The organism is Granulibacter bethesdensis (assembly GCF_001889525.1).
Taxonomy (GTDB): Bacteria; Pseudomonadota; Alphaproteobacteria; order Acetobacterales; family Acetobacteraceae; genus Granulibacter; species Granulibacter bethesdensis_C.
In genome coordinates, this window is the sequence record NZ_CP018192.1 from 1 (window position 1) to 112976 (window position 112976).

The 112976-nt window shown below is 58.0% G+C and carries 105 protein-coding genes, 2 tRNA genes and 1 riboswitch (1 of these 108 running past the window's edge); of the genes, 53 read left to right on the forward strand and 54 right to left on the reverse strand.

Features of this window, described 5'->3' with window-relative positions; translation table 11 throughout:
- Positions 1 to 153 precede the first annotated feature (153 nt).
- Entirely contained in the window at positions 154 to 1575 is a 1422-nt protein-coding gene (locus GbCGDNIH6_RS00005; protein WP_232449848.1) for an MFS transporter, read from the forward strand.
- A 16-nt stretch (positions 1576 to 1591) separates the two neighbouring features.
- Here GbCGDNIH6_RS00005 and hemE read toward each other — a convergent pair whose 3' ends face one another.
- A complete protein-coding gene (hemE, locus tag GbCGDNIH6_RS00010) occupies positions 1592 to 2623 on the reverse strand; it encodes a uroporphyrinogen decarboxylase (RefSeq protein WP_072562399.1) in 1032 nt (343 codons plus the stop codon).
- A gap of 371 nt (positions 2624 to 2994) precedes the next feature.
- On the opposite strand from hemE, the gene GbCGDNIH6_RS00015 reads away from it, so the two are divergent.
- The 5 genes from GbCGDNIH6_RS00015 (at position 2995) to holA (ending at position 8895) form a co-directional block, all read left to right on the forward strand.
- On the forward strand, positions 2995 to 3846 hold the full coding sequence (locus GbCGDNIH6_RS00015) for a pyruvate, water dikinase regulatory protein (RefSeq protein ID WP_072562400.1): 852 nt from the start codon (positions 2995 to 2997) through the stop codon (positions 3844 to 3846).
- A 45-nt stretch (positions 3847 to 3891) separates the two neighbouring features.
- Entirely contained in the window at positions 3892 to 4485 is a 594-nt protein-coding gene (locus tag GbCGDNIH6_RS00020; RefSeq protein ID WP_072562401.1) for a Maf family protein, read from the forward strand.
- A 66-nt stretch (positions 4486 to 4551) separates the two neighbouring features.
- Positions 4552 to 7179 (forward strand): leucine--tRNA ligase, encoded by a 2628-nt coding sequence (gene leuS, locus GbCGDNIH6_RS00025; protein WP_072562402.1) that lies wholly within the window; start codon positions 4552 to 4554, stop codon positions 7177 to 7179.
- Positions 7180 to 7296: 117 nt separating this feature from the next.
- Entirely contained in the window at positions 7297 to 7857 is a 561-nt protein-coding gene (lptE, locus tag GbCGDNIH6_RS00030; protein WP_072562403.1) for an LPS assembly lipoprotein LptE, read from the forward strand.
- Positions 7858 to 7869: 12 nt separating this feature from the next.
- Positions 7870 to 8895 carry a DNA polymerase III subunit delta gene (gene holA, locus GbCGDNIH6_RS00035; protein ID WP_072562404.1) on the forward strand — a complete coding sequence of 342 codons (1026 nt, stop codon included), beginning with the start codon at positions 7870 to 7872 and terminating at the stop codon, positions 8893 to 8895.
- Positions 8896 to 8905: 10 nt separating this feature from the next.
- Here the strand turns inward: holA and GbCGDNIH6_RS00040 are convergent, their stop codons facing one another.
- The 6 genes from GbCGDNIH6_RS00040 to GbCGDNIH6_RS00065 all read right to left on the reverse strand — a co-directional run bounded on the left by GbCGDNIH6_RS00040 (position 8906) and on the right by GbCGDNIH6_RS00065 (position 14955).
- Positions 8906 to 9772 carry a ParB/RepB/Spo0J family partition protein gene (locus GbCGDNIH6_RS00040; protein ID WP_072562405.1) on the reverse strand — a complete coding sequence of 289 codons (867 nt, stop codon included), beginning with the start codon at positions 9770 to 9772 and terminating at the stop codon, positions 8906 to 8908.
- Complete coding sequence (locus tag GbCGDNIH6_RS00045; RefSeq protein ID WP_072564177.1) at positions 9769 to 10611, reverse strand: ParA family protein; 843 nt, start codon at positions 10609 to 10611, stop codon at positions 9769 to 9771. The genes GbCGDNIH6_RS00040 and GbCGDNIH6_RS00045 overlap by 4 nt, the downstream gene beginning before the upstream one ends.
- A gap of 64 nt (positions 10612 to 10675) precedes the next feature.
- Positions 10676 to 11320 carry a 16S rRNA (guanine(527)-N(7))-methyltransferase RsmG gene (gene rsmG / locus GbCGDNIH6_RS00050; RefSeq protein WP_408874808.1) on the reverse strand — a complete coding sequence of 215 codons (645 nt, stop codon included), beginning with the start codon at positions 11318 to 11320 and terminating at the stop codon, positions 10676 to 10678.
- Complete coding sequence (mnmG, locus tag GbCGDNIH6_RS00055; protein WP_072562406.1) at positions 11308 to 13197, reverse strand: tRNA uridine-5-carboxymethylaminomethyl(34) synthesis enzyme MnmG; 1890 nt, start codon at positions 13195 to 13197, stop codon at positions 11308 to 11310. Before mnmG ends, rsmG begins: the two co-directional genes overlap by 13 nt.
- A 40-nt stretch (positions 13198 to 13237) precedes the next feature.
- On the reverse strand, positions 13238 to 14560 hold the full coding sequence (gene mnmE, locus GbCGDNIH6_RS00060) for a tRNA uridine-5-carboxymethylaminomethyl(34) synthesis GTPase MnmE (RefSeq protein ID WP_072562407.1): 1323 nt from the start codon (positions 14558 to 14560) through the stop codon (positions 13238 to 13240).
- Positions 14557 to 14955 carry a (2Fe-2S) ferredoxin domain-containing protein gene (locus tag GbCGDNIH6_RS00065; RefSeq protein ID WP_232449852.1) on the reverse strand — a complete coding sequence of 133 codons (399 nt, stop codon included), beginning with the start codon at positions 14953 to 14955 and terminating at the stop codon, positions 14557 to 14559. The genes mnmE and GbCGDNIH6_RS00065 overlap by 4 nt, the downstream gene beginning before the upstream one ends.
- 210 nt (positions 14956 to 15165) lie before the next feature.
- Here GbCGDNIH6_RS00065 and GbCGDNIH6_RS00070 point away from each other — a divergent pair, with 210 nt between their 5' ends.
- From GbCGDNIH6_RS00070 to GbCGDNIH6_RS00090, 5 genes are all read left to right on the forward strand, one after another.
- Positions 15166 to 17190, forward strand: coding sequence for a thioredoxin domain-containing protein (locus GbCGDNIH6_RS00070; protein ID WP_157692279.1), 2025 nt, complete (start codon positions 15166 to 15168; stop codon positions 17188 to 17190).
- Positions 17191 to 17291: 101 nt separating this feature from the next.
- Positions 17292 to 17795 (forward strand): methylated-DNA--[protein]-cysteine S-methyltransferase, encoded by a 504-nt coding sequence (locus GbCGDNIH6_RS00075; RefSeq protein ID WP_232449853.1) that lies wholly within the window; start codon positions 17292 to 17294, stop codon positions 17793 to 17795.
- Between the two features lie 12 nt (positions 17796 to 17807).
- Positions 17808 to 18794, forward strand: coding sequence for a quinone oxidoreductase family protein (locus GbCGDNIH6_RS00080; RefSeq protein WP_072562410.1), 987 nt, complete (start codon positions 17808 to 17810; stop codon positions 18792 to 18794).
- Between the two features lie 123 nt (positions 18795 to 18917).
- Positions 18918 to 19124 (forward strand): cold-shock protein, encoded by a 207-nt coding sequence (locus tag GbCGDNIH6_RS00085; RefSeq protein ID WP_025285611.1) that lies wholly within the window; start codon positions 18918 to 18920, stop codon positions 19122 to 19124.
- 241 nt (positions 19125 to 19365) lie between these two features.
- On the forward strand, positions 19366 to 19671 hold the full coding sequence (locus GbCGDNIH6_RS00090; RefSeq protein WP_072562411.1) for an HU family DNA-binding protein: 306 nt from the start codon (positions 19366 to 19368) through the stop codon (positions 19669 to 19671).
- A gap of 141 nt (positions 19672 to 19812) precedes the next feature.
- Here GbCGDNIH6_RS00090 and GbCGDNIH6_RS00095 read toward each other — a convergent pair whose 3' ends face one another.
- Positions 19813 to 21147: an Nramp family divalent metal transporter gene (locus GbCGDNIH6_RS00095; protein ID WP_072562412.1), complete on the reverse strand. Its 1335-nt coding sequence runs from the start codon at positions 21145 to 21147 to the stop codon at positions 19813 to 19815.
- A gap of 214 nt (positions 21148 to 21361) precedes the next feature.
- Here GbCGDNIH6_RS00095 and GbCGDNIH6_RS00100 point away from each other — a divergent pair, with 214 nt between their 5' ends.
- Positions 21362 to 22150, forward strand: coding sequence for an amino acid ABC transporter ATP-binding protein (locus GbCGDNIH6_RS00100; RefSeq protein ID WP_072562413.1), 789 nt, complete (start codon positions 21362 to 21364; stop codon positions 22148 to 22150).
- Between the two features lie 191 nt (positions 22151 to 22341).
- Here GbCGDNIH6_RS00100 and dnaJ read toward each other — a convergent pair whose 3' ends face one another.
- From dnaJ to hrcA, 4 genes are all read right to left on the reverse strand, one after another.
- Complete coding sequence (gene dnaJ, locus GbCGDNIH6_RS00105; RefSeq protein WP_072564180.1) at positions 22342 to 23466, reverse strand: molecular chaperone DnaJ; 1125 nt, start codon at positions 23464 to 23466, stop codon at positions 22342 to 22344.
- A gap of 175 nt (positions 23467 to 23641) precedes the next feature.
- Positions 23642 to 25540 (reverse strand): molecular chaperone DnaK, encoded by a 1899-nt coding sequence (gene dnaK, locus GbCGDNIH6_RS00110; RefSeq protein WP_072562414.1) that lies wholly within the window; start codon positions 25538 to 25540, stop codon positions 23642 to 23644.
- 189 nt (positions 25541 to 25729) lie between these two features.
- Complete coding sequence (locus GbCGDNIH6_RS00115) at positions 25730 to 26314, reverse strand: nucleotide exchange factor GrpE (RefSeq protein ID WP_072562415.1); 585 nt, start codon at positions 26312 to 26314, stop codon at positions 25730 to 25732.
- A gap of 143 nt (positions 26315 to 26457) precedes the next feature.
- Complete coding sequence (gene hrcA, locus GbCGDNIH6_RS00120; protein WP_072562416.1) at positions 26458 to 27513, reverse strand: heat-inducible transcriptional repressor HrcA; 1056 nt, start codon at positions 27511 to 27513, stop codon at positions 26458 to 26460.
- A gap of 308 nt (positions 27514 to 27821) precedes the next feature.
- Between hrcA and rph the strand changes: the two genes are divergently transcribed.
- Genes rph through hemW form a run of 4 tightly spaced genes read left to right on the forward strand, consistent with a single transcriptional unit; the run spans position 27822 to position 31057 of the window.
- The gene (gene rph / locus GbCGDNIH6_RS00125) at positions 27822 to 28574 is read left to right on the forward strand and encodes a ribonuclease PH (protein ID WP_072564181.1); all 753 of its coding nucleotides are present in this window, start codon (positions 27822 to 27824) and stop codon (positions 28572 to 28574) included.
- A gap of 41 nt (positions 28575 to 28615) precedes the next feature.
- Positions 28616 to 29233 (forward strand): RdgB/HAM1 family non-canonical purine NTP pyrophosphatase, encoded by a 618-nt coding sequence (gene rdgB / locus GbCGDNIH6_RS00130; protein WP_072562417.1) that lies wholly within the window; start codon positions 28616 to 28618, stop codon positions 29231 to 29233.
- Between the two features lie 43 nt (positions 29234 to 29276).
- Positions 29277 to 29876 carry a nitroreductase family protein gene (locus tag GbCGDNIH6_RS00135; protein WP_072562418.1) on the forward strand — a complete coding sequence of 200 codons (600 nt, stop codon included), beginning with the start codon at positions 29277 to 29279 and terminating at the stop codon, positions 29874 to 29876.
- Positions 29873 to 31057 (forward strand): radical SAM family heme chaperone HemW, encoded by a 1185-nt coding sequence (gene hemW / locus GbCGDNIH6_RS00140; protein ID WP_072562419.1) that lies wholly within the window; start codon positions 29873 to 29875, stop codon positions 31055 to 31057. Before GbCGDNIH6_RS00135 ends, hemW begins: the two co-directional genes overlap by 4 nt.
- Positions 31058 to 31069: 12 nt before the next feature.
- On the opposite strand, the gene GbCGDNIH6_RS00145 is transcribed toward hemW, so the two are convergent.
- From GbCGDNIH6_RS00145 to GbCGDNIH6_RS00185, 9 genes are all read right to left on the reverse strand, one after another.
- A complete protein-coding gene (locus tag GbCGDNIH6_RS00145) occupies positions 31070 to 31525 on the reverse strand; it encodes a hotdog family protein (RefSeq protein WP_072562420.1) in 456 nt (151 codons plus the stop codon).
- A complete protein-coding gene (locus GbCGDNIH6_RS00150; protein ID WP_232449854.1) occupies positions 31522 to 32358 on the reverse strand; it encodes a beta-ketoacyl synthase chain length factor in 837 nt (278 codons plus the stop codon). The genes GbCGDNIH6_RS00145 and GbCGDNIH6_RS00150 overlap by 4 nt, the downstream gene beginning before the upstream one ends.
- Positions 32359 to 32360: 2 nt before the next feature.
- Positions 32361 to 33530, reverse strand: a complete 1170-nt coding sequence (locus GbCGDNIH6_RS00155) for a beta-ketoacyl-[acyl-carrier-protein] synthase family protein (protein WP_072564183.1) — start codon at positions 33528 to 33530, stop codon at positions 32361 to 32363.
- Positions 33531 to 33540: 10 nt separating this feature from the next.
- Positions 33541 to 35940 (reverse strand): MMPL family transporter, encoded by a 2400-nt coding sequence (locus GbCGDNIH6_RS00160; RefSeq protein WP_072562421.1) that lies wholly within the window; start codon positions 35938 to 35940, stop codon positions 33541 to 33543.
- Positions 35941 to 36065: 125 nt separating this feature from the next.
- On the reverse strand, positions 36066 to 37409 hold the full coding sequence (locus GbCGDNIH6_RS00165) for a dicarboxylate/amino acid:cation symporter (RefSeq protein ID WP_072562422.1): 1344 nt from the start codon (positions 37407 to 37409) through the stop codon (positions 36066 to 36068).
- 136 nt (positions 37410 to 37545) lie between these two features.
- Entirely contained in the window at positions 37546 to 38031 is a 486-nt protein-coding gene (locus GbCGDNIH6_RS00170; RefSeq protein ID WP_157692280.1) for a LolA family protein, read from the reverse strand.
- Between the two features lie 16 nt (positions 38032 to 38047).
- Positions 38048 to 39082 carry an LpxL/LpxP family acyltransferase gene (locus GbCGDNIH6_RS00175; protein WP_072562424.1) on the reverse strand — a complete coding sequence of 345 codons (1035 nt, stop codon included), beginning with the start codon at positions 39080 to 39082 and terminating at the stop codon, positions 38048 to 38050.
- 110 nt (positions 39083 to 39192) lie between these two features.
- Positions 39193 to 39549: an ApeI family dehydratase gene (locus tag GbCGDNIH6_RS00180; protein ID WP_072562425.1), complete on the reverse strand. Its 357-nt coding sequence runs from the start codon at positions 39547 to 39549 to the stop codon at positions 39193 to 39195.
- A gap of 10 nt (positions 39550 to 39559) precedes the next feature.
- Complete coding sequence (locus GbCGDNIH6_RS00185; RefSeq protein ID WP_081369886.1) at positions 39560 to 41014, reverse strand: AMP-binding protein; 1455 nt, start codon at positions 41012 to 41014, stop codon at positions 39560 to 39562.
- A 201-nt stretch (positions 41015 to 41215) separates the two neighbouring features.
- On the opposite strand from GbCGDNIH6_RS00185, the gene GbCGDNIH6_RS00190 reads away from it, so the two are divergent.
- The 6 genes from GbCGDNIH6_RS00190 to GbCGDNIH6_RS00215 all read left to right on the forward strand — a co-directional run bounded on the left by GbCGDNIH6_RS00190 (position 41216) and on the right by GbCGDNIH6_RS00215 (position 45967).
- Complete coding sequence (locus GbCGDNIH6_RS00190) at positions 41216 to 42061, forward strand: polysaccharide deacetylase family protein (RefSeq protein ID WP_198355774.1); 846 nt, start codon at positions 41216 to 41218, stop codon at positions 42059 to 42061.
- A 151-nt stretch (positions 42062 to 42212) separates the two neighbouring features.
- Positions 42213 to 43151, forward strand: coding sequence for a tonB-system energizer ExbB (gene exbB, locus GbCGDNIH6_RS00195; RefSeq protein WP_072562427.1), 939 nt, complete (start codon positions 42213 to 42215; stop codon positions 43149 to 43151).
- Positions 43152 to 43184: 33 nt separating this feature from the next.
- Entirely contained in the window at positions 43185 to 43619 is a 435-nt protein-coding gene (exbD, locus tag GbCGDNIH6_RS00200; RefSeq protein WP_072562428.1) for a TonB system transport protein ExbD, read from the forward strand.
- Positions 43619 to 44509, forward strand: a complete 891-nt coding sequence (locus GbCGDNIH6_RS00205; protein WP_072562429.1) for an energy transducer TonB — start codon at positions 43619 to 43621, stop codon at positions 44507 to 44509. Before exbD ends, GbCGDNIH6_RS00205 begins: the two co-directional genes overlap by 1 nt.
- Positions 44510 to 44747: 238 nt before the next feature.
- Complete coding sequence (locus GbCGDNIH6_RS00210; RefSeq protein ID WP_072562430.1) at positions 44748 to 45371, forward strand: hypothetical protein; 624 nt, start codon at positions 44748 to 44750, stop codon at positions 45369 to 45371.
- Between the two features lie 14 nt (positions 45372 to 45385).
- Positions 45386 to 45967 carry a hypothetical protein gene (locus tag GbCGDNIH6_RS00215; RefSeq protein WP_072562431.1) on the forward strand — a complete coding sequence of 194 codons (582 nt, stop codon included), beginning with the start codon at positions 45386 to 45388 and terminating at the stop codon, positions 45965 to 45967.
- Positions 45968 to 46058: 91 nt separating this feature from the next.
- On the opposite strand, the gene GbCGDNIH6_RS00220 is transcribed toward GbCGDNIH6_RS00215, so the two are convergent.
- The 3 genes from GbCGDNIH6_RS00220 to GbCGDNIH6_RS00230 all read right to left on the reverse strand — a co-directional run bounded on the left by GbCGDNIH6_RS00220 (position 46059) and on the right by GbCGDNIH6_RS00230 (position 49100).
- Positions 46059 to 47711 carry a copper resistance D family protein gene (locus tag GbCGDNIH6_RS00220; RefSeq protein WP_072562432.1) on the reverse strand — a complete coding sequence of 551 codons (1653 nt, stop codon included), beginning with the start codon at positions 47709 to 47711 and terminating at the stop codon, positions 46059 to 46061.
- An 18-nt stretch (positions 47712 to 47729) separates the two neighbouring features.
- Positions 47730 to 48116: a copper resistance CopC family protein gene (locus GbCGDNIH6_RS00225; protein ID WP_198355775.1), complete on the reverse strand. Its 387-nt coding sequence runs from the start codon at positions 48114 to 48116 to the stop codon at positions 47730 to 47732.
- A 111-nt stretch (positions 48117 to 48227) separates the two neighbouring features.
- Positions 48228 to 49100 carry a L,D-transpeptidase family protein gene (locus tag GbCGDNIH6_RS00230; RefSeq protein ID WP_232449855.1) on the reverse strand — a complete coding sequence of 291 codons (873 nt, stop codon included), beginning with the start codon at positions 49098 to 49100 and terminating at the stop codon, positions 48228 to 48230.
- A 390-nt stretch (positions 49101 to 49490) separates the two neighbouring features.
- Here GbCGDNIH6_RS00230 and GbCGDNIH6_RS00235 point away from each other — a divergent pair, with 390 nt between their 5' ends.
- The 9 genes from GbCGDNIH6_RS00235 (at position 49491) to GbCGDNIH6_RS00275 (ending at position 61098) form a co-directional block, all read left to right on the forward strand.
- A complete protein-coding gene (locus tag GbCGDNIH6_RS00235) occupies positions 49491 to 51209 on the forward strand; it encodes a formate--tetrahydrofolate ligase (protein ID WP_072562433.1) in 1719 nt (572 codons plus the stop codon).
- Between the two features lie 91 nt (positions 51210 to 51300).
- Complete coding sequence (locus GbCGDNIH6_RS00240) at positions 51301 to 52485, forward strand: aminotransferase class V-fold PLP-dependent enzyme (RefSeq protein ID WP_011630756.1); 1185 nt, start codon at positions 51301 to 51303, stop codon at positions 52483 to 52485.
- A gap of 126 nt (positions 52486 to 52611) precedes the next feature.
- Entirely contained in the window at positions 52612 to 53550 is a 939-nt protein-coding gene (locus GbCGDNIH6_RS00245) for a D-2-hydroxyacid dehydrogenase (RefSeq protein WP_072564187.1), read from the forward strand.
- A gap of 48 nt (positions 53551 to 53598) precedes the next feature.
- A complete protein-coding gene (locus GbCGDNIH6_RS00250; protein ID WP_072562434.1) occupies positions 53599 to 54471 on the forward strand; it encodes an NADP-dependent methylenetetrahydromethanopterin/methylenetetrahydrofolate dehydrogenase in 873 nt (290 codons plus the stop codon).
- The gene (fchA, locus tag GbCGDNIH6_RS00255; protein WP_025285641.1) at positions 54471 to 55112 is read left to right on the forward strand and encodes a methenyltetrahydrofolate cyclohydrolase; all 642 of its coding nucleotides are present in this window, start codon (positions 54471 to 54473) and stop codon (positions 55110 to 55112) included. Before GbCGDNIH6_RS00250 ends, fchA begins: the two co-directional genes overlap by 1 nt.
- Positions 55113 to 55220: 108 nt before the next feature.
- On the forward strand, positions 55221 to 56390 hold the full coding sequence (locus GbCGDNIH6_RS00260; protein ID WP_011630760.1) for a malate--CoA ligase subunit beta: 1170 nt from the start codon (positions 55221 to 55223) through the stop codon (positions 56388 to 56390).
- Between the two features lie 15 nt (positions 56391 to 56405).
- A complete protein-coding gene (sucD, locus tag GbCGDNIH6_RS00265) occupies positions 56406 to 57302 on the forward strand; it encodes a succinate--CoA ligase subunit alpha (RefSeq protein WP_011630761.1) in 897 nt (298 codons plus the stop codon).
- A gap of 15 nt (positions 57303 to 57317) precedes the next feature.
- On the forward strand, positions 57318 to 60089 hold the full coding sequence (locus GbCGDNIH6_RS00270) for a phosphoenolpyruvate carboxylase (protein ID WP_232449856.1): 2772 nt from the start codon (positions 57318 to 57320) through the stop codon (positions 60087 to 60089).
- 37 nt (positions 60090 to 60126) lie between these two features.
- Positions 60127 to 61098, forward strand: a complete 972-nt coding sequence (locus GbCGDNIH6_RS00275; protein WP_072562436.1) for an HpcH/HpaI aldolase/citrate lyase family protein — start codon at positions 60127 to 60129, stop codon at positions 61096 to 61098.
- Positions 61099 to 61178: 80 nt separating this feature from the next.
- On the opposite strand, the gene GbCGDNIH6_RS00280 is transcribed toward GbCGDNIH6_RS00275, so the two are convergent.
- Positions 61179 to 61856: a carbonic anhydrase gene (locus tag GbCGDNIH6_RS00280; protein WP_072562437.1), complete on the reverse strand. Its 678-nt coding sequence runs from the start codon at positions 61854 to 61856 to the stop codon at positions 61179 to 61181.
- 76 nt (positions 61857 to 61932) lie between these two features.
- Between GbCGDNIH6_RS00280 and fabG the strand changes: the two genes are divergently transcribed.
- Positions 61933 to 62673 (forward strand): 3-oxoacyl-ACP reductase FabG, encoded by a 741-nt coding sequence (gene fabG / locus GbCGDNIH6_RS00285; RefSeq protein WP_232449859.1) that lies wholly within the window; start codon positions 61933 to 61935, stop codon positions 62671 to 62673.
- On the opposite strand, the gene GbCGDNIH6_RS00290 is transcribed toward fabG, so the two are convergent.
- Positions 62654 to 63892: a multidrug effflux MFS transporter gene (locus GbCGDNIH6_RS00290; RefSeq protein ID WP_072562438.1), complete on the reverse strand. Its 1239-nt coding sequence runs from the start codon at positions 63890 to 63892 to the stop codon at positions 62654 to 62656. The two genes, fabG and GbCGDNIH6_RS00290, sit on opposite strands and share 20 nt — an antisense overlap.
- A 283-nt stretch (positions 63893 to 64175) precedes the next feature.
- On the opposite strand from GbCGDNIH6_RS00290, the gene rho reads away from it, so the two are divergent.
- The 8 genes from rho (at position 64176) to GbCGDNIH6_RS00330 (ending at position 72914) form a co-directional block, all read left to right on the forward strand.
- Complete coding sequence (rho, locus tag GbCGDNIH6_RS00295; RefSeq protein WP_072562439.1) at positions 64176 to 65450, forward strand: transcription termination factor Rho; 1275 nt, start codon at positions 64176 to 64178, stop codon at positions 65448 to 65450.
- A gap of 4 nt (positions 65451 to 65454) precedes the next feature.
- Positions 65455 to 67392 (forward strand): glycosyltransferase family 2 protein, encoded by a 1938-nt coding sequence (locus GbCGDNIH6_RS00300; RefSeq protein ID WP_072562440.1) that lies wholly within the window; start codon positions 65455 to 65457, stop codon positions 67390 to 67392.
- 10 nt (positions 67393 to 67402) lie between these two features.
- On the forward strand, positions 67403 to 69025 hold the full coding sequence (locus GbCGDNIH6_RS00305) for a hypothetical protein (RefSeq protein ID WP_072562441.1): 1623 nt from the start codon (positions 67403 to 67405) through the stop codon (positions 69023 to 69025).
- A gap of 207 nt (positions 69026 to 69232) precedes the next feature.
- Positions 69233 to 70042: a glycosyltransferase family 2 protein gene (locus GbCGDNIH6_RS00310; protein WP_072562442.1), complete on the forward strand. Its 810-nt coding sequence runs from the start codon at positions 69233 to 69235 to the stop codon at positions 70040 to 70042.
- A gap of 103 nt (positions 70043 to 70145) precedes the next feature.
- Complete coding sequence (gene rraA, locus GbCGDNIH6_RS00315) at positions 70146 to 70634, forward strand: ribonuclease E activity regulator RraA (protein ID WP_072562443.1); 489 nt, start codon at positions 70146 to 70148, stop codon at positions 70632 to 70634.
- A 102-nt stretch (positions 70635 to 70736) separates the two neighbouring features.
- Positions 70737 to 72047 carry an adenosylhomocysteinase gene (ahcY, locus tag GbCGDNIH6_RS00320; RefSeq protein WP_025317967.1) on the forward strand — a complete coding sequence of 437 codons (1311 nt, stop codon included), beginning with the start codon at positions 70737 to 70739 and terminating at the stop codon, positions 72045 to 72047.
- Between the two features lie 376 nt (positions 72048 to 72423).
- On the forward strand, positions 72424 to 72774 hold the full coding sequence (locus tag GbCGDNIH6_RS00325; protein ID WP_157692281.1) for a cytochrome P450 family protein: 351 nt from the start codon (positions 72424 to 72426) through the stop codon (positions 72772 to 72774).
- 64 nt (positions 72775 to 72838) lie between these two features.
- Positions 72839 to 72914: transfer RNA gene (locus GbCGDNIH6_RS00330), tRNA-Ala, on the forward strand.
- 5 nt (positions 72915 to 72919) lie between these two features.
- Here the strand turns inward: GbCGDNIH6_RS00330 and GbCGDNIH6_RS00335 are convergent.
- Positions 72920 to 73627, reverse strand: coding sequence for a 4'-phosphopantetheinyl transferase family protein (locus GbCGDNIH6_RS00335; RefSeq protein WP_157692282.1), 708 nt, complete (start codon positions 73625 to 73627; stop codon positions 72920 to 72922).
- Positions 73628 to 73778: 151 nt separating this feature from the next.
- Between GbCGDNIH6_RS00335 and GbCGDNIH6_RS00340 the strand changes: the two genes are divergently transcribed.
- Together GbCGDNIH6_RS00340 and GbCGDNIH6_RS00345 are read left to right on the forward strand one after the other, a co-directional pair.
- Complete coding sequence (locus tag GbCGDNIH6_RS00340; RefSeq protein ID WP_072562446.1) at positions 73779 to 74204, forward strand: organic hydroperoxide resistance protein; 426 nt, start codon at positions 73779 to 73781, stop codon at positions 74202 to 74204.
- 27 nt (positions 74205 to 74231) lie between these two features.
- Positions 74232 to 74936, forward strand: coding sequence for a glutamine amidotransferase-related protein (locus GbCGDNIH6_RS00345; protein WP_072564189.1), 705 nt, complete (start codon positions 74232 to 74234; stop codon positions 74934 to 74936).
- Here GbCGDNIH6_RS00345 and GbCGDNIH6_RS00350 read toward each other — a convergent pair.
- The 14 genes from GbCGDNIH6_RS00350 to GbCGDNIH6_RS00415 all read right to left on the reverse strand — a co-directional run bounded on the left by GbCGDNIH6_RS00350 (position 74914) and on the right by GbCGDNIH6_RS00415 (position 92702).
- Positions 74914 to 75477 (reverse strand): histidine phosphatase family protein, encoded by a 564-nt coding sequence (locus tag GbCGDNIH6_RS00350; protein ID WP_072562447.1) that lies wholly within the window; start codon positions 75475 to 75477, stop codon positions 74914 to 74916. The genes GbCGDNIH6_RS00345 and GbCGDNIH6_RS00350 overlap by 23 nt on opposite strands.
- Positions 75478 to 75484: 7 nt before the next feature.
- Positions 75485 to 76306, reverse strand: coding sequence for an adenine nucleotide alpha hydrolase family protein (locus tag GbCGDNIH6_RS00355; protein ID WP_198355776.1), 822 nt, complete (start codon positions 76304 to 76306; stop codon positions 75485 to 75487).
- Entirely contained in the window at positions 76303 to 77577 is a 1275-nt protein-coding gene (locus tag GbCGDNIH6_RS00360; protein ID WP_072562448.1) for an electron transfer flavoprotein subunit alpha/FixB family protein, read from the reverse strand. Before GbCGDNIH6_RS00360 ends, GbCGDNIH6_RS00355 begins: the two co-directional genes overlap by 4 nt.
- Positions 77574 to 79538, reverse strand: a complete 1965-nt coding sequence (locus GbCGDNIH6_RS00365) for a (Fe-S)-binding protein (protein ID WP_072562449.1) — start codon at positions 79536 to 79538, stop codon at positions 77574 to 77576. Before GbCGDNIH6_RS00365 ends, GbCGDNIH6_RS00360 begins: the two co-directional genes overlap by 4 nt.
- Positions 79539 to 79562: 24 nt before the next feature.
- Positions 79563 to 81602 carry an oxidoreductase gene (locus tag GbCGDNIH6_RS00370; protein WP_072562450.1) on the reverse strand — a complete coding sequence of 680 codons (2040 nt, stop codon included), beginning with the start codon at positions 81600 to 81602 and terminating at the stop codon, positions 79563 to 79565.
- Positions 81603 to 81662: 60 nt separating this feature from the next.
- Positions 81663 to 82637: a GlxA family transcriptional regulator gene (locus GbCGDNIH6_RS00375; RefSeq protein ID WP_072562451.1), complete on the reverse strand. Its 975-nt coding sequence runs from the start codon at positions 82635 to 82637 to the stop codon at positions 81663 to 81665.
- Positions 82634 to 83722 carry an FAD-binding oxidoreductase gene (locus tag GbCGDNIH6_RS00380; RefSeq protein WP_072562452.1) on the reverse strand — a complete coding sequence of 363 codons (1089 nt, stop codon included), beginning with the start codon at positions 83720 to 83722 and terminating at the stop codon, positions 82634 to 82636. The genes GbCGDNIH6_RS00375 and GbCGDNIH6_RS00380 overlap by 4 nt, the downstream gene beginning before the upstream one ends.
- Positions 83719 to 84996, reverse strand: coding sequence for an aromatic ring-hydroxylating oxygenase subunit alpha (locus GbCGDNIH6_RS00385; RefSeq protein ID WP_072562453.1), 1278 nt, complete (start codon positions 84994 to 84996; stop codon positions 83719 to 83721). The genes GbCGDNIH6_RS00380 and GbCGDNIH6_RS00385 overlap by 4 nt, the downstream gene beginning before the upstream one ends.
- A 196-nt stretch (positions 84997 to 85192) precedes the next feature.
- Entirely contained in the window at positions 85193 to 86269 is a 1077-nt protein-coding gene (locus tag GbCGDNIH6_RS00390; protein WP_232449861.1) for a GlxA family transcriptional regulator, read from the reverse strand.
- Entirely contained in the window at positions 86238 to 87602 is a 1365-nt protein-coding gene (locus GbCGDNIH6_RS00395; protein ID WP_072562455.1) for an L-serine ammonia-lyase, read from the reverse strand. Before GbCGDNIH6_RS00395 ends, GbCGDNIH6_RS00390 begins: the two co-directional genes overlap by 32 nt.
- Positions 87603 to 87620: 18 nt before the next feature.
- Positions 87621 to 88169, reverse strand: coding sequence for a sarcosine oxidase subunit gamma (locus GbCGDNIH6_RS00400; protein ID WP_072562456.1), 549 nt, complete (start codon positions 88167 to 88169; stop codon positions 87621 to 87623).
- Positions 88162 to 91149, reverse strand: coding sequence for a sarcosine oxidase subunit alpha family protein (locus GbCGDNIH6_RS00405; protein WP_072562457.1), 2988 nt, complete (start codon positions 91147 to 91149; stop codon positions 88162 to 88164). Before GbCGDNIH6_RS00405 ends, GbCGDNIH6_RS00400 begins: the two co-directional genes overlap by 8 nt.
- The gene (locus tag GbCGDNIH6_RS00410) at positions 91146 to 91415 is read right to left on the reverse strand and encodes a sarcosine oxidase subunit delta (protein ID WP_025285666.1); all 270 of its coding nucleotides are present in this window, start codon (positions 91413 to 91415) and stop codon (positions 91146 to 91148) included. Before GbCGDNIH6_RS00410 ends, GbCGDNIH6_RS00405 begins: the two co-directional genes overlap by 4 nt.
- Before the next feature lie 33 nt (positions 91416 to 91448).
- Positions 91449 to 92702: a sarcosine oxidase subunit beta family protein gene (locus tag GbCGDNIH6_RS00415; RefSeq protein ID WP_072562458.1), complete on the reverse strand. Its 1254-nt coding sequence runs from the start codon at positions 92700 to 92702 to the stop codon at positions 91449 to 91451.
- A 526-nt stretch (positions 92703 to 93228) separates the two neighbouring features.
- Between GbCGDNIH6_RS00415 and choX the strand changes: the two genes are divergently transcribed.
- The 3 genes from choX to choV are packed head-to-tail and all read left to right on the forward strand — an operon-like array spanning position 93229 to position 96318.
- A complete protein-coding gene (choX, locus tag GbCGDNIH6_RS00420) occupies positions 93229 to 94182 on the forward strand; it encodes a choline ABC transporter substrate-binding protein (RefSeq protein ID WP_232449862.1) in 954 nt (317 codons plus the stop codon).
- A gap of 19 nt (positions 94183 to 94201) precedes the next feature.
- Positions 94202 to 95053 carry a choline ABC transporter permease subunit gene (gene choW / locus GbCGDNIH6_RS00425; protein ID WP_072562459.1) on the forward strand — a complete coding sequence of 284 codons (852 nt, stop codon included), beginning with the start codon at positions 94202 to 94204 and terminating at the stop codon, positions 95051 to 95053.
- Positions 95050 to 96318 carry a choline ABC transporter ATP-binding protein gene (choV, locus tag GbCGDNIH6_RS00430; protein WP_072562460.1) on the forward strand — a complete coding sequence of 423 codons (1269 nt, stop codon included), beginning with the start codon at positions 95050 to 95052 and terminating at the stop codon, positions 96316 to 96318. The genes choW and choV overlap by 4 nt, the downstream gene beginning before the upstream one ends.
- 90 nt (positions 96319 to 96408) lie before the next feature.
- On the opposite strand, the gene folE is transcribed toward choV, so the two are convergent.
- The 3 genes from folE to metZ all read right to left on the reverse strand — a co-directional run bounded on the left by folE (position 96409) and on the right by metZ (position 98945).
- Positions 96409 to 97011, reverse strand: coding sequence for a GTP cyclohydrolase I FolE (gene folE / locus GbCGDNIH6_RS00435; protein ID WP_038515735.1), 603 nt, complete (start codon positions 97009 to 97011; stop codon positions 96409 to 96411).
- Between the two features lie 187 nt (positions 97012 to 97198).
- The gene (apaG, locus tag GbCGDNIH6_RS00440; RefSeq protein ID WP_072562461.1) at positions 97199 to 97609 is read right to left on the reverse strand and encodes a Co2+/Mg2+ efflux protein ApaG; all 411 of its coding nucleotides are present in this window, start codon (positions 97607 to 97609) and stop codon (positions 97199 to 97201) included.
- A gap of 130 nt (positions 97610 to 97739) precedes the next feature.
- The gene (gene metZ / locus GbCGDNIH6_RS00445; protein ID WP_072564192.1) at positions 97740 to 98945 is read right to left on the reverse strand and encodes an O-succinylhomoserine sulfhydrylase; all 1206 of its coding nucleotides are present in this window, start codon (positions 98943 to 98945) and stop codon (positions 97740 to 97742) included.
- A gap of 51 nt (positions 98946 to 98996) precedes the next feature.
- Positions 98997 to 99076, reverse strand: a riboswitch (SAM riboswitch).
- 56 nt (positions 99077 to 99132) lie between these two features.
- Between metZ and GbCGDNIH6_RS00450 the strand changes: the two genes are divergently transcribed.
- Positions 99133 to 99206 (forward strand) — tRNA-Gly (locus GbCGDNIH6_RS00450).
- Positions 99207 to 99589: 383 nt separating this feature from the next.
- Here GbCGDNIH6_RS00450 and GbCGDNIH6_RS12740 read toward each other — a convergent pair.
- On the reverse strand, positions 99590 to 99949 hold the full coding sequence (locus tag GbCGDNIH6_RS12740) for a type 1 glutamine amidotransferase domain-containing protein (RefSeq protein WP_332455400.1): 360 nt from the start codon (positions 99947 to 99949) through the stop codon (positions 99590 to 99592).
- Between the two features lie 132 nt (positions 99950 to 100081).
- Here GbCGDNIH6_RS12740 and GbCGDNIH6_RS12535 point away from each other — a divergent pair, with 132 nt between their 5' ends.
- Complete coding sequence (locus GbCGDNIH6_RS12535) at positions 100082 to 100243, forward strand: hypothetical protein (RefSeq protein ID WP_198355843.1); 162 nt, start codon at positions 100082 to 100084, stop codon at positions 100241 to 100243.
- A gap of 95 nt (positions 100244 to 100338) precedes the next feature.
- Here GbCGDNIH6_RS12535 and GbCGDNIH6_RS00460 read toward each other — a convergent pair whose 3' ends face one another.
- A complete protein-coding gene (locus GbCGDNIH6_RS00460) occupies positions 100339 to 100854 on the reverse strand; it encodes a ferritin-like domain-containing protein (RefSeq protein ID WP_072562462.1) in 516 nt (171 codons plus the stop codon).
- Positions 100855 to 101253: 399 nt separating this feature from the next.
- On the opposite strand from GbCGDNIH6_RS00460, the gene GbCGDNIH6_RS00465 reads away from it, so the two are divergent.
- Positions 101254 to 101556 carry a DUF6496 domain-containing protein gene (locus GbCGDNIH6_RS00465; RefSeq protein ID WP_072562463.1) on the forward strand — a complete coding sequence of 101 codons (303 nt, stop codon included), beginning with the start codon at positions 101254 to 101256 and terminating at the stop codon, positions 101554 to 101556.
- Positions 101557 to 101913: 357 nt separating this feature from the next.
- Here GbCGDNIH6_RS00465 and GbCGDNIH6_RS00470 read toward each other — a convergent pair whose 3' ends face one another.
- The 3 genes from GbCGDNIH6_RS00470 to GbCGDNIH6_RS12695 form a co-directional block, all read right to left on the reverse strand.
- Positions 101914 to 102324 (reverse strand): con-10 family general stress protein, encoded by a 411-nt coding sequence (locus tag GbCGDNIH6_RS00470; RefSeq protein WP_081369890.1) that lies wholly within the window; start codon positions 102322 to 102324, stop codon positions 101914 to 101916.
- 516 nt (positions 102325 to 102840) lie between these two features.
- A complete protein-coding gene (locus GbCGDNIH6_RS12615) occupies positions 102841 to 103221 on the reverse strand; it encodes a DUF6328 family protein (protein ID WP_232449866.1) in 381 nt (126 codons plus the stop codon).
- The gene (locus tag GbCGDNIH6_RS12695; RefSeq protein WP_332455413.1) at positions 103157 to 103471 is read right to left on the reverse strand and encodes a DUF6328 family protein; all 315 of its coding nucleotides are present in this window, start codon (positions 103469 to 103471) and stop codon (positions 103157 to 103159) included. Before GbCGDNIH6_RS12695 ends, GbCGDNIH6_RS12615 begins: the two co-directional genes overlap by 65 nt.
- 257 nt (positions 103472 to 103728) lie before the next feature.
- Between GbCGDNIH6_RS12695 and GbCGDNIH6_RS00480 the strand changes: the two genes are divergently transcribed.
- A complete protein-coding gene (locus tag GbCGDNIH6_RS00480; RefSeq protein ID WP_232449867.1) occupies positions 103729 to 104463 on the forward strand; it encodes a YciE/YciF ferroxidase family protein in 735 nt (244 codons plus the stop codon).
- Between the two features lie 593 nt (positions 104464 to 105056).
- Here GbCGDNIH6_RS00480 and GbCGDNIH6_RS00485 read toward each other — a convergent pair.
- From GbCGDNIH6_RS00485 to GbCGDNIH6_RS00505, 5 genes are all read right to left on the reverse strand, one after another.
- The gene (locus tag GbCGDNIH6_RS00485) at positions 105057 to 105914 is read right to left on the reverse strand and encodes an SDR family oxidoreductase (protein ID WP_072564195.1); all 858 of its coding nucleotides are present in this window, start codon (positions 105912 to 105914) and stop codon (positions 105057 to 105059) included.
- A gap of 355 nt (positions 105915 to 106269) precedes the next feature.
- The gene (locus GbCGDNIH6_RS00490; RefSeq protein ID WP_072562465.1) at positions 106270 to 106842 is read right to left on the reverse strand and encodes a cob(I)yrinic acid a,c-diamide adenosyltransferase; all 573 of its coding nucleotides are present in this window, start codon (positions 106840 to 106842) and stop codon (positions 106270 to 106272) included.
- Between the two features lie 27 nt (positions 106843 to 106869).
- Entirely contained in the window at positions 106870 to 107694 is an 825-nt protein-coding gene (locus GbCGDNIH6_RS00495; protein ID WP_072562466.1) for an energy transducer TonB, read from the reverse strand.
- 13 nt (positions 107695 to 107707) lie between these two features.
- Positions 107708 to 108628 (reverse strand): cation diffusion facilitator family transporter, encoded by a 921-nt coding sequence (locus tag GbCGDNIH6_RS00500; RefSeq protein WP_072562467.1) that lies wholly within the window; start codon positions 108626 to 108628, stop codon positions 107708 to 107710.
- 118 nt (positions 108629 to 108746) lie between these two features.
- The gene (locus GbCGDNIH6_RS00505) at positions 108747 to 109778 is read right to left on the reverse strand and encodes a zinc-dependent alcohol dehydrogenase family protein (RefSeq protein ID WP_072562468.1); all 1032 of its coding nucleotides are present in this window, start codon (positions 109776 to 109778) and stop codon (positions 108747 to 108749) included.
- A gap of 88 nt (positions 109779 to 109866) precedes the next feature.
- On the opposite strand from GbCGDNIH6_RS00505, the gene GbCGDNIH6_RS00510 reads away from it, so the two are divergent.
- From GbCGDNIH6_RS00510 to rfbA, 4 genes are all read left to right on the forward strand, one after another.
- On the forward strand, positions 109867 to 110337 hold the full coding sequence (locus GbCGDNIH6_RS00510) for a PH domain-containing protein (protein WP_072562469.1): 471 nt from the start codon (positions 109867 to 109869) through the stop codon (positions 110335 to 110337).
- Positions 110334 to 111014 carry an RluA family pseudouridine synthase gene (locus GbCGDNIH6_RS00515; RefSeq protein ID WP_072562470.1) on the forward strand — a complete coding sequence of 227 codons (681 nt, stop codon included), beginning with the start codon at positions 110334 to 110336 and terminating at the stop codon, positions 111012 to 111014. Before GbCGDNIH6_RS00510 ends, GbCGDNIH6_RS00515 begins: the two co-directional genes overlap by 4 nt.
- 315 nt (positions 111015 to 111329) lie before the next feature.
- Positions 111330 to 112379 carry a dTDP-glucose 4,6-dehydratase gene (gene rfbB / locus GbCGDNIH6_RS00520; RefSeq protein WP_072562471.1) on the forward strand — a complete coding sequence of 350 codons (1050 nt, stop codon included), beginning with the start codon at positions 111330 to 111332 and terminating at the stop codon, positions 112377 to 112379.
- A gap of 3 nt (positions 112380 to 112382) precedes the next feature.
- Positions 112383 to 112976, forward strand: the 5' portion of a protein-coding gene (rfbA, locus tag GbCGDNIH6_RS00525; RefSeq protein ID WP_072562472.1) for a glucose-1-phosphate thymidylyltransferase RfbA. 282 nt of this gene lie beyond the right edge of the window; the window shows 594 of its 876 coding nt (coding positions 1-594); the start codon lies at positions 112383 to 112385; its stop codon lies beyond the right edge, outside the window.

The window sequence follows — 112976 nt, forward strand, 5'->3', positions numbered from 1 at the left end:
GATTCATCGACAATGGTGCGACAGGGCCGGCCATCACAAAGCCGGGAACAAGGAGATATAACAGAGCCGGGTACACAGGGCAGAGGCTGGATGCAAGCCCGCCATGTGCGCCACCGGCGTTTTCACCACAGCTGGGCAGTTCATAAAGACCCTATGACCCAGCCACGCTCTTCCCGGCCAGTATCATCGAGAATACTGGCGCTCATCGTCTCCGCTGCGCTGTTCATGGAGTTGATGGACGGAACCATTCTGGCCACAGCCCTGCCCCAGATGGCGCAGAGTTTTGACGTTGCCCCCCTGCAAATGAGCGTGGCGCTGACGGCTTATCTCCTCAGCCTGGCAGTGTTCATCCCTGCATCGGGCTGGATGGCGGATCGCTTCGGCAGTCGCCGGATTTTCATGGGAGCCATTGCCTTGTTCGTAACCGGCTCGATGGTCTGTGGCATGGCAAATGCCCTGCCGGAAATGGTCATCGCCCGGCTGGTGCAGGGTGCGGGCGGGGCCATGATGGTGCCGGTAGGACGGCTGTTACTGTTACGGAACGTGCCGCGCCATGAGCTGGTCTCCGCTATTGCGTGGATGACCATTCCGGCCACATTGGGGCCTATTCTGGGGCCGCCGGTCGGGGGGTTTTTCACGACATGGCTGTCATGGCGCTGGATTTTCTACATCAATCTGCCCATCGGATTGATTGGCATGGGTCTTGCGGCACGGTTTGTTCCCAATGTGACTGAGGCAGAGCTTCGTCCGCTTGATGTCAAGGGACTTTTGCTTTCAGGAACTGCCCTGGCCTGTCTGTTATGGGCCATGGAAACGCTCGGCAGAGGCCCGTCAGGCACAGATGGAAGGGCTCTGTCCAGCGCCGCCATTCTGACCCTGATCGGATTTGGCAGCGGATGGCTGTATCTGCGCCATAGCAGGACTATCCCTCATCCGATCCTCAACCCGATGCTGATGCGTATCCGTACCTTCCGATTATCGGTATTGGGAGGCGCGTGCAGCCGGGTGGTGGCAGGAGCCATGCCGTTCCTGCTGCCCATGACGATGCAGCTCGGCATGGGCATGAGTGCCGCTGAAAGCGGATCACTGACCTTTGTCGGCGCTGCCGGTTCACTGTTGATCAGGCCATGGGCCGCCAGAATTTTACGCCGTTTTGGATTCCGGCGCGTGATGATCTGGAATGGCGCCCTGTCCAGTATGGCCGTGTTGCTCTGTGCGACATTTCAGCCATCATGGCCGCATGGATGGTTTTTTCTGGTGCTGGCTCCAGCCGGGCTGTTTCAGGCGCTTCAGTTCATTGCCTACAATACCATCGCCTATGCTGATGTCCCGCGTGAACGGATGAGTGAGGCCACCAGCTTCTACACGACGTTTCAGCAGATGACGCTGTCGGCCGGTATCTGTATTGCCGGTATCTCCGTCAGCCTTTCCATGCTGGCAGGGCCACGTGCGCAGCCCGATATGACTGATTTCGCAACTGGCTTCGTTACCATTGCCGCCATTTCGGCGCTGGCCATTCTCTGCGCATCCCGTCTCAACACCACGGATGGGCAAGATCTGAGTAGAAAAGCCTGACCTTGCCCGGCCCGTTTCAGATTTTTCTGATCAGGTTCAACAATTCGGCCACATGCTCCGGCGGTGTCTGTGGCACAATGCCATGGCCAAGATTGAAGATATGCGGATGTCCCGCCATAGCCTGACGAATCGAGGATACTTCATGCCTCATGGCCTCTCCGCCCGCGAGTAGAGCCAAGGGATCGAGATTGCCTTGCAGCGCTATTTCCGCGGGCACCATTTTGCGCGCCATAGCCGGATCAACAGAAGTATCCATCCCAACCGCATTGACCCCGGTTTCTGAAGCATAATTCTGTAGCAATGTGCCAGCCAGCCTTGGAAAGCCGATCACCGGCACCGATGGATAGCGTGCTTTCAGCGCCGCAGTGATCTGGCGCGCCGGTGCAGTCACCCAACGGGCAAAACTGAGCGGAGACAGTAAACCGGCCCAGCTGTCGAACAGCATCAGCACTTCCGCCCCTGCTTTGACCTGCGCTGACAGATAAATGATGGTTGCTTCTGTCAGGCGGGCGATCAGACGGTCAAAAGCCTCGGGATTTGTGTAGGCGAAATGCCGGGTGCGGGGGAATTCTTTAGCACCCCCTCCATCGACCATGTAGCAGGAGACGGTAAACGGAGCGCCGGCAAACCCGATCAGTGTTGTTTCAGGATGCTGCTGCTGAAGCTGTTCCCGAACCCGTGTGACGGTTTCGATAATCGGTGCAATCCGCGGGATGAGCTGGCTGAAATCCAATCGGTCGATATCGGCTTCTTCAAGTTTCGGTAGTATGGGCCCTTCACCCTCGGCAAAATGCAGTCCGTAGCCCAAAGCCCATGGCAACATCAGAATATCGCTGAACAGAATGGCTGCATCCATTCCGAAACGGCGAATAGGTTGCAAGGTCACTTCCGCTGCCCATTCGGGATGGGTGGCAAGACCGAGAAAGCTGCCCGCTTTTGCTCTGACCTCCCGATATTCGGGCAGATACCGACCTGCCTGACGCATCAGCCAGACGGGAGGAACAGGGAGTACTTCACCACGGAGCACGCGCAGGATCGGTTTGTTCATAAGACCTGCTTAAAAAGGATAAAGAAGAAAAGGAAAAGAGAGGGGAGTAGATAGAACCCTGTGGATAACGTGGTACCCGGAATCCAGATTTTACTACGTACTTTATCCACACCGAAAGATGCGTTTAAGTAACTGATAGATAAAGTGAAATAGCATTTATCCAGAAAACTTTTCACATGGGTGTACGATTCATGCCCAGTACCTCTGATTCGTGAGCTTGTCCCCTTGTTTCGATACGCATGGTTTGCGACCTTGGCGGAAAGAGGGGTTATCCCCGTTACTACGGTAATTCACGACGGTCATTCAGGGCCGCACCTTCCGGACAGCACGCTGCTTGAGGATGGGCGGAGACAGGAAAATGGATTCGGGTCATGACCACACATCGCATGAATCTGCATCTGGTCTCCGATGCCACCGGAGAAACGCTTAATTCTATCGCCCGGGCCACTGTCTCTCAGTTTGAGCATGCACAGATCATCTATCATCGCTGGTCGCTGATCCGGACCCGTTTTCAGCTTCATCGTGTTCTGGAAGGGATTGAGGCTGAACCCGGCCCGGTCCTGTCAACGCTGATAGAGCCGGGCTTGCGTAGTGAGCTGGAGAATTTCTGTTCGCGGATCGGCATTGCGGTGGTGCATGTGCTGGACCCGGTTCTGTCCTTGCTGCAACACCATATCGGGGAACAGGCAATAGCCCGACCCGGTCGCCAGTATGTGCTGGATGCCGATTATTTTCGCCGGATCGATGCCATGCATTTTGTGTTGGCTCATGATGATGGCCAGGCTCAGGTCGGGATCAATGAGGCCGATCTGTGTCTGGTCGGGGTATCACGATCCTCTAAAACGCCGACCTCGTTCTATCTTGCCAATCGCGGGGTCAAGGCAGCCAATATTCCGCTGGTTCCCGGCTTGCCGGAACCGCCCGGTCTGGAAGCGCCCATTGTACCCGTGATTGGCTTGACCATCGATCCTGAAGCCCTGATCGAAATTCGCCGCCACCGGCTCAAACTGATCGGTGGCCAGCCGAATGTGCAGCAGAATACCGCTTATGTTGATCTGGAGTCCGTCAAGGCCGAATTGATCTGGGCGCGGCGTCTCTGTGCGCGGAAAGGCTGGCCAGTGATTGATGTCACCAGGCGTTCGATCGAGGAAACGGCGGCTACCGTGCTGCAACTGGTGGAGGCATGGCATGAACGGCGGCGGTCCTTGCCTCCTGGTGGCTAGCCGCGCCATAGCCGGATCCTTCATCTGTCAGGACGGAGCCATGTCATGAAGCTGATTCTTGCCAGCGCCTCTTCTGCCCGGCGGGCCATGCTCGCACAGGCGGGAATTGATGCGGACAGCATCCCGGCTGCTGTTGATGAAGATATGGTAAAGCAATCCATGCGGGCTGAAGGCGCTTCTGCCGCGGAGACGGCGACAGCTCTGGCCCATCTGAAGGCTGAGCGGATTTCGCGGCGCTATCCGGATTCTGTGGTCATCGGGTCCGATCAGCTGTTGGTCTGTGAAGACGCATGGTTCGACAAGGCCCCTGATCTGGAAAGTGCTCGCGCCCGGTTGCTGGATTTTCGGGGCAGGGCGCATCATCTCGTCACCTCGGTGGTCTGTGCCAAAGGGGGCAGCCGTATCTGGCATCACGTCGAGACGCCCTGCCTGCATATGCGCCGCTTCAGCGAGGATTTCCTGAACTGGTATCTGGCACACGAGGGGGAGGCACTGCTGGGCAGTGTCGGGTGCTATCGGCTGGAAGGACCGGGTATCCAGTTGTTCGATCGTATCGAGGGTGATTATTTTTCCATTCTTGGCATGCCTTTGCTGCCCTTGCTGGGCTTTCTGCGGCAGCATCAGGCTTTGACGGTATAGGAGGAAACCAGAGAGTCCTCAGGGTTTCCCTTGTCAAGAAAACGGCTGTGAGGAATACAGCCGTTTATGACCGACAGCATCACCGATCTCCAGAGCGATCAGCGCCCGGACCGTTCCTATGACTTTGCTGGCGCCGAACGGCGCTGGCAGTTGGCCTGGACCGAGCGGGCCTGCTTTACCGTTCCTGATGTGCCCGATCCGGGTACCAGAACCTATTATGTCCTTGAAATGTTCCCGTATCCCAGTGGGCAGATCCATATGGGGCATGTGCGTAATTATACGCTTGGGGATGTGGTGGCACGTTACAAGCGTGCTCAGGGCTATCAGGTGTTGCATCCCATGGGATGGGATGCGTTCGGATTGCCGGCCGAGAATGCGGCGCGGGAACGCGGTGTGCATCCGGGGGAGTGGACCTGGAACAATATCGCCGCCATGCGTGGTGAATTGCAGCGCATGGGTCTGTCCATCACCTGGGAACGCGAATTCGCCACCTGTGACCCTTCCTATTATGGCCATCAGCAGGCCCTGTTTCTCGATTTTTTGAAAAAAAATCTGGTGGAGCGCCGGGAGAGCTGGGTCAACTGGGATCCGGTCGATGAAACCGTGCTGGCCAATGAACAGGTCATCGACGGCAAAGGCTGGCGCTCTGGCGCGCCGGTAGAGCGGAAGAAGTTGTCGCAGTGGTTCCTGCGTATCACCGACTATGCTGAAGAATTGCTGGCAGGGCTGGATCAGCTCGATCGTTGGCCCGAGCGTGTCAGGGTCATGCAGTCGCGCTGGATCGGTCGCAGTGAAGGAGCCAGGCTCCGTTTTCCATTGGTCGAGCCGCTGGGTGATCAGCGTGAGATCGAAGTTTATACCACCCGCCCTGACACGCTGTATGGCATGTCATTCGTGGCTATTGCTGCGGATCATCCTGTTGCGGCAGCACTGGCGGCACATAATCCTGCTCTGGCTGCTTTCGTGGCTGAATGCCGCTCTCTTGGCACCAGTGAAGCTGCCATTGAAGCCGCCGAGAAACGCGGCTTCGATACTGGCTTAAGGGTCAGGCATCCTTTCTGTGACGAGACCTTCCCGGTCTGGATCGCAAATTTCGTGCTGATGGATTACGGCACCGGCGCAGTCTTCGGCTGCCCGGCACATGATCAGCGCGATCTGGATTTCGCCCGCAAGTATGATCTCTCTGTCACGCCGGTGGTTTTGCCATCTGATCAGGATGCGACCAGCTTCACGATCGGCAGGAAGGCTTATGACGGAGATGGCATTCTTTTTAACTCCGGACCTTTTGATGGGCTGACCCCGGATGCGGCCAGACGGGAAGCCATTATCCGGCTGGAAGCGATGGGTTGGGGGCAGGGTGTCACCAATTGGCGTCTGCGGGATTGGGGTGTCAGTCGACAGCGTTACTGGGGCTGCCCCATTCCTGTCATCCATTGCGATCATTGTGGTCCGGTTCCGGTGCCCGCCGATCAGCTGCCCGTTACTTTGCCCGAGGATGTGACCTTTGACCGTCCCGGCAACCCGCTGGATCATCATCCAAGCTGGAAGCATGTGACCTGCCCCTCCTGTGGTGCGGCAGCCGTGCGAGAGACCGATACTTTCGATACCTTTGTCGACAGCTCCTGGTATTTCGCACGGTTTGCCAGCCCTCATGCGAATGTGCCTGTCCTCAAGGAAGCGGCGCAAAACTGGTTGCCGGTTGATCAGTATATTGGCGGGATTGAGCATGCCATCCTGCATCTGCTCTATGCCCGGTTCTTCACCCGGGCCATGGCCGATACCGGCCATGTACCCGTCAGAGAGCCGTTTGCCGGGCTGTTCACGCAGGGCATGGTGACGCATGAAAGCTATCGTGCTGCCGATGGACGCTGGCTTTCGCCAGTCGAGGTTACTCGTCATGGCGAGACGGTGGTCGAGACGGCAACCGGGGAACCGGTTCAGGTCGGTCGCGGTGAGAAAATGTCCAAATCCAAGCGCAATACCGTGGCACCGGGAGAAATCTTCGATCGCTACGGAGCCGATGCGGCGCGTTGGTTTATTCTCTCTGACAACCCGCCGGAGCGGGATATGGAGTGGACCGATGCCGGGGCTGTCGGTGCGTACCGATTTGTCCAGCGCCTCTATCGTCTGGCCGAGGCGGTTGCACGCACCGCAAAGGAGGAAACAAACCGGGATGATGCCTCGTCCGATGCGGCGATGACGTTACGGCGTATGACCCACCGTACGGTGGCGGCCGTGACAGAGGCACTGGAGGGGTTCAACTTCAACGTTGCTGTGGCGCGGGTTTATGAATTCGCCAATGCTCTGACCGAAGCAGAAAAGAAGGCTGGCGAGCCGGGCATGACAGCGGCCCGGGTTGAGGCCATCACCCTGCTGTCACGAATCATCGCACCGATGATGCCGCATCTGGCAGAGGAAATGGCCGCACTGATCGAACAGGGGCCGAAGCTGGTTGCCGAGCAGGTCTGGCCATCTGCCGATCCTGCGCTGCTGGTGGTGCAGTCGGTCACCATAGCGATTCAGGTCATGGGCAAATTGCGCGCCACTCTGGACATTTCCCCCGATGCTGATCAGGACAGTGTCATTGCGCAGGCCGAAGCTGATCCGAATGTGATGCGGGCGCTGGAAGGAAAGCGCGTCGTCAAGCGCATCTATGTTCCCAACCGCATCGTCAATTTCGTCATTGCCGGATAGGGTTCACAGGGTTGGGTAGCGGTCCGTCTGCGCGGTTGGCCGCAAAGAGGGAAAAGCTTTGATCCACGGGCTTGTCTGACGCACACAGACAGGCCCGTGTGGGATAGGGAAAAGACCATGGACCTGAAACGCCGCACGCTACTGTCACTGGGTGGGTTGCTGCTGCTGCCTGGTTGTGGGTGGCATGCTGTCTATGCGCCGGGCAAGGACGGTGCCCTTTCCCCTGTTCAGGAGCAGCTCAGAGCTATCTCGGTGGCGCTGATCAGTGATCATAACGGCGTGCTGCTGCGTCAGGCATTGCAGAATCGCTTCGATTATACAGGCGGAAGCAAACTTCCTCGCTATGAGCTGTCGGTTTTTTATACCGTTAATAACGAGAGTGCCGGGATCATGCCCGATAACTCGACCACCCGGCTCAGGATGCATGGGATCGCCAACTGGACCCTGACGGCTGACGATCTGAAAAAAACGATTTTGACCAAAGGACGTGCTTACACACTCGATGGCATTGATCTGTCGAATGGTCAGTTCTTTGCCATGGATATCAATTCGGAAACGGTCCTGCGCCGTATGGCTGAGGAACTTGCCAACCAGATTACGCTTGATCTTGCCCAGTATTTCGAAAAAAAACAGGCAGATGAAGCAATAAAGCCCGTTGCTTCAGACAGCAAAGGCTGAGGTCCAGCCTGCATGAAATTTGATGCACGTCAGGCGGAAGCATTTTTGCGTCAGCCTGATCAGGCTGTGCGGGCTGTGCTGCTTTACGGGGATGATCATGGTTTGGTCCGTGAGCGCGGGACCAGCCTGACACGGCTGGTGGCAGGGCAGATTGATGATCCTTTTCGTGTTATCGAACTGGCCGCGGAACAGGCGGCCGATCTTCTCAATGAAATGGCGGGTCTGTCTCTGACGGGTGGCCGTCGTGTCATCAGAATCAGGGAAGCGGCCGACATTTTCGCTGCTCCCCTGCAGGCCGGTCTGGAGAGGCAGGGGGAAGCGCTGGTCATTCTGGAAGCAGGAACATTGACGCCACGTTCCAGGCTTCGTGTGCTGGCTGAGAAAATGGCCAGTGCGGCCTCTATTGCCTGCTATCCGGATGAAGGCAGAAGCCTGTCCCAGACCATTCAGGACTCTTTGGCCCGGGATCGTGTTTCCATTGAGGCTGATGCGCTGAAATGGCTCTGCGATCATCTGGGGGCTGATCGTGCCCTGACGCGGCGTGAAATCGACAAGCTTGCCCTGTATGTCGGTCAGGATGGAACCGCGACGATAGAGGCAGCACAGGCCTGTATTGGTGACCTCGCCGGATTATCACTGGAAGATGCACTGTATGCGTCTGTCATCGGTGACATTGCAGGCGCTGAACGAGCCCTGTCGCTGGCTCTGGCGGAGGGTACGACCTCGATTGCCGTGGTCAGAATGGCGCTTCAGCATATGCAGCGGCTTCGCAAGCTTCGTGCGGTGATGCAGGAAAACGGAACAAGCGCCGCTGAGGCTGTCAGGCAGGCAAAGCCTCCGGTTTTCTTCAAACGGGCCCCTGCTTTTACGAAGGCTCTGACGCTCTGGCGGGATGAGATGCTGGCCGCGATCTGCGACATGCTTTGGCAGGCCGAGAAAGCCTGTAAGCAGAGCGGTGCCCCTGATGAGATCATCTGTCGTCAGGCGGTGATGAGTATCGCTCTGCGGGCACGTCAGGCTGCTGCCAGAGGGGTTTAACAGGGGGGGGTTAACGGGTCAGCAGGGTGATCAGGCCATCCAATTGATCAAGTGATTTGTAGCGGATACGGACATCTCCAGTCTGCCCATCATAGGTGACGGTGACTTTCAGCCCCAGATGATTGCTGAGGTCGCGTTCCAGAACAGCAATTTCGGGATCACGACGGGCGGCTCTTTCCTGCGCCGTAGCAGGAGGAGCGTTTTTGCGTGCAACCAGTTGCTCTGTCTGCCGCACATTAAGGCCTTTTGCCAGCACCGTCAGCATGGCTGTTGCCGGATCGGCATGCGACAGCAAGGCTCTGGCATGGCCTGCGCTGAGAGCACCTTTTTTGACTTCATGCAGGACGGGGGAAGGTAAATTGAGCAGCCGCAGTGTATTGGCGATATGGCTGCGGGATTTGCCGACCGCATCGCCCAGTTTTTCCTGTGTCAGGCCGAATTCTTCGGACAGGCGGCGATAGCCTTCTGCTTCTTCAACGGCATTGAGATCCTGCCTTTGCAGGTTCTCAACCAGGGCTGCGGCCATGGCATCGCTGTCGGACAGGGCACGCACCAGCACAGGCACTTCATGAAGCCCGGCTGCCTGAGCGGCCCGCCAGCGGCGTTCACCGGCGATGATCTGGTAACGTCCGGCAAGATCGGGATCGGGTCTGGCCAGCAAGGGTTGCAGGATGCCTCTGGCACGAACGGATTCCGTCAACTCGGCCAAGGCAGCCGGTTCAATGGTTCCCCGTGGTTGAAAGGGGCTTGGGGCAAGCAGTTCCACCGCCAGCATGGCGATATCAGGATGACGGCGCTCCGTATCCTGTGTCGGTAGATCATCGCCCAACAAAGCTGCCAATCCACGGCCCAGCCGCGCTTGGGGGGATTTTGTCATACCGCTTTCGTCCCTGCCTTGCGTTCACGCTTCAGTAACTCGTCTGCCAGCTGAACATAAGCCTGCGCACCGGAGGATTTGCTGTCGTAGAGCAGCACCGGCTTGCCATGGCTCGGCGCTTCAGAGAGGCGGATATTGCGCGGAATCACGGTGTCATAGACTTTGGCACCGAAAAATCCTCTTGCATCCGCCGCGACCAGTTCTGACAGGTTATTACGCCGATCGAACATCGTCAGCACAATCCCTTCCAGCTCTAGAGCCGGATTGAGCGCTCGTCGCACAGCTTGAACCGTACGATTAAGCTGAGTGACGCCTTCCAGAGCGAAGAACTCGCATTGCAGGGGTACCAGCACCGAATCTGCTGCGACAAGCGCATTCAATGTGAGCAAACCAAGGCTGGGCGGGCAGTCAATCAACACGTGATCGAAAGAAAGTTCAGGGGCTTGGTCAGCATTTTTGAGAGCGTCCAGCGCCTCTTTCAACCTGTACTCACGGCGGTTCTGGGCGACCAGCTCCACTTCAGTGCCGGCCAGATCAGTTTCTGCCACGATCAGAAACAGGTTGGGGACAATGCTTGTGCGTATGACATCAGCCGCTTTGTGGCTACCCATCAACACGGCATAGGAACCATGGCCACGCTGATTGCGGGGGATGCCGAGACCGGTGGACGCATTGCCCTGAGAGTCGAGGTCGATCAACAGTACCCGCTCTCCGGTTTCAGCGAGCGCGGTGGCCAGATTGATCGCCGTCGTGGTTTTGCCGACCCCACCTTTCTGGTTGGCAATAGCGAGAATTTTCGGTCGCGTTTTGCTGTTGGTTATCACCGGAGAGGAAGGAATCTCTGTTGATTCGGAGACCTGCCCGGAGGGTTTTTTCAATGCCCGAAAGGGGCTTTTCGGTTTCTCAGACACGAGAAATTTCGTCTATCCGTAAAATGGAAGCCTCGGGATGAGTGCGGCTTGGGCTCAGTTGTACGCGCATGTGCCACTCTGTCGCGGCCTCCGTCAATTCTTGCTCTGCTGTTTTTCCCTTCATGAAAAGGGCAACGCCGTTTTTGCTGAGCAAGCGTGAGGCATAACCAAGCAGCAGGTTCAGGGGAGCAAGCGCCCGGGCGGTCAGAACCGGGGCGGGAGCAATATTACATTGTTCGATCCGGCAGGCATGAACGGTGACATTGGTTGACTCTGTGGCTCTGGCGGCTTCGCGCAGAAAAGCCGCCTTGCGCTGGTCTGCTTCCACCAGATGGGTTTCGCGGCCAGTAGCAATCGCCAGAACCAGGCCAGGCAATCCACCGCCGGAGCCAATATCGATCAGAGGTCCAGGTAATGGTTCCAGCAGAGGCAGTAGTTGAAGCGAGTCTGTGATGTGACGATCCCGAATATGCTCCACATCATTCCGGCTGACCAGATTAACTGTGCGGGTCCAGCGTGTCAGCAGCGACTCATACAGGGCAAGTTTTTCCTGTGTTTCACGTGAAACAACTGATCCGGCCGGTAGGAGAGTACGGATGATCTGACAGTGAGGATTGGGTTGTTTCACGTGAAACACTGCTTGCGACGAACGAAATGGCTGATGGCTGCGAGGGCAGCCGGGGTCATGCCTTCCATCCGGGAGGCTGCTCCCAATGAGGTGGGACGAAGGGATTGAAGTTTATCCCGAATTTCAGCGGATAAACCGCCAATAGCGCTGTAATCGATATGATCGCTCAGTAAAATCGTATCCTCCTGTTGCAGGACACGGCGTTCTTTATCCTGCCGGGACAGGTAGCCGGAATAGGCCCCCTCGATTTCCAGTTGTTCCCGCACGCGTGGATCAAGATCGTGCAGCCAGGGAAAGGCCTGCTTCAATTTTTGATCCTGTTCAGGATCAGAACCGATTAAAGAGAGCAGAGAACGGCGGCGGCCATCCTGTCGCACGGTAATCCCCATCTGCTGCAACTGGACAGGTGTCAGTGTATCCTGAGCAGCCAGCGTCAAAGCGTCGTTCATGGCCTGATCATAGGCAGCAAAGGCCTTCCATCGTTCGGCGCTGACACAGCCTGCTTGCCGACCCCAACGGGTCAGGCGACGATCGGCATTATCTGCCCGCAGGGTCAGGCGGAATTCTGAGCGCGATGTGAACATGCGATAAGGTTCAGTGACGCCATGCGTGGTGAGATCGTCAATCAGAACACCGATATAGGCCTGAGACCGGTCGAGCGTAACACTATCCAATCCCCGCGCTTTCCGGGCTGCGTTCAACCCGGCCATCAGCCCTTGTGCACCAGCCTCTTCATAGCCGGTCGTACCATTGATCTGCCCGGCCAGAAACAGCCCCGGTAATTCCTTCAGCTCCAGAGAGGGACGCAAGGAGCGAGGATCAACGAAATCATACTCCACTGCGTAACCGGGCCTGATAATTATGGCATTATGCAGGCCAGGCATGGAATGAAGCAGGGCTTCTTGCACCTTGGCTGGCAGGCTGGTGGAGATGCCGTTGGGATAGACGGTAAAATCATCCAGCCCCTCCGGTTCCAGAAACACCTGATGGCGGGTCTTATCGGGAAAGCGGACGACCTTGTCCTCAATAGAAGGGCAATAGCGAGGCCCTTTGCCACTCAGCATGCCACCATAGACCGCGGATCGGTGCAGATTGTCGCGGATGATCTGATGGGTATCTGCGGTGGTCTCCGAGATGCGGCAGGATATCTGTGGCAGATCAATGTGATGGTTCAGGGTACTGAACGGGGTCGGCGGATTTTCTCCACGATCTTCCGGGAGATCCTCCCATGCGATGCTGCGGCGGTCGATACGGGGCGGTGTGCCAGTTTTTAGCCGACCCATACGGAGATTAAGCTCATCCAGCCGTTTTGCCAGACCGATAGACGGTGCTTCCCCCACACGTCCGGCCTCGGATCGCTGTTCACCGCAATGGATCACGCCCCGCAGAAAGGTACCAGTTGTCAAAACCACGGCAGAGGCAGGCAGACGCCGCCCATCCTGCAAAATAACACCCTGCACGGTCTGTTGTGTGCCGGAGCTGGTGATCAGATCCTCAACCGATCCTTCAATAATGGACAGGTGGGGAGTGGCATGAAGAATAGTCTGAACGGCTTTTCTATAGAGCTTCCGATCCGCCTGGGCGCGAGGACCGCGTACGGCTGGTCCTTTGCTCCGGTTCAGCATTTTGAAATGAATGCAGGCCTGGTCGATCGCGCGTCCCATAATTCCGTCCAGCGCGTCGATTTCCCGCACGAGATGCCCCTTGCCTATACCGCCAATGGCAGGATTGCAGGACATTTCACCAATCGTTGCTGCCTGATGCGTGACCAGGGCCGTGATGGCTCCGGTACGGGCTGCCGCTGCTGCTGCTTCGCAGCCTGCATGTCCTCCTCCGACCACGATCACATCGTAGGCTGCCGGGGCGGGATGGTCAGAGCTATTCATAAGGCATCAATCCTGTCGGGCACGCTACAAAGGGTGGGCACTACTTTCCTATACAAAAACTGGAAAAGACGTGGTCCAGAATTTGTTCGACCCCGATCTGTCCAGTGATTCTGCCAACAGCCTGACGGGCGAGCCTGATCTCTTCGGCGCGTAATTCTTCCAGCGGGGCTGATTCGGCATCCTCCAGATGCTGGATCGCATCTTGCAGGGCAGCCCGATGGCGTGCCCGTGTCAAAGGTGCTCCGGTGGCATGGGATGTCAGCGCCCGTGCTTCCGCTTCCAGCATCGTTTTCAGCCTCTGCATCCCGTCCCCTGTCAGCGTGCTGACCAACACAATGTCTGGTGATGAAGGGAGTGTATATGGAAGATCAGATTTCGTGCCGATCATCAAGGATCGTGCCTCTGATAATCCCGGCCATTGATCCGCTGAGAAATCAGACTCGGTTGCTGTTGAGATATCGACGGTCCTTAGCACGAGATCGGCACTTTCAGCCCGGGCCAAAGCACGACGGACTCCCTCAGCCTCAATACTGTCGGCGCTGTCCCGTAAACCGGCTGTGTCTATCAGTGTAACCGGAACGCCTGCCAGAATCAGACGGACTTCGATCGTATCCCGCGTTGTGCCGGGCTGTGAGGAAACAATGGCCGCATCTCGTCTCACCAGACTGTTCAGCAGGCTGGATTTGCCGGCATTCGGTTTGCCGAGAATGGTAAAGGTCAGCCCCTCACGCAGTTTTTCCGCTTTTGCGCCTTCGCTGAGTGCCTGAGCCATTTCCTGACGAAGCAGGAGCAGGTCGGTCCGTAAGGCAGCATCCACTTCAGCCGGTAAATCCTCGTCTGGAAAGTCGATCAGCGTTTCCTGCCAGGCCAACAATTTTGTCAGCGTTGCGGTCCATGCCTCCAACTGACGGCTCAGACCACCATCCAATTGCTGCAGGGCCTGACGACGCTGGGCGCTGGTTTCTGCGTCGATCAGGTCAGCAACGGCTTCTGCTTCAGTCAGATCAAGCTTGCCATTGAGGAAGGCACGACGTGTAAATTCACCCGCTTCTGCCGGTCTTAATCCAAGATCGACCAGCGCGTCAGCTATCCCTTCAATCACGGCATTGCCGCCATGAAGATGCAGTTCAGCACAGTCTTCGCCGGTGAAGCTGCCGGGACCAGCAAACCAGATGACGATGCCCTGATCCAGTATCTCCCCACTCCGGTTTCTCAGTTTCCGCAGGCTGCTTCTTCGTTGCGGGGGCAGGGCTCCGCAGAGATGAAGTACCGTATCCTGTGTTGCGGGACCGCTGATCCGTATCACCGCGATGGCGGCGCGACCTGCACCGGAGGCCAGCGCGAAAATCGTCTCCTGACTCATTGGTGAGCCGTTTCGGCAGGCAGCATCAGCTCAGGTACTCGCTCTCCCTGACAAACATGGCGCATCAGGATTTGATCGATATCCTCGGTAGAGGAAATGGTATACCAGATACCTTCTGGATAGATGACCAGACAGGGGCCCTGTTCACATCGATCAAGGCATCCGGCTGTGTTTATACGCAGACTTGGCATTGTGAATCCTGTCAGACTCATCTCCTTTGCTCTGGCCTTCATATAATCCCGCAGTTTTTCAGATCCTTTTGCAGCGCAGGAGCCACGTGGATGATCGTCCGGGCGACGGTTGCAACAAACGAACAGATGGATATCGAAGTAAAGCGGTGGATCGGTTTCCATCCTGTGGCCTGTCATTCCAGCGGTCACAGATTGATCACTCATCGGAAACACCTTTTGTCAGCCATGGAGCAGCGACGGATATGACCGTTCTGACGGATTCTATAAAGCTGCTTGCGTACGAATATCAGTGTGCCAATCTCGCTATTGTAACGGCACTTGATGCATTCGCCCCTGTATGGTGTTTCACGTGAAACACCCGATCCTGCCTCGCCATAGACGATCTGCCGTGCAAGCCTCATGACAGTATATGGGATGATGATGACCGTCGCGCCAAACCGTAACCATCTCTCTGAAGCGCTGTCCCCCTATCTGTTGCAGCATGCGGATAATCCTGTTCACTGGTTACCTTGGGGTACACAAGCCCTGGAACATGCCCGAAAAACGGACAGGCCCATTCTGCTGTCCATTGGCTATGCGGCCTGTCACTGGTGTCATGTCATGGCGCATGAAAGCTTCGAAGATCAGGCAACCGCCGATGAGATGAATAACGCTTTCATCTGCATCAAGGTCGATCGGGAGGAGCGTCCGGATATTGACCATATCTACATGTCGGCGCTGCACGCGATGGGACAGCAGGGCGGCTGGCCATTGACCATGTTTCTAACCCCCGAGGGTCAACCTTTCTGGGGAGGTACGTATTTCCCCCCGGAGCCGCGTTTCGGCAGACCTTCATTCCGGCAGGTACTCGCGGCCATCAGGGATGCATGGGCCAACAGAAGATCGGCGATTGAACAGAATCTCGGGCAATTGACGCGCGCCATGAACCGCCTCTCGGAAACGGCAGCCGGGCCGGAGGTCGATGTATTATTGCTGAATGCGATCGATGCAGCCCTTCTACGCAACCTGGACCCGGAGAAAGGCGGTTTCACCGGGGCCCCCAAATTCCCGAATGCGCCGGTATTCCGTTTTTTCTGGCAGGAATTCCATCGCACTGGTCGCCCTGAACTGTCCGACGCTATGCACGCGGTTCTGAGCCATATGGCGCGCGGCGGCATATACGATCATCTGGGTGGCGGCTTTGCCCGCTATTCAACCGATGCTGAGTGGCTGGTGCCGCATTTCGAGAAAATGGCCTACGATAACGGCCAGATTCTGGAGCTGTTGTCTTTGGGATATGCGCAGAATCCCACACCACTTTATGTGCGCTGTATCGAGGAAACGATTGCTTGGCTGATCAGGGACATGTCCGTTCCGGTCGAGGGGAGCGGCACTGCCTTCGCGGCGTCCGAGGATGCGGATAGTGAGGGCGAGGAAGGCCGGTTCTATATATGGCGTGAGAATGAAATAGATGCCCTGTTGGGAGAGGCCGCAATCGGCTTTAAACAGGCCTTCGATGTCACCCGGGAAGGCAACTGGGAGGGCCACACGATTCTGCGACGCCTTACCATATCGCCGGAGGCTGATGCTGAAAGTTGGGCACAGGAGCGCAGAATTCTGTTCCAGTCACGGGAAAACCGTCCCCGCCCCGGTCGTGATGACAAGGTGCTGGCTGATTGGAACGGACTGGTCATCGTCGGATTGGTCAGGGCTGCCATTGCGCTGAACCGTGCAGACTGGTTATCCGCGGCGGAAAGCGCCTATGAAGCGGTCAGGGCTGCACTGGGGTCGGAGGATGGACGAATTGCACATGCATGGCGTCTGGGCCGGATCGCTGCGGCCGGCTTGCTGGATGATCAGGCCTCCATGATCCGCGCCGCCCTCTCCTTGTATGAGGCAACAGGGCAGGAGCGTTACCTGTCTGATGCTGTTACCCTCGCCCAGTCTGCCCGATCCTTTTTCAGCTCTGAAACCGGTGCGTTTTATACAACGGCCCATGATGCTGATGACGTTCCTCTGACCCGGCCCTGTACAGCGAGCGACAATGCCGTTCCGTCCGGCAATGGCATGATGGCTGATGCGCTGGCCCGGCTTTATCATCTCACCGGCGAGCAGAGATGGTATGAGGCTGCTTCCGGTCTGATCCGTGCCTTTACCGGACGACCGCAAAGTCTGGCATCTTCACCTTATCTGTTGATGGCGGCAGATCTGCTGACGCGCGGAACGCTGGTGAGCATTCATGGGCAGGCTGATGATCCACATCTTCAGTCCATGGTCAGGGAGGTGCTGGCGCTTGGCGATCCTTCCGTGCTGGTGTGCCGAAAGCCTCTGCATGCTGCTCCTGACAGGCAGACAGACCATGTCGCTCAAACGTTTTTCGTGCTGGTCTGTAGGCAGACTCTATGCAGCGCACCGCTGACAACGCTGGATGCGGTCAAAGCTGCCATCAGCGCCTCATGAATGACGTTATCCACGATACCGCGTATGAAAGATCTGATCGGATGTAATCAGACCGAATGCTCCTGTCTTTCATCTCACTCTCTTACGAGACCGGACCTCCCATGCCGCAGCTTTCCCTTCATTCACCTCTGGGTGTTCTGACCATCACGGAAGATCAGGGCTATATTGTTTCTCTCGACTGGGGCGAAGCAATGGGCAGCCGTGATCGAACGCCCCTGTTGAAAAAAGCCGCAGAGCAGGTGCAGGCCTATTTTGATGGTGATCTGAAAAACTTTGATCTTCCGCTGATGCCGGAGGGTACCGAATATCGCAGAAAAGTCTGGCAGGCTTTACAGGATATTCCTTATGGAAAAACAATGACATACGGGGCATTGGCCGCGAAAGTCGGGGGCTCGGCACGGTCCATCGGTCAGGCCAATCATTTCAATCCCATACCCATTATCATTCCCTGCCACCGTGTCATTGGCAGCAATGGCGCTCTTGGCGGATATAGCGGACTGGATGGCGTGGAAACGAAGCAGTACCTTCTGTCGCTTGAAAATCCTGATCCGGATATGGTTCATCCGGCATCACCCTCTTTCCAGCCGTCATTACCCCGTTCCTGACAAGGATTTGTCATGACTAAAGCGATTCGTATGCACGCTCATGGCGGTCCGGATGTTCTTTCATGGGAGGATGTGCCAACGCCTGTTCCAGGACCTGGAGAAGCTGTCATTCATCATGCTGCGGTGGGGCTGAATTTCATTGATATTTATTTCCGCTCCGGTTTGTACAAAGCACCCTCGCTCCCGACTGTTCTGGGAATGGAAGGGGCTGGCACCGTCATCGAAATCGGTGCAGGTGTGACAGATATTCAGGTTGGAGACCGGGTAGCCTACGCGACTGGCCCGTTAGGTGCCTACGCGACAGAGCGCACGATCGCAGCTGACCGGTTGGTCAAACTGCCTGACTCGATTAGCTGTCAGACAGCCGCCGCCATGATGCTTCAGGGCCTGACGGCGCAATATCTTCTGCGGCGGACCTATCCGGTCAAACGCGGAGATACGATTCTGGTCTACGCTGCGGCGGGTGGAGTGGGTCTGATACTCTGCCAGTGGGCCGCTTATCTGGGGGCTTCGGTCATTGGTGTTGTTTCTACTGAGGAGAAAGCGACCTTGGCGCGTGCCCATGGAGCCAGCCATGTGATCGTGTCTTCCAATGAGCACGCCGCCGATATTGCAGGCGAGGTCCGCCGCATCACACATGGCGCAATGGTGCCGGTTGTATATGACAGCGTCGGTAAGGATACGTTCGATGCCAGTCTCGACTGTCTGGCGCCGCTGGGGCTGATGGTCAGCTATGGCAACGCTTCCGGCCCGGTGCCACCATTCTCGTTAACGACCTTGTCCGCCAAGGGAAGCCTGTTTGTCACACGGCCCAGCCTGGCAACCTATACGGCAAAAAGGGCTGATTTGCTGGCTATGGCGCAGGATCTGTTCGACGTCGTTGCCGCGGGTCATGTCCATATCGAAATCAACCAGACCTATCCGCTCCAGCATGCGGCAGAGGCCCAGCGTGCCCTTGAGGAGCGGCGGACGACGGGAAGTACGATCCTGATCCCCTGAAAACTCGATAAATCTGCACTGAAAGGCCGATCAGACATTGATTATTATCCCGTTCGGCCATTACCCTTTCCGTCACGGTTGGTATCGTGTCATGATGCCGATGAAACTAACGGGGAGGCGTTGATGCCGACTGGCACCGTCAAATGGTTTAATGCGACCAAGGGTTATGGATTTATTCACCCGGATGGGGGCGGTGCAGACGTGTTCGTGCATATCTCCGCCGTTGAGAAGGCTGGCCTGTCCAAGCTGGATGATGGTCAGAAGCTCAGCTTCGACCTTGAGGCCGGTCGTCAGGGAAAGACCTCCGCGGTTAATCTGAAACTCGCCTGATACGATTAACTCTTTCCATATCCGGCTGGTCAGGTCCCTCAACGGAGTACCTGTCTGCCGGATGTGCCTTTACGCTCCATAATGAGCAGTGTGGATGGCACGAGTCTTTTTGCTTATTGCCTGCTTTCTTGAGCCAGCCAGACCATTTCAACCATTGACCAGGCGTTGGTCTGTCTCCATTGAGGCATTGACCAGCAGTTCCAACCATCGGCCATAGAAAGCCAGAGACGGGAGAAGCGCAATGAACCACGCCGATCTGATTGATAAGATCGCCAAGTCAACAGACCAGACCAAGGCTACGGTTGATGCCGTCGTGTCCGCTGCAATTGAGACAATCAGCGCGACGCTGAAGGCGGGCGAGGAAGTCCGCATCAGCGGTCTCGGCATTTTTGATGTGTCCGAGCGCGCCGCTCGTCAGGGTCGTAATCCGCAGACTGGTGCGACGATTGAAATCGCCGCGACCCGTGCGGCCCGCTTCCGGGCTGGTAAGGCGTTGAAGGATGCCGTCAACGGTACCACCGTCAAGGCAAAGGCCAAGAAGGCCTGATCCATCGCGCAGATTGCGTCTGATGGTAGTTATCCTGTTTTTGAAGCAGGATTTATAAGAAGCAGAAAGCAGGCTGTTCAATGCAGTCTGCTTTTTGTTTACCTGGTTATCTTTTAGCCCAAACCAGCCTGGCCGGATTTTTCAAGGAGCGGCTGGCAGGCCGGGAATGGTAAACCCGAAAGCCTGTATCAGCAGTACCATATTCAGCCCCAGCACAATGGCGGCAGCGGCTGAGGCGACCCATTGCGTCACCCGATGATTGACGAATGGTCCCATCAATCCACGGTGTCCGCTGAAATAGATCAGGGCGATCATGGGGGCGGGCAGGGCGATGCTAAGAATGACCTGACTGATCACCAACGCATCGGTCGCGTTCACCCCGGCCAGAATGACGATAAAAGCCGGGACCATTGTAACCAGCCTGCGCAGCCAGACTGGAATACGGATATGCACAAACCCCTGCATGATCATCTGACCTGCCATCGTACCGACGACAGAGGACGAAATACCGGACGTAATCAGGGATATCAGGAATATAGCGGCTGCGCCGCCGCCCAGAAGTGGCGTCAGGGTATGATAGGCTTGTTCTATTTCAGCCACATCACTATGCCCGACATGGAAGGCCGAGGCGGCCATGATCACCATGGCCATATTGACCATCCCGGCAAGTGCCAGAGCCAGCATGACTTCCCGGTTGGAAAAGCGAATCAGACGATGCCGGGATGCGTCATCCGTGGCAGCAGCAGCGCGATTCTGTGCCAGGCCGGAATGGAGATAAACGGCATGTGGCATCACAGTTGCCCCAACAATCCCGGTGGCGATTGTCAGGGCTGTTGCATCTGGTAGACGTGGCGTGATGGTTGCCCAGGCTGCAGCGGTCCAATCCACCGGTGCAATGAACATTTCAGCCAGATAGCAGAGGCCGATCGTGGCCACTAATGCCCCGATGACAAGCTCCATGGCCCGGTATCCCCGTTTTTCAAACAGCAGCAGGGCAAAGGTAATGATGGCCGTGGCCACCATACCGATGATCAGAGGAAGCCTGAACAGCAGAGCCAGCCCGATTGCCCCGCCCAGAAATTCTGCCAGATCAGTTGCCATCGCAGCGATTTCGCTGATGATCCATAACGCGATCACTAAGGGGCGGGAAAAATGGTCACGGCAGAGTTCCGGCAAATTTCGCCCGGTTGCGATGCCAAGTTTGGCTGAAAGGGCCTGAAACAGCATAGCGATCAGATTGGCAGCTGCCACGACCCAGAGCAGTGTATAGCCATAGCGTGAGCCGGCCTGAATATTGGTCGCGAAATTGCCGGGATCGACATAGGCGATGGAAGCGATCACAGCCGGGCCGGCAAACAGAAGACCGGTTTTCCAGCCTCTGCTTTTGCCGGCGATTGCCTCGGCCAGTCGTAAGGAGGTGCGATCCGTTACGGTCGGACCGGGGGAGGGCGCACAGGCAGGAGTGATCTGAGTCATGAAATACTACGGTTCGTCGTGAGAAAAACCGGTGTGTGCCGGACCTGATCCAAAAAGTGTAACCTGTGCTACAAAACGTCAAGAGCGAAGGTGGAGTACCGCAAAGGATGGCATGCTGCGGTGGATGCAGCTTGCGCGGAAAGGGGGGAGGGGAGACAATCAGCCATGGCCCGCGACCATATCACTGCGCGCCTCGACCCAACGGACGTGATGTATGAAAGAAGCCCCTGCCACCGTTTTGACGCCTGACTCCGGTGAGCCCTCTGTGCCCTGTAATCGTGCGGTGGTCATCATGGAGAAGGTCAATCAATGGTATGGGCGCATGCAGGTATTGCGTGATGTTTCCCTGTGCGTGGAGGAGGGAAGCTGTGTCGTGCTCTGCGGCCCATCAGGCTCCGGCAAGTCTTCGGCCCTGCGTTGTATCAGCCGTCTGGAAACCCATCAGACTGGCCGTATCGTGGTCGATGGGGTGGAACTGACCGATGACCCCGCCTGTATCAGTCGCATACAGCGGGACGTGGCCATGATTTTTCAAAGCGTCAATTTATTCCCGCATATGAGCATATTGGAAAACTGTACACTGGCCCCCATCTGGTCGCGGGGCATGCGACGCGAGGAAGCAGAGGCCAGTGCCGCCGAGGCACTGCGCCAGGTCGGCCTGCTGGACAGGGCACACCAGCATCCCTCTGGCTTGAATGCCGGGGAGTTGCAACGTGTCGCCATTGCCCGCGCCTTGTGTATGTCACCGCGTATTATGCTGTTCGATGAACCAACCGTGGCGCTGCCGCCGGAGATGAAGGGGCCTGTGCTGGAGGTTATGGAAAGCGTAGCAAAAAGCGGCATCACCATGATCTGTGTCGCGAATGAGCTTGAATATGCCCGCAAGGCGGCAGATCGCATTATTTTCATGGATCAAGGCAATATTCTGGTGAATGACGTGCCATCAGTATTTTTTGAACGGACTGATCCCCCCGCGTTGATGGCGTTTCTCGCAACCGTCTGAAATATCTGGCAGGCAATCCCACCTAAAAAAATTGGGCGGCACGATCGGGGGAGATCGTGCCGCCTCTGTTTTTCCTACGGCACAGGTGGGGGGGAAAGCGCCGCAGTTAAACCCTGAACGTGTATTTTGCTGCAGGGTTCATCACTATATTGGTATGATATGTTCATTTTTGATGGGTTTGGCTAAAAAAATCAGCGTCCTTCAAAAAATTCCTTTACCTTGGCAAAGAATCCTTCAGCTTCAGGACTTGCTTTGGTCGTGGAGGCTTCACGCTCGAATTCTTCCAGTAATTCCTGTTGCCGTTTGCTGAGATGCTGCGGCGTTTCGACATTCACCTGAATATACATGTCGCCTCGTGCCGGGCTACGCAGCACAGAGAAGCCTTTTCCACGCAGACGGAATTGCTCGCCGCTTTGCGTGCCGGCCGGAATTTTGACCTTGGCGCTGGTACCGTCGATCACGGGCACCTCGATTTCTCCACCCAGAGCAGCCTGCGTCATCCGTAGCGGAACCCGGCAGAAAATATTTGCCCCTTCCCGCTGAAAAATCGGATGCGGACGAATGGCGACATGGACGTACAGATCGCCGGGCGGTGTGCCATTCGGGCCAGCTTCACCCTCACCCGAGAGGCGAATGCGCGTGCCATCCTCGACTCCGGCAGGAATGGAGATCTGGAGCGTGCGCTCCTGGGAGACGGTTCCGGCCCCCTGACAGACCCGGCACGGATTACGAATGACGCGTCCCGCACCGCCGCAAGTGGGGCAGGTGCGCTCCACCACGAAGAAACCCTGCTGCGCCCGCACCTTGCCGGCGCCCTGACAGGTCGGACAGGTATCGGCACTCTTGTTTTTGTCTTCGCTGCCTGTTCCGTGGCAGGACTCGCAGGTAACGCGGGTGGGCACGCGCAGCGTGGCTTTGGTGCCGTTGAAGGCCTCGACCAGATCGATTTCAACCGCAGCGCGCAGGTCGGACCCTGTGCGAGGGGCACCCCCACGCCGCCCCATGAAGTCGCCGAACATCTGATCGAAAATATCGCCCAGACCGCCTTCCTGGAAGCCGCCGAAACCGCCCCCTCCTCCTCCACCGCCATTCTCGAAAGCGGCATGACCGAAACGGTCATAGGCGGCCCGTTTCTGTTCGTCTTTCAGAACATCATAGGCTTCGCTGACGTCCTTGAATTTGGCCTCGGCTTCGTGATCGCCCGGATTGCGGTCCGGGTGATACTGCATGGCGAGCTTGCGATAGGCTTTTTTCAGCTCATCGGCATTGGCGTCTCGGGCGACGCCAAGAGTGGCATAATAATCCTGCTTGGCCATGGGCATTTCTCAGCTAAGGTCCTGTCCGCGGCAGAGCGGAAACCGTGCTCATGCAGCAGATGACAGGGCGGGGCAATCAAAAAGGCCGAACCACGAAGAAGGGGCACGCCATTCAGGCGTGCCCCTGGTCGTGTAATCCCGGCCTTTCATCAAGACCGGAGCCTGACACCAGGGGTCAGGAATGCTTCTTCGGATCGACTTCCTCGAAATCCGCATCCACGACTTTTTCCCCGTTCGGGCCAGCCTCGGCTTCACCGGCGGGGGCCTCGGACTGGGCCTTGTACATCGCCTCCCCAATCTTCATGGCAACCTGGCTCAGACGCTCGGTGGCCTGGGTCAGGGCAGCGAGGTCATCGCCTTCCAGTGCGGTGCGAGTAGCGCTGATGGCGCTTTCCGCCTCGCCTTTATCGGCTTCGGCGATCTTGTCGCCCTGCTCCTTCAGGTTTTTCTCGACCTGATGGACCAGGCTTTCGGCCTGATTGCGGGCTTCGACCAGAGCACGGCGCTGCTTGTCGGCTTCGGCATTGGCCTCGGCTTCCTGTACCATGCGCTGGATATCAGCATCGGACAGACCACCGGAGGCCTGAATCCGGATCTGCTGTTCCTTGCCGGTTGCCTTGTCCTTGGCGGAGACGTTGACGATACCGTTGGCGTCGATATCGAACGTCACCTCGATCTGCGGCACGCCACGCGGTGCGGGGGGCAGGCCGGTCAGATCAAACTGGCCGAGGGACTTGTTATCCGCCGCCATTTCACGCTCGCCTTGATAGACCTTGATGGTCACGGCGGGCTGATTGTCTTCGGCGGTGGAGAACACCTGGCTTTTCTTGGTCGGGATCGTCGTGTTGCGGTCGATCAGGCGGGTGAACACACCGCCGAGGGTTTCGATACCCAGCGAGAGCGGGGTTACGTCCAGCAGAAGAACGTCCTTGACGTCGCCTTTCAACACTGCGCCCTGCACGGCGGCGCCGATGGCCACCACTTCGTCAGGGTTGACGTTGCGGGCCGGTTCCTTGCCGAAGAACTGTTTGACGGCTTCGATCACCTTTGGCATGCGGGTCATGCCGCCGACCAGAATCACGTCGCTGATTTCGCCTGCGGACACGCCGGCATCTTTCAGCGCCTTGCGGCAGGGTTCCAGCGTGCGCTGGATCAGATCATCCACCAGGCTTTCCAGCTTGGCGCGGGACAGCTTCAGCACCAGATGCTTGGGACCGGAGGCATCGGCGGTGATGAAGGGCAGGTTGATCTCGGTTTCCTTGGAGGAAGACAGCTCGATCTTCGCCTTTTCCGCGGCTTCCTTCAGACGCTGCAGGGCCAGCTTGTCCTTGCGCAGGTCGATACCCTGCTCGCGCTGGAATTCTGAGGCCAGATAGTCGATCACACGGGCGTCGAAATCCTCACCGCCGAGGAAGGTGTCGCCATTGGTGGACTTCACCTCGAACACGCCATCGCCGATTTCGAGGATGGACACGTCGAAGGTGCCGCCGCCAAGGTCATAGACCGCGATGGTGCCGGTATTCTTCTTGTCCATGCCGTAAGCAAGGGCGGCGGCGGTAGGTTCATTGATGATGCGCAGGACTTCGAGACCGGCGATGCGACCTGCATCCTTGGTGGCCTGACGCTGGCTGTCATTGAAGTAGGCCGGGACGGTGATGACCGCCTGCGTGACCGGCTCGCCGAGATAGGCTTCGGCGGTTTCCTTCATTTTTGACAGCACGAAAGCACTAATCTGGCTCGGCGCATATTTCTCGCTACGGGCCTCGACCCATGCATCGCCATTATCGCCACGCACGATGGCGTAGGGCACCAGATCCTTGTCCTTGGCGACGGTCGGATCGTCATAACGGCGGCCGATCAGGCGTTTGACGGCGTATAATGTGTTGGAGGGGTTGGTGACGGCCTGCCGCTTGGCGGCCTGTCCGACCAGACGCTCCCCGCTATCGGTGAACGCGATCATGGAGGGGGTTGTACGCGCGCCCTCTGCGTTTTCCAGCACGCGCACATCCTTGCCTTCCATAATGGCAACGCAGGAATTGGTCGTGCCGAGGTCGATACCGATGACCTTGCTCATAAGTCTGCTCCTTTCCAGCGGATGCTGACGGCCCGAAGCACCGCGTGCATCCCCGATTTATATTCGTTCGATGATGTAAGAAGGAGAAGCGTCCCGGGCAAGAGGCTGCTTCACCAGATTCCGGCATGGATGGTTAAAACTGCGACATCTCTGTTGAAGTCGACCGATTCAGCCGGGGAAAACCTGTTGTCAGACCTTTGACACGACCACCATGGCGGGTTTCAGCAGGCGGCCATTCAATGTCCAGGCCGATGTCCATGCCTGAATCACTGTGCCCGGCGGATGCTCGGCGCTGGGTTGTTCGCTCATCGCCTGATGAAGGTTGGGATCGAACACCGCCCCGGTCGGGTCCGTGCCGCTGATACCATTGCGCTCCAGAATAGAGATGAAATTCCGCTCCACCCCCTCCAGCCCTTCCCGCACGCGGGTCAGGGAGGCAGGTTCGCCATCCTCTGCCGCCGGCAGGGCGGACAGGCCGCGCCGGAGGTTTTCGGCGGCTTCCACAATGTCGGCCGCGAATTTTTGCACGGCGTAATTGCGGGCATCGTCGGCGTCACGCTTGGCGCGGGCGCGGACATTGGCCATCTCCGCCTCTGCCCGCATCCAGCGTTCGCGAAAATCGTCCCGCTCCGCTTCCAGTGCGGCGATGCGGGCTTCTGGTGTTTCCGCGGCAGCGTTCTGCGGCTGCTCGCCGGAATGAATCTCTTCCTGATCTTTCGGAAGTTCCTGCTGCGTTTCGTCCTGCATGGCTGTCGCCTCGGTTTCGTTCGTCATGGGCGGTGACTTAGCGCATCGACGCCGTGGAACAAGGGATGAAACTCTGAAACCGTGTTTCTGCGGTGTTTTTCGTGTCCAGAAGCGCAGATTCATGCCGATTTCTGTTCCGTCTGTGCTTCAGGGTATGACAGGGGCTATGTTCAAATCTGTCCGGCGCCGCCCAGCAGACGACCAATGACCCGGGCGGTATAGTCCACCACCGGGATGATGCGGCCGTAATTGATGCGAGTCGGGCCAATCACGCCAATGGCACCGACGATCCGGTTGGCATCGTTTCGTGCCGGTGCCACCACCATAGACAGGCCGGAGGCTCCGAACAGGCCGCTCTCGGCACCGATGAAAATCCGCACACCATCCGAGTTTTCCGCCAGATCGAGCAGCCGCAGGATGGTTTCCTGTGCTTCCAGCTGATCGAACAGCATCTGGATGGCGGCCAGCTGACCGGCCTGCACGGCATCGGCAAGCAATTTGCCCTGGCCACGCACGATCAGATTGCCGCCGCGTTCCTCGCCGCTCCATGTGGCAAGCCCTGCCTCGACCACCTGTGCCGCCAGCGTATCGAGCTGGGTGCGGTTGGCGGTGATTTCCTCCGTCACCAGGCGGCGGAGATCGGCGAGAGGTTTGTTGCTGAGCCGGGCGTTCAGATAATTCGCCGCCTGTTGCAGGGCGGAGGGTGGAAGACCGGGTGGGATTTCCATGACCCGGTTTTCCACCTGTCCCTCGGATGTGACCATGATCACCAGTGCCCGCCCGGTACTGAGCGGCACAAATTCGATATGCCGCAGTGCACCTTCCGATTTCGGCGCTAGCACCAGTCCGGCAGCGGAGGAAAGGCCGGAGAGCAGGGTGGAGGCCTCGGTCAGCGTGTCTTCGAGACTGCGCCCGCGGGCTTCCAGCGATGCGGCAATACTGTTCTGCTCGTCTTCCGAGAGTGCGCCGAACTGGAGCAACCCATCCACGAACAGCCGCAGGCCGCGATCGGTGGGCAGGCGTCCGGCGGAGGTATGGGGGGCAAACAGCAGCCCGGCATCCGTCAGATCGGCCATCACATTGCGAATGGTCGCGGGGGACAAATTCACAGGCAGACGGCGGGATAGGGTGCGACTGCCGACCGGCTCCCCGGTTTCGACATATTGCTCGACAATCTCGCGCAGGATTGCGGCAGAGCGTGTGTCCAACCCCGCTGGCAACCCCATTGGCAGAGGGCTGACCGGAAGGCTGGCCCCCAGAACTTTACCCAGACCTGAACTGCGGGGGGATGGTGAAACAGAACGTGGCATGCATGAAAACCTGATCTGCCATAACGGTAGGAAGCCGGAAGGGGCGGGTCAATGACGATGCGTCCTATGTCTGCATATTTTCAGGATGCTGATCCATGATATGGGGCTGCGGGATGGGTTTTCATGGTGCGCGGCCTTGTCAGCCTTTCCCTGATCCGGCACTCCACACGACAGAAGCCGGCTTCTGTCGTAGCAGTCTGGTCATGTCCAAAGGATTGCCCCCCATGTCTGTCCCCGGCCTTTCTTCAGCACGCCCGTCCGGTCGTGCGGCCGATGCATTGCGTAGCGTCAGTCTGGAAACCGGTTTTGCGCATCATGCCGAAGGCTCCTGCCTGATCAGGATGGGCCGTACCGAGGTTCTGTGCACCGCCAGTGCCGAGCCGCGGATTCCGGGTTTTCTGCGTGGCACCGGCAAAGGGTGGGTGACGGCGGAGTATGGTATGCTGCCGCGCGCCACTCACAAGCGTGGAGACCGGGAGGCCGCCCGGGGAAAGCAATCTGGTCGCACGCAGGAAATCCAGCGGCTGATTGGTCGTGCCCTGCGTGCCGTGGTGGATCGGGATGCAATGGGGGAGATGAGCATCACGCTTGATTGTGATGTGCTGAATGCGGATGGAGGGACACGCTGTGCTTCTGTCACCGGCGCGTATGTTGCACTCAGTCTTGCCTTCCACAAAATGGTAAAGGCTGGCGTACTGAAAGCGGTGCCGCTGCGTGGTCAGGTGGCGGCAGTTTCTTGCGGCGTGGTGGGGGGGCAGCCTGTGCTGGACCTCGATTACATTGAAGATTCAGGGGCCGAGGCGGATTCCAACTTTGTGCTGACCGATGCGGGCGGCATCGTCGAAATTCAGGGAACGGCTGAAGGCGCTCCGTTCAGCGAGGCGGATTTCTCTGCGATGCTGGGTCTGGCTCGTCAGGGAACGGCACAGCTTTTCACCATGCAGCGTGACGCCATTGCCGCGTTCCTGTCCAGATAATGATCGCCGAAATCAGGACTGAGCGAAAATAGAGAGGGATCATGAGCGAGGCCCGGAGACTGAACCGGAATGATACACTCCTCCTTGCCACGCATAATGCCGGTAAGGTGCGGGAATTCGACAGTCTGCTGAAACCGTGGTCGATCACGCTGGTTTCCGCAGCTGCCCTCAATCTTCCGGAGCCGGAGGAAACCGCAAGTGATTTCGTTGGCAATGCCCAATTGAAAGCACTGGCTGCGGCGCAGGCCTCGGGGCGGCCCGCGCTGGCGGATGACAGCGGTTTCTGCGTGGCCGCGCTGGAGGGCGATCCCGGTATTTTCTCCGCCCGCTGGGCCGGCCCGGAAAAGGATTTCGCCACCGCCATGCAGCGGATTCACGATTTGGCTGGTGAGGATGAAGACCGACGCGCCTGGTTTGTGTGTGCGCTCAGCCTCGCCTGGCCGGACGGGCATACAGACAGTTTTCTGGGCCGGGTTGATGGTGAAAGGGTCTGGCCACCGCGTGGCACACAGGGTTTCGGCTATGACCCGATATTCATTCCCCGGGGCGGCAGCCTGACCTATGGCGAGATCGCGCCTGCCGAAAAAGACGCCGCCAGCCATCGTGCCCGTGCGTTCGAGCAGTTTGCCGCCGCGTGTTTGCCTCTGGCAGAATCCTGATCGGGCGCACACCGTATTTTCTACAGTCTCAAAGGACAGGATCATGACCGAAGCCAATGGTCGCCGTGCTGATCATCCTATCGATGAACTTTTTCTGGAACGTTGGTCTCCCCGTGCCTTTACAGGGGAGACCATGCCCCATGATGAGCTGCTGACTGTTCTGGAAGCCGCCACCTGGGCACCGTCCGGCTATAATGCGCAGCCATGGCGGTTCATCTATGCTCATCGTGATACGCCACATTTCGAGACCCTGCTGAAGCCGTTGATCCCGTTCAATCAGGGCTGGGCGAAAAATGCGTCGGTGCTGCTCTATGTGGTGTCGCACACCGTGCTGACGCCGCCGGGCAAGGACCAGCCGGTGCCGAATCACAGCCATTCTTTCGATGCCGGTGCGGCCTGGGCACTCCTGGCCTTGCAGGCGCATCTCAAGGGTTGGGCGACACATGGCATGACCGGCGTTGATTTCGCTGCTGCCGCTGAGGCACTGAATGTTCCCGCAGATTACCGGATTGAAGCGGCGGTGGCGATCGGACGTCGGGCCGATCCTTCCCTGCTGGATGAGGCCGCGCGCGCGCGCGAGGTTCCCAACAGCCGCGAGCCGGTGCAGAGCAAAATCTTCGAAGGCGCTTTTCGCTCGGCATGAGGGGGGATGCGCCATCCCCCGGTGATGGGACAACAGAACCGCTGGCGTTGTATATTCACTGGCCGTTCTGCTTGTCCAAATGCCCGTATTGCGACTTCAACAGCCATGTGCGGGATGAGATTCCGCAGGCGCGTTTCGCTGCAGCGTTGCGGGCTGAACTGGCATGGGAGGCGTCACGGCTCGGGCGTCGTCCGCTCGCCTCCGTGTTTTTCGGCGGTGGCACGCCCAGCCTGATGGCACCGGAGACTGTCGCTGCTCTGATTGAAGAGGCCACCCGGTATTTTCCGCCGCGCGACGATCTGGAAATCACGCTGGAGGCCAATCCGACCAGCGTGGAGGCCGGACGTTTTCGTGCCTTCCGTCAGGCTGGCGTCAATCGCGTATCGCTGGGGATTCAGAGCCTGCATGACGAGGCTCTGAAAGGGCTTGGACGGCAGCATGATGCAGGGCAGGCGATGGCTGCGCTGGAACTGGCCCATACGATTTTCCCCCGCCTGTCGTTCGATCTGATCTATGCCCGACCCGGCCAGACTGTGGCGGCGTGGCGACAGGAGTTGCGACAGGCTTTGTCGCTGGCGGGTGATCATCTGTCGCTTTATCAGCTCACCATCGAACCCGGTACTGCCTATGAAGCGTCTTTCCGCCGGGGGGAGATCATACTGCCTTCGGATGAACAGGCGGCAGAACTATACGATGTGACCGGAGGAGAAGCGGCACAGTTCGGCATGACGGCCTACGAAGTGTCGAACTATGCCAGATCAGGGGCGGAAAGCCGGCATAATCTGGCTTACTGGCGCTATGCCGATTATGCGGGAATCGGGCCGGGGGCCCATGGGCGTGTGAGCCATTCCGGCAGCCTCTTTGCCACCAGACGGCATCGTGCGCCGGAGCCATGGGCGGAACTGGTGGAGCGTCAGGGCCATGGTTCGACCCTTGAGGAAGAGGTCGAGCCACAGGAACGCGCCCGGGAAATGCTGTTGATGGGGCTGCGGATCACGGATGGTATCGATGAAGCCCGCTTCCGGCAGCGTACCGGTTTGACTCTGGAACAGGCGGTGGATCAGGAGATTCTATCGCTGGCGCTGGACAATGCCTATCTCAGCCGGGCGCATGGCCATTTGCGGGCCTTGCCGGAGGGCAGGGTGCGGCTGAACGCGCTTTTGCAAGCATTGGTGCTCTGACGCCCATCAAGGTCAGGCGGCAGTAGGAGGCAGGACGATACTCGCCTCCCCTTCAGCCAGCATGGTGCCATCTTCGGCGGCCACAGACAGCGCATAGATCATACCGCCCGGGCTGTTCAGCAGCATGCGGGCCGAGACATGGAGGGTGCCGAACCGTTCATCATCCAGCCGCGGCACATGCAGGCTCACGGCGCGTAGACCTGCCAGATAACCCGGTCTTGCCGCCGCGCCATTCAGTAAGGCTCCATGCAGGGCGGCAGCCTGAAGCGCATATTCGATGCCGCATACCGCACCGAGCCGTCCGCCTTCCCGCAAGGGATTATCCGGCAGAAGATGAGACTGGGACAGGCAGGTTATGGTGCTGTCATCCCACGTGATGACACGTTGCAACAGGCACATGCTGCCCTGATGCGGAATCAGCGCGGCGATGGCAGCGGGGCTGTCGGGGGTGTTCCGTATTCCGGTCATGACAGGCGTATACGCACATGACCGGAGAGCAGAGTGGCATGAGCCTCACCGCCACGACCCCCAGCCAGAAGGCTGAGCAGGCGCAGGGATCGTGCCGCCGGATTCATCTCCGCCAGCGCGGCGAGGGCAGGGAGATCGGAAGCGACCAGCGCGGAATCGGCCTCTCCGGCACTGAAATCGACCGACAGACGGCCTGCATCGTCGCCTCGCCCGGCCTGCTGATCCGGTGTCAGCACGAAAGCGGCGGCGAAGGCGCATTCCGTCCGCCGCTTTTCCGCCAGCGGCGAAGCAAGGGGAGCATCATAGAGACAGAGCAGAACGGGCTCTTGTTCTATCCCGGCCTCCACCACTGCTTTGAGCAGTCCCGCACCAAAAGTATGATCGTGGCAGCCGATGCAGTTGGCGGGGGCGCTGGCACCATGGGCGATGGTCCAGTATCCGGCGGGCGCATTGTGAACCGAATTGTGAAACTGTGTCGGTGACAGCTGCACATCCGAGGCGTTTTCGGTGGTTGTCAGTGTTTCCAGAATTCCGTGCAGCAACATGCCGTCGCCATTGCCGCTGGCAAAGATGCTGCGCAATGTCTGTGGTTGAAGGCCACTCTGTGCAACGGCCTGTTCGGCTGCATACAGGGCGAGACGTGCCACCATGCCGGTCCGGCGACGCTCATTGGGTGACAGGATGGAGGGCGGCGGTGGTGGCTCCTGACTGGAAAGATCCAGAGGCGTTTTGCCGGTCAGCACGCCCTGACTCTGCTCCCAGCCCAACAGACCCGGTCCCCAGATGGCAACACCCGCGATCCGGACGGAGGGGGGAGAGGACATGGATGGCATGATCAGAGCTGTCCTACCAGCAGGCTGCAATTGATACCGCCGAAACCAAATGCGTTGATCAGAATGCGGCGAGGCGAGACGATCAGATTCTCGGTCAGCAGCCGGGCAGTAAACGTGGGATCGGCTTGTGACACGTTGATGTTGCCGGGTAGAAAACCGTGTTTCAGGGACAGCATTGCCAGTGCCACACCCACCATGCCCGCTGTCCCCAGCGTGTGACCCATCCAGCCTTTGGAGGAGCCGCAGGGTGTCTGCGTGCCGAATATCTCGGTGATGGCACGGTCCTCCATCGCATCGTTCTGCCTTGTGCCGGTGCCATGGAGCGCCACGAAATCAATGGTATCGGGAGAAAGCCCGGCGCTGCGCAACGCACCACGCATTGCATCCGTGGCGCCCCGGCCTTCCGGATGTGGGGCGGACATATGATGACCGTCACTGCTGGCGCCATGACCCAGCAGCATAGCGGGGGCTTCGTCGCGTTCCAGCAGGGCGAACCCGGCTGCCTCGCCGATGGAAATGCCGCGCCGTCCGGCATCACCGGGCTGCGTGGCATCGGGAGAGATCAGTTCCAGCGCCGCAAAACCGCGCAGGGTCATCCGGCACAGGGTATCTGCACCCCCCACCACCGCGGCATCGCATAGTCCGCTGGCAATCAGTTGCTGGGCATCGGCAAAAGCCTTGGCGGCAGAGGCGCAGGCAGTCGAAATCACGAAAGCCGGGCCCTCCAGCTGCAACCGCGCCTGCACGAAGCGGGCGAGTGCAAACAGATCGTGCGTGTTTTCGACATCCAGATCATCGGGAAGTTTTTCTCCCGGCGCGCGGCAACGATAGGCTTCCTCGCTGGTCAGGATGCCCGATGTGCTGGTGCCAAGTACGACGGCGATCCGCTCTGCGCCATAACGGGCACGCGCATGGGCGACATGGTCCGAAAATCCGTCACTATGCAGGGCCATATCGGCCAGACGGTGGTTGCGGCAGTCGAACCGTGCCAATGCGGATGGAAGGCTGTATTCCTCCAGTCCCTCTACACGTCCGATCCATCCCTCGGTGATGCCGAACATGTCACAGCGCCGCAAACCGCTTTGTCTGGTAAGCAGAGCCTGCAAGGTCGTTTGTTCGTCCCGCCCGATCGCGCTGACAAGGCTGGTTGCGGTAATCCCGAGTGGTTGCATCGTGGCGGTATCATCCATTCTCGGATGGGAGGGAAATGGCAGGCGAACCCGTATCTTGCGGACGAGCCATGAAGAAGGCCAGCACCAGCGCGCAGAAAGTGCCGCTGGCCACGGTCAGGCCGATACTGGCCAGCAGCGGGGTCTGGCATGTTGCCAGAAGTCCGAAGCTCAGCAAGGTCATGCCGTTGCAGACCAGCAGGGTGCGGAGGGTGCGCACACGTTCCTCCAGATCCAGCGGAGCGCCATGATCTCCCCGTCGCGTCAGGAACAGCGCATAGTCCAGAGAAATGCCGATCATGAGCTGAATGGCTGTTACGTGGAACAGGGAGATCGAGACCCCGGCAAGTTTCAGCAGCGCCAGAGTGACGCAGAGAGCCGCGCCGATCGGGACCAGAACGGCCAGCAACCGTTTCGGTTGCCGCAACCCGGCCGCCAGGGCGAACAGCGCCAGCAAGGCGCCTGCGCCAAGCCAGCGAAAGGCCTGACCCGTAAAGCGGTTCACCAGCCCGTTGGTGGCTTCCCGGATATCGATGACCTGTGCCGGACCTGTGCCGGACTGGTCCAGCAGACTCTGGAACGTATCCGCGTCCGTCAGACCGGTCAGAGAGGCGATGCCATACCAGCTGCCACCGCGCTGAAACAGCATGGGGGCCAGACGTGCCCGCAACAGAGGGCTGGGTAAGGCGCGCAGGGGGGAAGCCGTCCGTTGCTGCTGCGCATCTTTCAGGAACGGATCGAAGGCTCCGTTTGCGAAGGGCAGGCCTGCCATGGCAGCCATGACCCGGTCATGCAGTTCTGGCGCGGGTGGAAGAGCGGCCTGATGTTGGCGCTGGGTGTATTCACTGGGTAAAAGATCGGCAGGACCGAGCGAGGATGTGATCAGGCCGCGTTGCCGCATCTGGTGCAGAAAGGGGGTTAGACGCTCGGCGTGGCGTAGAACATCTTCCTGGCTGGTGCCGCTGAATACCAGCAGGACGCTGGCATCTGGTGCGCCAATCTGGCGGCGCAGGGTTTCATCCAGCGTCATCTGGCTTGCCGGTACCGGACTCAGATGAGCCAGATCGCGTTCCAATGGCGGAAGGCCGGTGATGGCCAGATAGAGAAGGGCCAGACAGGGAACCAGGAGCGCCAGAGGTCGAAAACGGTGCAGCCGCTCCAGCCTGATCATCCATGCAGGCGCAGCATTGTTCCGCCCGGGCGTTTTCAGCAGGGCAGGTGCAAGATCGGCCGAGCGGACGACAGGGGGCAGCACGAGGAAAGTGGCCAGTCCTGCCCCCAGCAGCCCCATCACCGAAAACAATCCCAGCTGCGCCAGAGCGGGGAAGCTGGAAAAGACCATCCCGATCAGCCCCAGCGAGGCTGCGATCATGGTCAGGCCCAGCGTCATTCCGATCCTCCGCCGTGTTGCACGTACCGCCTCGCCGGGACGACGATGGCCGATCCACAGTACCGGATAATCCAGCGTGACACCCAGCATGGTGAGGCCGAAACCTAACGTCACGCCATGCACGCTGCCGTTCCAGAGCTGGATCGTGGCCGCGGCCAGAGCAATGCCGAGCATTGGTGGAATCAGCATGGCCACCAGTACGGCAGGCGAGCGGAAGCGCCATAGAAGCAGGCCCAGAATCAGCACGCCGGACAGAATGGCGATGCGGTGAATATCGGCCTTGACGATGCTGGAAGCCTGTTCGGCGAAAATCGCCGGCCCGGTCAGATGCAGGGAAAAGGCGTCCTGATCGGTTGGACTGACGGTACGACGGGCTTCTTCAAAGGAAGAGCGCAACAGGGAGAGGGCAACCTGTTGTTCCTCGATACTCGAACCGGCATGCAGCCGGGTCAGCAGAAGGGCACGTGGTTGCTGATCCGGTTGTTCCGGCGCAAACCACACGCCATCCACTGTGCGCGGGCCACTGAATCCGCCCTCCAGCCATTGTGCGGCCACTGCGCCGAATGCACCGGTCGGATCGGCAAAACCATAGCGGGCCACGACCGGTGAGGCCGCTCCTGACAAACCGGTCAGCAAGGCCTCGAAATGATGATGCAGGGCATCGATGGTAAAATGCTCCGGCGTGACGGCGTCAGAGAGAAGATAGCGGTCTGCAAACAGTTTTTCCGCTTCCTGATCCATGCCCGCACTGCTGTTCATGATGAGGCTGAACAGGCTGTGTCCTCGCAACTGTGCAGCCATCCTCTGGCTGATTTTTGCGAGAGCCGGCGTGGATGGGCCATCTATTCCAGCCAGAAGCAGAGTCGCTGCCTCTCCCTCCCGCACTTCCCGTAACAGGAAGCGGGAAGCAGAGTCTGTACCGGGAGGCAGGAAATCGGTGATGTCTGTGCGGATGCGGATCTGTGTCAGCACCAGACCCAGACAGACAGCGCAGAGAAGAAAAACGGCCAGAAGTCGTTTCATGGAACTGCGCGTGTCACGAGAGTAAATAATCCTGTTGCCGCATATCCTTGGTAGGAGCGGACGCTTCGTCCGGTCAAGCCGGACGAAGACAGCGCACAGGATCGGTCAGTAGACCAAAGACAGAATCACGATGTTGTGACATGCCCGGCAAGATCCTCACCGGCTTCTACAGGACCGAATTCGCCATTCAGGGCCGCTGTCAGCTGGTTCTTGTCCAGTTTGCCTTCCCATCGCGCAACCACGATTGCAGCGACGGCATTACCGATCAGGTTGGTAAGCGCTCGGCATTCCGACATGAAACGGTCTACGCCGAAAATCAGCCCGATTCCTGCAACGGGAATGCTGGGAATCACTGACAGGGTGGCAGCCAGAGTGACGAACCCGGCCCCGGTTACTCCGGCAGCGCCTTTGGAACTGAGCATGGCAACGGCCAGTAACAGGGCCTGATCACCCCATGACAGCGGAATGTTCAGGGCCTGGGCAATGAACAGCGCCGCAATGGTCATATAGATGTTGGTACCATCGAGATTGAAGGAATATCCAGTCGGAATCACCAGACCGACCACGGTTTTCTCGCAGCCTGCGGCCTCCATCTTGGCCATAAGTCCAGGCAGAGCAGGTTCAGAGGAGCTGGTGCCGAGAACGAGGAGAAGCTCTTCCTTGATGTAGCGAATCAGCTTGAGGATGGAAAATCCGTTATACCGTGCGACAGCCCCCAGTACAATCAGCACAAACAGGATGGCGGTGATGTAGAATGTTCCTACCAGCATCGCCAGATTGAGAATGGATCGGATGCCGAATGTGCCAACCGTGTAGGCCATGGCTCCGAATGCACCGAGCGGTGCGGCGCGCATCAGGATGGCGACCAGCCTGAAGATACTGGCAGAAAGGGATTCCAGAACTTTCAGCAGGGGAGTGCCTGTTTCACCGACCGATGCCAGCGCAATCCCGAACAGAACGGAGAAAAACAGCACTTGAAGGATGTCACCGCTTGCAAGCGCGCTGACAGGTGTGGCCGGAATGATATTCAGCAGAAAGCCGATCAGGCTGGTATCATGCGCTCTTTGTACATAGGTCTGCACAAGTGAGGGTGAAAGCTTGGCCGGATCAGCATGCATGCTGGCACCAGGCTGCACGATGTTGACCACGACCAGACCGACGACCAGTGCGAGAGTCGAAAAGCACAGGAAGTAGATCATAGCCTTGCCTATGACCCGGCCAACGGTTTTCATGTCCCGCATGCCGGCAATGCCGGTCACGACCGTCAGGAAAATGACAGGCGCGATGATCATTTTGACCAGCTTGATGAAAGCATCACCCAGCGGTCCAAAAGATTTTGCGACACCCGGCGCAAAATAACCCAGCAGGATGCTGAGGGCCATGGCAATCAGCACCTGTACATACAGGTGTTGATAAAATCTGCGTGGTTGATAAGGCTGTGGTACCTGTGAAACCGGGGCCATGGCCATTGTTGTGTATTCCCCCTTATTGTCCCGCATCAGGGCCGCGGGTTATGAGAGGGTGCCATATGCCTTTTTCGTTTCATTATAAAGTCATAATCGGAATCTTGGCTGAACAGATTTTAGAACATCTGTCAGGAACAAATTAGTCAGGTGTGATCTGCATGATACTGCGATCACCATTGGCCTGAACCGTATCCGTCTGTCGTAGCTGATGACCAATGCCATCCATACGGACGACGCTTACAAATCCTGAAATATGTCCGTCGATCGGTTTCAGGATGAGACGCCACGCATCACCTCCCAATGATTCATAGGCAATCTGGTAATGCTTTTCCAGCGTTGCCAGATTGCCGGAAAGCGCACCGCGGACAGTATCCACCAAGGCACCCAGTGCAGGCTGGGTGGTCAGATCAATGGTGTGGGGTGGTTCGGGCGGATGGATCAGAACCAGTGTCTCCCCTGTCACACGTAGGGTTTCGGGGGAGGGAGAGGTAATCGTTTTCTCCAGCCGGTCAGGTCGTTGATAGAATAGGCTCCCTTCCGAAATAATGGGTTTGGTCAGTTGGGAAAGCGTCTTTTCTTCCCTGAAATGTGCATGGGATGTCTCGACCTGCGCCAACCGGGCCATCAGTTGATGCAGCGGGTCAGATGGCTGGCTGGCCGGGGGCGGGGAAGCGGGTTTCCGGTCTGCGGCTATCGCCTGACAGGCTGGAACGCTGCCCAATAGGCACAACGCAATCAGGCTGGCAATCCGGCTGATTGAGAGCGGTTTCACCGGTGCCTTCATCTGTGTGCCAGAAATCATAAAAATTGAACCAGTTGTAAGGATAGGCCCGTGCATGGTGTTCCAGCCGGGCGGTGAAAGCCAGCAGCCATTCCTGCACGGCACCGAGACGATTCTGTCTGGGCAAGGTGATGCGGTCGGCAAAGGGTTCGATGATGATGGTATAGTGGCGTGGCCCGGTCCTCAGCCCGAAACACAGCAGGACTGGCGCTGCCGTAACGGCGGCCAACAGCAGCGGCCCTGCCGGAAAATGGGCCGTTTTGCCGAGGAAAGGCACACCGAGCATGCGTTGCGGCATGTGGGAACGGTCGGCCAGCAGCCCGATCAGTTCTCCCCGGCCAAGCGCTTCCTGTACATCCAGTGCCGTACTGGCCCGCCCGATATCGATGATGTCCTGAGCAGCCTGAGGATTGAGACTGTCCAGTGCAGCCGACAGACCGCCCGTATGCTCCCGCCACATCAGCGGCCTGACCCGGACCGGGCAATTTTCCAGCGTGATCAGTGCGCGCAGACTTTCAAAGCTGCCAAGATGGGCACCGAATAACAATGCACCCTGACCGGTTCTGGCATGGTGGTGCAGAAGATCCAGACCATGTACAGTAATTTTGTAGCTGCTGATCCGGCCGGACAGCAAAAAAACGCGGTCCAGAATCACGGAGGCAAAGCAGTAGAAATGCCGATACAGATCGCGCAAGGTTGCGGGCCGGTTGAGCGCTCGCTGTAAAAACTCTCTGCTGGCGTGACGCGCCCGTGTGCGGGTGATCAGATACCACCCTGCTACCACAGGCATAATCAGGAACCTGATCAGCCAGTTCACTCGCAAGGTCAGGCGGATCAGGAGTGCAGGCAGAAATTGTCCACCGCCTTCCTTCACTCTGGTCCAGTAAATGCTCATCGGTTCAGTGGATCGTGCTGGCAGGTGAAGCCATGAGTGCTTCACGTGAAACAATCCACAAGGACGTCATCCTCCCAGCAAGGCCGATCTGGAGGTGGCGGGGAAAAAGGTTAGACATGACCCATCCCCTCCTGCAGGGTCGTCGGGTGCATGGCCTGGACCCTGGCCTTCAGTGAGACTCCGCTTTCGGTTGAGAGGATGATGATACTCTCTCCGTTCTTGGCTGCTTGAGTGGAGATATCGACCCTATCCCCCGGCAGAACGGGCATGGAAAAACGGGCGGAGGCGATATGAACCGGCGCCTGATCCATCTTCAGGAATCGCAGGGCATGATCCAGCAGCAGAACACCCGGCAGCAATGGCCTGCCCGGAAAATGCCCGGCCAAAGCAGGATGATCCCGTGTGACCTCAAACCGTGGCGGAGGCGTGATAGTACCCTGCTGATCGTTTGAAACACCGTCATTCATGGCGTGATCTTTAAGAAGCAATTGTGTTCATACGATGGAGCATGTCCTCTATTGCGCTGCGCGGCAGTTTACCAAGCGCATTACGGGGTAATGATTCGACTTTCACTATGCGACGCGGCAGGAAGGCAGGGTCGATCCGGGCACGGAGCCCCTCCATAATAGTGGTAACCGAACAGCCTGGCGCGACCACCAGCGCGATCAGCTTTGCTTCCAGATTGTTCGCGTCGTCTGTTTTGTGGAAGGGGAGATAGAAAGTGCCATCTTCTACCCCCGGAAGCTCCGACAGAATATGGCTCAGCCCGGCCAGAGAGGCGCGCTTGCCGCCGCGTTTGATCATATCTGCCTGACGGCCGAGCAACCGGAAGGAGCGGTCCGGCAGGAGGGCAACAATATCCGCAAGCTTTGTATCCGGGCAGAAAGGAGCCTGTGCAAGAGGTTGATCAATTTCGATCCCGTCCTGACCAGCCCCACTCCCCCCGGCGGCTTCAAGGCTTACCCCATCCAGCAGATGCCACTTGTCTTCAGCAATCGTCCGGCGGGTGGCGAATGAGCCGATTTCGGTAGCACCGTAGATTTCATGCACCTCTGTGCCAAAACGTGCCTCAAACCCGGAGGCCAGAGGCGGGGACAGGGGGGCGGTGGCTGAAATGGTGCGCAACAGGGGCGGAGCTGGCAGGGCCGCATCCTGCATCGCCCGCATATGCAGCGGTGTGCATACCAGCATACGCGGGGCCGGAATCCGTTCCAGCGCATGGGTTATATCGGCCGGATAAAAAGCCGGGCCACACCATATCGCCGCTTTGGCATGCAGGGGCAGAAGGATGGACAGTTCAAACCCGTACATATGCTGGGATGGAACAGGCGCCACCATGTGGCAAGGCGTGTCAGTTTCTGTTGACAGGGCAAAGCGAGTGCCGATGGCCCGGCTGCGATCCACCAGAGCGCGCCATCGTTTGGGATGGGCCACCGGGTTTCCTGTTGATCCGGAGGTGAAAGCAATGGCGGCAATCCGGTCATCGGGAATGTCGTGAGGGGGGTGGGTCCAGACGGAAGCACCGCTCATGTCCCATACCACGAAACTCCATCCTTGTTGCCGTGCAAGATCAATGATGTCGGTATCTGATGATGACAGCAGCAATGCTGTTCCCGGATAGCACTGAATCAGGTGTTCAAGCCCGTGCAGGGTGCGCTCGGCCGTCATCAGTGCAGGAATGCCCATGATCTGTGCGGCAGCAAAACCTGTAGCGACCGCCAGCCGATTCCTGGAGGGCAGGGCCAGAAACCGGCATGCCGGTAGCTGCCGTGTCAGCAGATCGGCTTCTCCCAGAAACATCGCGACTGTGACGGCTCCACCCTGGCCGGCCCCATCCGGCGTCAGAAAAAGCGTCTCGTGAGGCTGCCGGTCGGTCAGAACCGTGCTGGCCGGTGTGCGCCGGGTTACCGATAGAGCATGAGTCGTAAGCAAAATATATCCTGACAGGAAGAAGCATAAAACATGACCGGGGCCGTCGGGTTAAATATCAGGTCGGGCGGGAGAGTAACATTTGATTTTTTGTCATTCTTGTCTTTCATTTCCGGTCAAACAGATATTTCATTATCCCATCATGAATGCTACGGGCGAGGCGTGATACGTTCGAAAGCCGACAGGCTGTTTCCGGCTCGTTCCTTGACCGCTCTGATTCTTGGCAGGCCGGCTCTTCCCGTCACATTCAGTGTCGATCTGGAAGATCACGGGGGGGGGCTTGATCGCCTCGCGGGGAATGCAAGCCATCTGCTGGATTGGTTGGCATCCTGCCATGTGCGGGCAACGATTTTTACCGTGGGGGAGTTGGGACGCACCGCCCCGGCGATCATCCGGCGCTTTGCCGAAGCAGGTCACGAAATCGCCTGCCATGGAGAGGTGCATGAGCGGCTGGAACGGCTGTCCCCGGCGCAGTTGCGCACAGGTCTGATCGCGGCGCGTCAGCGGCTGAGCGATCTTTCCGGCCAGTCTGTCGAGGGTTTCCGTGCGCCCGAGTTCTCATTGACGCCGCTGACGCCATGGGTACCGAATGTTCTGGCAGAGGCCGGGTATCTCTGGTCCTCCTCCATCATGCCGACCCGGCTGAGGGGAGGGAAGGCCCCGATTGGTTGGGCCGGACTGCCTGCTCGCCCATTTCTATGGTCCTCCGGAGTGCTAGAAATCCCGGTCCCGCTGTTTCGCATTGGTCCTTTCCACGTGCCTTTCATGGGGGGAATGTGGCTGCGTTATCTGCCTTTGCCCTTGTTGTGTCTGGCTATAAAACGGATGGGGGATCAGCCGTCATGGGCCTACTGCCACCCTTATGATATTGATACCCAAGAAAAATTTTCACTTTTACCCGGTCGCTCCTGTGTGGCCAGTATGGCGATGTGGGCCAATCGTGGTCGTATGGTCGAAAGAATGACGATTCTGGCAGCAAATCCTGCTCCCTGTTTTGGGGAAAGGGTGCCGCTCTGGCGGCAACAGGCCGTCACGATACAGAAACAATAGGCGGCTGGGCCAATGTTGGATGCTTGCAGCCAGCGGAAATCAGGCTGTTTTTCAAGGAAAACGGGGCAGCCTCCCGGAATTAAGATTGCGTTGATGCTGCGAATGCAGTAACTGCCCCTTTCTTGCGAATTATTCGCAACCGGAGAGACCGATGAGCATTCATAGCAATCGGCTGGCAAGTGTGCGTGGCGCGCTGACGGCTGTGTTTCTGACAGCGACGTCTTTTTCGCTGGGGGCTGTTATTGTATGGCCGGGCATTGTTTCCGCCCAGACGGCTTCATCACAAACAGCACCAGCACCAGCGGCATCCGCCACGGTTGGAACGTCGGCAGGAAGCTCCGCACCTACGCCGGACGCGGCGTCTACCGCTGCTCCGAAAATTACCGAGGCTGCTGTGGATGCCGATCTGCCGCATGATTTATCGGTTCAGGCGATGTTCCATAATGCGGACATGGTCGTGAAAGCCGTGATGCTGGGTCTGGTTGCGGCCTCCATCCTGACCTGGACCATTCTTCTGGCGAAAGGGATCGAGATTGCCGGTGCCCGCCGCTCCCTGCGCCGTGATCTGAGCGAGGCCATGGCCGAGCGTTCTCTGGCTACTCTTCAGGCCCGCCAGCATGGGCGCGGTATGAGTCCGGGCGTGGCTATGGTCAATGCGGCGGCAGAGGAAATCATCGCATCAGGTGATCGGACCGGCGGCATTCAGGAGCGTGTCGTCTCCCGTCTACGTCGTCTGGAGGCAGCTTATGGCCGCCGTATCGGGCGTGGTACCGGCTTTCTGGCGACCATTGGTGCGACTTCGCCCTTTATCGGTCTGTTCGGGACGGTATGGGGCATCATGAACAGCTTCATCGGCATTTCCCAGTCGCATACTACCAATCTGGCGGTGGTGGCCCCCGGCATTGCGGAAGCGCTGCTTGCAACCGCCACGGGTCTGGTGGCGGCCATTCCCGCGGTGGTGATCTATAACAGCTTCGCCCGTATCACCGGTGGCTATCGCGCGCAGCTGACCGATCTGACGGCGGCGGTTACCCGGATTGTTTCCAGGGATCTGGATAGCCAGCGCTCCTTGCGCCACGCCGCCGAGTAATCTGTTTCAAGCGATCCTGACGGAGTAACCATCATGGCGATGGGTGTGGGCGATCTGGAGACCGCAGGCGGCGATGATCTGGCCGAGGCGCATGAAATCAATGTGACGCCCTTTATCGATGTGATGCTGGTGCTGCTGATCATTTTCATGGTCGCGGCCCCGCTGGCGACGGTGGATGTAGCGGTTGATCTTCCCTCCTCGACCTCCAAAATCCAGAAGCGGCCGGAAAAGCCGGTTTTTGTCAGCCTGAAGGCGGACAAGACCCTGACCGTGGGTGAGGAAGCGGTGCCTGAAGCCATGCTGGGTCAGGCGGTGGCACAGGTTACGCATGGTGATAAGGAACAGAGGATTTTTCTTCGCGCCGATAAGACGGTGCCTTATGAGGCGCTGATGAAGGCGATGGATTCCCTGCGGGCAGCGGGATACCTGAAAATCGGCCTGGTGACTCTGGATGCGGCGGTGAACTGATGGTGTCGGCCGCAACACCTGACCGGACTGTACAGACCATCCGTCCGGTCGTCCCGCAGCCCCTCCTCCCCGGATTGGCCGGGTTGTCCCTTGGCCCGAGCGGCTTGCCGGAGTCCGGAACCCGTGCGCTGCTGCGCTATTCGGGGGCCTGTCTGGTGATTCTGGGGCTGCATGCGGCCCTGTTCGTCTATGTCAGCCAGCTTCATCCTGTGCCGATCGGCGACAGCAATGATTCTCCTCCGGCGGTCATGATTGATCTGCCTCCTGCTGCACCCACGCCATCGGCCCCCCCTCCTGACGATATGACCCGCCCTCAACTGCCGCCGCAGCCAGAGGTGCAGCCGCTTCAGGAAACCCAAAAACTGCCCGAAATCCCCCCTTCTCCAGCACCCTCGCCGGAAGCGGTGTTGCCGCCTCCGCCTAAAGCCCCGCCGGTTCCGCAGCATCCAAAACCGAAGCCGGTGCAGCCGCCAAAGCCAAAACCGGTTCAGAAACCGGCTGAGCATGTCGAAGAAAATTCCAAGGATGCTCCGCCTGCTCCGGCGGCGCCGCCCTCTCCGGATGCTGCGCAGGCTGCTTCAGCCGCGCGTCAGGCACAGGCGTCATGGTACGGAAGGGTGGCTGGACATCTGCTGCGCTTCAAGCGGTACCCTCGTATGGCCGAGCTGCGGCATGAGGAAGGCGTGGTCAAGGTCCGCTTTTCTGTGGATGAGGCTGGCCATGTGACGGGCTTTACCATCCTGACCTCTTCCGGCCATGAACTGCTGGATGAGGGTGCGCGGGAATGGATCGACCGTGCACAGCCGCTGCCGCCGCCGCCGCAGGAGATAAGCCATGGTCGCCCGATGGTGCTCAGTGTTCCGCTCAGCTTTACGATCGCTGATCGCTGATCATCTTCGCCGGTGATGAATGCAGCAAAGGCCGCCATTCCGGGCGGCCTTTGCTTTTTGGGGCTGTCCGGAGAGGTACTTCATCCTGTGTCCGCCTCAAAAGTAATATCGCAAATAAGAATTACTTGCAATTAAACCATCGAATCGTCTACCACCGGGAAAGAGGGGCGGACCAGCCGGCCGTCCCCCGATCAGGCGGTTTCTTCCAACCCCTGCGGCAACGGGCGGAGCGGTGGATATGGATCATGGTTTTGCAGAAGGATGGTTTCCTGCCCCCTCACTGGCTTTGGGGTCACAGGAAACCAGCATTCTGACGGCCTTGCGTATGGCGATCAGGGCGGTGGGTGATATCGGGTTTGCGATGGGCGATCCGCCCTCCACGCTTGGATCGCAGACGCAGGAGAACACGCTGTATGTGCGGGGAATCCTGTCCGGACTGGCGGATATCAACTGTGCCCTGCAACAGGCCGGTTATCGCGGTTGGCAGATGGAGCCTCCCGGATCGCTGGGAATGACGCGCGATGAGCGTCGATTTCTGCGGGCGGTGAAAGTGGCCGGGACCGGGGACAGGCGGCTGCTGGATAATTACCTGTTCAAGCTGGCTCTGGACCGGAAATTGCGGATGAAACTGGCGCTGATCATTCAAAGCATTGCAGCTTGGGGACAGGGCATGCCGGATGGATCGCCACAGACCGCATCCAGCCCCGGCGCAGCTGCTTCTCACCCAGCCTATTCAAGTCTGTCCGGTTCCAGCCCAACCCGGAGTCACGGAATTCTTCCCGCCCCTGCACTGGCGGCGCTGCGGGCACGGGGGTGTTCGCCGGATAATCTCATCATCGACTGGATCAGTGAACAAGCGTGAAAGGATTTGGCCTCATGCGGCCTGACAAACAGGATGAACAGGCCGTCGAGGCTGGGGCGGAGGAGCATTCGCCAAGACCCGGTAAGGCCAGGCAGGTCTGCGGCCGTCTGGCACAGATGGACCCCGCGCTCAGGGCCGGTCACGAATTGCCGATGGTCGAACACGCCCTGTTATGGACCATGCGCGCGTGGGCCATTGGTGTCTCACGCCGGGTCGATACCTCTGCGGCGATTCAGGAGGTGTATCAGCGGCTCGGAATCCCGGCGGCGGCGCTGTATCTGGATGGTTTCATGTGGGCGCTGTGCCGTGGCGCCAGCCGTCAGCTTGATGTCAACTGCGTCTGTCAGACCGTTGTCAGTCAGGATGAGGCGCTGTTGCTGGACGTACTGGCACTGGCACAGGAACAGCGATACGAGGCCATGATCGTATTGTCCGGCATGACAAAACCGGAGGCGGCTATAGCCGGATGTGAGAATGCCGGGCAGCTTATGCGTTTGCTCAATACGGCCGGGCATGTGATGTCCCGCGCCAGCGCGGCCCTGCGGCGGCATGCGTTTGGAACAATGGAGGAAGGCATGTCTACCGCCCTGCATTGAGGGGTGGAAAGGCGACAAGTCACGGAAAAGGCCGTCGAACATGGGTTCGGCGGCCTTTTATATGTTCACAGCCACTGGTGCGGAGGGACTGTCAGGCTTCCCGGTAAGACAGCAGCATCAACCCGATCAGGACGAAGCAGACCGGCCAGATCCATCCTGCAATCCGGGCGGTTCGGCCATCGGCCCTGATCTCCAGCCAGCGAGACCATCCTGCCAGCACCCCGGTCAGGGCCAGCGGAGTATGGGTCAGCTCGATCAGCAGCTGCTCCTTTACATTGGCAATGGCGTGATTATGGGTCAGCAGCAATGCACTGCCGACTGCCGTCAGCAGTGGAAATACCAATGCGGCGCGGGAATGCTCCATCCCGCCAACCCTGACGCGCCATTCGAACAGGCCGAACACCACAATCAGGACCACGAACAGCCTGTGTTGCAGTACCTCCACATCGCGGAGGGAGGCGAAAAATCCTTCCTGGCCCAGCGGCCATACTTCAGGATCGGAGCGCACCAGCAGAAATCCGGCCATCAGCAGGAAAATCAGCGGCCAGTGACGGGCTATCCGTAATCCTGCCCGGTTGAGCAGGGCCAGCGCGCCGATGGCCGCCACGAAAATACCGGCCCAGTGATGATTATATTCGCTCCAGGCGATATCGGCGGCATTACGCGGTGGCAGATCACCGGAACCCGGCTCGAAAGCGAGTTGGGGATTGGTATGGGCTGTGGCGGCTTGCGTATCCAGCTGTTGCTGTTTTTCGATCAAGGCAAGCCGGTCATGATTCGGGGAGGTCAGGCGTGGCCAGACCGGACGGTTGCGTTCGGCGATTTCATGCAGCGTTGCCCGATCCTGCGTCAGATCGATGGCGGGTGGCACGGAGGTCAGAGAGGCCGCGGCAAAAAACAGCGTGAAGCCGATGCCTATTTCCGCTTCAGCAAACCGTTTCATACGGAGCACGGGCGTCGCAGGATCACGCTTCAGCCGCTCGGTGACTTTCAGATTGCCATAGCCGAGCGCCAGCAACATCAACAGCATGACGATCTTGGCTCCGACCATAACACCATAGGCCGTGCCGTAAAATCCCTGCCAAGAGCCGATATAATACCATGCCATGATGATGCCGGAGACGAGAATAAAAGCCACTCCCGCCATGGAAAGGCGCGAAAACCGGGGGCCGACAGCTTGCAATGCGCTCACATCGCTGATGCGAGCGAGCGCGGCCACAAAACATGGGATGCCTCCCACCCAGATTGCGGCCCCTAACTGATGCAATCCTTCCACAACCAGCAGCAGCAGGCTGTTATCGATCCGTGCCGCGGCATGGGTGGTCATGGTGGCGGCCCCAAGTTCGACGGCACCCGCCAGCAGCAATGGCCCCAGCGGTGCACGCAGCCCTCCCCCTGCCAGCAGCACGGCTATGGTGAAAGCGGCAGCGATCTTGATCAGCCCTGATACTGCGAAACCGGCCCCCAGAATATCGCTGATCGGCAGATCAACGGTGCTGGAAATGACGGAGATCTGAAGGCCGATTGCGGCGGCCTCCGTCATCATCAGACCGAGCGCGGACCAGAAAGCGATCCGGGTGCTGTCCCGGATGACATCAGGCCCGACGGCTCCCATTTGTGAAGAGAGTGGGCGGGCCAGGAGAGCCAGAAAGAGAATGGCCCCCAGCATCATCGATTGGGCGACGATGGTCAGCCCGTGAATAACGACGCTGAGATAGCCGAAAACATCAACAAGAAGGGACACTGATATGGTCGCGGATAATCAGAGAGCGCTTTTTGAGACGGTCAGTGGCACATCACCACGTGTGATATGGCCATCCACTGCCAGAACCTGCCAATGCAGCACATAGGCTCCGGGCTGATCGAGCACAGCGGTGACGTCGAGAATATCGGGCTGTCCGTCCGGTGCGATGGTCAGTAAGGTCTTGTGTTTGTCTGGACTTGAAAGCGAAATGCGCGAGCGCTTTTTGTCGATCCGGCTGTTGAAATGAAGTTTGATAGTCTGTCTGCCAGGCTGAACGGTGCTGTTGGCGGCGGGTGTGCTGTCGAGCAGGATGGCATGGGCTGAAGCGGTTTGCGGCATCAGGCCGGCCAGAGCAGCAAGCGTGATCCCGAAAAAGGCAGCGCAGGTCGAGCGGAATACGGTCAAGTCAGACTCTCCGATAAGATTCAATGCCCGGCAAATGAACAAAGAGCAGGCTGCCGGCGTGACGGAACTGCTATCCGCCCGGGAGCAGAGAGAGAGCCGACGGACGGGGGTTTAAAGAGGTGCCCCGCTGCTGTCGATCACCACCATATATTTGCCGGCGATGGGGGTCGGGGTCCGGTCCGGGCGGAGCAGGGTGCGGAAACTGATGTCATAGGCTGCGGTCTGTTCATAATCGGCATCCAGCAAGCCGTGCCGATCCAGAAACAGGTTGAGCGCGGCGGGCAGGCGGACACAGCCCTGAGAAGCTTGCCGCCCGATCCGGCTTTCCAGTACTGCGGGGTCGGTGGCATGCATCAGCAACCGGATATCACCTGTCTCACCATCGGCACGCCAGCCTTTGCGGGCATTTTGCCAGCCGAAATCCCATACCCGCATGCCTTTTACCCCCAGACCGCGGATATGATTTTCATTATAGGTACCTTGTGCCCGGTAATCCAGAATGCCTGTGCTGTGGGGGAAAACGCCGATCGGAGTCAGATAGTGGTCTTTGCGTCCCGGCTGGCCAGTCGAAACATGGGCCTTGCCCAGAATCATCCAGCCGGCAGGATCTCCGCCATCCGCCAGAACGGGCAGCAGATATTGCATGCGCGGTGCACGATCGACCACGATCAGAAGCTGTTCCCGGTCCAGTACGATCCCTGCTTGCTTGATGGCTGAGGCTGTGAGGGCGATCCAGCGGCTTTTTTCTTCCGGTGTGATGGAAAGACTGGTCCGGGGAACTTCCCGCTGCATGGCATGACGCAGGAGAATAGCCTCTGCCATGGCTTCCGGCTTGCCGAGGCTGGGTAGGGATGGAATCAGCGGGATGGCCTGCATCTCGGACGGAGTCGTCTGCAGTGACGGCACCGGCGCTGCCGCCGCCGTCAGTGTTTCAGCCCCTTGGGCATCTCTCACCGAAAAGAGGGAGAGCAGAGAGGCGCACATGACCATCCCACGCCAAAATGCCGCACCTGAAAGAACAAAGACTTTCCCTTCACCTGATATGGAAAGGGATCGAACGGAAAAACGGACCATGGATCGCATCCGGATAAATGAGGACGCCGCGAAGCGATTGAACGACTCTATCCTCAAACATCGTCGGAGGAACGAAGTTTGTGCGTCAGCCACTTAAATGTGTGGTGTCAATGTGTGGTGTCTTTGGCCGGTATCGCGCAAGAAAATAACCAGGAAATCATCTTCGGCATCCTTTCCCGCAATATTATAAGCAAAACCGGGGTTGTTTTGTTCGTTCGGTTACGTTAAATGGCTCCAGAACGTACGATCGTTGCATTAAACTGATAGAAAAATGCAATGACACGGGCAGAGGGGAGCCAGATGTCTACGGAAGCGAACAAGCCGCGCGGCAATCAGCATCAGGAAGCAAAAAGCGACGCCGAGATCGCGCAGGCTGCATTTATGCGCCCGATTGTCGATATTGCGTCAGAAAAGCTGGGCATTGCCGCTGAGCATTTGGCTCCGTATGGCCACTACAAGGCCAAAATTGATTTGAATTATCTATCGTCGCTGGACAGCCGCCCGGATGGTAAGCTGGTTCTGGTGACAGCGATCAGCCCCACCCCGGCGGGGGAAGGCAAAACCACGACGACAGTGGGCCTGACCGATGCGCTGAACCATATCGGCAAGAAGGCAGTTGCCTGTCTGCGTGAGCCTTCGCTGGGTCCGTGTTTCGGTGTGAAGGGTGGCGCTGCCGGCGGCGGATACGCCCAGGTGGTGCCGATGGAAGACATCAACCTGCATTTCACAGGTGATTTCCATGCGATCGGTGCAGCCAACAACCTGCTGGCAGCCCTGATCGACAACCATGTCTACTGGGGTAACGAACTGGGCATCGACCCGCGTCGCATTGGCTGGCGCCGTGCGGTGGACATGAATGACCGTGCCCTGCGCTCCATCGTGTCCTCGCTGGGGGGTGTCTCGAATGGCTATCCGCGTGAGGATGGCTTTGACATCACCGTGGCCTCTGAAGTGATGGCGATTTTCTGCCTCGCCACGGATCTGGATGATTTGCAGCGCCGTCTGGGCAACATCATCGTCGGCCACACCAAGGACCGTAAGCCGATCCGCGCCAGTGAGCTGAGCGCCGCCGGGTCCATGGCCGTGCTGCTGAAAGATGCGATCGCGCCGAATCTGGTGCAGACGCTGGAACATAATCCGGCCTTCATCCATGGCGGCCCGTTCGCCAATATCGCTCATGGCTGCAACAGCGTGATCGCGACCCGCGCCGCGTTGAAGCTGTCCGATTATGTGGTGACGGAAGCGGGCTTCGGTGCCGATCTGGGGGCCGAGAAGTTCTTCGACATCAAGTGCCGCAAGGCTGGCCTTTCTCCGTCTGCCGTGGTGATCGTGGCGACGGTGCGCGCCCTGAAGATGCATGGCGGCGTAGCCAAGGATGCGCTGAAGACCGAAAATGTCGAAGCCGTACAGAAGGGTTTCGCCAATCTGGAACGCCATATCCAGAACGTCCGCAAGTTCGGCGTGCCGGTTGTGGTCGGCGTGAACAAGTTCAGTGCCGATACGGATGCCGAATTCCAGATGCTGCATGATCTATGCGCGAAAATGGGTGTCCCTTGCGTCAGCTCCGACCATTGGGCCAATGGCGGCGCAGGTGCCGCCGATCTGGCGCATGAGGTGGTCAAGCTGGTGGAAGGTGGCTCCGCCGATTTCAAGCCGCTGTATCCGGAGGATATGCCCCTCTGGGACAAGCTGCGTACCATTGCCACCGAGATCTACGGCGCGTCCGATATCACGGCCGATGCGGCCGTGCGCAAGCGGTTCGACGAACTGCAAAAAGAAGGATTCGGTCATCTGCCGATCTGTGTCGCCAAGACTCAGTATAGCTTCAGCACCGATGCGAATTTGCGTGGTGCGCCATCCGGGCACGTCATTCCCGTGCGCGATCTGCGTCTGTCTGCGGGCGCCGAGTTCGTCGTCGCGATCTGCGGCGATATCATGACCATGCCGGGTCTGCCGAAAGTGCCTGCCGCCAACGCGATCCGTCTGGCATCGAATGGTACTATCGCCGGATTGTTCTAAGGCACTTGCCGGGTTTTCTGCTCACCGTAATGTGCGCGTCGCAAACGATGGTCTGCTTGCGATGCGGATCAATATCCTGAGGGAGTTTTCTATGACGGGTCGTCATTTTCTGCACGTGCCGGGTCCCACCAACATTCCGGATCGCGTCCTGCGTGCGATGCATGTTCCCAGCGAGGATCATCGCAACCCGACCTTCCCGAACCTGACCCTGCCGCTGTTCAAGCAGCTGAAGCGTCTGGTCCGCACCGAGACCGGTCAGGCTTTCATCTTCCCGTCTTCCGGCACGGGCGCCTGGGAAGCGGTGATGACCAACACCCTGTCCAGCGGTGACAAGGTTCTGGCTTCCCGCTTCGGCCAGTTCAGCCATCTGTGGATCGACCTGGCCAAGCGCCATGGTCTGGACGTGATCGTTCAGGAAGAAGAATGGGGCACGGGTGCTTCTCCGGAGCACATCCAGGCCGAGCTGGAAAAAGACACCGCGCACCAGATCAAGGCGGTGATGGTGGTTCAGAACGAAACCGCCACCGGCGTTACCAGCGACGTTGCCGCCGTCCGCAAGGCGATCGACGCCGCGAAGCATCCGGCGCTGTTGTTCGTTGATGGCGTCAGCTCCATCGGCTCTATCGATTTCCGCATGGACGACTGGAAGGTCGATGCGATCATCACCGGCTCCCAGAAAGGCCTGATGCTGCCTGCCGGTCTCGGTATTGCTGTCGTCAGCCAGAAGGCGCTGGAAGCGCAGAAGGCCGCCCGCGCCAACAACCCGCTGCGTCGCGTGTATTTCGACTTCGAAGATCAGTCGAAGGCGAATGAAACCGGCTATTTCCCTTACACGCCGGCCCTGCCGCTGCTGTATGGGCTGCGTGAAGCGCTGCAAATCATCCTCGACGAGGAAGGTCTGGATAACGTCATCGCCCGTCACCACTACCTGGCTCAGGGCGTGCGCGAAGCGGTGAAGGCATGGGGCCTGACGCTCTGTGCGAAGGACCAGAAATGGTACAGCGACACCGTCAGCGCCATCCTGGTTCCGGAAGGCTTCAACGGCGCCGATGTGATCTCCCGTGCGTTCAAGCGCTATAACCTCGCTCTGGGCGCCGGTCTGTCACAGGTTGCCGGCAAGCTGTTCCGTATCGGCCATCTGGGCGACCTGAACGAGCTGATGTGCCTGGGTGCCATCACCGGTGCGGAAATGGCGATGCGCGATATCGGCATCGACGTGAAGCCGGGCAGCGGTGCCGCTGCTGCTGAAGAATACTACCGCACGAACGGCAAGTAATTGCCGCATGATGGGGGACGCCTGCATGCGTCCTCCATCATGAATGCCGGAGCGGTCCTTCGGGGCCGCTGTCCGGATACGGAGGATAAGTCTCCGGTTTTTCCCTTCGATGCCAGGATTGCGTCTATGACACAGAAGATCGTTTTTCTCGATCGTGAAACACTTGGTGCCACGATGCGCAAACCCGTTTTTGCGCATGAATATGTCGAATACGACGTAACCGGCCCCGACCAGGTGGTGGAGCGGTTGAAGGACGCAACCATCGTCATCACCAACAAGGTGCCGCTGCGCGCCGATACGCTGGCTCAGCTTCCCAATCTGAAGCTGATTGCGGTCGCGGCGACGGGTACCGATGTCATTGACAAGGTGGCTGCCAAAAAGCAGGGCATCGTTGTCTCCAATATTCGCGGCTATGCGTTCAACACTGTTCCGGAACATGTCGTTGCGCTGATGTTCGCGCTGCGTCGCAACCTGCTGGCCTATGCCGTGGATGTGCAGAACGGCGTGTGGAACAAGGCCCGCCAGTTCTGCTTTTTCCCACATCCGATCCGCGACATTGCCGGCTCCACCATGGGCATTATCGGCTATGGCGCGCTGGGCAAGTCCATTGCCGAGCGGGCGCGTGCGCTGGGCATGAAGGTCATTGCCTATGATGCGTTCCCGCAGGAAGGGCTGGTGGATTTCGAAACCATTCTGCGTGACAGTGACGTGATCACGATTCACGCACCGCTGACCGAAGAGACGCGCAACATGTTCGGCGCGACTGAATTCAAGAAGATGAAGAACAGCGCGATCCTGATTAACACTGCGCGCGGTGGTCTGGTGGACGAAGCCGCTCTGGCTCAGGCGCTGAAAGAGGGCGAAATCGCCGGTGCGGGCTTCGACGTGCTGACGCAGGAGCCGCCGGTGAACGGCAACGTGCTGCTGGATCCCACCATCCCCAATCTGATTGTGACCCCGCATGTCGCCTGGGCAAGCACCGAGGCGATGCAGATTCTGGCCGATCAGCTGGTAGACAATATCGAGGCTTTTGTCTCCGGCAAGCCTGCCAACGTAGTCGAGTAAGATCGTCTTTCACATCAGGACTGCCTCAGGCGGAGAGGAAACGAAACTATGACAGCGAAACTGCTGTATCAGTTTGATACGGACTGGACCCCGAGCGTTTTCGACAGCGTTGTTGCGTATGATGGCGGTGCGGATCATGTGATCGGCCATGCCAATGTGACGCCGGAGAATGTCGGTGCTCTGGTCGATGGCGCGATTTTTACGCGCGGCCCGAAGGAAAAGCGTTTTACCGCTCTATGGATCGGCGGTGGCAGCATGGAGGCCGGTGAGGCCGTGCTGAGCGCGGTGAAGAAGAAATTCTTCGGTAATTTCCGCGTTTCCGTGATGCTGGACAGCAATGGCTCCAACACCACCGCTGCGGCGGGTGTGGCGTTGCTGGCCAAGGCGGCTCCGCTGAAGGGCAAGAAGGCGATCGTGCTGGCCGGAACAGGTCCGGTGGGCATGCGCGCTGCCGGTCTGATGGCGCTCGAAGGGGCCGATGTCACCATCACTGGCCGTCAGAAGGACCGCACTGAAAAAGCCGCTGCTGCGATCAGCAAGCGTTTCGGCGTTGAAGTGAAGGCGGTCGAGGCTGCTGACGCTGCTGCGCGTGAAGCCGTCATTCAGGGGCAGCAGGTGGTCTATGCGGCCGGTGCGATCGGGTTCGAATTGCTGTCCGAAGAGGCCTGGAAAAAGACCTCCTCCATCGAGCTGCTGGCCGATGTGAATGCACAGCCTCCGCTGGGTATTGGCGGGGTTGGCGTTATGGACAAGGGCAAGGAATACGAAGGCGGCGCCGGCACCGTGAAGGGCTTTGGTGCGCTGGGTATCGGTGGTCTGAAGCTGAAGCTGCATCGCGCCTGCATCGCACAGCTTTTCGAGAAGGACGATCAGGTTCTGGACGCAGAGGGTATCTACGCCCTGGCGAAGGAAATGGCGTGATGACCGCGGGAGTCTCGTTCAAGGACGAAAGCGTCGAAGCTTTCCTCGAACAGCTGGCAAGCAAAGCCTCCACCCCTGGTGGTGGCAGTGCCGCTGCGGTGATGGGGGCGATCGGTGCGGCCCTGTCCAGCATGGTCTGCAACCTGACCATCGGTAAAAAGAAATATGCCGAGGTTGAGGAAGAGCTGAAAGGCGTTCTGGCGCAGGCTGATGCGCTGCGTCTGAAGCTGATTGCGGCGATTGAAGAAGACGTGCAGGCTTTCGATGCGGTCATGGGCGCCTACGGCATGCCCAAGACCACGGAAGAGGAACAGGCTGCCCGCAAGCAAGCGATCCAGAAGGCCCTGCATCTGGCTACGGATGCGCCACTGGACTGCGCGCGCCTCTGCCGTGATGCGATTGATCTGGCGGAGATCGTCAGCCGTAAGGGGAATGCCGCTGTCATCAGCGATGGCGGTGTGGCTGTTCTGGCCGCCCATGCCGGCCTGCGCAGCTCGGCACTGAACGTCTATGTCAATGCCAAGGCCATCGAAGACCGTGCATTTGCGGAAAGCCGTCTGCAGGAGCTTCAGGAAATTCTGGGCAGTGCAGGCGAAAAGACGGAAGCGACTTACGAGCTGGTGAGATCACAGCTCGTCTGAGTGATACTACGGGTCCGGAGCGGTTATACGGCATGCTTCCGACCCGATCCTGTCTGGCGCTTACCTGAGGGGGGGAAGGCGCGCATCAACGCGAAGGGAGAGACGTAGATGGACGTCCATGAGTACCAGGCAAAAGAATTGCTTGCGAGCGCCGGCGTTGCCGTGCCCCGCGGTGCAATCGCTTTCAGCGCTGATCAGGCTGTGTACGCCGCGACCGAACTGGGTGGCTGGCATTGGGCGGTCAAGGCCCAGATTCATGCCGGTGCGCGTGGCAAGGCCGGCGGCATCAAGCTGTGCAAGACCTATCATGAAGTGCGCGAGGCTGCTGCCGGCATGCTTGGCAAGCGTCTGGTCACGCATCAGACCGGCCCGGAAGGCAAGCCGGTGCAGCGCGTTTATGTCGAGGTCGCCGATCCCTTCGAGAAAGAATTCTATCTGGGCTTCGTGCTGGATCGTAAGCTGGAGCGCGTCCGCGTGATCGCCTCCGCCGAGGGCGGCATGGAGATCGAGGAAATCGCTTCCAAGCATCCGGAAAAGCTGATCCAGGTGATCGTCGAACCGGCGGTTGGGCTTCAGCAGTTCCAGGCCCGCCAGATCGCCTTCAAGCTGGGCCTGTCCAGCCGTCAGGTGCAGCGTGCGGTGACCAGCATCATGGGGGCCTATCGCGCATTCCGCGATCACGACGCCACCATGCTGGAAATCAATCCTCTGGTTCTGACCAAGGATGACCGCATTCTGGCGCTCGATGCGAAGATGAGCTTCGACGACAACGCCCTGTTCCGCCGTAACAACGTCGCCAACATGCATGATCCCTCTCAGGACGACCCGCGTGAGGCGCAGGCTGCGGAGCACAACCTCAACTATGTGGGTCTGGAAGGCGATATCGGCTGCGTGGTGAATGGCGCCGGTCTGGCGATGGCGACCATGGACGTCATCAAATATGCGGGTGGTGAGCCTGCCAACTTCCTCGATGTCGGCGGCGGCGCAAGCCCCGAGCGTACCGCGACGGCGTTCCGTCTGGTGCTGTCCGACAAGAACGTGAAGGTTGTTCTGGTCAACATTTTCGCCGGCATCAACCGCTGCGACTGGATCGCCGAAGGCGTGGTGCATGCGGTGAAAGAAGTCGATCTGAAGCTTCCGCTGGTGGTGCGTCTGGCAGGCACCAATGTGGAGGAAGGCCGCCGTATTCTGAAAGAAAGCGGCATTTCCGTCATCATGGCCGAAAGCCTGACCGAAGCGGCCGAAAAGGCCGTCGAGGCCGCGAAGGCCGCGGCGTAAGGGGAGGCAGGACCAATGAGCATTCTGATCAATAAACAGACCAAGATCATCATTCAGGGCTTCACCGGCGACAAGGGCACGTTCCACGGTCGCGAGATGATCGATTACGGCACCAATGTCGTCGGCGGCGTGACGCCTGGTAAGGGCGGCCAGACCCATCTGGGTCGTCCCGTGTTCAACACGGTCGAGGACGCGGTGCGTGAGACCGGTGCGCAAGCGTCGATCACCTTTGTGGCGCCTGCTTTCTGCGCCGATGCGATCATGGAAGGCGCCGATGCGGGGCTGGAGCTGATCTGCACCATCACGGACGGTATTCCGGCGCAGGACATGATGCGCGTGAAGCGTTATCTGCGCCGCTATCAGAAGGATCGTCGCACGCGTCTGGTGGGGCCGAACTGCGCAGGCATCATCAGCCCGGGGCAGGCCATGCTGGGCATCATGCCGGGCCATATCTACAAGGAAGGCCATGTCGGCATTGTTTCCCGCTCCGGCACGCTTGGCTATGAAGCCGCCGCGCAGCTGAAGGAGCTGGGCATCGGTGTCTCCACCAGCGTTGGTATCGGTGGTGACCCGATCAATGGTTCGTCCTTCCTTGATCACCTCCAGTTGTTTGAGGCCGACCCCGAGACTCATGCCGTGCTGATGATCGGCGAGATCGGTGGTCCGCAGGAAGCCGAAGCGGCGAAGTGGATCAGCGAGAACATGTCGAAGCCGGTGGTTGGCTACGTTGCCGGCCTGACCGCTCCGAAGGGGCGTCGTATGGGCCATGCCGGTGCGATCATCTCGGGCGAGGGCGACAGCGCCGCCGAAAAGAGCGAGATCATGCGCTCCTACGGTCTGACGGTTGCTCCCAGCCCGGGTGAACTCGGCTCGACCGTTGCCGCGGTGCTGGCTGGCCGTCAGGCAGCCTGATCCGGCATGACGAACATGCAGCGGTCTGACATCATGACAGGCTCCTCCCGGCCGGATGCTTCGGCTTCCGGCCAGGGAACGGCCCGCCTTCTGCGAGATCTGCTGCTGGAAGTGGCGGCACGTCATCATCCCGATATCGTGCCGGCTTTGACGGGGGAGGGGCGCTGGTCCCTCTCCACCATGACACCGCAGGCGCTTGGCAGGGCGTTGCAGGCGCAGGGCATCTGGTTTCAGCTTCTGTCGATTGCCGAGCAGAAAGAAGCCATGCGTCAGCGCCGGGCGGTGGAAAAACAGGGCAGTCGCGCCGATGTGCGCGGCACCTTTGATGCCGTGCTGGCGGAAGCGAAAGCCGCTGGTATTTCGGCTGATACTCTGTCCGATACGCTGGCCGGTTTGCGTATCCGCCCGGTGGTAACAGCGCACCCGACCGAGGCCAAGCGTGTGACGGTGCTGGAAAAGCACCGCGAGATTTATCTGCTGTTGCTGGAACTCGACAACCCACGCTGGACCGAGCGGGAGCACGCGCGTCTGGTACGCCGGCTGCGCGATCAGATCGAGTTGCTCTGGCTGACAGGTGAGCTGCGCCTGGAGAAGGTCTCCGTGCAGCAGGAGGTCCATTGGGGTCTCCATTTTTTCCGCGAAAGCCTGTTCGAGATCGTGCCGCAGGTGGCGGCATCGCTCGAAGAAGCCGTGGCCGCGCAATATCCGGATGCTCCGGCCCCATCCCCGCGCCGTGATGCGGGGGGGTTCCTTCAATTCGGCTCCTGGGTCGGCGGCGATCGCGATGGCAATCCTTATGTGACGAATGACGTCACGCGCTGGACTTTGCGGGAAAATGCGCAGGCCAGTCTGGAGCATTATCGCAAACAGATTGCCCGCCTCATCAAATCCCTGTCGATGACCGAACATGCGTTGACCATTCCGCAATGGTTCTCGGCGCTGGTGCGGGAGCGGGTGGAAGAGATGACGGAGGCTCCCTCCCTGGCGCAGCGCAATCCGGGTGAACCGTTCCGTCAGTTCCTGACCGTGATGGATTTGCGGCTTGAAGACACATTGCGCCTTCAGACGGGTGGCGATGCGAATTTTAGCGCCACGTCTCATGCCTATCCCAGCGCTGATGCGCTGATCGACGACCTCCGCGCTATGGAAAAGGCGCTGGAAGACGCAGGCAGCCCCGAAATCGCCGCCGATCTGATCCGGCCGTTACGGTGCAGTGCCGAGATCTTCCGTTTCAGCACGGTACGGCTGGATCTGCGGCAGAACTCCACGCGCCTGACCAATGCGTTGCATGCCTATTGGCGCGACGTGACCGGGCAGGGACTACAAAGCGAGCCGCCCGCAGATGACAGTGCTGAATGGGAAGAATTCCTGCTGGATGCTCTTCAGCAACCCCGCCTGGCCCGCCTGACCCCGCAGGACTGGCCGGAAGATGCGCGCGAGGTGCTGGAGATGTTTCAGCTGGTCGCCGAAATGCGCGGCAGGCTGGATCGGGAGGCATTCGGCAGCTTTATTCTGTCCATGACCCGTTCGGTGGCCGATATTCTCGGTGCCTATGTGATGGCGAAACAGGCTGGCCTGTTCCTCGATTCCGTCGGTATGGAGCTGTGTGAACTGCCGATCGTGCCGCTGTTCGAGACGATCGACGATCTGCGTGCCGCACCGCTGATCATGCGCCGCCTGCTGAATATTCCGGTGATCCGGCGCTCGGCCCGTCGGCAGGGCAATGTGCAGGAAGTCATGATCGGCTACTCTGACAGTAACAAGGATGGCGGTTTCATCTCCGCCAACTGGGAGCTGTTCCGTGCACAGTCCCGTCTGGCACAGGTCGGGCAGGATGCGGGCATTGCCATCGCGTTCTTCCATGGCCGTGGCGGCAGTGTCAGCCGTGGTGGCGCACCGACCCGTCGGGCCATTGCAGCCCAGCCGCCCGGCTCTATCCGCGGACGGTTCCGCGTGACGGAACAGGGTGAGGTGGTCAGCGCCAAATATGCCAATAAGGGCACGGCTTCCTATCAGGCGGAACTGCTGGCGGCGAGTGTGCTGGATCATGCTTTGCGCAGTGAAAGACTGGCTGATTCCATTGCCTCTGTCCGCCCCGAATATGAAGATGCGATGGAGGCTCTGTCAGGGGCTGCCAATGCGGCCTATCGCAGTCTGATCGGCAATCCGCACATGGTCGGGTATTTCCAGTCGGCCAGCCCGCTGGAAGAATTCGCCTTGCTGAATATCGGCAGTCGTCCCGCCCGTCGTTTCGGTGCGCGTTCATTGTCCGATCTGCGGGCCATTCCTTTTGTTTTTGCCTGGACGCAGAACCGCCATCTGATCACCAGCTGGTATGGTGTCGGCAGCGCCATCTCCACCTTCCTTGATGTGCGGGGTGAGCGCGGCGAAGAGGTGCTGCGTCGCATGTTTGCGGATTACCCGCTGTTCCGCCTGATTGCGGATGAGGTGGAAAAAGCACTGTTGTTCGTCGATCTTGACATTGCTCGCCTCTATGCTGGTCTGGTGCCGGAAGAGGAGGCGAGGCAGGCCATCCTGCCATTGGTCGAGGCTGAATATCAGCTGACCTGCGCCATGATCACCCGGATCAGCGGAGATGCGCAGGTGGGCGAGCGGTTCCATCGTTACCGCGCCCGACTGGCTGAGCGTCTGCCGGTGATCAATGCTGCCAATCGGGAGCAGGTGGAGCTGCTGCGGCGCTTCCGGGATGCCCCGGATGATGCGGTGAAATCAGCCCTGCTGCTATCCATCAATTGTATCGCTGGCGGCTTCGGTACCACGGGCTGAACCCGTCGCTGAGTGTCCAATAAAAGGGGAGGAAGCCATGAGCTTCACGCTGGTCGAACAAGCAACGCCGCGCCTGCATCGCTCTGAACTGGCGGTGCCGGGTTCCAACACGGCCCTGTTCGAGAAATCGGCCCGCTCCGCCGCTGACATCATCTTCCTCGACTGTGAAGATGCAGTGGCGCCGGATGAGAAAGATCAGGCGCGCAGGAACATCATTCAGGCCCTGAACGAAATCGACTGGGGCAACAAGACCATGATGGTGCGCATCAATGGCCTCGACACCCACTATATGTATCGCGACGTAGTGGATATCGTCGAAGCCTGTCCGCGTCTCGATATGATCCTGATCCCCAAAGTCGGTACAGCGGCGGATGTCTATGCCGTGGACATGCTGGTGACGCAGATCGAACAGGCCAAGAAGCGCGAAAAGAAGATCGGCTTCGAGGTTCTGATCGAAACCGCACTCGGCATGGCCAATGTGGAAGCCATCGCCCAGTCTTCGAAGCGTCTGGAAGCCATGAGCTTCGGCGTGGCCGACTATGCCGCCAGCACGCGCGCCCGCACCACCGTGATCGGCGGCGTCAATCCCGATTACGGCGTGCTGACCGACCGTGATGAGAGCGGTAATCGCGACTATTATTGGATGGATCAGTGGCATTTCGCACAGAGCCGCATGATGGTGGCTTGCCGCGCCTATGGTCTGCGCCCGATCGATGGTCCGTTCGGCGATTTCAATGATCCGGAAGGTTACCGCGCCGCTGCCCGTCGTGCCGCCGTGCTCGGTTATGAAGGCAAGTGGGCGATCCATCCGAGCCAGATCGCGCTGGCGAACGAGGTGTTTTCTCCGTCCGAAGCGGAAGTGACCAAGGCTCGCCGGATTCTGGAAGCTATGGAACAGGCCGCCAAGGAAGGTCGGGGCGCTGTGTCGCTGGATGGCCGTCTGATCGATATTGCGTCCATCCGTATGGCGGAAGCGCTGCTGGCCAAGGCCAACCAGATCTCCGGCTGAGAGTATTGATCGCTGCTATCAAAAGAAACGGCCGGTTCAGTCTGAACCGGCCATTTTTGTAGGCGAAAGCTGTGAAGAGATCAGATGCGATAATTACGACCCGAGAAACGGGCTGACAGTTTCTCGATCGGGATAAAGCGCGTGGTGCCATGGTCGAACACCTCGATACGTCCATCCTCGATTCCGTAGACCCAGCCGTATATCTGAAGCTTGCCTTTCTCGATTCCGGCCGCCACTGCGGGGTGGGATCTCAGATGCTTCATCTGCAATAGCACGTTCTGTTCAACCAGAGCCTGCGTGTAATGATCGCCTTCCAGATCGCCGTGATGTTCATGGACCATGTCGCGGGCTTCCAGCGCGTTGCTCAGCCAGTTGCGCACGGTGGGCATACTATCCAGTTCTTTGGCTTCAGGATCGCGCAGTGCTTTCATTGCCCCGCAATCGGAATGGCCGCAGATAATGATTGTGTCCACTTTCAGCGCGGTGACAGCATATTCAATCACTGCCGAGACACCCCCCAGCATATCACCATATTTTGGAACGATGTTGCCGATATTGCGGCAGACGAACAGGTCGCCCGGCTCGGCATGGGTGATCATTTCAGGACTGATGCGGCTGTCAGCGCAGGTAATGAACAGGGCCACCGGATTCTGACCCTTGGCCAGCGCCTCAAACTGACTTTTCCGGATCGGAAAAACGCGTTCCCGGAAATGTCTGGCACCTTGTAACAGTCTTTTAAGTCGGCCGTTACTCTTCATCGCTGGGACGCTCTCCTGAAAATAGATGGCGTGATATCAGTATGACTTATGTCGATTACAAACAAGGAAGCAGAGTGTGACGTATTATGCCAAGGATCAGGCAATCCACGCCCTTGTCACCGGGGGCGCAAGCCCGCTGGGTCAGGCGATCAGCCGCCAGCTCGCGGCGGATGGGTATCACGTTCTGGTTCATGCGCATTCAAGTCCGGATAAGGCTCTGGCCTTGGTGGCCGCAATCCGTGCGGATGGTGGAAGTGCGGAAGCACTGACCCTGGACCTGTCGGATTATAAGGCGGCGAACACGGCATTCTCTGACCTGGTTGAGCGTACACCCGTCCAGGTGCTGGTGCACAACGCCGGGACGCATGACGATGTTCCGCTGGCAGGGATGGAAATCGAGCAGTGGCGTTCGGTGATTGATGTCTCGCTGAATGGATTTTTCGCCTGCGTCAGACCGTTGTTGTTGCCCATGATGGCAACGCGTTGGGGGCGCATCGTGGCGATTTCATCGGTGTCGGCGCTGATCGGCAATCGTGGGCAGGCTAATTATGCTGCCGCTAAAGCCGGCCTGATCGGGGCGGTCAAATCCCTGTCGATGGAAGTGGCGGCGCGGGGCATTACAGTGAACGCAGTGGCACCGGGCATTATTGAAAGCCCTGCGACGGCGGCCATGGATCCGGAGATGATTCGCCAGGCCGTTCCAGCGCGCCGGGCCGGCAAACCGGAAGAAGTGGCGGCGGCTGTCTCGTTCCTGTGCGGCCGGAGCGCGGGTTACATCACCGGGCAGACCCTCTCGGTCAATGGCGGGATGGCATAGACCAGCGCAGTCTAAAAAGATGCAGACCTTTGTTCCTTGATTCCGGCCGGAGTCTGTCGCCGATCAGGGAGCATATCCCTCCCAACACCATGAAGACGACCATGGGGCGTGGCGTGCCATCGGCCAGCACCGCAACGCCTGTGCCAAATAGCGCGCCCAGCACATATTGAAGTGTGCCCATCAGGGCAGAAGCACTCCCGGCATGGGCTGCGTGCGGGCTGAGCGCACCGACTGCGGCGGTCGGGGTCAGGAACCCCTGAATCGACTGGGCGAGAAACAGCAGGATCATCATCCCGATCAGACCACCCAGGCCAGTATAGACATTCACGATCAGCAGAGAGGCCAGCCAAAGATAGAGAGTGGTGCCGATCCGCAGGACACGATGCATTCCCAACCGTGGCAGGGCCAGATTATTAAGCTGGCTGCACCCGATATAGCCGACCGCGTTCATCCCGAAGATCATGCCATAAACAGTCGGACTGATATGGTAATACTGGATAAAGGCGGCAGGTGATCCGGCCAGATAGGTAAATAGGGCTGCCACACAAAAGCCGCTGAGCATGGCATGGGTGATGAACACCCGTTCGCGCAGGATCGTGCCGTAGCGGATCACAATGCTGCCGGGGGACAGCAGCAGTCTCTTTTCCGGTGCCAAGGTGTCGGGCAGGAACATGATCACCAGCACCACGCAGACCGCGCCATACAGACTGCCCAGCCAGAAAATGGCCCGCCACGACATCACAGACAGCATCATCCCCCCGAGTGTGGGCGCCAGCAGCGGCACTACACCCATGATCAGCATCAGGCGGGAGATCAGGCGTGCGGCTTCATGGCCGTCGGACATGTCCCTCACGATGGCGCGGGGTGTCACCATGCCGGCTGATCCGCCAAGGGCGGCAATCAGCCTGAACAGGGTAAAGCTCCATAAATCCGTGGCCAGGGCACAACCCGTTGAAGCCAGCGTATAGATCAGCATCCCGGCAATCAGCGGAATGCGGCGGCCCAACCGGTCGGACAGGGTTCCATTAGTCAGATGCCCGATAGCCAGCCCGACGAACCATGCTGCCAGCGTAATCTGGGCGGCGCCTTGATAATGGCCGCCAATATCGGCCTGTAACTGCGGGAAGGCCGGCAGATACATGTCGGTGGACATGGGCCCGACGGAGGTAACAAGACCCAGCAGGATGATCAGCGGGACGGAAAGAGGCGCGGAAGGCATAACGCCGCCCGTACTACTCCCGGTCGATCAGGAGCAGCGAAAACTTCGCAGGGGCAGGAATGCAGGAACTCTGTTCCTTATACCATTTAAAGGCGATCTTCTTGACAGGATGGATATAAACTGCTTAGAGTGATTGTGAAACCGGCAATTCTCCACGCCGGCGCATGATCCTCCATTCCTGTCTCCTTCGCCGGTTTATCCGTGCGGTGCGTGTGTGGACGGTCGATCTGGTGACATTCCCCCTTCTGATGCTGTTCCTCTTTTATATATACTTCGGGCGCCCATGCACCTCGCCGAATTAAAGGCTAAATCCCCCGCGGACCTTCTCAGCTTTGCTGAAAGCCTGCAGATCGAAAACGCATCATCCCTGCGTAAACAGGACATGATGTTCGCCATTCTCAAAAATCTGGCCGAAAATGATCAGGCGATCCATGGCGAAGGAACGCTGGAAATTCTGTCGGACGGTTTCGGCTTCCTGCGCAGCCCGGAAGCGAATTTCCTGCCCGGTCCGGATGATATCTATGTTTCCCCCAGCCAGGTGCGCCGCTTTGGCCTGCGCAATGGCGATACGGTCGGTGGACAAATCCGCGCGCCCAAGGATGGGGAGCGTTATTTCGCCCTGCTGAAGCTCGATACGGTCAATTTCGAGCCACCTGAATCTGTACGCCACCGCATCAACTTCGATAACCTCACCCCGCTCTATCCCGATCAGCGCCTGAAGATGGAGGTGGAGAACTTTCAGTCCGTCGCCAAGGGGCCGGGCAAGGATTGTACTCCAAGGGTGATTGATCTGATCGCCCCGATCGGTAAGGGGCAGCGCGCCCTGATCGTGGCGCCGCCGCGTACCGGCAAGACGGTGATGTTGCAGAACATCGCCACTGCCATCGCGGAAAATCATCCGGAAGCCTTCCTGATGGTGCTGTTGATCGACGAGCGGCCGGAAGAAGTGACCGATATGGCCCGCAGTGTGAAGGGAGAGGTCATCGCCTCCACCTTTGATGAGCCGGCTACCCGGCATGTGCAGGTCTCCGAGATGGTGCTGGAAAAGGCCAAGCGTCTGGTGGAGCACAAGCGGGATGTCGTGATTCTGCTGGACAGCATTACTCGTCTGGCGCGTGCCTATAACACCGTCGTGCCATCATCGGGCAAGGTTCTGACCGGTGGCGTGGATGCCAATGCATTGCAGCGGCCGAAGCGCTTCTTTGGTGCGGCGCGTAATATTGAGGAAGGTGGCAGTCTCACGATTATCGCGACGGCTCTGATCGATACCGGCAGCCGTATGGACGAAGTTATCTTCGAGGAGTTCAAGGGCACCGGCAACAGTGAACTGGTGCTGGACCGCAAGCTGTCCGACAAGCGCACCTTCCCGGCGATCGATATCACCAAGAGTGGTACCCGTAAGGAAGAAATGCTGGTGGATAAGGCCACTTTGTCGAAGATGTGGGTGCTGCGGCGTATCCTCAACCCGATGGGCACCACCGATGCGATGGACTTCCTGCTCGACAAGCTGAAATACAGTAAGACGAATCAGGATTTCTTCGATGCAATGAACACCTGATAAAATGGCCCGGAAACGGGCCATTTTTTTCGTCTTTACGTCGCATCAACGTTGCGAAAAATTTCTTATTTCTAATTTTATTCCGACATGCGAAATATCCCTTAGTATATCTGTAAATACGGGGGTTGTTCGCGCAGTGGTTGTATTTTGCAGACTTCGTTCAGCCCACGGTACTATTGTCTGCGCCAGCACCAGTAATGGGCAGTTATCTCATCTTCCGGTTGATAAAATAGCCAGTTCTGAACATGAACCCGTTTATATTGCCCGCTTTGCGCATGCACCGCTTTATGGATTTGCTTTTCGGCTATCCGGGCCGCTAAATTTATCCTTTATCGGAAATCAGGCTGAACAATCCAGTCTTGTAGGGATAAAAATTTATCAGGCTGATACAGGGAAATTTACACTTTTTTCTTTTCCTGGCTATTATTTTTCATCCGCTCCGGGAGGAAGGCAGAATGCTTGTGCCGCAGCCAGAGGTGGATGGGAAATTTATACGCTGGAACAAACTGCTGACATACAGGCGCCTGATGATGTGGCGCAGTGTTTGGCCATGCTTGAAAAAATCCTTTCCAAACCGCTTTCTGTTGAGCGCCTGATCCAGAGTATAGAGCCAGCAGATGCGTCTGACACCGCTCTGGTCAGAACTGTTTTTCAGGCTTTATTTTTCCTCCTGCCTTACGATGATATTGATAGATTATCGGGTCGGATTGCAGGCGATTTACATCTTCTCAATGCTGTCAGAGCCATTTTTCCTGATGATTTCTGGTTGCAGACGGCACTGCCGGATTTAAAAAAATGGCAGATCGATCAACGGTCACTGCCTGAAACGCTGAGTATCGGACCGGACAGGGATTATTTGCAACGGACGGGCCAGAATTCTCATCCGACTTCTCTGGGATTTCTCTGTAACTTTGTTGGAAGATCGCAGATAGAACCACGCAAAAATGCCTGTGTGGTGACAACGGCGCGTAATGAAGGCGTCTATATTCTGGAGTGGATCGCCCATTATCAGGCAATGGGTTTTGAGCATATATTCTTTTATTCAAACAATAATGATGATGGCTCAGAGCAGCTTCTGAAAGTGCTCGCCAAAGAAGGAATTATTACCTATATTGATAATATTCTTGGAGCCGGGGGCAGCGCGCAGTCAAAAGCATTCGGGCACGCTCTCAGTCAGGCACCTTATGTGCTGGATTTTCGATGGGCACTGCTATGTGATCTCGATGAATTCCTTGTTCTGGACCAGAAATTTTTCTCCAGTATTCAGGATTATCTTGAATGGCAGGAAGCATTTCCAACCGATTTGATTGCGATCAACTGGGTTGAATTTGGCCCCAACGGTCAGAGCAGATGGAACAACCGGCCTCTGATGGAGCGTTTTCAAAAACGCCCGTCTGAAGCACTGCCTGCTGTCAAATCCCTGGTTAAACCTCACAGATTTTTTCATTCCCAACCTCATTTTCCTGTTGTGGAACGGAACAGACCAATCTGGAGAAGGGATGCCGGCGGAAATAAATTGCCCTATCTGCCGTCAGATGAGGCAACGGCTGCGAATGCAAATCTGCATGAACGATATGCTTCGCTCAATCATTACTGGCATAAATCTGTGGAAGAGTTTCTCTGGAAAGCATCCAGAAATCGGGGGAATCGCCCGATGACAAAAGAACAAACAACACAAAATGTTACCCCTGAAGTGGCGCAGAGGTATCTGACTTTATACAAGTCTAATAATGAAAAAGAGGCAAGTTATACAGGATATTTTATTGATAAAATTTATCAAAACAAGGAAAAAATTCTTAACATTCCATCAATTAGACACATAAATAATAATATTGAAGATTTATTTAGGGAAAATATAGATAAAACAGTACAATTTTTTAAAAATGATGCGTCATTTATTGGAAATTCTGTTTGTAGAGATTTGCTTGAATTGTTGAAATAAAAAATCGGGAATGGGTTTCATGCAGGCAAATACTGTGCTGAAAAATTTTGCTCTGGTATGGGTATGTGGCGGAATTTTGCTTTGGACTGGTCCTGCCTCTGCTGCACAGGTCGAGAGTCATTCCGATTTAGCAAAGATGATCGAGAATACCAATTTATGGGCAATTATACATGATCTAGAAAACAAGAAAAATACGCTTTTCCAAAGTCCGGAGGAAATAAGAATTTTATCAGGCCCTTTTGTCGTCTCGAAGCATGTTTCGGGTGCTGAAGATTATGGTGTGGCAGCGGCTTTTATAGCTAACCAGCCCCGTTCTCCTGTGACAGCAGCCGGGATTACAGGAGGTTTTTATTCAAGGCCGGAGATGCGTGCAGAATATGGTGGCCGGGATACCGCCGGGATTTATGTGACCAATAATGCCTTACCGGCACTGATTTTTTTGCCTGATGCTCACCTCGAAGATCAGAAAAACCCGACTTTGATGGATGGCACACCCAGTCGAAAATATATCAAGGATGTGGCAACCAAAGCGAAAAAAATCATACCCCCTTCGGTGGCGGAGGGAACAAGAATCGTCACCAGCCTGTCAGCAGATCAGGTCAGGCAGCTACAGCCGGGCATGTATGTCGAGGCAGGGAAAGGATGGAGTGCTGCTCTCGTTGGTTGGGATTCCGCAGGGCATTGGCTTGATGTCGATAGCTGGGTGGCATCCACTGGAAAAACGACCTTTATCGGATTCCGTCCGGTGTCGGGGAACGGGACTATTCCAATCAGTGTCGGCATCACAACTCGGGTTTATGGAATAAATACCATCACACGCTGTCAGAAAGATGCTTTTTTACAGCGTGAAAAATATCCACCTTCCTGTATCAATTATGAAGGCTCCAATATCAACTGGGGGCCAGATATCAAAAGGGATGAATTCAATCCGGATTCTGATAGGCCAAATATGTTCGGCATTTATCTCAGTGCGGATGGCAATCTTCAGGGCAGTGCATTTTTGGCACAAAACCACTGGGACAAAGGGTTTGTAACAGGGCGCACGGCAGGTGAATATGCAGGATTCCTTCATGCCGGGGACAGGAATCCTCAGGAAGGGGGCTTTGTGACTCAGCAGGAGGAAGGAAGGGCTTTTTCTGTCAGACCTGCATCCCGCTTGCATGCGGGGACGGGTGAACGGCCTTTTGAAGTGAATGCCGCCAATGGATGTATCACCAGTTCGGCGATAGTCGGGCATGAAAGCCAGCATTGCACAGTGACCGGAAAAACCCAGTCTCAGGAAGCTATTGAATTAACACGTGATGGAAAATCACCCTCGGTCAATTCTCTTCTGGTTGTATTACCGGACAGATCACAAATGCTTCTGCATGCAACTGTTCAGGCATATCAGCCGGAAAACAAAAAATCAGGCGCGTGGGAGCTACGCTGTCTCTACACAAGGGAAGGCAAAGCGATCACCGTGCGTGGGCAAAGTCTGACACCTTTTCTGCCCTTCAGTGCTGCCGCCGGTATGCATGTCGCATGTGTAGTCGGGAGCACAGGCATGCAAGCCTCTATTCAGGTTTCATCGGACGGTACGGCTGCAACAGTCTGGCAGGCTGCTTATGATGCGGAGACTGTAACCCACCCTTGATCAGGGAATTTATTCTCATCGTAAAATTCTGCTCCCCTTGTTTCCATACCCAACAATGGTAAAGATAATTTCTGAGGCGACGAAAGGGATTGGTATTTCATCGTCTCCCCGTCGCCGTTGTCGGTGGCGCGCACGGGTTGGGAGTTCGTTTTTTGAGATCATTGCGGTACTGACAGACAAATGGTCATGAGCAGAATTGCCTTATGCATGAATGTCCGCGATGAGGCCCGTGATATTGCGGAATGGATCGCGTTTCACGGCGCTGTTGGCTTTCACTCACAGATTATTTTCGATAATCGTTCCACTGATTCGACCTCTGAGATAATCAAGGCCGCATCAAAAGTGCTTGATGTGCGTTATCATCATTGGGATCGGACGGATTCACGATATCAGGTGGATGCCTATTTTACAGCCTGCCATGTCTATCGGCATGAATTTGACTGGATCGCTTTTGTCGATTCAGATGAGTATCTGATGCCGGAATTTCCTGTTCACATGGCGGAATATCTGGATGGTTTCAAAGATCGGGAAGTGGGGGGAATTGGCGTCAACTGGGCCACTTACGGCTCCAGCGGGCTAGTCGATTTTCCGTCTGGACTGATTGCGGAAAGTTTCACCAGACGTTCCAGCGCAGATTTTTTCCCCAATCGGCATATCAAGTCGATTGTTCGTCCGCTGTCAGTCATATCCTGCGATAATCCACATTGGTTCAACACGGATGCTCCTTATATGGATGCAGCCGGTAATCCCCTAGAATGGTATGTTTCAGATCAGGGTGAAGTGGTGAAAGGGCTGACGAAAGCGATCCCTGATTATAAGGGGGCAAGAATCAATCATTATTTTACCCGTTCTCTGGCGCATTGGAAGCGCAAGGTTAATCGTGGGTATCCAGCGGATATTGCCATCCGTAAAATGGAAGAATTTGAATATTATAATAGAAATGAAATAGAAGATCCTATTGCTGTTCGATACATGCATAATGTCCTGAAAATTCTTGATCGTATTGGTAATCCCTGAGATTCGATTGCACATGCGATCAGGGGTGGCAGGGCTTGCTGCAGATAGGGCGCGTGGCTAGACGATTGATGGTGGGTGCGCCCTTTATGGCAATGGCAGGAGCATGATAGTGTTTGCAACGGCTGATCTGGTGGATGCTTATCAGGATCGTCTCTGCTCCTGCTTTATCCAGTTTGCCAGCTATGGCGGCCATGCACGTTTCAGCGGGCCGGTCCGGACCATTCGTACCTATGAAGATAATGCCCTGATCAAGGCGACCCTCTCTTCCCCCGGTCAGGGGGCTGTGCTGGTCATTGATGGGGGTGGATCATTGCGCTCCGCCCTTGTGGGGGATGTGATTGCTGGCTTGGCGGTCACAAATGGCTGGGCCGGCATCGTCGCCTGGGGCGTGGTACGGGATAGCGTGGCGCTCAAAACCCTGCAGATCGGGATCAAGGCGCTCGGAACCAATCCGTGGAAAAGCGGCAAAGCCGGTTCCGGTGTATTGGATGGGCCTGTTTCTTTCGGCGGTGTGACCTTTGCAGCCGGTGACTGGGTTTATGCCGACGAAGACGGACTCCTCGTCAGCGCAGGCGGTGCGCTGCCTCTTTAATATTATGAGACTGACACAGGGATGCGCTTGCATCTGCCGGGTGCAAACGGCTAGGGTCCACCTCAAGATATAAATATATCCTTATGTATTACGGAGAGCAGCATGCCCGATACAGCGGTCGCTGAAGACTACAAGGTTCGCGATATTGGTCTGGCCGACTGGGGCCGGAAGGAAATCCGGATGGCCGAGGATGAAATGCCCGGCCTGATGGCGCTGCGGGAAGAATATGGCAACAGCAAGCCTCTGGCAGGGGCGCGTATTGCCGGCTGTCTGCACATGACCATCCAGACCGCTGTGCTGATCGAAACGCTGACGGCGCTGGGGGCGACGGTGCGCTGGTCCTCCTGTAATATTTTCTCGACGCAGGACCACGCTGCAGCTGGGATCGCGGCCGCCGGTATCCCGGTTTTCGCCTGGAAGGGGCTGTCAGAAGAAGAATTCTGGTGGTGCATTGAGCAGACTGTCCGTGGCCCGGATGGCTGGACCCCGAACATGATCCTGGATGATGGCGGCGATCTGACCGTGCTGATGCACGACAAGTATCCCGAGATGCTGAAGGATGTCCGTGGCCTGTCGGAAGAAACAACGACCGGTGTCCATCGTCTGTGGGAAATGGCCAAAGCCGGTAAACTGCTGACCCCTGCGATCAACGTTAATGACAGCGTTACGAAGTCGAAATTCGACAATCTGTACGGCTGCCGTGAAAGCCTGGTGGATGGTATCCGCCGTGGCACTGACGTCATGATGGCAGGCAAGATCGCGGTCGTTGCCGGATTCGGCGATGTTGGCAAAGGCTCGGCAGCGTCGCTGCGCAATGCGGGTTGCCGCGTTCTGGTGACCGAGATTGATCCGATCTGCGCACTGCAGGCGGCGATGGAAGGTTATGAAGTCGTCACCATGGATGAGGCCGCCTCACGTGGTGATTTGTTCGTGACCGCCACCGGCAATGTGGATGTCATCACCATCGACCATATGCGCGCCATGAAGAACCGGGCCATCGTCTGCAACATTGGCCACTTCGATTCCGAGATCCAGATCGAGAGCCTGCGTAATTATCGTTGGGAAAACGTGAAGCCGCAGGTGGACGAGGTCGTGTTCCCCGATGGCAAGCGCCTGATCATCCTGTCGGAAGGCCGTCTGGTGAATTTGGGTAATGCAACAGGCCATCCGAGCTTCGTGATGAGCGCGAGCTTCACCAATCAGGTTCTGGCTCAGATTGAACTCTGGCAGGCGAAGCCGGGCCAATATCTGCCGAACCATGTTTACACGCTGCCGAAGCACCTTGATGAAAAGGTGGCGGCCCTGCACCTTGCCAAGGTAGGAGCGAAGCTGACGAAGCTTTCTGACAAACAGGCCGAGTATATCGGTGTTTCTCAGGCTGGTCCGTTCAAGCATGATCTGTATCGTTATTGAGTATTATTAATATCTGATATTTTTTATTGTTTATTTTTAGTAAAGGCGGCCTTTCAGAGGTCGCCTTTATTATTTCAAGCTGTCTTGAAAGCCATTTGCGGCTTGACGCGAAAGAATCATAATTTTATTCTATTGAATGATAAGGAAATTTGCTTCATAAACCTTCACAAAAGGATGCACGCACAGTCTGAAGCTATGACTTAAGAGCCTTACCCAATCGCATCGTGCAGCGAGAGAAAAGGGTAAGGGGTTAATGAAAAATAAAATGCTGTCCGTATGCGACTTTCGCGTGGTGTCCTGCGTTCTGCGCGAGGCTTCCACTCAGGAACGTTACCAATAAACAGTGTAGCAAAAATTGCTCACAGAGATGTCCAGGATGATGAATACGCCACGTAATACGGTGCAGATCCATGCTGCATCGGCTCAGGGCGGCCTGGTGACACCAGGTCTGCCTACAATGAGGGAGACGCCTGTGGTGGCTTATACCCAGGCCTTGCAGCGCGCTTTGGCACGGATGCCGGCCGCAGAGGTGGCCAAGGATTGGCTGTTTCTGGAGGGATGGGAGCGCTCTCCCACCATGGCAATGGCCTTTGCGTTGCGGGTGAACCAGATTCGTCGTGCCAACCCTGAACTCGCCGCGGAAATCCGGGCGGAAATCGCAAATGGCAGGCCGCTGACAGATGAGGAACGCGCCTCTCTCAGGAAACAGAAAAGCCCCTCTTGCTAAAGTTTGATGACCAAGCTATATGCCCGCCAGCCGCTGGCTCGGACGTGATGGAGCCAGCAAGGATGGGGCCATAGCTCAGTTGGGAGAGCGCCTGAATGGCATTCAGGAGGTCGTCGGTTCGATTCCGATTGGCTCCACCAAATATTTAAACTCCACCCATCCCGGGTTGGAGTTTTTTTATTGTCAGCATCATAGATGCTTTGTTCCTGTCATCCCGCATATTGACGGATAGCCAGTATGTCTGCTGCCAGAGATGAACTGATGCAATGGCAATATGCGCGCCATCATCCAGCATCCTGTGGAGAGCATGCCATTGGCGTAAACCGTCACAGCCGCGCATGGAGATATCGGAATACCGGTGCAGGGAGAGGCGCGTAAAATCCAACCCAAGCCCTTCGCCTGAACATTTGGCAATGGCCTCTTTCACTGTCCAGAGCGTCAGAAAATCATCGATATCGCCTGCTCTATTGTCCTGTGCATGGCACAGGATAGACCATGGCAATATTGTATCCGATGGCGGTCTTTCTTCTACATCGATGCCGACCGGATTTCCTGTCCGCACAGCGATCACCACATGCTGGCCGCTATGGCTGATATTGAAATGAAAATTGCCATGTGTGAGGGAGGGCTTGCCGTTGGCATCCACCTTAAAGGCGAGATCCGCCGGATGCAGATTGAGCAATCCAGCCAGCAGCCAGCGTTTAAGGGTATGGGCTGCCTGATGACGGTTTCGATCCTCTGGAAGCCGATACATATCCCGGCGGGCCATTTCCTGCTGGCTCAGCCAGGAGTGTGGAAAGCACAACGCTGCCTCGACCGGGAACGTGGCCACAACCATAGTGTCGTGTGTCATGGAAAACGGAAAAGATGCCGACGTGACAGGCGAGGCGGTCAAAGGCATCCTGCAGCAGACAGAAGATTTCAATCTGGATTTTCCAGTCTAGCGCACCATGTACAGCCCTATACGATGGCAGCGATTCTTATCATGGGACAGAGGTGTCACAATGTCGGTGGATGTGAAATACCAGACGATGGCAACTGCGACTGGCGGTCGGGATGGGAGTGCCCGCACGGCAGATGGGCGGTTTGAAGTGGCGTTATCGACTCCGCGGGAGCTGGGTGGTGCAGGTGGAGAAGGCACTAATCCGGAACAGCTTTTTGCCTCCGGCTATGCGGCCTGTTTCTTGGGGGCGCTCAAGGTGGCCGGGCAGCAACTGAAACAGAAGATTCCATCTGACACTTCTGTTACCGCTACGATCGGCATTGGCCCACGTTCTGAAGGCGGGTTCGGCATTACGGCTCAGCTTTCGATCCATTTGCCGGGTGTTGAGGCGGGAGAGGCGCAAAAACTGGTGGAAACGGCTCATCAGATCTGCCCTTATTCCAATGCAACACGCGGCAATGTCGATGTAGGGCTGGTGGTCGCGTAAGGCTGCATGTCCGTTTCGGAAAAGCGTATGAAAATAGGGATTCTCCAGACCGGTCGGCCACCTGCTCACCTGGTGGCCGGATATGGTGATTACCCGGCAATGCTCCGTCGCCTTCTGGGTGATCGGCACGATTATTCTATTTTCGACGTTCAGGCGAATCAGTGGCCGCAAGAAAGAGAGGCCGATCGCGACGCCTGCGATGCCTATGTGATTACGGGCTCGGCCGCCGGTGTGCATGATGGCCAGTCATGGATAGAAACGCTGGGTAATTTCCTGCGGGAGCGGGCAGGCAAGAGCAAACTCGTCGGCATCTGCTTCGGCCATCAGATCATGGCGGAAGCGTTTGGGGGCAGAGTGGAGCGGGCCAGGATTGGCTGGGGGCTCGGCCTGCACCGTTATCGGCTGCGTTGCCAGACTGCCTGGACGGATCCGGTGGAGGACATTGCCATTCCGGTTTCTCATCAGGATCAGGTGGTGGAAAAGCCGCCTGCAGCGAGGATCATAGCATCCAGCCATTTCACCCCGTTTGCAGTGGTGGAATATCCGTCGCTTGGGGCGGTCTCATTCCAGTGTCATCCGGAATTCGATCCGGATTTTGCAGCCGAACTGGTGCATATCCGCCCACCGGAGCAGGTGGACCAGAAACAGCGGGATCAGGCTTTGGCTTCCTTGCAAGGGCCGCATGATAATCCACGTCTGGGACAATGGATCAATCGCTTTCTGACGTCCTGATATCCGCCGGAATATCTGCGCGTATCACGCTGCCGAAGGGAGGAGAAGATGCCGCAAGATCAACTTGCCGGGCGGTCGCATGGGCGCAGAGAATGCGCAGCGGGCCGCCATGAGTCACAACGATTCGACTTTGCCGATCCCGCATCCATTCCGCCCAGATATGATCGATCCGATAGCGCAGGGCGCGCATGCTTTCCCCATTAGGGGGCGTAAAATCATCGGGTGATGCCGCCCAGTCATCCAGTGCGGCGCGGTCGATATCGTCCCAGCGACTTCCTTCCCAGTCGCCGAAATCAAGCTCCTGAAGTCTTGGGTCGATCATGATTCCGGGGGGCTGGATGTGCCCGGCCAGCCAGTTGGCCAGCCACTGGCAGCGCAAGGCCGGACTGCTGACGATCATGGCATCCTGCATGTCTGTCAGTTGCGCCAGAATAGCGCGGGCAGCCTCCTCCCGATCATCGGCCAGCGGGACATCAAGGCGGCCATAGCAGAGTCCGTCGACAATGGCTGGTCTGGTATGGCGGATCAGGGCCAGCTTCATGATGGGCTTACGATCCGGCTGGCTTGGTTGGAGTTGCGTCGATGTTGCATGACGGTGCCTGCAAGACGCCTATCCCGCGAAGATAGGTGATGACAGCCTTGGCCGCATCGTCGGCAGAGGGATGCACCATCAGCTGTCCATTTCCTTGTGCCCCGGCTTTCGCAATAAGACGAGGGCGGGCACGATAGGGACGTTCCTCGATATCAGATGAAGATACTACGACCGTGCTGTCACTCTCCGGGAGCAAGCTGGAGGCTTCGATGGTCTCGATCACGCCTTTCCGCATAGCGGCAAAGGCGAATGGCAACGGCTTCGGAGCTGCCGGATGCACGGTCAGCACGCAGGGCAACTGGATGCTGACGGCCCGCCTTGCACCCTTTGGCCTGGCCTGAAGCAGATGAAGGGTGTTCGCTGCTGTCGTGTCTTGGTCAAAAGCGGCAATATCTGCGGCAATCGGCCAGCCCAGCGCCTGTGCCAGACGATAGGGCAATGTGCCGCTATCCATACCGCCTTGTGCGCGACGGCCCGTGAGGATCAGATCGGGCGGGTTCCGGCGGATGAAAGCCAGCAGCGCGGGCAGTGGATCGACATTGGCATCCTGACGCAGCATGACGATCCGGCTCAACCCATGGCCGGGCACATCACGCAACGGTGTGGCTTCAGGCCCGGCATGCAGGCCGGAGACATGCGCGCCTAGTTGCCGGGCAAGGGCGATGGCCTGTGTTTCTTCCATCACGGGGGCTGACCGGCCGGAGACGGGATGGCATCCGGCTGAGAGCAGCACCAGCACGTTCAGACGGTTGGCGATGGGTGCGTCTGACTGGGTCATGATGTTTCCTTGCCGGGGCTGTGACCTTCCGGATTGGCCCTTCTCGGATTAGCATCGCGTTCCGTTGCCAGAGCCGCGAGAATGGCCGGCATGACGTCCTGCGCATCGGCGACGATGGCAAGTCCGGCTCGGGCGATCATGGCCGCATGCAGATCGGTATTGACTGCAACGACATGCTCCACGCCCGCCACACCCTGAAGGTGCTGCGGCGCCCCGGCGATGCCGAGTGCGAAATAGCAGGTGGCATCAAGGATACTGCCGGTTGCCCCAACCTGCCGGTCGCGTGGCATCAGCCCGGCATCGCAAATCACCCGGCTGGCGCCCGGTGTCGCGCCGAGGGCTGCAGCGAGAGCGTGGAAGGCCGCGAAATCGGTGATGCCATTCCCGGCGGAGACGACGAACGATGCTTCCGTCAGGGCCAGCTTGCCGGCATCGGGGGGAATGTCGCGCCAGCCCGTCAGTGCACCGGTCTCTACCTGTGGCAGTTCCAGCGGGATAGGGCGCGCTTCGTGCCGGATGCCGGTATGGGGCGCGGCACGGTCGACGCTCAATGCCAGCAGGGGCGGAGGCACCATCCGTTGCTCACGGCGGCGCGCATGGCTGGGACGGATCGCCTGAGACGCGGACAGGGCCTCGATATCGGTGGCGATGTCCAGACCAGACAAGGCGGCGACACGGCGGGCCAGATCGCCGCCATCGGAGCTTTCCGCGAACAGAACGTGTTTCGGGTGCAGGTGGGTAATCGCGGCGACCAGGGCGGCCACACGCGACTCGACGGAATCAGCCTCGTAATGAATGAGACGGTCGGCACCGTTGTCACCCGCATCGGCAAGCGGGGGGCCGAACAGCACGACAGCCCCTTGTCCGGCGGACCCCGCTTTGTCAGCGAGGATTCGGGCTGCGCCCAGTATCTGCCGGTCATGGGGTGACAGGCGTCCCCCCGCCGCATCAGGCACGGCGAGGATCAGGAAAGCGGGATCGTCGATCATGCGGATGCGCGGTGCGGCTTCCTGTCTCTGGCCAGCAGGAGAGGCGATGGAGGAAGCTCCTCCATGCCAGGCGCGATCCAGACGCAGGCGGGCAGCCGGGGAGGGCACGGCCTGCACCTGCGCCTCGGTCCGCGGATTGCGACGACGGCGGCCAAAGGGAGACAGAGAGGGGGAAGCTGCGACATCCATCTCAAGCGTCGCAAGCTGGTAGCGTGGCCGCTCCCCTCCGCTTACACGGCGCGCCTCTCGCACTGCGCGAGGATCGAGACGGGGGCGGCTCATGCCACAACCTCTGGAAGGGTGGTTTGCGATGACTGTGGCACCCGAGTTTTTGCATGCTCGATGCTGTCCAGCAGCAATTCGGCAATATCCTTGACCTCGGGGCGGTCTCCGGTGACGCCCTCCAGCATGGCGGTGCAGCCGGGACATCCAACCGCGACAATAGAGGCACCCACGCCCTGAGCATGGCTCATGCGGATATCGGGGATACGTTTTTCTCCCGCAATATCGGTGACTGGTGCGCCACCGCCACCGCCGCAGCACATCGCGCGTTCCCCATGACGCTCCATCTCGACATAATGGGTGGCAAGCCGATCCAGAATGCGGCGGGGCGCATCCACCTCACCATTGTAGCGCGCTAGATAGCAGGGATCATGATAGGTGACGGGACGATTCTCGGATTTCACAGGATTCAGCTTGCCCGTTGCGATCAACTCATCCAGCAGCGCGGTATGATGCAGCACCGGCCATGTTGCCCCGAAAGCCCGGTATTCGTTGCGCAACGTGTGCAGCGCATGCGGGTCCGCCGTGACGATGCGGCGAAAGCGACGGCGCTTCAGCGTGGCGATATTGTCCTTCGCCAGACGCTGGAACCCGGCCTCATCACCCAGCCGCCGCGCCAGATCGCCGCAGTCACGTTCCTCTGCACCCAATACGGCGAAATCAACGCCGGCCTGTTGCATCAATGCGATCAGTGCCCGCAGGCTCCTTCCATAGCGTAGATCGAACGCGCCTTCGCCCAGCCATAGCAGGATATCGGTTTCTCCCTGTTCCTCCAGCACGGGCAGGGGCATCCCGGCGGTGAAATCGGTCCGTGATGACAGCGCCCGTCCGCCCGAATCATCAGCGTAACGCAGATGATGCAGTGGCTGGGCTGCTTTTTCCGGAATGGCGCCCAGCTCCAGCGTCTGGAAACGGCGCATATCGACGATCGCGTCCACATGCTCGATCAGCATCGGGCATTCATGAACACAGGCGCGGCAGGTGGTACAGGACCACAGCGTATCCGGATGAATCACCGCATCCACGCCGATGATCGGGCGATGCGCGCCGCCATGCCCCGCCACCGGACGTGCCTGTGGGTAGGGGCTGCCCGTATAGGCATCGCCGCCATGCAAAGCAAAAGTCAGATCCTGAATCAGCTTTTTAGGATTCAATGGCTGTCCGGCGGCAAAGGCGGGACAGGCCTGTTCACAGCGCCCGCATTGGATGCAGGCATCGAAACTTGCCAGACGATTCCAGGTGAAATCCGCAGGTGTTGAAACACCCGACCGCCCTGTTTCCAGATCGAGCGCAAGCAGTGCTGTATCGCGGCCACCCTCGAAACGGCCCGGACGCGGATGCGCTGCCAGATGCAGCGATCCGGCGACTGCATGTCGCATGGGTCCGTTCGGCAGATGTGCCACCAGTGCCAGACCGCCGGTCAGCGTCATCATTGCTCCCGCGGCTCCTGCCGCGTGGGATATCACATCCGGCAGCATGCCATGCAACGCCGCACCGATCGCGGCAATCAGCCCCCCGGTCAGATAAAGTCCAATCCAGAGCGGCAAAGTCAGAAAGCGACCGGCTGACAGATGCGGTGGTGTTGTCGGGCTGCGTCGTGCCGCGACATGACGCGCACCGCTCAGACCGATTGCATAGAATGCGGCGGTGACGATCCAGAACAGGGAGGCAATCATGCCGCCCCGATGCAGCACTGGCAGAATGGTGGAGAGCAGCGTCAACACCGATCCGGCCAGCAGCCCGCCCGCCACCAGCTTGTGCATCCGGGCGTTTTCCGGCCTGCGCTCGACGACGTGATGTACATCCACCAGATAGCGGCGCGGCATGGCGATCAGCCCGCGAACCCAATCCACATGCGCTCTCTGTCCGACCCGCCAGCGCAGGGCGATGCGTAGCGCCTGGACGATGACCAGCAGGACCAGAAACCAGATAACCAGCAACAGCGGTGTGCCCGGATGCATGGCGGGGACTCCTTCCGTGACTGGTTACAGATCCTTGCAGAGCCGAAGCGCGTCGTACATCGCTGCATGGATGTTGCGGCCAGCCACCGCGTCGCCGATGCGGAACAGGCTGAAATGTCCTGTTTGTGCTTCCGCTTGCGATGCGCCATTCAGCAAGGAGGGAAGGTCCGTCACGCCATGATTGCTGGACTGGTCTTTCAGCGCAAAATAGGTGTCCTCGACCGGTAGCGTGCCGAAATCGGCCACCACCTGATCGATCACGCGCTCTTCCTCGGCATCCGTCATCGTGTTGCGCAGCACCGCCACCAGACGGTTGCCCTCACGGTAGACTTCCATCAATTCCAGATTAGGCGAGAGGATGACACCAAGCTTGTAAAGCTCCCGCAGATGCACGGGTTGATTGGTGGTGCCGACTTCCTGCGCAATCATCCGGTCATGCGTGACGAATTCCACCAGCGCGCCGCGCTGGGACATCACCTCGGCGACGGAGGCGGCATTGTGCTGACCCATTTCATCATACAGCAGGACACTCCCGGCGGGCTGGACCCGTCCGGTCAGAATGTCCCAGCTTGAAATGATATGTTCTGCCCCCGGAAGATGGCCGGGATTGGGCAGGCCGCCAGTTGCGATGATCACCGTATCCGGCTGCTCCGCCTGGACCAACTCGGCGGTGGCTTCGGTGTTCAGGCGTAGATCGACGTTCAGGCGGCGGATCTGGCTCAGCAGCCAGCGCGGAATGCCGGACAGGGCTTCGCGCCATGTGCCTTTGGCGGCGATGTTGATCTGGCCGCCCACTTCGCCGGAGCGTTCGAACAGCACGACCTGATGACCACGCTCGGCACAGACCCGTGCGGCCTCCAGCCCACCGGGACCGGCGCCAACGACAACAATTTTCTTCTGCTGATCTGCTTTTGTGATGACATGCGGCATGATGGCTTCCCGCCCTGTCGCTGCATTCTGCAAACACAGCGCATCACCACCGACATAGATGCGGTCAATGCAATATCCCGCCCCGACGCATTGGCGAATGTCGTCTTCCCGGCCCTCACTGAGCTTGCGGACCAGATGCGGATCGGCGATGTGCGCCCGTGTCATCGCCACCATATCCACATGCCCTTCGGCCACTGCACGGGCGGCGGTCGCCAGATCGGTCACGCGCTGGGCATGGAAAACGGGGATATCGACCTCCCGCTTGATCGCACTGGCCAGATGCAGGAACGGTGCGACCGGAAAGGCCATATTCGGCAGGCTGACCGCATGCGCCATGTCATCGCGTGCCTGACCGCCCAGAATGTTCAGGAAATCCACCAGCCCCTGCCGCGCATATTCGGAGGCAATGGCAACACAGTCTTCCTGAGACAGGCCTTGCGCATACAACTCGTCACCCGACATGCGCATGCCGATCAGCAGATCGTCTCCGGCGGCTTCCCGCATGGCCCGCAGCACTTCGATGCCGAAGCGCATGCGGTTTTCCAGCGAGCCGCCGTAACGGTCGGTGCGCTTGTTGACATCCGGGCTCCAGAACTGGTCCAGCAGATGACCATGCGCCCCGGAAATCTCGAACCCGTCCAGTCCGCCTTCCTTACAGCGACGCGCCGCCTGCGCGAAATTGGCGATGACGCGATCAATATCCTCCTGCTCCATTGCTTTGGGCAGAGAACGGCTGGCAGGTTCACGGCGGACGGAGGGTGCCATAACCGGCAACCACTGATCCGTATCCCATTTCGTGCGGCGGCCCATATGCGTCAGCTGGATCATCAGCTTTGCGCCATGGCGGTGAATCCGCTCCGAAAACTCCTGAAAATACGGAATGATGCTGTCATCCGTGACGGCAATCTGGTTCCACGGCGTCGCCGGGCTGTCCGCTGAGACGGAGGAGGAGCCGCCAAACATGGTCAAGCCGATTCCGCCTTTCGCCTTTTCCTCATGATAGAGCTGATAGCGTTCTTTAGGCTTGCCATCCTGGCCATAGCCGGGGGCGTGGCTGGTGCTCATCACGCGGTTGCGGAAGGTGACACCGCGAATGGTTAACGGTTTCAACAGGGCATCGGCATTGGCGATCATCGGCACATTCCGGGGCAGGCGGGTGGGAGGAGGGAAGGCGTCGGCGGTAGCTCAGGCGCGTCAGGGTGTACTCACGCGCTCATGGCGCGGCGAATGCCCGTAACGCAGCCGGTAGGCGTTGCTGAAAGACGCGCCGGAGGCAAAGCCGCAGGCAACGCCGATTTCAGTGATGGGCATGGCAGTCTGGCGCAGCAGCAACTGGGCGCGCTCCAGCCGGACGGAGGCGGCATAGACGGCGGGTGTCATCTTCAGATGCTGCTTGAACAACCGTTCCAGCTGGCGTGACGACAGCCCGGCCAGAGCCGCCGCATCGGCGACGGACAGGGGATCATCGGACGGGTTCTGCGCATTGGCTTCCAGCAGCGCCACGGCATGGGCCAGCCGGGGATGCCGGGCAGCGGTGCGGGGCAGGTGCTGCCTTTCCCCGCCCTGACGGGGCTTGATCAGGAACTGGCGCGCCACGGCATCCGCTGCGCGTGGACCGAGACGGGCGGCAATCAGCGCCAGCATCATATCCAGCGGCGCAGTACCGCCGGTGCTGGTGAAGCGGTCGCGATCGATCACGAACAACTCATCCCGGAATACGATGTCGGGGAATTCCTCGCGGATGGCGGCCAGATCTTCCCAGTGAATGGCGCAGGCATAGCCGGACAGCATCCCCGCCTCGGCCAGCACGAAACTGCCGGTGCACAGCGCACCCAGTGCACCGCCGCGACGGATATGGCGTTGCAATGCGGGGAACAGGCGACGGGTAGTGGCGCGCCTGATATCAACGCCGCCACAAATCAGCAGCAGGTCGATCGGTGCAGCATCGGCCAGTCTGACCGTCGGTCCCAGCGACAGCCCATTGCTGGCCTGCGCCGGTTCGCCATCCGGCGTCAGCACCTGCCATGAATAGGCATCACTGCTGGTAACGCGATTGGCCATCCGGCACGCCTCAATGGCGGAACTCATCGCAATCATCGAGTAATTCGGCAGGGTCAGAAAACCGATTCTGCCGATCTCCGCAGGGAGGCGTGCAGGTGTGTCGATCATCGCTCGACAACCAGATCCGTCAGTGGCCTGGAGCAGCAGGGCAGGAACATGCCCTGATCGACCTCTTTCTGTCGGATGCCGCCATTATGCTTCATCTCGACCCGGCCGGAGAGCAGTTTCGACTTGCACGTGCCGCACACACCTTTGGAGCAGGAGGCAGGCAGTTTCAGCCCGGCCCGGCGACCGGCCTGCAACACGGTGGTATCCGGATCGCAGTCGATCTGCCTGTCGCTTTTGCTGAAGGTGATGGAAAAACCACCCGATGCGGCGACAGCCTCTGCTTCAGCGGCGGCTTCGGGTTCTTCCTGTGCCAGTATGCCGAAATCGAAACTTTCCTCATGGTGGCGACGCATGTCGAATCCGGCGTCGGCCAGGATCGTTTTTGCGGCTGCCATGAACGGTGCGGGACCGCAGACGAACACTTCGCGTTCCATAAAATCCGGAGCGATCCGTGCCAGTAGCGCGCTGTTCAGACGACCGCGATATCCGTTCCATACTTCAACGGCGGAATCCGTCTCGCACAGAAAGGCGACGCTGAATCCATGCCTTGTGCGCGCCATCAAGGACAGCTCGTCACGGAAGATGATGTCCGCCGGGCTGCGCGCGGCATGTACGAAAATCGTATCGGCCTCAGCTGCCAGATCGTATTGCGTGCGCGCCATGGCCATCAGTGGCGTGATGCCGCTGCCGCCGGACAGGAACAGATATTTCGGCGCGGGATGATGAGCGTTCGTGAAATCGCCCATTGGACCCACGGCACGAATGCGCATGCCCGGTTTCAGGTTGTCATGCAGCCAGTTGGACACCGGCCCGTTCGGAACCCGCTTGACGGTGATGCTGAGCAGGTCCGGGCGTGTAGGGGCAGAGGAGATGGTGTAGCAGCGATTGATCTTCTGGCCGCCGATTTCGAGATCCAGCGTCACGAACTGTCCCGGCATATGCCGGAACAGACACGGATTGGCCGGCGAGAAGAAAAACGTCCGCACATCATGTGTTTCCTGCCGTACTGCGCGGCAGATCAGCACATCATCCGCATCGGCATTCCACTGCGTTGGCAGGGCGGAGAGGGGTGAGAAAGCGTTCACTGTGCGCCATCCTGCTGCGCTGCCTTCATGCGGGAGATGTACCAGTTGCTGAATTTCTCAACCAGCATCTCGGTATAAGGGGAATATGGGCCGGGCTGATAGGCCGGGGTGCGCACACCTTGCTGGGTGATGCCGACGAGATCGCTATCCTGCTGATTGGTGGCTTCCCACACACTTTTCAGATGATCGAGGTCATAATCGATACCTTCGCGCGCATCCTTGTGCACCAGCCATTTGGTGCGTAGCAGAGCGGTTTCGGCATCAATCGGGAATACCGCGAAGGTTACGATGTGATCGCTCATGAAATGATGCCAGGAATTCGGCTGGGTCCAGAAAGACAGAGCGCCCAGCTTGCGTTCCGTCAATTCCCCCAGCAATTTCGTGCAGGCGACCTTGGTGTCGGGGGTTTCGCTTTCGCCGGCACCGGAAATCGGCAGGCGCTGGGTGCGGAAACCGGTCACGCGGTCATCGAGATGGTCGATCTCGCGAGAGGGAAGGCCACGCGCTTCCCACTCGGCGGTGTTGTTGTTGACGAGGCAGTTATATTCCTCGGCGGCTTTCTGTCCGTCCTCATCCAGTGATTCCGGCGCAAAGCCGAACCCGAATTCGAAAATAGAGGCGGTCAATTCGGGATGGGAGCCGGCACAATGATAGCACTCGCGGTTGTTTTCCATCACCAGCTTCCAGTTGCCGCGTTCGATGATATCCATCTCGAACGCGATCTTGGTGTCGGGAATGGCGTGCGGGGTCAGATACGGTGTCATCTCCCGCGCCATATCCTCGATATCGGCAGGTGGTTCATCGGCGAAACACAGGAAGATCAACCCTGCGACATTGCGCACATGAACCGGCTTCAGACCATGACAGGACGGATCGAAATCCGCGCCCATATGATCGGCATGCAGCAGAGGGCCTTCGGTGGAGTAGGTCCACATATGATATGGGCAGACCAGATTACCGACGCTGCGTTTGCCTTCGGGGACAATGCGGGCACCGCGGTGGCGGCAGACATTGTGGAAAGCGCGAATTTCCATATCGTCGCCGCGCACGACAATGGCGCTGAAGCGACCGATCTGCAGGGCCATGACATCGCCCGGTTCGGCAATATCCGGCTCGACACCCACATAAATCCAGTGCTTGCCGAAAATCGTCTCGATATCGGCATCCAGAATGTCGGGTGAGGTATAGAAGGGGGCTTCCAGCGTATAGCCGGGCTTGCGCCGTGCCAGCAGGGAAGGGAGAGAATCCGGGGTAAAGCGGAGATCGTCGGGCATGGGACGAACCTTGAGGGAGGTGGCGTTCAGTCCTACTTAAAAGCCGATTTTATTCCGAAATTCATCATAAACGACATTTTTTTTATCCATTCCGGTATCTATGCATTTTGCGCAGAGGTCGGAAAGGATTGGAAGGAACAATGTGTTCTCCTGCTGCCGGTCAGGAGAGGCACTTTATGGAAAGCGACGGTTTTTCTTACAGGGAATCGGCGTAAATCCGGGAAGAAGTCAGGCTGTCCCGCTCCGGCAGCGGATCATTGGATTCCGCAGCGGGGGGCGCATTGCGCCGGGCTGTGCTGGGGGCCACGCCATGTGCCGCCTTGTACAGGCGGGAGAAATGGGCACAGTCCGAAAAACCGGCATCCAAAGCAATTTCCGTCACGCTACGCTGGGTATTGTCCAGCAGGAAACGGGCAAAGCGAAGCCGTAATGAGCGGTATACGGCGGCCGGTTTCTGTTGCATCGCAGCGGCAAACAACCGTTCCAGCTGTCGTGCCGACAGATCCAGTCGTTCGGCAATGGCGCTGACCGGCAGAGGTTCCGCCATGTTCTGCTCCATGATCAGCAGGGCACGGCGCACGCGCGGATCAGTCACACCCGCGGCCAGCGGCGGGTGTGGCTGGGCGGCGGTTTCACCGCGCGCTTCATCCAGCAGCAGCACCTGACGGCTTTTCATGGCGGTGGAGCGGCCGAGATGTTTTTCGACGATCCAGGTTGCCAGATCGGCCGCTCCACCGCCACCCGCACAGGTGATGCGGTCGCCATCGACCAGAAACAGCCGGTCGGCCAGCACGGCCTGCTCGGGAAATTCGTCGGTGAAATCCTGATGATGATACCAGCTGACGCAGGTCGTGCGGTCTTTCATCAATCCTGCCCGGCACAGCAGAAAGCTGCCGGTGCACAGACCGACCAGCGTCGTGCCGGCCCTGGCGGCCGATTGAAGATAGGCAACCGTCTCCTGATCGAATGGACGCCCTGCATGCAGCAGGCCACCGACGACGACGATATAGTCCAGTTGTTTAGGGTCGATGAAACCGGTGGTCGGGCCGATGGTGATGCCGCAGCTGGCCGCGATCGTACCTGGGCGGCTGCCCATGATGGACCATTGGCAGCGGATCGGGCGGCTCATATCGCCTTCATCCGCCGCAAGGCGGAGGTGATCGACGAACAAGGAGAATGGCGCCAGCGTAAAGCTGTCCGCCATGACAAAGCCGACCGTCAACGCCCGGCGGCGTGGGGGATCAGCACTCGGTGAAGTTAACCGCAAGGCCACCTTGGCTGGTCTCCTTGTATTTGCTTTGCATGTCGGCGCCGGTCTGGCGCATCGTCGCAATAACGCGGTCGAGGGAGATATGGTGCGTCCCGTCACCGCGCATGGCCAGAGAGGCGGCGTTGATCGCCTTGATTGCGCCGAAAGCATTCCGCTCGATACAGGGAATCTGCACAAGCCCCGCTACCGGGTCGCATGTCATGCCGAGATGATGTTCCATCCCGATCTCAGCGGCATTTTCGATGCGGGCATTATCGGCGCCCATCGCGGCTGCCAGCCCTGCGGCGGCCATGGAGCAGGCCACGCCGACTTCTCCCTGACAGCCGACTTCAGCGCCGGAGATGGAAGCGTTCATCTTGAACAGCGCACCGATGGCGCAAGCGGCCAGGATGAAATCCTGCATCCCCGCTTCCGATGAACCCGGCACCATATCACGGTAATAACGCAGCACGGCTGGTACCACGCCCGCTGCGCCATTGGTCGGGGCGGTGACCACCCGCCCACCGGCCGCGTTTTCCTCATTCACCGCGATGGCGAACAGGCTGACGCGATCCATCGTATCGGTCGGCGGTCGGTCATTGCGGGCCTGTTCGGATTTCATTTTACGCAGCAGGGAAACGGCGCGGCGGCGGACGTTCAACCCGCCCGGCAAAATGCCTTCGGTGCTCAGTCCGCGGTCAATGCAGCGCATCATCGTGTCGATGACGCGGGTGATATGAGCATCGACCTCTTCTTTCGGGCGCACGGCATATTCGTTGGTGCGCACGATCTCCGGAATACGCAGCCCGGTTTCTTCACCGATGCGGAGCAGATCGATACCGGAGCGGAATTCATAGGGGGCGGAAGGTCCGTCAATGACCGCTGCCGGTGCAAAAGCCTCCCGCACCACAAAGCCGCCGCCGATTGAGCACCAGCGTTCATGGCACAGGGTCTCCCCTGCCGCATCATAGGCGGTGAAGGCAAGCGTGTTGGGGTGTTCGGGCGTTTCCGTGAGCATGTCGAAGATCACGTCACGCTCCGGCACCAGACAGATGGGATGCCGTCCGTCCAGCGACAACATCCGATGAGCCTCAATCCGGGCAATCAGGGCTTCGGCGGCATCGGGATCAATCGTATCGGGTTGTTCCCCCGCCAGACCAAGCAGCACGGCTTTTTCAGTGCCGTGGCCCTTTCCCGTCCATGCCAGCGACCCGAACAGATCGACGCGAACCCGCACCACCTGCTCCAGACGGTCTCCGAGCCCCAGAATGAAGGCATAGGCTGCCTTCATAGGCCCCACTGTATGGGAGGACGATGGGCCGATACCAACCTTGAACAGTTCGGAGACGCTGATCATGCTGATCTCTTTGGGTTGTCAGGCCGCCTCGCGGCGGGCTTTGTCAAGCAATTCCCATACATAAGGGGCGAAAGACCGCCAGACTTCCACATGAAACTGCGTGGATGAGAGACGCCAGAGCACGATGTCCGCCTTGTGGTAGAGAGTGCGCGTGCACATGCCGACCGGGAAAGCCGCCTCGGACAGATCAAGCGGGCAGCCGGTGTTCAGCGCGTCTACCGCCCGCGCCCCCTCGATCAGCAGGCCTATCTGCCGATGGGACACATCGACCAGCGCATGCGGCACATCCTTCAGCGCGGCTTCCAGGGCCGGGGCGAGATCATTGATTTCCGTGCTGAGGATCAGCGTTTCTTCCGGTCCCATCCATAAGGCGGCACGCTGCCCTTGTACGGCGGCGCGCAGCGCCGGCGGCAGGGCGAAGCCCAGTGCGCCATTGATGCAGGCGCGGTCAGTGTCACGCAGATGCAGGGTCAGGCGCCGCTGCGGGGGCGTCACGCTCAGCGCGGCAATATCGGGGCTGATGCCGGCCAGTGGCGTGTGGCGCTGGGGAAAGGTCACGTCAGCCATTGAGCCGTACTCCTTCCGGATCATAGAACACAAACTCGGTGACTTTCGCGGCAATGGTTCGGCCGGGCATCGGAATATACACGGTCTGCCCGATTCTGGCCCGTCCGCCTTTGATCATCGCCAGCGCAATGGAGCGGCCCAGCGTGGCACTGCGATAGGCGCTGGTGACGTGCCCGATCATGGGCATCGGCAACGGATGCGCCGGATCGGCCACGATCTGCGCGCCTTCTTCCAGCACGATAGCCGGATCATCCGTCAACAGCCCGACAAGCTGCTTGCGGTTCGGATCTTTCATCGAAGCGCGCTCCAACGAGCGTTTGCCGACGAAATCCTTCTTCGCCTTGCCGATGGCCCAGGCCAGCCCGACATCATCCGGCGTGGCGGTGCCATCGGTTTCCTGACCGACAATCACGTAGCCTTTTTCGGCACGCAGCACATGCATCGTTTCCGTACCGTATGGCACGATACCGAAAGCCTGACCGCGCTCATACACTGCTTCCCAAACCGCCCGGCCGTAATCCGCCGGGACGTTGAGCTCATAACCCAGCTCACCGGTGAAGCTGACGCGGAACAGACGGCCCGGCACCCCGGCAATGGTGGCGTCGGCGACGCTCATATGCGCGAAGTCGTTCAGATCCACACCCTCGATCAGAGGCGCAATGATGTCGCGGGCTTTTGGACCCTGCACCGCAATCACCGCCCATTGTTCGGTGGTAGAGGTCAGCCAGACATCGAGTTCAGGCCACTCGGTCTGCCGGTAATCCTCCATCATCGCCAGCACGCGCGGGGCGCCGCTGGTGGTGGTGGTGACATGGAAACGATCCTGCGCAATGCGCCCGATCACGCCGTCATCGGTGATAAAGCCGTCTTCACGCAGCAGCAGGCCATAACGGCATTTGCCGGGTTTCAGCTTGTCCCACGCATTGACATACAGACGGTTGAGGAACTCTGCCGCATCCGGTCCGACCACTTCGATCTTGCCAAGTGTGGAGGCATCGAAAATACCGGCTGCGGCACGGGCCCGGGCGCATTCGCGCAGCACCGCCGCATCCATATCCTCGCCGTCCTGAGGGAAGTAACGGGCCCGTTTCCAGATGCCGACATCCTCGAACACCGCGCCATGTTCTTCGGCCCAGGCATGGATCGGCGTCTTGCGCAGCGGATCGAACAGGTCGCCCCGCGCTGTGCCCGCAAACGCGCCGAACGTAACGGGCGTGTAGGGCGGACGGAACGTGGTCAGGCCGATCTGCGGCACTGGCGTATCCAGCGCACCGGACACGATGCCCAGCGCGTTCATGTTGGAGGTCTTCCCCTGATCGGTGGCCATGCCGGTGGTGGTGTAGCGCTTCACATGCTCGATAGAGCGGAAGCCCTCCCGCACGGCCAGTTTGATGTCCTTGGCGGTTGCATCGTTCTGGAAATCCACGAAAGCCTTGGCATAGGGGGAGTGGCGGTTATGCGGCACCTCGCCGATGAAGCCGCCCGTGCCCGCTGCGGGTGCGTTGACCTGGAAAAAGCGGCTGTTGCCGCCCTTCGCAGCGTCCAGACCGGCGGAATACCCGTCTTCCAGCGCTACAGCGAGGCCGAAATGACCCGCACAGGCACCGGCAGAGCGTTCATTTTCCGCATGTGCGCCGGGCACGTAAATCTGCCGTTCCGCATCATAGACCAGTTGGCCCCGGGACTGGCTGAACAGATGCACAGTGGGGGTGAAACCACCACACATCAGTACCAGATCGCAGCGGATATGCTCATCACGTCCCTGCTTGCCGCCAATTCGGGCAGAGGACACGCGCAGATGACCACCGGTGCCGATCACGGCCGATCCCATCCGGATCGGCAGGCGGGCAGCACGAGCCGCAGCAATACGCTCTCCGTCCGCCTGCTCACGCAGATCGGCGATGGCGGCAATCTCGACGCCCGCTTTCGCAAGCGCGACTGCCGTGCTGTAGGCTTCGTCATTGGCGGTGGCGATCACCGCTTTGGTGCCCGGCTTCACGCCATAACGCTGGGCATAGATACGGGCGGAATCGGCCAGCATGATGCCGGGACGATCATTTTCCGGAAACACCAGCGGCCTCTCGAGGGAGCCGGTGGCAAGAACCACCTGTCCGGCGCGGACATGCCACATCCGCTCACGCGGGGTATTGGGCAGGATGGCAGGCAGATGATCGGTAATGCGCTGTGCCAGACCCACGAAATTATGGGCATAGTAACCGAACGCCGTGGTGCGGGACAGCAGGGTCACGCGCGGGTCGGCCGCAAGCTGCGCCAGTGTCTCCGATAGCCATAGCTCGGCAGGCTTGCCGTCGATCTGCGCACCGTTCGGTGCCAGCAGGGAGCCACCCATTTCTGACTGTTCGTCGCACAGGATCACCCTGGCGCCGGCATCGGCCGCGGCCAGAGCGGCAGCGAGACCGGCAGGACCGGCACCGACAATCAGCACGTCACAATGGGCGTAACGCTGGGCGTAGTGATCGGCATCCGGGGCGGTCGGGGCTTTGCCCAGACCGGCGGCGCGGCGGATCACCGGCTCATAGAATTTGTCCCAGGCTTTGCGCGGCCATTTGAAGGTCTTGTAATAGAACCCGGCCGGGAAGAAGGGGCCCAGCGCGTTGTTGATCGCGCCGATGTCGAAAGACAAAGACGGGCTGCGATTCTGGCTTTCCGCGACCAGACCGTCGTACAGCTCCACCTGCGTCGCGCGCAGATTGGGGGTGTAGCGGCTCTGCTCGGCACCTACGCCCACCAGAGCGTTCGGCTCATCGGCGCCGGCGCTCAGCACACCGCGCGGACGGTGATATTTGAACGACCGGCCCATCAGATGCACGCCATGTGCGAGCAGCGCGGAGGCGAGCGTATCGCCCTGCGCACCCTGATAGGTCTTGCCGTCAAACGTGAAGGAAAGCGGTTTGTCGCGCCGGATGCGGCCGCCCTGCGGCAGACGGAAGGGCGCGGAATGGATGCTGGGGCTCGTCATGAGCGGGACTCGCCGATTTTGTAGGTGCTGAGGATGACGTCGGTGCGGGTATCACGCACCGCGTTGAAGAAGCGGCCGCAGCCATGAGCGTGCCGCCACCGTTCCGCGTGCTCTCCCTTGGGGTTGGAGCGCATGTAGAGATAGGCGGTCCATTCCTCATCACTGAGCAAGGCAGGGTCGGCTGGGCGAACCAGATGCGCTTCCCCGCCATAGGTAAATTCGAGTTCGGGTCGCTGACCGCAATAAGGACAGGTTATCAGCAGCATTGTGTCGCCCTTCCGTGCCGGGATGGGAATGAATTAATGCGCAACCGCAGCAGCGGCCGCTTCGTCGATCAGGAATCCGTCCCGGAACCGCTCGATGGTGAACGGGGCGTTGATTTTGTGCGGCTCGTCACGGGCGATGGTATAGGCCAACAGATGGGCCGCGCCCGGCGTGGCCTTGAACCCGCCTGTGCCCCAGCCGCAATTCACATACAGGCCGGGTACCGATGTTTTCGCGATAATCGGAGAGCGGTCCGGCGTCACATCGACGATACCACCCCAGTTACGTAGCATGCGCATGCGGCGGAACATCGGGAACAGCTCGCAAATCGCATCCAGTGTATGGGTGGCGATATGCAGGCCGCCGCGCTGCGTGTAACTGGTATAGGCATCGGTGCCTGCCCCGATCACCAGCTCGCCCTTGTCGGACTGACTGATATAGGCATGAATGGTGTTGCTCATCACCACGCACGGGAAGACGGGCTTGACCGGTTCCGACACCAGCGCCTGCAATGGATAACTTTCGAGAGGCAGGCGAACACCCGCCATACCCAGCACCATGCTGGTATGGCCCGCGGCGGATACGCCGATTTTCGGGGTGCGGATCACGCCGCGTGTCGTTTCCACCGCTTCTACCGCGCCGGATGCATTCCGGCGGATTCCGGTCACTTCACAATTTTGTATAATATCGACACCAAGGGCATCAGCCGCCCGCGCATAACCCCATGCCACCGCATCATGACGGGCCGTTCCAGCCCGGCGCTGCAACGCGGCCCCCAGTACGGGATGGCGCATATTGTTGGAAATATTCAGGGGTGGGCAGAAATCTTTTGCTTCTTCCGCCGTCAGCCACTCGTTATCGACGCCGTTCAGACGATTGGCGTGAACATGGCGCTTGAAGCTCTGCACGTCGTGAACGTTATGGGCCAGCATAAGCACGCCGCGCTGGCTGAACATCACATTATAGTTCAGTTCCTGCGTCAGCCCTTCCCAGAGCTTCAGCGCATGATCGTACAGGGCGGCACTTTCATCGAACAGATAGTTGGAACGGATAATCGTCGTGTTACGGCCGGTATTACCGCCGCCGATCCATCCTTTTTCCAGTACGGCGATGTTACGCAGCCCATGTTCCTTCGCCAGATAGTACGCGGCGCCGAGGCCATGCCCGCCCCCGCCGATGATCACGGCGTCATAGGCTGCTTTCGGCTCAGGATCCCGCCACTGTCGCTGCCAGCCGCGATGGCCGCCCAGCGTGTTCCGGATCAGGGAAAAAGCGGAGAATTTCTGCATGACGAACTCCTGGCGCGTCTTGCGATATCGGCGGTTTCAGCGCGGTCGCAGAGGCGGTGCATCCATGTATTCGCATAACGGGGTTGCACCATGCAGGTATGAAACAGAACATTTTATTGAATGATTGCGACAGATGCCTTTTTGTGTCGGAGGCGTCATGTCGCTAACATTCATGTTTTTTGTCGTGCATAAGCATGCCGACCCTGCCATCTTCCTGAAATGATAAAAGCGACGGGCTTCCAGGTTATGGTGAAGTCCGGCATCAAGGCGGATCATAAAACAAACCGCCTTCTATAAATAAAGCAGCCCTGATTTTTCCGATACATCGGAGGTAAAGGCTGCAACAAAAGGGGGCCTCCCATTGCGTAAGCGAATGGAAGGTTGATGAGGAAACGGAAGATGAAACTTGCTTCTTTCTCCTGGGGGGATCGGGGGCATTCAGACTTCCGGCTGAACATGGCGATTGCGACGGTTCATGGCCGGGGTAGGCGATAGTCTTGCCCTTTGTATCGATGGAGGAATGAACATGCTGAATTCCGTGACTGCGCGCTTGCGCGCGGTCTTGATGGCCGGGGTGGGTTTCGGCCTGTTTGCCAGCACTGTGGCCCAGGCTGATCCCTCTTCCTGTCGTAAGGTGCGCCTGTCCGATATCGGATGGACGGATGTTTCCGCCACCACGGCGGTGACGGCAGAGCTGCTGAAGGATCTCGGTTATCGTCCGGATGTGGCACTTCTGTCGCTCCCGGTCACATACCGGTCGCTTGCAGACAAGCAGCTGGATGTTTTCACCGGCAACTGGATGCCGTCAGGCGCTGCTGACCGGAAACCTTATGAGGCGTCCCTTGATATTATTGGCCCCAATCTGACTGGGGCTAAATATACGTTGGCTGTTCCCGCGTATCTCTATGATGCCGGGCTGCATGACTTTGCCGATATCAACAAGTTCGCCGACAAGCTCGGCAACAAGATTTATGGCATCGAGCCGGGCAATGATGGCAACCGTCAGATTCTGGAAATCATCGGCAGCAACGCCAACAACCTTGGCAAGTTCAAGCTGATCGAAAGCAGCGAGCAGGGCATGCTGGCGGAAATAGACCGCAAAATCCGGAACAAGGAACCAATCGTGTTTCTGGGATGGGAGCCTCATCCGATGAACACACTTTACAAGATCAAGTATCTGACGGGCGGTGACAAGCAATTCGGCCCGAATTACGGTGGTGCCGAAATCTTCACCAACACCTGGAAGGGCTATTCAGAAAAATGCCCGAATGTCGGGAAACTGCTGCACAATATGCATTTCTCGCTGGAGGGTGAGAATAAAATGATGGATGCGATCATGAATCATCATGTCGATCCACCGAAGGCTGCGAAAGCCTGGCTCCGCAGCAATCCCGACACTGTCAAAACATGGCTGGATGGCGTGACAACTTATGATGGTTCGCCGGGCTGGGAGGCCGTCAAGGCAAAACTGGGCGGCTGATCAGTAAGGAAACGCGGCGATGGAATGGATTACCGACTGGATCAGTGACAGGAAAATTCCTGTCGGCGCATGGATTGCTCACCTGATCGACTTGTTAAAGCATCATAGTCAGGGCCTGTTTGACGCGATCTCTATTGCGGTCAGCGCTGTTATCAATGGCTTTTCTGCTCTGCTGTTGAGCGTGCCCGGTCCGCTGATGATCGTGCTCCTGGCGGTACTGGCCTATGTGATGCGACGATCTGTTTCCATTGCCGTGTTCACTGCGGCGGCCCTGCTGTTCATTCTGAATCAGGGCTATTGGGATGAGACGATGCAGACTCTGGCGCTGGTCCTGAGTTCCGCGCTGGTCTCCACTCTGATCGGGGTGCCGCTGGGCATTGCGGCGGCGCATCGTCCTTGGCTGGCGCAGGGGATGCGGCCGGTGCTGGATCTGATGCAGACCCTGCCGACCTTCGTTTATCTGATTCCAACCCTGGTCCTGTTCGGGCTGGGGGCGGTGCCGGGCTTGATTTCCACAGTGATTTTCGCACTGCCTGCCCCGATCCGTCTGACGCAGCTTGGTATTTCCTCCGTGCCGAGACCTCTGATCGAGGCCGGTGAAGCGTTTGGCGCAACGCGCTGGCAATTGCTGTGGAAGGTGGAACTGCCGGGGGCGAAGACCATGATTCTGGCCGGTCTGACCCAGTGCATCATGCTGAGCCTGTCCATGGTGGTGATCGCGGCGCTGGTGGGGGCCGGCGGTCTTGGTGTGCCGGTCGTGCGGGCACTCAATACGGTGCGCGTGGATACCGGGTTTGAAGCCGGGCTGGCGATTGTGCTACTGGCCATTATGCTGGATCGTGTGTTCCGCCCGTCTGAGGATCAATCATGATGATCAGCGATAAACAGGACAGCCCGGATGCTGTTTCCGTTCCGGCCGTCGAGTTTCGGGATGTTGACATCCTGTTCGGCGGATCAACGCAAACCCGGCGTGAGGCGATCAGTCTGGTCGAGTCCGGTGTCAGTCGGGCAGATATTCTCGAACGCACAGGCGTTGTGGTCGGTGTCGCAGGGGCTAATCTGAAGGTCGGCCATGGTGAAATCAGTGTGTTGATGGGGCTGTCGGGTTCCGGCAAATCCACTCTTCTGCGTGCCGCAAACGGATTAAACAAGGTAACCCGCGGCTCCGTTCTGCTGCGTCACGGCGATAACGATGTTGTCGATATTGCCAGTTGCGATGCCAGAACGCTTCGTCAGGCCCGTATGGAACGGGTAGCGATGGTCTTTCAGCAATTCGCTTTGCTGCCCTGGCGCACAGTGCGGGAAAATGTCGGGATCGGTCTGGAATTACGTGGCGTTTCCACCGCCGATCGCCGTGTGGTGGTGGATGAGAAGCTGGAATTGGTCGGTCTGAGCGCATGGGCTGATCGCTACGCGCATGAATTGTCGGGTGGTATGCAACAGCGTGTCGGGCTGGCCCGTGCCTTCGCCACGGATGCTGATATCCTGCTGATGGATGAGCCGTTCAGCGCGCTGGATCCGCTGATCCGCGCCAAATTGCAGGATGAGCTGCTTCAGCTGCAAAGCCGTGTCAAAAAGACCATCGTGTTCGTCAGTCATGATCTGGATGAGGCACTGAAGCTCGGCAATCACATCACGATCATGGAAGGCGGTCGCATCGTGCAGACCGGTACGCCGGAGGATATCGTCCTGCGTCCTGCTGACCATTATGTCGAGGAATTCGTCCGGCACATGAACCCGCTGAATGTGCTGTGTGCCGAGACGCTGATGCGGCCACTATCGACATTCGCGCGGGAAGGCGATGTCGTGCTGCTGGATAGTGCCCGCACTTTGAAAGTCGCATTGGGTGGGGGGGATGTCATTCTTTCTGCTTCGTTGAACGACGTTCAGGTTCCGGTCTACGAGATTGAATCTTTCGATCCGGAGAATGATGGTCAGGTACCGCAAGGGATCGCGGCTGTGCCGCTGTCGGCCGGGCTGCGGATGGTCGTCAATCTGCGTCAGGCAACCGGCTATCCCGTGCTGCTGGTGGATCAGGGCCAGTTGCGGGGCGTGTGCGATGATGGTGAAATTCTCAAGGCATTCAGTGGGCTGGAGCGACGCAGCCATCAGGCCGTCCTGCCGGAACTGGTCTGATCTGCCTGATCTGCGGCTTCTTTCAATGTGAAACAGGCACCCTGATAGTAATCAGGGTGCCTGTTTTATGTTCAGGATTGATGCGCGTGATCAGCCGAGGGCGCTGGGCTGAACCGGATTATTGATCATGGCCATCAATTCCCGCCGGGTTTCGGGATTGGTGCGGAACACACCCAGCATGCGGCTGGTGACCATGCTGACGCCGGTCTTGTGCACGCCACGAGTCGTCATGCATTGATGCGCAGCCTCGACGATAACGGCCACGCCGTGCGGCTGAAGGACTGAGTCGATCGTATTGGCGATCTGCGCAGTCAGCTTTTCCTGAATTTGCAGGCGCTTGGAGAAAGCTTCCACCACCCGTGCCAGCTTGCTGATGCCCACGACGCGGTGACGCGGCAGATAGGCAACATGGGCACGACCGATGATCGGAGCCATGTGATGTTCGCAGAAACTCTCGATGCGGATACCCCGAAGCAGGATGATCTCATCATATCCCTCGGTTTCCGAGAATGTCCGTTCCAGCACCTTCACCGGATCATCGTGATAGCCTGCAAACCACTCCTCGTACGCACGAACCACGCGGGAGGGAGTTTCCTGAAGACCTTCGCGGGTCGGATCGTCACAAGCCCAACGCAGCAGGGTACGCACAGCCTGTTCGGCTTCCTGGCGGCTCGGGCGAGTGGTCTCCGGCATGTCCGCCTCGGCAGGGAGATCAGTGGGGCGGAGCGAAGGCGCATCGGTCAACTCGGTAGTCCTCTTGCGGAAGGGCAGGGGATGTGGGCACCGCGATGAGACGCGGTTCATGATCGTTTATGGGATGATGAGAGCGCTACGCCAATGCCGGAAGATGCGGAACCGGGTTTTCAGTCAGGCAGCCATATCAATGCAGCTTTGTGTTCTGATGGGGGCTGTCGAGGCTGAAGGCCGGAATGGTGATGTCGAAGGCCTCACCGGAGGACGTTTCGATCATATGATATGTTCCGTGCATAAAGCCGGAGGGTGTATCGAGAGGTGTGCCGGACGTGTAATTGAATTCTTCACCGGGTTCCAGCACAGGCTGCTCCCCCACCACGCCGTCACCGTGAATATGCTGGGTATGGCCCAGCGCATTGGTGATGTGCCAGGTACGTTGGAGCAGCTGAACCGTGGAAGAACCTTCATTGGCGATACAGACCCGATAGGCCCATACGAAATGGTGACCATCAGGGCGGGACTGATCGGCCAGATAGATTGGCCGGACGGTCACCCGGATGTGCCGGGTCACGCAGACATAGGCGTTGTGATCGCTCATGAGTGGATCATCAATCGTGTGGTGCTTGCAGACATATCTGAAGAATGAGGGGGCTTGTCCCTGATCGCAATGGCGGCAGGCCAGATTGGTGGTGGCACCATCCGGCCTGTTCCACAGGGGCGATGGGCTTTCACGCAGCTCCGTCCAATGCCTGTGCCAGATCGGCGCACAGATCCTCTGCATCCTCCAGCCCGACAGAAAGGCGGATGACGCCCTCCCCGATTCCCAGCCGGGCCCGTTCCGCCTCCCCGATCCGCATATGGGTTGTGGTGGCCGGATGGGTTACGAGGGATTTGCTGTCGCCCAGATTGTTGGAGATCGCAATCAGTTGCAGCCTGTTCAGCACCCGGAAGGCGGTTTCCTTATCTCCCAGATCGGCGGTGACCAGCGTGCCGCCTGCGCTCATTTGCTGTCGGGCCAATGTGCTTTGCGGGTGATCCTCGCGGAACGGATAGAGCACCCGTGCCACCTCCCGGCGGGTGGCCAGAAAATCCGCCACGCGTGCGGCGGAGGCAGAGGCTGCATGGACACGCAGCGACAGCGTTTCCAGCCCTTTGGTGATGACCCATGCATTGAAAGCGGACAGGGTAGGGCCGGTATTGCGGGTGAAGGGCTGCAACACGTTTTCCACCCAGTCATTGCTGCCGAGCACAGCCCCCCCCAGCACGCGCCCCTGTCCGTCCGCGTGCTTGGTCAGGGAATAGACGACGACATCCGCCCCCAGCTCCAGCGGCTTTTGCAGCAAGGGCGTGGCGAAGACGTTATCCACCACAACGATGGCGCCCGATGCATGGGCCAGATCGGCAATGGCCCGCAGGTCAAGCACATCCAGCATGGGGTTGGAGGGGGTCTCCAGCAGAACCAGCTGTGTTGGTGTGGCCAGCGCATCGCGCCATTGATCGAGGTCCCCGCCATCGACGAAAACGGCCTCAATCCCGAAACGCGGCAGGAGATTGGCGACAATCCAGTAGCAGGAGCCGAACAGGGCACGGCTGGCGACAACCCTGTCACCTGCTTTCAGATGGCTCAGCAGGGCTGCATTGACCGCGGCCATGCCGCTGGCTGTGACCCGGCAGGCCTCAGCGCCTTCCAGCAGGGTCAGACGTTTTTCCAGCACCGAAATGGTCGGGTTGCCGAAGCGGGAATACTGATAATGCTGCTCGGTGCCCAGAAAGGTGTTTTCGGCCTGCTCCGCGCTGTCATAGACAAAGCCGGAGCTGAGAAAAGGAACCTCTGCCGTTTCACCGAAATGGCTTCGCTCGGTGCCGCCATGCACAAGGGTGGTGGCAGGACGCCAGGCGGGATGAGATGCAGGCTGGTTTTTAAACTGTGTCATAACCTTGCGGGCCTCCTTCACTGGCCCGGCCTCGACAGCCATAGGGGTGCGAACAACGCTCCCCAGGCCTCTTTAGCGCGATTATTTAACCTCGCCGCAAGCTGGCCGGACAAATCGCGAGGGAGAGGACTTCTTAATGCCCACCGGATTGCGTCGTCAACGTCTCCGCCGTATAGGAAAGGCAGAGGCGGGTGTAGTTCAATGGTAGAACGGCAGCTTCCCAAGCTGCATACGAGGGTTCGATTCCCTTCACCCGCTCCAGAATTTCCCTGATCAATCAATAGCTTGCGTGCGCTGGGGCGGCCTTTGCCGCCACAATTTGTTCCGGTGTGCCAAAAGTGTGCCAAAGGCTGTTTCAGGGACTTGGCACGTGCTTTCCCCATGGAGCATCTCGCTTAAGAGATGTTCTGCAGGAAAAGAAGGCGATGATTGCCGAGTCTGCAAAGGCACCTTCACCGGTAACAGCCCTGCTATGCTCCCCTGCTTTTCATCAGAGGCGCTGCAATTTTATGAAAGGAGGGCCGCAACCCTCTCTGCAGTCGCTCTGGCAGAAAATGGGTTCTGACCAGTGATCAGCTGACCGTCCGTTACGATATGGGAAAGAAATGGCAATACTGCCCTTTCATAACGCGCCCCCCGCGCCTTCATTTCCGTTTCCGCGTTATAGGAAGCTTCTTGGCAAGCCCGCTGATGATCTCTTCCGTCCAGGAAAAACCTGTTATTTTCTTCTCGGCAACGAGAAGCTTGCCGTCTGTCAGCCGAGTATTCAGCAGACCGCAATAGCCATGGCAGACAGCAGATACGAGACCACCGTTTTCCCAGATTGCGCGCGTGATAGCCTGAATTCCTTCGTTCTCGGGGATATCCCACATTACTCCATGACCCCCCGTGAAATAGATCGCTGCAAAATCCCGCGGATCGATTTGCTCTGGCCGTGCAGTTGTTGACAGCAGCGCCTTATGTCCCGGGTTGGCCAGCCACGCTTTTGCGGAGGCGCCGAGCATAGGCCATCTCAGGGAAGGCGGGTCCAGCGGTACCGGGCCACCTTTGGGACTGACGAGTTGCTGTTGAAGGTCTTTGGCGCCGAATACATGCCAAGCATCCGTCAATTCCGACAACCACAATCCAGTCGGATCATGACCCGTATTACTGAAATGCCCAACATTGGTAACGACGTGCAGGACACGCTTTTGCATGACGGAGCCTCCCGTGTGTCGGTACAGCCTAAGGCCACCCGAAATACCCTGACTGTTTTCACTAATGCAGTGATAGAAGCCGTCAGGGCAATGGCCGTTTGACTATGTCGTGGCGACGGCTCAGTCGACCTCTACAACCTACCAATCGGCGGGGCCTCTTTATACTTCTGCCTTTCTAGCGATCCGCGGTAACTGTTTTATCGACCCGCTGTCTGGTCCTGTTCAAGACGAGCGATATAGAGACGGGTTGTCGGGTCAATATGACGCTCGATAAAGAGCGCCATAGACTGTTCTTCTTCAAGTGACTGATTAAGAGAAGACGTCGCCTGCGGATCTTCGCAAAGTTCTGACAAAGTGATCAATGCATGGTAAGATGCAATTTCGTAATTTTCAAAGGCAAGGTTGGCGAACGAATTCTTCAGAATTTCGTCTCCGGCAAAGGCATGCCCCAGTGCAGCCATATTGGCCATCAAGGACATGGCAGCATCCTTAATCACTGAATATGTGCTATCGTACCGAATAAGAAGCTGCTCAATGCGCTCAGCTTGACGTTGGGATTCATTGACATGTTCGACCATACGCTGTGACAAATCAGGATAGTTCTCCAAGCGGCCAATTTGCCTTTGTAAAAGTTCTATAGCTTGGTTTTCGACTGCATGTTGATTACGCAAACCTAAAATGAAAACGTCTCTGGCTTTTTCTGATGTGGGCATAAGATGCCTCCCTTCTTGAAGATCATGTAGGTGTATTTGTAAGGGGAACGTTCTCGATCAACCTGATGATGGCATTGATCAGAATAGATGTTTCGTACTGGCTAAAATGCCGTTCCAATCACGGGTTTATTGATAGCTTCGATGCCAATACGACAATTTCTATTTTGTATCATAGAAATTGCCACATATTTTGCAGCTTTTACCTAATCAACAAAAAATAAATAGCATCATCCATTTTGATCAACGATTTCCGATATCGGTAAGTTTCATCTAAGAATAATGATATTTCAGTTTGGTATAATCTTACAAAAAAGGATAATTATTTTAATTCTAAAAATATTGCCAAATTAAGAGAATTATTAATTTTTTTCCTGATAGGGACTAGGAAAAAGCATCATCATTGCAAAGCAATCGAAAGAACAGCAGGCTACGATCAGGCGCGTGATGCATGAGTGCAAGCATGGTGAACTCAAGACGCGGTCAGAGGGTGGGAAGAATGTTCAGACCCACCAGCAAGCGATCGCAATTGCATTGCATGAAGCCGGTGCAACGAACCAGGAGTCATCGCAAAAAAAACAAGGAAAAAATGAAGAAAAAAAGAAAAAGAAAGAAAATAGCAGATGGATCAAGCCAAAAAAAGAAGGCAAGCAATCACAGGACCGAATATTGAATCCCGACCATGCGCATGGTAAACGGAAATAGGATTATCCTGCACATTATCATGTGAAAACAGATTTAACGCTAACGAACAGATTATTCCATGATCACGCATCCATTGACAGACCTCTCTGCACTGCTCACACCAGAGAGGTGACTAATATCGCTGTCGCTATGACCATAATAGGGTAGTCAAATGGTGCATTATTTTTGTTGCAATGCATAAATACACCGGCTTCTATCACCTGGTATGCTACAGAAGCCGGCTGCTCGCTTGTGGGTTATGATCAGTCTGATTTTCGGCTGTTGAAAAGAGAAAGTTAAGTCTGATACCATTTCGTCCGGTCACGCTGGCGACCACAACCAGCCAGAAAGAAATCCTCTTTCTAAACTAACAATGAACTAGCTTTTTTCCTTTCCACGGTGGCTGCCATGACTGGCTTGGCCACCTTTGTGTCCGGCTTCAGAAGCAAGGTCTGGATGCTTGGAGAAAGACCGATCCTCCGATGATACGCTCTGGCCACCCTTCCGACCGGCTTCTGCAGCTAATTCATGGTCCTTAGAGAAGGATCGGTCTTCGGGTGCCACATTCTGACCGCCTTTTCGTCCAGCCTCTGCTGCCAATTCATGGTCCTTGGAGAAAGAACGGTCTTCTGGAGCTACATTTTGGCCCCCCTTACGACCAGCTTCAGCGGCCAGTTCGTGGTTTTTGGAAAAGGGTCGATTTTCTGGGGCGACGCTGCGCCCGCCTTTTGATGCAATATCCTGTTGTTTTTTTTCGCTCATGGCACTGAAGCCGCGATTTTGCGCCATCGTTTCCTCCTGTCGAGAATGGTAGAGAGCGTTCCACCATGATTCTTCAGAATCAATGGCACGCCAATAGAAAAAGCCCCGCATGCTTTATGGTTTCCAAGTAAAATATCTACAAAGAGGTGAATTTATTTATTATACTTGGGCTTTGGCTTGGCAATGGAGGAAAAATACTTATATTTGCCAGACATTTTATTCATTAATCATTATAGAGAATGGCAGCTTAGGAGAAAAATATAATATGATATTTTTTAATAGACTCGGGTCAGAACAGGGCATGTAGTCGCGCACTCCTCCATGAGAAGAGCCATATTCCCCGGTGGGGAAACTGCCTAATGGGCCACAATTAAAACGGGTATCAGATTTCTCTGGCATCGAAGGCCGCCTTTAAGATAAGGCCAGCCATGCCCGATGGAGTGAAGCAGCTATGCGGATCAATGCTTGCTGCATACGCGTGGTAGCCAACGCCAGAGGGTGGCCGAAGGGCTCAGCGAGTCAGATGTTTTTGAGATCGCCGCATTACCATTGGCCGCCGAACCCCAGCTCCAACAGAAGGCAGACGAGGCAGGTGGCGGTGATGATGGCGACGCGCGGCCTCACGTTACGTGCGATCACGACATAGCTGTCGCCCATTAGATCCAAAGCCAGGGGAACAAGTGCCGTGGCGATGACTGTTCCACCAATGCGCAGGAAGTGGATATTGTCCCCGCCCACCCAGACAATACGGCGCAGTGCAGCCGGTATGATCAGCAGAATGATAGTCAGCGTCACGCCCAACAAGGCACCGCCATGCACCAAACGCGACGCGGTGTGCAGTGTTTCAAACGCAGAGGTTTTAAATGGCAGCAACGCCGAGGCGGTCAATTGCCTGACCACCCAGTGGAAATATTGGTTTATCATGGCTATACGCCGCGAAACGGTGATAGCTGGAGAGTGTGATCAGAAGGCCAATGGCCAGCACCATTAACACTAGCGCTACGACCGCCATGGCATGGGCCTGTAGTGACAGGCTGGCAAACTGATCTTGAAAGACAGCCTGAAACTGGAAGCCAAGCGGAATCTGTGCCCACAGGCTCGGGTTTCGTCCCGCGTCGTTTTGACCCCATCCTGCATGGCTCTTGCGTCCGGTTTGGGTGCTGTATCGCGCCAGATACGTCCCTTATCGTTTCATGCAGAGCCTGTGCTAGCCATTTAATTATGGCTTTTTCCCTGCCAATATTTGTGTGCAGGGTTCATGCGTCTGAATAGGTCTTGCTCATGGTCCAGATTCCTTTGCAGTGGTTTTTGCTACAATTGACCTGGAAATCAAAGAAAGCAGTCGATCCATATCATCGCCGGATAGAAGATGTGCGCAATATAAAAATATTCCAAAAATTAAGATTAATTTTGTAAAATAATGGAAGATGTATGAAGGAAATGATGGCTGCCACAAATAAGATAGTTACGCAGACAACATTTTTTCTGCTTGTGTTTCATGGAAGGGAAACTAAAGGGTTGCCGGCACGCAACTTCGCTTGGACGGTGTTGTTAGGAGTGGGGGCCCTGTATCGATCGGATGGGAAAACAGCGGCGATACGGGCAGAATTGGGCCCGAGTTACGATTTAAATCGAAAAAGCGAAATGGAGAAAATCATGCCGACAAAGGAAAAGACTTTGTCTGACGCGTTTTATGAAACGCTGAAAGATATCTATTTTGCTGAAAAGCAAATTGTAAAGGCGCTGAAAAAATCTGAGCAAGTAGCGCAGGAACCAGAGTTGCGGAATGCCTTTGAGACACATCGAAGTGAGTCGATGCAGCAAATAGAGCGTCTCAACCAGATCTTCGAGCTGATAGGTAAGTCCCCACGCTCCAAAACTTGTGAAGCAATGCAAGGAATTCTTGCCGAGATGGAAGAGGATTTGGAAGAATTTGGTGGATCAGATTCGTCTGATGCAGTGTTGATTGGCACTGCTCAGGCGATTGAGCATTATGAAATTACCCGATATGGCACTCTAAAAACATGGGCAGCTAATCTTGGGCTTTCTGAAGCAGAAGAATTGTTAGATGAGACTTTGCAAGAAGAAAAGAGAACTGACGCTCTGCTGACTGAAATTGCCACTAAGCTTAGCAATCAGCGGGCCAATTCTCATTCAACGAAATAACATGTGAAGAAGGAAAACAACTGGCGCTGTAGAAAAACTTCTAATGCTCAGCTTGACAGCGCCAGTTTGATAGAAAAATCCAACGACTTAGTAAGAGAATAAAGAGAAGATAAAAATTATCATCATAAGAAAATATGATTTTGGCATGTAGCTTACGGGATGATCTTTTCGTCGACTCCGATGCCTAAAAATTTCCATAATGTTTTTGACATGGGAAATCTAAAATTCAGATCCAATAGGCTTCATTACGTTGTGCTACAGCCTTCATACAAGGCTTGAAACAGACCATGAGGCAAAGACTGGCTTGTGTTCTGCCCTTCATCACGGAAGTCAAGGGGCTGGTAAATGGCCCCATCCGGTCTTACCCAACATAAAATTCTTTTGAGAGGGGAAGCATTGTACACGCAAAATTATATACACCAGGATGATACGATCCTACACTGTTAGAATTACCACATTTTCGGCCTTCCTTTGCATGACCGGATTGGTAACGCTTTCACAGCACATGTTCTTTTTGCCCTGCTATACAAATGCTTCCCTGATTTATTTATCTGCTACAGGAAGTATGTGGCTGACGGAGAAGCTTTGCTGATTTACAGCATGGGTCTACCTCCAGTGACGGGAATAATGGCAGCGGTAATGTAACTTGCTTCATCAGATGCCAACAGAACATAAGGTGGAGCGACTTCTGCCGGCTGTCCGGCTCGACCCATCGGTGTGTTCTGGCCGAATGTTCGCACGGTTTCGGGCGGCATTGTCGAGGGGATCAGTGGCGTCCAGATGGGTCCTGGGGCTACGGCATTTACACGGATACCCTGCGGTGCAAGAAGTTCTCCAAGTCCAGCCGTGAAATTTGCGATAGCACCCTTGGTCGTCGCATATGCCAGTAGATGAGCTGATGGGGAATCCGCATTGATCGAAGTCGTGTTGATGATGGAAGCGCCCTGTTTCATATGCGGTACAGCGGCCTGGGAGAGGAAGAACATGCTGTAAATATTAGTGCGGAACGTAGTATCCCACTCAGCCTCGTCAATATCGTCGAGTTTTTCGATGCTTTTCTGATGGGCAGCGTTGTTGACGAGAATATCAATGCCGCCAAACTCATCCACTGTCCGCTGAATCAGCATAAGACAATGCTGCCTGTCCGCTACGTCGCCTGACAGCAGAATGGCTTTGCGCCCCGCCTGTTCCACCCATGATGCTGTCTCTTGCGCATCTTCATGCTCGTTATAATAGGCAATCGCAACGTCAGCCCCTTCGCGTGCGAAGGCGATTGCGACTGCTCGACCAATTCCGGAATCGCCTCCAGTAATCAAGGCTTTTTTTCCGTTCAGTCGTCCCGAACCTTTATAGGTGGTTTCACCGTGGTCGGGCTTTGGCCGCATGGCATCAGTCCGGCCAGGCGGTTCTTGTGTTTGTACAGAAAAGGTTTCTGCGGTTTTTCCGGTCATCGGTCTCTCCATGCTGGTGAGAATGCGTCCGGCCATGCAATTGCGTATAAATGGGCCGGTACTACGTTGCCGTGAGTCACCCGTGATGGATGGCATGCGACAGGCCGTTACCCTCTACGCGACAATGTCAGGATAGTTTCGTTGAATGAAGCCTTTCCTGCTAATTCCTTCTGAACATTGCTTGTTCAGAACAAATCTTCCGTATGATCAGCGGATCCTACGCTGGTTTCGATATCAGTATAGATTGGTGCAAGCATCGATACTGCGGGGGTTATTCAATCCACTGACCCGCCGGGCATGACCAGAACCATAAGATCGGCCCTGCTGATCTTTCCAAAACAGGCTGATCGTCTGGTCAGCCTGTTTTCTGTGGTCGGCCGCCCGGCTGCCACAGGATATCAGTACCCGCGTTCAGGCGACGCGCCAAAATAAAAAGAAGATCGGACAGACGGTTGAGATAGCGGATGATTTCTCCATCCACGGTCTCGGTTCTGGTGAGGCTCATGACCCGCCGTTCAGCCCGTCTGGCGACCGTGCGGGCGAGATGAGCATGAGCTGCCCCTTCGGTGCCGCCCGGCAGGATAAAACTGCGAAGAGGAGGCAGGCTCTGGTTCCAGTCCGTGGACCATGTGTCCAGCCTGGCGACTGCATCTTCCCCTATGCCTCGTGCGGGGGATGCGTTGTTCTGGGGGGAAGGAAAACATAGCACGGCACCAAGGTCGAACAGGTCGTTCTGAATAGCGTGCAGGATGATGCGCTCTGCCTCCGGCACATGCAGCGTCAGCACGCCCAGCACGGCGTTGAGTTCATCGACCGCTCCAAGAGCCTCAATTCTGGCTGCATCTTTGGGCAGGCGGCTGCCATCGGCGAGGGAGGTCATGCCGCTATCACCGCCGCGTGTCGTGACACGGTCTATTCTGATGCTCATGGTCGTTCTCCCCTGTTTATACAGGTTTCAATGCGTCACGAAATTGACGGAAAAAGGGAAAATTGCCGAGACAGGGTGACCATCCTGCATGGCAGGGTGGAACCGCCATTTTTTCAGGGCCTGTAAGGTTGCCACATCCAGCATCGCGTAGCCGGAGCTGGAGATGATCTCAACCTCTCCAACCGAGCCATCCGGTTGAATGTGGATGATGGTATCGACCGTGCCATGCTCTCCCCTCAGCGCGGCTTCCCGTGGATAGGCCGGGGGTTTGTTGTGGAACTTTGCATCCGGTTTGGCGGGAATGACTGGCCCGGTTACGATTCCGGTGCCGCTATCGGGATCACCCAACCGGACTTCCGTGCTGCCGAGATCGGTTTGTTCCCATGACGGCGATGAAGACGAAGATGAAGACGGGGCAGGCGTTGCGGAGGGAGGGGCGCTGGCGGTTTTCTCCGGCTGTTTCGGCGCATCCTTGGGGGAAGGGGCCTGCACGGCGGCAGGAGGTGCTGGAACATCCCCGGCCATATCAGTCTGCGGCATTGCCACAGGGGGAGGTGGTGAAGGCGGCGGAGCCGTGGGAGTCGTTTTATCTGATGGCTGTTGAGACGGGGGCTGCGGAGCACCCCCAGCCTTCTGCGCGGCATCGCCGACGCTGGGCGTGTCCTGCACCACCATTTCAATCTGGGCCTGTGAAGGGGGCGTTTTCGGTGACGGTGGGGCCAGCCATCCGGCAGGAAGCCATTCCGGTGCTGTCAGGGCCGCGAGCAACAGCAGATGCAGCAGCAGCCCGGCCAGCAGCGCCCAGCCAAACCCCGTCCTAAAGGACGATGGCGCCCCCGTCCTAAAGGACAATGAGGCCCCCGTCCTAAAGGACGAGGATGCCGTTATGCTTTGCCTTGCTGTCAGGTTCGACATGAATCGTGGTGACCAGATGCGCGATTTCCGCCTGGAGTGCGGCCTCCACCTTGTCGCATATGGTGTGCGCCTCGGAAACCGTCATATCGCCTGGCACGACGAGGTGGAACTGGAGGAATGTCCGCTGTCCCGAGCGTCTTGTGCGCAGGTCATGGGCTTCCAGCGCGCCTTCCGCATGCAGGCTGACCACGGATCGGATGCGCTCCAGCACATCCGGGGTGGGGGCCTCGTCCATCAGCCCTCCGACTGATTCCCTGATCAGCCGAAAGCCGGACCAAAGAATGTAGACGGCCACCAGGCCGGCCAGCAGTGGATCGAGAATCGGTTGCCCCACCAGCCACGCCCCCAGCAAGCCGGCCACCACCCCGGAGGAGGAGACCACGTCGTTCAGCAGATGGGAGGCATCGGCCTTCAGCGAAGGGGAATGGGTGCGCCGTGCCGTTTTCATCAGCCTCCAGCCCCACAGGCCGTTGAGCATGGTGGCGACGCCGTTCAGGGCTATGCCGGAAAGAGGAGCATCCAGCAGAATCCGGGGTTGCTGAATCGCGTGCCAGACTTCCTGAAAAATGGCCATGGCGGCGACCAGAATCAGAGCCCCTTCCCCGACAGCAGCAAAAAATTCGATCTTGCCGTGACCATAAGGATGGTTGTCGTCGGCCGGGCGCTGCGCATAGACCAGCGCCGCGAATGCCATCAGGGAGGCGGCGACATTAACGATGCTTTCCATAGCATCGGAAAACAACGCGGTGCTGTTTGTCATGCGCCAGGCGAGCAGCTTCAGACCCAGGACGACAATGCCGATCACGATGGTGCCAGAGGCGACCATTTTCGTCCGGCGGCTTGAAGTCTCGTTATGCGCCGCCTGATCCATCAGCTGCTTCCCCTGGTCCTTGGGCAGCGCCTTAGCAGACGCCTCAGTTCTGTATCAACGATCGCAGACAGGTGGCGGGTGCAACCTTGACGCAGGGGGAGGGCGTGACCGGCGGCGGCTACTCATCCAGGCGGATGACGACCTTACCCAGATGGGTGGCGCTTTCCAGATGGCGATAGGCTGCCACTGCCTCGGCAAAAGGAAAGACGCGGTCAATCACTGGCTTGATCCGGTGTTGGCTGATGGCGATGTTCATCGCCTCGAACATTGCGCGGGAGCCGACATAGATGCCGCGCAGGGTCTGGGACCGGGCCATCAGAGGCATAGGGTTGATCTCGTTCTGACCGCTGAGTACGCCAATCAGATGGATCTGGCCGCCCAGCCGCGCGGCGCGGATGGATTGCCACAGTGTGCCGGCGCCGCCGACTTCCACAACGTGATCGACGCCAAGACCTCCGGTCAGGGCAGTTGCAGCCTTATGCCAGTCGGGCCGGCTGCGGTAATTAATGCCTTCATCGGCCCCCAGAGCCTGGGCGCGTGACAGCTTTTTGTCAGAGGAGGAGGTGGTAATCACGCGCGCACCCGCTGCCTTGGCGAACTGGATCGCAAAGATGGAGACACCCCCGGTGCCCTGTGTCAGCACTGTCTGGCCTGGTTGAACAGGTGTGCTGCCGAACAGGGCGTGCCATGCTGTTACAGCGGCACAGGGCAGACAGGCTGCTTCTTCCCAGGAGAGATGGTCCGGGATGCGCACTAGCCCATCCTGTTCGAACACCGCATATTCCGTCAGCACGCCGTGAATGGCGCCCCCGAGTGCGCTGGCCCCGTCCCGTTCGGTGATCGGGCCATCATGCCAGCTCTGGAAAAAGCAGGGGGCTACCCGGTCGCCGGGCTGAAAGCGGGTGACATCCTCCCCGGTTTCAATGACCTCGCCTGCCCCGTCGGAGAGGGGGATCAGATCAGGTGGTACCGGACTGAGGGGATACTGTCCGCGTGCGACCAGAAGATCACGATAGTTCAGGGAGGCCGCCCTCAGCCGTACCAGCACTTGTCCTCGGCGAGGTTTCGGTTCCGGGGCCTCGGTCGTGTAAAGACTGTCAAATCCCTGAGGGACGATTCCGTGCGGGCCGGGCAGGCGGTATAGCTTCATAAGAGCTCTCCGATTCTCGTGGTGACATGCAGGGGTTGCCCGGGGGCAGCAGGATGGCGATCAGGCAGTATGGCAGGCGGGCCGGATAATGGCGACTTATGTCAGGTCAATTCTGCAGGATGACGAATATGTGCTGTTCGTTACTCGCTTGCACTGGGTGATCTATGCGCGGGCCATGGTTTGTATCATGGCGGCTCCGCTTCTGTCGGGAACCCTGGCCGGAGCAGTAGAGAGTCAGGGTATGCGTACGCTCGCGCTAGGGGGCGGATTGGTTCTTATGGCACTCGGCCTATATGCCGCGCTGAAGGCGTGGTGGAGGCGGTACGGGACAGAAATCGTGGTGACGGATCGCCGTGTGATCCACAAACAGGGCGTGCTGGTGCGTCGGACCGTGGATATGAATGCTGTCAGAATTGAATCCGTGGATGTGGAGCAAGGGCTGGTGGGCCGTTGGCTGGGCTATGGCGATGTGACGTTACGCGGCACCGGTGGCGGTATGGAGACTATTCGCCGTGTCGCGAGGCCGCTCGATCTGCGTAACGCGGCGCTGGCGGAATGACACCCCGGGATTTGCTCCGGGCGGGGCCGGATATTCTCTATCAGGACCAGCATTTTGTGGTGCTTAATAAACCGGCCGGGCTGCCCGCGCATGCCGGTCCTGCGGGAGGCCCAAGTGTGGAGGACTGGTTTCCCCTGCTTTCCCGCCGCAAGGAGGGGCCATGGCTGGCGCATCGGCTGGATACGGATACCAGTGGCTGCCTGATCATCGCGCTGCGCAAAACGCCGCTGCTGGAGGCGCAGGCCATGTTCGCGAAGGGGCAGGCCGGCAAACGCTACTGGGCGGTGGTGCGGGGGGCGCCTCCGGCAGCGGAGGGCCGGATCGACCGCAAGCTGAGCCGTCGTAGCGAGAGCGGAGAAGCCGGCCGCGGGCGCTGGCGTATGGTGGAGGATGCACAGGGGCAGTCAGCCTCCACATCATGGCGTGTCATGGAGCAGCAGCATGGTCTTAGCTGGCTGGAACTGTCGCCCTTGACCGGACGGACGCATCAGCTGCGTGTCCATTGCGCCCTGCTTGGCTGCCCGATTCTGGGCGATCCTGTTTACGGTGACGGCAAGAATGCACCGCTTTGTCTGCTGGCATGCGAAATTCGCCTGCCCCTGGACCCGGTCATGATAGTGCGGGCACCTGTGCCAGCGCATATGCAGCGGTACGGATTCAGCTTCCCATCCCCATAAGACAGTATTGTACAATACAGGGAATGGCTTCTTGCTTTAATATGAATATAATTTTTAATAATATCCGTATTGTTCGGAGCATTCTGTAATTTTTAAATCTGATGTCTGATGTAAATTTTCAGAACCGAAGTATACCAGAATTAAAAATCCCTGTCAGACTTTTAAATCATTCGTTGAATAGCAGCCATAAATTTGAAACTGTCAGCACTGTCCGCGTCCAGACCATGAAAAAATTCAAAAGCTCGCTTGCCGGGGATCGTCAGGGCTGCAATGACTAGAACCGTTTGAATAAGACTTTTCAGGAGTGCGGGCTTCATGCGGATTCTGGTTACGGGTGGATGCGGCTTTATTGGCTCGGCCGTCATACGGCATCTGATCCGTGATACCGCTCACAGCGTGGTGAACGTCGACAAAATGACGTATGCCGCCTCCGAAGATGCGCTGGAGGAGGCTCTGACCGATCCTCGCCATACGCTGGTGAAGGCCGATATCTGTGATGCAGCGGCCATTGCGCAGGTGTTTGCCACCCATCGCCCGGATGCGGTGATGCATCTGGCGGCGGAATCCCATGTTGACCGCTCCATCGACGGCCCGGCCCAGTTCGTGCAGACCAATGTGGTCGGTACCCTCGTCATGCTGGAAGCTGCCCGCGAACATTGGGCGAAACACCGCCCTGAAGGGGGCGGTCGCTTCCATCATATCTCCACCGATGAAGTGTTCGGAGCGCTGGAAAATGGCGATCCTCCGTTCACCGAAACGACTTCCTATGATCCGCGCAGCCCGTATTCGGCGAGCAAGGCGGGGTCGGACCATCTGGTCCGTGCATGGCAGCACACGTACGCAATGCCGACTTTCGTTTCCAACACCACCAATAATTACGGCCCATGGCAGTTCCCGGAAAAGTTGATCCCGCTGGTGACGCTCAATGCGTTGGAAGGGAAGGAGCTGCCGGTGTATGGCGACGGCTCCAACCAGCGTGACTGGCTCTATGTTGATGACCACGCCGAGGCCTTGGTGCGGACGCTGGAGCGGGGTGAGCCGGGTGGCACATACGCCATCGGTGCCCGTCAGCCACGCAGTAATCTCGAGGTCGTGCGCACCATCTGTGCCGTGCTGGACGAACTTGTCCCTGACGCGGGTGGAAAGCGTGAACGCCTGATCCGGTTCGTGACCGACCGGCCCGGCCATGATTTCCGTTATGAGATAGACCCATCCCGCGCGGAGGCCGCGCTGGACTGGAAAGCACCCCATGATTTCGAAAAAGGTATCCGCCGTACCGTGCAATGGTATCTGGATCATCGCGCGTGGTGGGAAGGGATTCGCAGTGGCCGCTATGCCGGCCAGCGTCTGGGAACAGCGAGCTGAGTCATGAAAAAAGGCATCATTCTCGCCGGTGGCTCCGGTACACGCCTGCACCCGATGACCCTGGCTGCCAGCAAGCAATTGCTACCGGTTTATGATAAGCCGATGATCTATTATCCGCTGTCCACGCTGATGCTGGCGGGGATACGCGATATACTGATCATCTCCACCCCGGAGGATCTACCGCAATTCCAGCGCCTGCTGGGCACGGGGGAGCGGTTCGGAGTCAAGTTCAACTATGCCGTGCAGCCCAAGCCTGAAGGGCTGGCGCAGGCATTCCTGATTGGGCGGGATTGGCTGGAAGGTCAGGCCTGTGCGCTGGCGCTCGGCGACAATCTCATTTTCGCCGATCACCTATCGGTCATGCTGCGCGCCGCCGCCAGCCGTCCGGAAGGGGCGACTGTATTCGCCTATCGTGTGCGAGATCCGGAACGCTACGGTGTCGTGTCGTTCGATGATGCCGGGCGGGCACTGGAAATCGTGGAAAAACCGGCGGCCCCTCAATCAAACTGGGCGGTGACTGGTTTGTATTTCTATGATGAAAAAGTGTCGGAATACGCGGCGGCGGTGAAACCCTCCCCCCGCGGAGAACTGGAAATC

What these genes read in the sequence shown, in the direction of transcription:
- GbCGDNIH6_RS00325 (WP_157692281.1), top strand. Translation starts at nt 72,424, where the DNA reads ATGATGAATACGCCACGTAATACGGTGCAGATCCATGCTGCATCGGCT.
- GbCGDNIH6_RS00410 (WP_025285666.1), bottom strand. Translation starts at nt 91,415, where the DNA reads ATGCTGCTGATAACCTGTCCTTATTGCGGTCAGCGACCCGAACTCGAA.
- GbCGDNIH6_RS00145 (WP_072562420.1), bottom strand. Translation starts at nt 31,525, where the DNA reads ATGACCGGAATACGGAACACCCCCGACAGCCCCGCTGCCATCGCCGCG.
- GbCGDNIH6_RS00310 (WP_072562442.1), top strand. Translation starts at nt 69,233, where the DNA reads ATGAATGTCCGCGATGAGGCCCGTGATATTGCGGAATGGATCGCGTTT.
- GbCGDNIH6_RS00405 (WP_072562457.1), bottom strand. Translation starts at nt 91,149, where the DNA reads ATGACGAGCCCCAGCATCCATTCCGCGCCCTTCCGTCTGCCGCAGGGC.
- GbCGDNIH6_RS00075 (WP_232449853.1), top strand. Translation starts at nt 17,292, where the DNA reads ATGCCGCAGCTTTCCCTTCATTCACCTCTGGGTGTTCTGACCATCACG.
- rdgB (WP_072562417.1), top strand. Translation starts at nt 28,616, where the DNA reads ATGAGCGAGGCCCGGAGACTGAACCGGAATGATACACTCCTCCTTGCC.
- GbCGDNIH6_RS12615 (WP_232449866.1), bottom strand. Translation starts at nt 103,221, where the DNA reads ATGATAAACCAATATTTCCACTGGGTGGTCAGGCAATTGACCGCCTCG.
- hrcA (WP_072562416.1), bottom strand. Translation starts at nt 27,513, where the DNA reads ATGGGGTTGCCAGCGGGGTTGGACACACGCTCTGCCGCAATCCTGCGC.
- GbCGDNIH6_RS00150 (WP_232449854.1), bottom strand. Translation starts at nt 32,358, where the DNA reads ATGCCATCCATGTCCTCTCCCCCCTCCGTCCGGATCGCGGGTGTTGCC.
- choX (WP_232449862.1), top strand. Translation starts at nt 93,229, where the DNA reads ATGCTGAATTCCGTGACTGCGCGCTTGCGCGCGGTCTTGATGGCCGGG.
- GbCGDNIH6_RS00115 (WP_072562415.1), bottom strand. Translation starts at nt 26,314, where the DNA reads ATGACGAACGAAACCGAGGCGACAGCCATGCAGGACGAAACGCAGCAG.
- GbCGDNIH6_RS00515 (WP_072562470.1), top strand. Translation starts at nt 110,334, where the DNA reads ATGACACCCCGGGATTTGCTCCGGGCGGGGCCGGATATTCTCTATCAG.
- rph (WP_072564181.1), top strand. Translation starts at nt 27,822, where the DNA reads ATGTCTGTCCCCGGCCTTTCTTCAGCACGCCCGTCCGGTCGTGCGGCC.
- GbCGDNIH6_RS00155 (WP_072564183.1), bottom strand. Translation starts at nt 33,530, where the DNA reads ATGCAACCACTCGGGATTACCGCAACCAGCCTTGTCAGCGCGATCGGG.
- GbCGDNIH6_RS00175 (WP_072562424.1), bottom strand. Translation starts at nt 39,082, where the DNA reads ATGAGCATTTACTGGACCAGAGTGAAGGAAGGCGGTGGACAATTTCTG.
- GbCGDNIH6_RS00350 (WP_072562447.1), bottom strand. Translation starts at nt 75,477, where the DNA reads ATGAAGCTGGCCCTGATCCGCCATACCAGACCAGCCATTGTCGACGGA.
- GbCGDNIH6_RS00080 (WP_072562410.1), top strand. Translation starts at nt 17,808, where the DNA reads ATGACTAAAGCGATTCGTATGCACGCTCATGGCGGTCCGGATGTTCTT.
- GbCGDNIH6_RS00090 (WP_072562411.1), top strand. Translation starts at nt 19,366, where the DNA reads ATGAACCACGCCGATCTGATTGATAAGATCGCCAAGTCAACAGACCAG.
- metZ (WP_072564192.1), bottom strand. Translation starts at nt 98,945, where the DNA reads ATGACACAGTTTAAAAACCAGCCTGCATCTCATCCCGCCTGGCGTCCT.
- GbCGDNIH6_RS00205 (WP_072562429.1), top strand. Translation starts at nt 43,619, where the DNA reads ATGGTGTCGGCCGCAACACCTGACCGGACTGTACAGACCATCCGTCCG.
- choV (WP_072562460.1), top strand. Translation starts at nt 95,050, where the DNA reads ATGATGATCAGCGATAAACAGGACAGCCCGGATGCTGTTTCCGTTCCG.
- GbCGDNIH6_RS00345 (WP_072564189.1), top strand. Translation starts at nt 74,232, where the DNA reads ATGAAAATAGGGATTCTCCAGACCGGTCGGCCACCTGCTCACCTGGTG.
- GbCGDNIH6_RS00415 (WP_072562458.1), bottom strand. Translation starts at nt 92,702, where the DNA reads ATGCAGAAATTCTCCGCTTTTTCCCTGATCCGGAACACGCTGGGCGGC.
- exbD (WP_072562428.1), top strand. Translation starts at nt 43,185, where the DNA reads ATGGCGATGGGTGTGGGCGATCTGGAGACCGCAGGCGGCGATGATCTG.
- GbCGDNIH6_RS00400 (WP_072562456.1), bottom strand. Translation starts at nt 88,169, where the DNA reads ATGGCTGACGTGACCTTTCCCCAGCGCCACACGCCACTGGCCGGCATC.
- GbCGDNIH6_RS00005 (WP_232449848.1), top strand. Translation starts at nt 154, where the DNA reads ATGACCCAGCCACGCTCTTCCCGGCCAGTATCATCGAGAATACTGGCG.
- hemW (WP_072562419.1), top strand. Translation starts at nt 29,873, where the DNA reads ATGAGGGGGGATGCGCCATCCCCCGGTGATGGGACAACAGAACCGCTG.
- GbCGDNIH6_RS00375 (WP_072562451.1), bottom strand. Translation starts at nt 82,637, where the DNA reads ATGATCGACACACCTGCACGCCTCCCTGCGGAGATCGGCAGAATCGGT.
- hemE (WP_072562399.1), bottom strand. Translation starts at nt 2,623, where the DNA reads ATGAACAAACCGATCCTGCGCGTGCTCCGTGGTGAAGTACTCCCTGTT.
- mnmE (WP_072562407.1), bottom strand. Translation starts at nt 14,560, where the DNA reads ATGAGTCAGGAGACGATTTTCGCGCTGGCCTCCGGTGCAGGTCGCGCC.
- GbCGDNIH6_RS12740 (WP_332455400.1), bottom strand. Translation starts at nt 99,949, where the DNA reads ATGCTCGGCGCCTCCGCAAAAGCGTGGCTGGCCAACCCGGGACATAAG.
- GbCGDNIH6_RS00355 (WP_198355776.1), bottom strand. Translation starts at nt 76,306, where the DNA reads ATGACCCAGTCAGACGCACCCATCGCCAACCGTCTGAACGTGCTGGTG.
- holA (WP_072562404.1), top strand. Translation starts at nt 7,870, where the DNA reads ATGAAATTTGATGCACGTCAGGCGGAAGCATTTTTGCGTCAGCCTGAT.
- choW (WP_072562459.1), top strand. Translation starts at nt 94,202, where the DNA reads ATGGAATGGATTACCGACTGGATCAGTGACAGGAAAATTCCTGTCGGC.
- apaG (WP_072562461.1), bottom strand. Translation starts at nt 97,609, where the DNA reads ATGAGCGATCACAACGCCTATGTCTGCGTGACCCGGCACATCCGGGTG.
- GbCGDNIH6_RS00245 (WP_072564187.1), top strand. Translation starts at nt 52,612, where the DNA reads ATGACACAGAAGATCGTTTTTCTCGATCGTGAAACACTTGGTGCCACG.
- GbCGDNIH6_RS12535 (WP_198355843.1), top strand. Translation starts at nt 100,082, where the DNA reads ATGACCCGTATTACTGAAATGCCCAACATTGGTAACGACGTGCAGGAC.
- GbCGDNIH6_RS00340 (WP_072562446.1), top strand. Translation starts at nt 73,779, where the DNA reads ATGTCGGTGGATGTGAAATACCAGACGATGGCAACTGCGACTGGCGGT.
- GbCGDNIH6_RS00385 (WP_072562453.1), bottom strand. Translation starts at nt 84,996, where the DNA reads ATGCCCGACGATCTCCGCTTTACCCCGGATTCTCTCCCTTCCCTGCTG.
- rho (WP_072562439.1), top strand. Translation starts at nt 64,176, where the DNA reads ATGCACCTCGCCGAATTAAAGGCTAAATCCCCCGCGGACCTTCTCAGC.
- GbCGDNIH6_RS00470 (WP_081369890.1), bottom strand. Translation starts at nt 102,324, where the DNA reads ATGGCGCAAAATCGCGGCTTCAGTGCCATGAGCGAAAAAAAACAACAG.
- GbCGDNIH6_RS00300 (WP_072562440.1), top strand. Translation starts at nt 65,455, where the DNA reads ATGGCCCGGAAACGGGCCATTTTTTTCGTCTTTACGTCGCATCAACGT.
- GbCGDNIH6_RS00395 (WP_072562455.1), bottom strand. Translation starts at nt 87,602, where the DNA reads ATGATCAGCGTCTCCGAACTGTTCAAGGTTGGTATCGGCCCATCGTCC.
- GbCGDNIH6_RS00250 (WP_072562434.1), top strand. Translation starts at nt 53,599, where the DNA reads ATGACAGCGAAACTGCTGTATCAGTTTGATACGGACTGGACCCCGAGC.
- GbCGDNIH6_RS00100 (WP_072562413.1), top strand. Translation starts at nt 21,362, where the DNA reads ATGAAAGAAGCCCCTGCCACCGTTTTGACGCCTGACTCCGGTGAGCCC.
- dnaK (WP_072562414.1), bottom strand. Translation starts at nt 25,540, where the DNA reads ATGAGCAAGGTCATCGGTATCGACCTCGGCACGACCAATTCCTGCGTT.
- GbCGDNIH6_RS00160 (WP_072562421.1), bottom strand. Translation starts at nt 35,940, where the DNA reads ATGAAACGACTTCTGGCCGTTTTTCTTCTCTGCGCTGTCTGTCTGGGT.
- GbCGDNIH6_RS00275 (WP_072562436.1), top strand. Translation starts at nt 60,127, where the DNA reads ATGAGCTTCACGCTGGTCGAACAAGCAACGCCGCGCCTGCATCGCTCT.
- GbCGDNIH6_RS00180 (WP_072562425.1), bottom strand. Translation starts at nt 39,549, where the DNA reads ATGAATGACGGTGTTTCAAACGATCAGCAGGGTACTATCACGCCTCCG.
- rfbB (WP_072562471.1), top strand. Translation starts at nt 111,330, where the DNA reads ATGCGGATTCTGGTTACGGGTGGATGCGGCTTTATTGGCTCGGCCGTC.
- GbCGDNIH6_RS00280 (WP_072562437.1), bottom strand. Translation starts at nt 61,856, where the DNA reads ATGAAGAGTAACGGCCGACTTAAAAGACTGTTACAAGGTGCCAGACAT.
- GbCGDNIH6_RS00240 (WP_011630756.1), top strand. Translation starts at nt 51,301, where the DNA reads ATGACGGGTCGTCATTTTCTGCACGTGCCGGGTCCCACCAACATTCCG.
- GbCGDNIH6_RS00165 (WP_072562422.1), bottom strand. Translation starts at nt 37,409, where the DNA reads ATGGCCATGGCCCCGGTTTCACAGGTACCACAGCCTTATCAACCACGC.
- GbCGDNIH6_RS00460 (WP_072562462.1), bottom strand. Translation starts at nt 100,854, where the DNA reads ATGCCCACATCAGAAAAAGCCAGAGACGTTTTCATTTTAGGTTTGCGT.
- GbCGDNIH6_RS00040 (WP_072562405.1), bottom strand. Translation starts at nt 9,772, where the DNA reads ATGACAAAATCCCCCCAAGCGCGGCTGGGCCGTGGATTGGCAGCTTTG.
- GbCGDNIH6_RS00065 (WP_232449852.1), bottom strand. Translation starts at nt 14,955, where the DNA reads ATGAGTGATCAATCTGTGACCGCTGGAATGACAGGCCACAGGATGGAA.
- mnmG (WP_072562406.1), bottom strand. Translation starts at nt 13,197, where the DNA reads ATGAATAGCTCTGACCATCCCGCCCCGGCAGCCTACGATGTGATCGTG.
- GbCGDNIH6_RS00015 (WP_072562400.1), top strand. Translation starts at nt 2,995, where the DNA reads ATGACCACACATCGCATGAATCTGCATCTGGTCTCCGATGCCACCGGA.
- GbCGDNIH6_RS00305 (WP_072562441.1), top strand. Translation starts at nt 67,403, where the DNA reads ATGGGTTTCATGCAGGCAAATACTGTGCTGAAAAATTTTGCTCTGGTA.
- lptE (WP_072562403.1), top strand. Translation starts at nt 7,297, where the DNA reads ATGGACCTGAAACGCCGCACGCTACTGTCACTGGGTGGGTTGCTGCTG.
- GbCGDNIH6_RS00365 (WP_072562449.1), bottom strand. Translation starts at nt 79,538, where the DNA reads ATGCATCCGGGCACACCGCTGTTGCTGGTTATCTGGTTTCTGGTCCTG.
- GbCGDNIH6_RS00070 (WP_157692279.1), top strand. Translation starts at nt 15,166, where the DNA reads ATGATGATGACCGTCGCGCCAAACCGTAACCATCTCTCTGAAGCGCTG.
- GbCGDNIH6_RS00500 (WP_072562467.1), bottom strand. Translation starts at nt 108,628, where the DNA reads ATGGATCAGGCGGCGCATAACGAGACTTCAAGCCGCCGGACGAAAATG.
- ahcY (WP_025317967.1), top strand. Translation starts at nt 70,737, where the DNA reads ATGCCCGATACAGCGGTCGCTGAAGACTACAAGGTTCGCGATATTGGT.
- GbCGDNIH6_RS00135 (WP_072562418.1), top strand. Translation starts at nt 29,277, where the DNA reads ATGACCGAAGCCAATGGTCGCCGTGCTGATCATCCTATCGATGAACTT.
- GbCGDNIH6_RS00290 (WP_072562438.1), bottom strand. Translation starts at nt 63,892, where the DNA reads ATGCCTTCCGCGCCTCTTTCCGTCCCGCTGATCATCCTGCTGGGTCTT.
- GbCGDNIH6_RS00480 (WP_232449867.1), top strand. Translation starts at nt 103,729, where the DNA reads ATGAAGGAAATGATGGCTGCCACAAATAAGATAGTTACGCAGACAACA.
- GbCGDNIH6_RS00260 (WP_011630760.1), top strand. Translation starts at nt 55,221, where the DNA reads ATGGACGTCCATGAGTACCAGGCAAAAGAATTGCTTGCGAGCGCCGGC.
- dnaJ (WP_072564180.1), bottom strand. Translation starts at nt 23,466, where the DNA reads ATGGCCAAGCAGGATTATTATGCCACTCTTGGCGTCGCCCGAGACGCC.
- GbCGDNIH6_RS00020 (WP_072562401.1), top strand. Translation starts at nt 3,892, where the DNA reads ATGAAGCTGATTCTTGCCAGCGCCTCTTCTGCCCGGCGGGCCATGCTC.
- GbCGDNIH6_RS00505 (WP_072562468.1), bottom strand. Translation starts at nt 109,778, where the DNA reads ATGAAGCTATACCGCCTGCCCGGCCCGCACGGAATCGTCCCTCAGGGA.
- GbCGDNIH6_RS00085 (WP_025285611.1), top strand. Translation starts at nt 18,918, where the DNA reads ATGCCGACTGGCACCGTCAAATGGTTTAATGCGACCAAGGGTTATGGA.
- leuS (WP_072562402.1), top strand. Translation starts at nt 4,552, where the DNA reads ATGACCGACAGCATCACCGATCTCCAGAGCGATCAGCGCCCGGACCGT.
- exbB (WP_072562427.1), top strand. Translation starts at nt 42,213, where the DNA reads ATGAGCATTCATAGCAATCGGCTGGCAAGTGTGCGTGGCGCGCTGACG.
- GbCGDNIH6_RS00095 (WP_072562412.1), bottom strand. Translation starts at nt 21,147, where the DNA reads ATGACTCAGATCACTCCTGCCTGTGCGCCCTCCCCCGGTCCGACCGTA.
- GbCGDNIH6_RS00235 (WP_072562433.1), top strand. Translation starts at nt 49,491, where the DNA reads ATGTCTACGGAAGCGAACAAGCCGCGCGGCAATCAGCATCAGGAAGCA.
- GbCGDNIH6_RS00170 (WP_157692280.1), bottom strand. Translation starts at nt 38,031, where the DNA reads ATGGCCCGGTTGGCGCAGGTCGAGACATCCCATGCACATTTCAGGGAA.
- GbCGDNIH6_RS00210 (WP_072562430.1), top strand. Translation starts at nt 44,748, where the DNA reads ATGGATCATGGTTTTGCAGAAGGATGGTTTCCTGCCCCCTCACTGGCT.
- fchA (WP_025285641.1), top strand. Translation starts at nt 54,471, where the DNA reads ATGACCGCGGGAGTCTCGTTCAAGGACGAAAGCGTCGAAGCTTTCCTC.
- GbCGDNIH6_RS00215 (WP_072562431.1), top strand. Translation starts at nt 45,386, where the DNA reads ATGCGGCCTGACAAACAGGATGAACAGGCCGTCGAGGCTGGGGCGGAG.
- GbCGDNIH6_RS00485 (WP_072564195.1), bottom strand. Translation starts at nt 105,914, where the DNA reads ATGACCGGAAAAACCGCAGAAACCTTTTCTGTACAAACACAAGAACCG.
- GbCGDNIH6_RS00370 (WP_072562450.1), bottom strand. Translation starts at nt 81,602, where the DNA reads ATGATCGCCAATGCCGATGCCCTGTTGAAACCGTTAACCATTCGCGGT.
- GbCGDNIH6_RS00510 (WP_072562469.1), top strand. Translation starts at nt 109,867, where the DNA reads ATGGCGACTTATGTCAGGTCAATTCTGCAGGATGACGAATATGTGCTG.
- sucD (WP_011630761.1), top strand. Translation starts at nt 56,406, where the DNA reads ATGAGCATTCTGATCAATAAACAGACCAAGATCATCATTCAGGGCTTC.
- folE (WP_038515735.1), bottom strand. Translation starts at nt 97,011, where the DNA reads ATGCCGGAGACCACTCGCCCGAGCCGCCAGGAAGCCGAACAGGCTGTG.
- GbCGDNIH6_RS00335 (WP_157692282.1), bottom strand. Translation starts at nt 73,627, where the DNA reads ATGACACACGACACTATGGTTGTGGCCACGTTCCCGGTCGAGGCAGCG.
- GbCGDNIH6_RS00360 (WP_072562448.1), bottom strand. Translation starts at nt 77,577, where the DNA reads ATGAGCCGCCCCCGTCTCGATCCTCGCGCAGTGCGAGAGGCGCGCCGT.
- GbCGDNIH6_RS00230 (WP_232449855.1), bottom strand. Translation starts at nt 49,100, where the DNA reads ATGTGCGCCTCTCTGCTCTCCCTCTTTTCGGTGAGAGATGCCCAAGGG.
- GbCGDNIH6_RS00490 (WP_072562465.1), bottom strand. Translation starts at nt 106,842, where the DNA reads ATGAGCATCAGAATAGACCGTGTCACGACACGCGGCGGTGATAGCGGC.
- rraA (WP_072562443.1), top strand. Translation starts at nt 70,146, where the DNA reads ATGATAGTGTTTGCAACGGCTGATCTGGTGGATGCTTATCAGGATCGT.
- GbCGDNIH6_RS00270 (WP_232449856.1), top strand. Translation starts at nt 57,318, where the DNA reads ATGCAGCGGTCTGACATCATGACAGGCTCCTCCCGGCCGGATGCTTCG.